Genomic DNA, 115,343 nt, shown 5'->3' on the forward strand with positions numbered 1-115,343 from the left:
CACACCCGTTCCCATACCGAACACGGAAGTTAAGCTCTCTAGCGCCGATGGTAGTTGGGACCTTGTCCCTGTGAGAGTAGGACGTCGCCAAGCAAAAACCTAAGTCGATTCGACTTAGGTTTTTTTGTGTTTATTTTTATATACCAAATCTTAATGAGGAAAAAGAATGAAAATGAGGGTATTGAGAGTAATAGTAATGATTTTTTGCTTTTTAAGTTTTCTAAGTGCTCCCAAACAATCCTTATAACAGGAACTGTTATTTCTACTACAAGTATATATTTTAAATAATGAGAGTGAAAAAGCGGGATAATATAAACAAGTATTTAATTATTATAATAATCGTTGCGATACAAAGGAATATAAACGATATGCTTTATATTAATTAGTACACAAACCGGTTTGTGTATGATAGATCTCTAGAAATATATATTCTAATTTCTTATCCTTCTTGCATATAGTTACAATTATTCTTTTGAATATAACTAAAACACGAACGTTATTGATTAGTAATAAAAAAACATTCGATTATTTGTTGACATTGTTTATGAAATATTGTTAATATAGCCATAGAAAGAATAATATATAAGACCTCATATAATCGCGGGGATATGGCCTGCAAGTCTCTACCTAACGACCGTTATTCGTTAGACTATGAGGGAAAGTCACTCGGTATTTTTCTATTCACAAGGGATACGTATGCCTGAGTAGAGCGCTTTCTCTCATAGTAAAAGAGAAACTGTTCTATTTCAGGCTTTTTTTATTTGAATCGGGGGGATTCTAATATGAAATCACTAGTTGGAGTCATAATGGGAAGCACGTCAGACTGGGAAACAATGAAATATGCTTGTGACATTTTAGATGAATTAAATATACCGTATGAGAAAAAGGTTGTATCCGCTCATCGGACTCCGGATTATATGTTTGAATATGCAGAGACGGCTCGTGAACGTGGATTGAAAGTTATTATTGCTGGAGCTGGTGGAGCAGCGCATTTACCAGGAATGGTTGCAGCGAAGACGAATCTTCCTGTAATCGGAGTTCCAGTTCAATCAAAAGCGTTAAACGGCTTAGATTCATTATTATCCATCGTCCAAATGCCAGGAGGGGTTCCAGTTGCAACTGTTGCAATTGGTAAGGCTGGTTCAACAAATGCTGGTTTACTTGCTGCACAAATACTTGGATCATTCCATGATGACATACATGATGCATTAGAATTGAGAAGAGAAGCAATTGAAAAAGATGTGCGCGAAGGTAGTGAGCTAGTATGACGAGAATCATTTTACCTGGAAAAACAATCGGTATTATTGGAGGCGGCCAGCTAGGAAGAATGATGGCATTGGTAGCTAAGGAAATGGGATATAAAATTGCTGTTTTAGATCCTACAAAACATTCACCATGTGCACAAGTTGCTGATATTGAAATTGTTGCATCATATGACGATTTAAAAGCAATTCAGCATTTAGCAGAGATCAGTGATGTTGTCACATATGAATTTGAGAATATTGATTATAGATGTTTACAATGGCTTGAAAAACATGCTTACTTACCGCAAGGCAGTCAGTTGTTAAGTAAAACGCAAAATCGTTTTACAGAAAAAAATGCAATAGAAAAAGCGGGATTACCAGTAGCAACGTATAGATTGGTTCAAAATCAAGAGCAGCTTACTGAAGCAATCGCCGAGTTATCATATCCTTCCGTCTTAAAAACAACGACAGGTGGATATGATGGGAAAGGGCAAGTTGTTTTAAGAAGTGAAGCTGACGTTGATGAAGCGCGAAAGCTTGCGAATGCAGCAGAGTGTATTTTAGAGAAATGGGTGCCTTTTGAAAAAGAAGTATCAGTTATCGTAATTCGTAGTGTAAGTGGTGAAACGAAAGTATTTCCGGTAGCGGAAAATATTCATGTAAATAACATTTTGCATGAATCCATCGTTCCAGCTCGCATTACAGAAGAACTTTCTCAAAAAGCAATTGCTTATGCAAAAGTGCTAGCGGATGAACTAGAACTTGTGGGAACACTAGCGGTAGAGATGTTTGCTACAGCTGATGGTGAGATTTATATTAATGAACTAGCACCAAGACCTCACAATTCAGGACACTATACACAGGATGCATGTGAAACGAGTCAATTCGGTCAACATATTCGAGCAATCTGTAATTTACCTCTTGGAGAAACAAATTTGTTAAAACCAGTTGTCATGGTAAACATTTTAGGCGAACATATAGAAGGGGTCCTAAGACAAGTGAATAGATTAACCGGGTGCTATTTACACTTGTATGGAAAAGAAGAAGCAAAAGCGCAGCGAAAAATGGGGCATGTTAATATTTTAAATGATAATATTGAAGTCGCTCTAGAAAAAGCAAAGAGTTTGCATATTTGGGACCATCAAGAACAACTGTTGGAGGGAAAAAGATGATTAGTCGTTATACACGCCCAGAAATGGGTGCGATTTGGACGGAAGAGAACAAATTTAAAGCGTGGTTAGAAGTTGAGATTTTAGCTTGTGAAGCATGGGCTGAGCTTGGCGATATTCCTAAAGAAGATGTTAAGAAAATTCGTGAGCATGCATCATTTGATATTGATCGTATTTATGAAATTGAAAAAGAGACACGTCATGACGTAGTTGCATTCACTCGTGCTGTATCAGAAACACCAGCATTAGGTGAGGAACGTAAATGGGTTCATTACGGTTTAACATCTACAGACGTAGTGGATACAGCGTTATCTTACATCTTAAAACAAGCGAATGAAATCATATTAAAAGACTTAGAAAACTTCGTAAGCATTTTAGCTAACAAAGCGAAAGAGCATAAATACACGATTATGATGGGAAGAACACACGGTGTCCATGCAGAACCAACAACATTTGGTCTAAAACTTGGTCTTTGGTATGAAGAAATGAAACGTAACGTAGAGCGTTTCAAACAAGCTGCTAATACAGTTCGTGTTGGTAAACTATCTGGTGCGGTTGGTACATATGCAAATATTGATCCATTCGTAGAAAAATATGTTTGTGAAAATTTAGGATTAGAAGCAGCACCAATTTCAACACAAACATTGCAACGTGATCGCCATGCTCATTACATGTCAACACTTGCATTAATCGCAACATCTATCGAAAAGATGGCAGTTGAGATTCGTGGTTTACAAAAGAGTGAAACACGTGAAGTTGAAGAAGCTTTCGCAAAAGGTCAAAAAGGTTCTTCTGCAATGCCACATAAGCGTAATCCAATTGGATCTGAAAATATGACTGGTTTAGCTCGTGTTATCCGCGGTTATATGATGACAGCTTATGAGAATGTTCCATTATGGCATGAGCGTGATATTTCTCACTCTTCAGCAGAACGCGTAATTTTACCAGATGCTACAATCGCGTTAAATTACATGCTAAATCGCTTTGGTAATATCGTTAAAAACTTAACTGTATACCCAGAGAATATGAAACGCAATATGACAAGAACATACGGCTTAATTTATTCTCAGCGCGTAATGCTTACATTAATCGATAAAGGTATGGTGCGTGAAGAAGCTTACGATATCGTACAACCTAAAGCGATGGAAGCTTGGGAAACACAAGTACAATTTAAAGAGCTTGTAGAAGCTGATGAGCGTATTACGAGCAAGTTAACACAAGAAGAAATTAATGAATGCTTTAACTATGAGCATCATATGCAACACGTTGATACAATCTTTGAACGCCTAGGATTAAACGAAGCATAAAATTTCATATGGCACAGAATAGAGTCATTCTGTGCCATTCTTTATAAAAACATTATTCACATTTTTCAAACTACAGGGGGCTTGCGAAATGCAAAAGCTAGAATTGCTGTATGAAGGTAAGGCAAAAAGAATTTATCGTACAGAATCAGCAGATATGGTTTGGGTAGAGTACAAAGATAGTGCGACTGCTTTCAATGGGGAGAAAAAAGAGACGATTACAGGAAAAGGTCGTTTGAACAATGAGATTACAACTTTATTGTTCAGAAAGTTACAAGAAATAGGAATTAAAACACATTTTGTTGAGAAGTTATCTGAGACAGAGCAACTTGTTAAAAAAGTGAGTATTATTCCTTTAGAAGTTGTCACAAGAAATGTAATTGCAGGAAGTCTTTCAAAACGATTAGGAATGGAAGAGGGAACTGTACTTGCAGAACCAATCGTAGAATTTTACTTCAAAGATGATGATTTAGGAGATCCGCTTGTAACAGAAGATCATATTCGTGTATTAAACGTTGCGTCGCCAGAGCAAGTAAGCGTATTACGAGATATGGCTCTACAAATCAATCAAGTGTTGATTGATCATTTCGCAAGCTGTCGTGTAAGATTAGTAGATTTCAAATTAGAGTTTGGTGTAACGGATGAAGGAGAAATCATATTAGCAGATGAAATTTCACCAGATACTTGCCGTTTATGGGATGAAACGAGCAATGAAAAGTTTGATAAAGACGTATTCCGTCGTGATCTTGGAAATTTAACAGATGCTTATGAAGAGATTTTAAAACGTTTAGGGGGAATTTCACATGTATAAAGTTAAGGTATATGTAACATTAAGAGAAAGCGTATTAGATCCACAAGGAACAGCAGTAAAAGGAGCACTTCATAGTCTTTCATTCACAGAAGTACAAGATGTTCGAATTGGAAAGTACATGGAATTAACAATTGATAAATCAGTATCTGACTTAGATAGCAAGGTAAAGGAAATGTGTGAAAAACTATTAGCGAACGTTGTAATGGAAGACTTCCGTTATGAAGTTGAGGAGGTTGTCGCACAGTGAAATTTGCCGTAATAGTATTTCCAGGTTCGAACTGTGATGTCGATATGTTCCATGCAATTAAAGATGAGCTTGGCGAAGAAGTAGATTACGTTTGGCACGATACAGAGAATTTAGATGAATATGATGCAATTTTACTACCAGGTGGATTCTCTTACGGTGACTATTTACGCTGCGGTGCTATTTCTCGCTTTGCGAATGCAATGAAGGCAGTACAGAAAGCTGCTGAGCAAGGAAAGCCAATTTTAGGTGTATGTAATGGATTCCAGATTCTTGTTGAATCAGGATTATTACCAGGAGCATTAATGAGAAACGAAAACTTAAAATTTATGTGCCGCACTGTTCAGTTGCGTGTTGAAAATAATGAAACGATGTTTACATCACAATATGAAAAAGATGAAGTAATCAATATTCCAATTGCACATGGTGAGGGGAATTACTATTGTGATGAAGAGACTCTTAAACAATTAGAAGAGAACAATCAGATCGCATTCCGTTATGTAGAAAATCCAAACGGAAGCGTTTCAGATATTGCTGGTATTGTAAACGAAAAAGGAAATGTACTTGGTATGATGCCACACCCAGAGCGTGCTGTAGATGAATTACTTGGCGGTGCTGAAGGGTTAAAAGTCTTTCAATCTATCTTAAAACAGTGGAGGGAAACATATGTCGTTAATGCTTGAACCAAATCCAACACAAATTAAAGAAGAGCGCATATATGCGGAAATGGGGCTAACAGACGAAGAGTTTGCCATGGTTGAAAAGATTTTAGGCCGTCTGCCAAATTATACAGAAACAGGATTATTCTCTGTTATGTGGTCTGAACATTGTAGTTATAAAAATTCAAAACCAGTGCTTCGAAAATTCCCAACAACAGGTGAGCGTGTTCTGCAAGGACCTGGGGAAGGTGCTGGAATTGTAGACATCGGTGATAATCAAGCGGTTGTATTTAAAATGGAAAGTCATAACCACCCTTCTGCTATTGAACCATATCAAGGAGCAGCAACAGGCGTTGGTGGTATTATTCGTGACGTATTCTCTATGGGGGCACGTCCAGTAGCTCTATTAAACTCACTTCGCTTTGGGGAATTACAATCACCACGTGTGAAATACTTATTCGAAGAAGTAGTAGCAGGAATTGCGGGATACGGTAACTGTATCGGTATTCCGACTGTTGGCGGCGAAGTACAGTTTGATCCATGTTATGAAGGAAATCCACTTGTAAATGCAATGTGCGTAGGCTTAATTAACCACGAAGATATTAAAAAAGGGCAAGCGCACGGTGCTGGAAATACAGTAATGTACGTAGGCGCATCAACTGGTCGTGATGGTATCCACGGTGCAACATTCGCATCTGAAGAGTTATCTGAAAGCTCAGAAGCGAAGCGTCCAGCAGTTCAAGTAGGAGATCCATTTATGGAGAAACTTCTTATTGAAGCTTGCCTAGAACTTATTCAATCGGATGCACTTGTTGGAATTCAAGATATGGGTGCAGCTGGTTTAACATCATCTTCTGCAGAAATGGCAAGTAAAGCAGGAATGGGTATTGAAATGTACTTAGATGATGTACCGCAGCGAGAAACAGGAATGACACCATATGAAATGATGCTATCTGAATCACAAGAGCGTATGTTAATTGTTGTGAAAAAAGGTAGAGAGCAAGAAATAGTAGATTTATTTGAGAAGTATGGTCTTGCAGCCGTTACGATGGGGAAAGTAACGGAAGACAAAATGCTTCGTTTATTCCATAAAGGTGAAATGGTAGCTGAAGTGCCAGCAGATGCTCTTGCAGAAGAAGCACCAATTTATCATAAACCATCAAAAGAAGCAGCATATTTTGCTGAATTCCAGCAGATGAAAATGGAAACACCAAAAGTAGAAAATTATAAAGAAACGTTATTCGCTCTATTACAACAACCGACGATTGCAAGTAAAGAGTGGGTTTATGATCAATATGATTATCAAGTTCGCACAAGCACAGTTGTTACACCAGGTTCAGATGCAGCAGTTGTACGTGTACGCGGTACAGAAAAAGGATTAGCAATGACGACAGATTGTAACTCTCGCTACATTTATTTAGATCCAGAAGTGGGCGGTAAAATTGCAGTAGCAGAGGCAGCACGTAATATCGTATGTTCTGGCGGAGAGCCACTTGCAATTACAGATTGCTTAAACTTCGGTAATCCAGAAAAACCAGAAATCTTCTGGCAAATTGAGAAATCAGTAGATGGTATGAGTGAAGCTTGTCGTACGTTACAAACACCAGTTATCGGCGGAAACGTATCAATGTATAACGAGCGTAGTGGTGAAGCGGTATACCCAACACCGACAGTTGGGATGGTTGGACTTGTACATGATTTAAAACATGTAACAACACAAGAGTTTAAGCAAGCCGGCGATTTAGTTTATGTCATTGGAGAGACGAAAGCTGAGTTTGGTGGAAGTGAATTACAGAAAATGCTTCACGGAAAAATTTTCGGCCAATCACCAAGTATCGATTTAGACGTAGAATTAAAACGCCAAAAACAAGTATTAGCAGCAATTCAAGCTGGCCTTGTTCAATCTGCACATGACGTTGCTGAAGGTGGTTTAGCGGTTGCGATTTCAGAAAGTGCAATTGGTGCTAACGGCTTAGGTGCTACTGTGAAATTAAACGGGGAAGCAACAGCTGCATTATTTGCGGAATCACAATCTCGCTTCGTAATAACGGTAAAACGTGAAAATAAAGAAGCGTTCGAGAAAGCGGTAGAAGCAATTCAAGTTGGTGAAGTAACAAATACAAATGAAGTAACAATTCATAATGAAGAAAATGAAGTATTACTTACAGCAAATGTAGATGAAATGAGAAAGGCTTGGAAAGGGGCAATCCCATGCTTGCTGAAATAAAGGGGTTAAACGAAGAATGTGGCGTTTTCGGAATTTGGGGGCATGAAAATGCGGCACAAGTTTCATACTACGGATTGCACAGTTTACAGCACCGTGGGCAAGAAGGCGCAGGCATTGTCGTAAATAATGGGGAAAAAATCGTCGGTCACAAGGGGTTAGGTTTAATATCGGAAGTGTTTTCAAGAGGTGAGCTAGAAGGATTGAATGGAAAATCAGCAATCGGGCATGTACGATACGCGACGGCTGGTGGAAGTGAAGTGGCTAACGTTCAACCATTACTATTCCGTTTTTCTGATCATAGTATGGCATTAGCTCATAACGGGAATTTAATTAATGCAAAAATGCTTCGCCGCGAATTAGAGGCAGAGGGAAGTATTTTTCAAACAAGTTCAGATACAGAAGTACTTTTACATCTTATTAAACGTAGTACGAAAGATTCGTTAATTGAAAGTGTAAAAGAGGCTTTAAATAAAGTGAAAGGTGCGTTTGCGTATCTTTTACTAACTGGAAATGAAATGATCGTTGCGTTAGATCCGAATGGTTTCCGTCCTCTTTCAATTGGAAAGATGGGTGATGCTTACGTTGTAGCATCAGAAACATGTGCTTTCGATGTAGTAGGTGCAACATACATTCGTGATGTAGAACCGGGTGAATTACTTATCATCAATGATGAAGGAATTCACGTAGATCGTTTTACAAATGAAGTAGATCATGCAATTTGTAGTATGGAATACATTTACTTTGCACGACCAGATTCTAATATTGCTGGTATTAACGTCCATGCAGCACGTAAAAACATGGGAAAACGTTTGGCGGCAGAAGCTCCTATTGAAGCTGATGTTGTTACTGGTGTGCCAGACTCTAGTATTTCGGCAGCAATTGGTTATGCGGAGGCGACAGGTATTCCATATGAGTTAGGATTAATTAAAAATCGTTACGTTGGACGTACATTTATTCAACCTTCTCAAGAACTGCGCGAGCAAGGGGTTAAGATGAAGCTTTCAGCAGTAAGAGGGGTAGTTGAAGGAAAACGAGTTGTTATGATTGACGATTCTATCGTAAGAGGAACAACAAGTAAACGAATTGTTCGCATGCTTCGCGAGGCTGGAGCGACAGAAGTTCACGTAAGAATTGCTTCACCACCTCTGAAATATCCATGCTTCTATGGTATTGATATTCAAACGAGAAAAGAATTAATTGCAGCAAATCATACGGTAGAAGAAATTCGTGAAATGATCGGTGCAGACTCATTAACATTTTTAAGTGAAGATGGATTAGTAGATGCAATTGGACGTCCATATGAAGGGAAATATGGCGGCCTATGTATGGCTTACTTTAATGGGGACTATCCAACAGCTCTTTATGATTATGAGCAAGAGCTTTTAGAAAGTATGAAATAAGAAAAATGAAAAAAGCTTCTACTTCTTTTGATGTAGAAGCTAGCTTCTTTTTTATAAATAGCCCGCCCTGGATGGGGAGAAATTAAAAGACGAGGTGTAAATAACGATGGCGAATGCATATAAGCAAGCAGGAGTAGATATTGAAGCTGGATATGAAGCGGTATCTCGCATGAAAAAACACGTACAAACAACTATGAGAAAAGAAGTACTAGGCGGTTTAGGCGGTTTTGGAGGTATGTTTGATCTATCAAAATTTGCATTAGAAGAACCTGTATTAGTATCTGGAACAGATGGCGTGGGAACGAAATTGATGCTCGCTTTTATGGCAGATAAACATGACACAATTGGTATTGATGCAGTAGCAATGTGTGTAAATGATATTGTTGTCCAAGGAGCAGAGCCGCTTTTCTTCCTTGATTATATTGCTTGTGGTAAAGCTGAACCTAGTAAAATTGAAAACATCGTCAAAGGTATATCAGAGGGCTGTCGCCAAGCAGGTTGTGCTTTAATTGGTGGAGAAACAGCTGAAATGCCAGGAATGTATTCGACGGAAGAATACGATTTAGCTGGTTTTACAGTTGGAATTGTTGATAAAAAGAAAATTGTAACAGGTGAAAAAATTGAAGCTGGTCACGTATTAATTGGCTTAGCATCTAGCGGTATTCATAGTAATGGGTACTCTTTAGTACGAAAAGTATTACTAGAAGATGGAGAACTATCTTTAGACCGCATTTATGGACGCTTAGAGCTACCTCTTGGTGAAGAATTATTAAAACCAACGAAAATTTATGTCAAACCTATTTTAGAACTATTGAAGAATCATGAAGTATACGGTATGGCGCATATTACAGGTGGCGGATTCATTGAAAATATTCCACGTATGTTACCAGAAGGAATCGGTGCAGAAATTGAATTAGGATCTTGGAAAATTCAGCCGATCTTCAGTTTACTTCAAGAAGTTGGAAAGCTAGAAGAGAAAGAAATGTTCAATATTTTTAACATGGGTATTGGTATGGTAGTAGCAGTGAAGGAAGAAGATGCAAAAGATATCGTCCGTCTTCTTGAAGAGCAAGGGGAAACAGCTCGTATTATTGGACGTACTGTACAAGGAGCTGGCGTTACCTTCAATGGGGGCAAAGCACTATGAGTAGATTAGCAGTTTTTGCTTCTGGAAGCGGATCTAACTTTCAATCTCTCGTTAATGCGGTAGAAGAAAAAAGATTGGATGCAGAAATTAGTTTATTAGTATGTGATAAACCAGAAGCACGCGCTGTTGGGCGAGCGAATTATCATCATATTCCGTGTTTTGCTTTTTCAGCGAAAGCATATGAGTCAAAAGAAGCATTTGAAAAAGAAATATTAAACAAGCTAGAAGAGTATGAAATTGATTATGTTATTTTAGCTGGATATATGCGTTTAATCGGGCCGACTTTACTAGAAGCTTACGGCGGAAGGATTATTAATATTCATCCATCATTATTACCAAGTTTTCCAGGTAAGGATGCTGTTGGCCAAGCGTTAGAAGCGGGTGTGAAAGTAACTGGAGTAACGATTCATTATGTAGATGCAGGTATGGATACAGGGCCAATTATTGCGCAAGAAGCAGTAGTTGTTTCTGAAGGTGATACGAGAGAAAGCTTACAAAAGAAAATTCAGCAAGTTGAACATAAATTATACGTAAATACAGTGAATCAAATTGTTCAATCTACGAAAGAACCAACTGTTAATTAACATACAACCAGGGGTGAAGGATAAATGAAAAAGCGTGCATTAGTAAGTGTTTCAGATAAAACAGGAGTAGTAGAATTTGTTAAAGGTTTACTAGAACAAGGGATCGAAGTTATATCAACAGGTGGTACGAAAAAATTACTAGAAAAAAACGGTTTACAAGTAATTGGTATTTCTGAAGTAACTGGGTTCCCAGAAATTATGGATGGTCGTGTGAAAACATTACATCCAAATATTCATGGTGGTCTATTAGCAGTTCGCGATAATGAAACGCATGTAGCGCAAATGAATGAGTTAGGTATGGAGCCAATTGATTTTGTTATTGTTAACTTATACCCATTCAAAGAAACGATCGCTAAGCCTGATGTAACATTTGCTGATGCAATTGAAAATATTGATATCGGTGGCCCAACAATGATTCGCTCTGCTGCGAAAAATCATAAATTCGTGTCTGTAATTGTAGATCCAGTAGATTATAATGTCGTATTAGCAGAACTGAAAGAGAACGGAGAAGTAAAAGAAGAAACGAAACGTAAATTAGCAGCGAAAGTATTCCGTCATACAGCGGCATATGATGCGTTAATCTCTAACTACTTAACAGAGCAAATGGGAGAAGAAAGCCCAGAAACATTAACAGTGACATTTGAGAAAAAACAAGATTTACGCTATGGAGAAAATCCACATCAAAAAGCAACATTTTATAAAGCACCATTCGCTGTAACTTCTTCTGTTGCGTACGCAGAACAATTACATGGCAAAGAATTATCGTATAACAATATTAACGATGCAGATGCAGCGCTTAGTATCGTGAAAGAATTTACAGAACCAGCAGTAGTAGCGGTAAAACATATGAATCCATGTGGTGTTGGAGTAGGTACGGATATTCATGAAGCATACACACGTGCTTATGAAGCGGATCCAGTATCAATTTTTGGAGGCATTATTGCAGCGAATCGTGAAATTGATAAAGCTACAGCTGAAAAGTTACACGAAATTTTCTTAGAGATTATTATCGCACCTTCTTTCTCGAAAGAAGCTTTAGAAGTACTGCAAAGTAAGAAAAACTTACGTTTATTAACTGTAAATATTGAAAAAGCGACAAGCGCAAGCAAAAAATTAACTTCTGTACAAGGTGGCCTTCTCGTTCAAGAGGAAGATACGTTATCATTAGATGAAAGTACAATTTCAATTCCAACGAAACGTGAACCTTCAGAGCAAGAATGGAAAGATTTAAAACTAGCTTGGAAAGTTGTAAAGCATGTGAAATCAAATGCAATTGTTTTAGCAAAAGATGATATGACAATTGGTGTCGGTGCTGGACAGATGAATCGTGTAGGTTCTGCAAAAATCGCAATTACACAAGCTGGTGAAAAAGCACAAGGTAGCGCACTTGCATCTGATGCTTTCTTCCCAATGCCAGATACAGTGGAAGAAGCAGCAAAAGCAGGAATTACAGCAATCATTCAACCAGGCGGATCAATCCGTGATGAAGATTCTATTAAAGTGGCGGATACGTATGGGATTGCTATGGTGTTCACTGGCGTACGTCATTTCAAACACTAATAGAGGAAGTTTAAAAAGTCCGGTTAAGATAACCTTCCTTTTTAAACTTTGATTGATATGAAAAAACAAACTAGGAGCATAGCTTCTAGTTTGTACTTATTTAAATATTGGGGGATGAAATATGAATGTTTTAGTAATTGGCCGCGGTGGGCGTGAGCATGCTTTAGCTTGGAAGTTTGCACAATCTGAAAAAGTAGAAAAGGTATATGTAGCACCAGGTAATGAAGGTATGCGTGATGTTGCAACACCAATTGATATTGATGAAAATGATTTTGATGCATTAATCTTATTTGCGAAAGAGAATCATGTTGAGTTAACTTTCGTTGGACCAGAAATTCCACTTATGAATGGAATTGTTGATCGTTTTAAAGAAGAGGGACTTCGCGTATTTGGTCCGAATAAAGCAGCTGCTGTTATTGAAGGTAGTAAAGCTTTTACAAAAGAATTGATGAAAAAGTATAATATTCCAACTGCGGCGTACGAGACTTTTACAGATTATGAAGAAGCAGTACAGTACATTGAAAAAGTTGGTGCACCAATTGTTATTAAAGCGGATGGTCTAGCTGCTGGTAAAGGTGTAACAGTAGCGATGACGCTTGAAGAGGCATTACAAGCTGCGAAAGAAATGCTGCAAGATGTAAAGTTCGGGGAAGCGAGTAAGAAAGTTGTTATTGAAGAGTTTTTAGATGGACAAGAATTTTCATTAATGGCATTTGTGAATGGAACAACTGTACATCCGATGGTAATTGCGCAAGATCATAAACGAGCTTTTGATGGTGATAAAGGTCCAAATACTGGCGGAATGGGTGCATATTCCCCAGTACCACAAATTTCGGAGTCAGCAGTTCAAGAGGCGATTGAAACGGTGTTACATCCAACTGCTAAAGCGATGATCCAAGAAAATCGATCGTTTACAGGAATTTTATATGCGGGACTTATTTTAACAAATGATGGTCCAAAGGTAATTGAATTTAATGCACGTTTTGGCGATCCTGAAACGGAAGTTGTATTACCCCGTTTAGAAAATGATTTAGTGGATGTATGTAACGCTGTATTAGATGAAAGTGAGTTAACGTTACAATGGTCAGAGGAATCGGTAATTGGTGTTGTGCTTGCCTCCAAAGGATATCCGGAAGCATATAAAAAAGGTGAAATTATTAAAGGGCTAGATGCATTGCAAGATGTAATTGTTTTCCATGCGGGTACAGCAATGAAACATGGTGACTTTGTGACAAACGGTGGCCGTGTACTATTTGTTGCTTGTAAGGCGAATAGTTTACAAGAAGCAAAAGATAAAGTATATAAAGAAATCGGTAAAATTGAGAGTGATGGTCTATTTTACCGAAGTGATATAGGATATCGTGCAATTGGGCATGAGATGACGAGAAATTAATATGTGAAAAATCCCGCCGATTCCTCAGCGGGATTTTTTATGCATCTTTATCCTTTTTTAATTTCCCTTTTTGCTTTGCCATTTCTCGAAGTAAATATTCGATGTGTGCATTGACGCTACGAAACTCATCATTCGCCCATTTTTCGATGACTGCGTGTAATTCAGGATCAATACGTAATGGAAAGCTTTTCTTTTTAGCCATAAGGATTTACAACCTTTTAGTATAGGCTTCCTGTATTAATAACTGGTTGCGCACCTTTGTCTGAAACGATGGCAACTAATAAGTTGTTCACCATATTTGCTTTACGCTCGTCATCGAGTTCTAGTACGCCTTCTTCATCTAACATATGGATTGAATCTTTGGCCATCTTCACAGCACCTTCAACAATCTCTTTTCTAGCAGCTAATACTGCTTTTGCTTGTTGACGTTGTAGCATTGCATGGGCAATTTCTGTTGCGTAAGCTAAATGTGTTAAACGAGTTTCTAATACTTCTACGCCAGCAATTTCAAGGCGTGCTTCTAACTCACGTTTTAATTCTTCAGAGATTTCTTCAGTGTTTCCGCGTAACGTAATGCAAGTTTCATCTTGAAAATTGTCATAAGGATATTTTGTTGCAACGTGGCGGATTGCCGTTTCACTTTGAATTTCTACAAATCGATCATAATGTTCAACGCCGAACATTGCTTTTGCAGAATCAACAACTTTATATACGATAACAGCTGCAATTTCAATTGGGTTGCCGTCGACATCATTTACTTTTAATTTTTTACTATTAAAGTTTTCAACACGTAAAGATACAGTTTGACGGAACGCGAACGGAATCGTTAAAAATAAACCGTTTTGACGAATTGTTCCTAAATAATTACCGAAAAACGTAATGACTTTTGCTTGGTTTGGTTGAACAATCCCGATACCTGTAGCAAGAATTGCGGCTAAAATAATAGTTAATGCTGCCCCTATAAAAATTTCTTGTACAAGGAAAAATACACCGATAGCGGCTAAAATCAAAATCCCAATAATCCCAAGAAAACCATTAACATAAAATACTTGTTTTTCTTTCATATGATCGCCTCCTGATATAAAAATGATATCACTTTTATATCATTTTAAGCAAGGGGTTTACACCTAGTTTTCTGAATTTTATTGATTATGTATATTTTAACACTTAGAATAAGAATGTATGTTCTGTTTTGTGATAAAATAAAGAAGACTTAACCGCCCACTGCAGCAGCTAAGTCTCTTTGAGAGCATCTTGCATCGTGACAAATGATTCAAAGCGGTTTTGCCAGGATTATATCTTCAATCGCTGACTCAATCTCTTTGTCAGAAGCGTCATAACTTCCATTTGACTGTGGTTTGTCGTGATTGGAAGTTTGATTCACTTCTTCTTTAGTATGTCCCTTTTTAGCAGAATCCATGCTAGGCATTTTAAATGCCCCCATGTTCATGTATTTTCCGAATTTCCACATTTCAACAACAGGACAGAAACGAACAATTCCCTCTGCAACTTTCATTGCACCAATCCATAGCAAAATGTTAGACCAAGTGCACCAAGGCTTGCGTACGAGTTTCGTTGCACTACAACCGAAGAGGACAAGTCCGAGTGTAATTCGAATTAGGGCATTTATTGTACCGATATTTTGCTTCATTAGAAAAACACTCCTTTTTATGAAAGTTGAAATAGATAATACTATTTCTCTTATTAGTATCCCGTTTGATTTTTCGGATATGTAATCCAACATTTGACGTGGAAAAAGATGTTGGATTGTGCGTGTGTGTAAGTCGCTTTTTTTGTTATAATGAAAGAATGCATAAAAGGAAGTTCAAAATTAAATCCTCTCGTTTAAAAAATGTGGAAGAGGAAATTCCAAACTTAATTCTCCGTTTTAAACAAATATTTAAGATAAAGTAAAAAATCCTAATAAAAATAAACTGTTATTTTGAACAGAAATATATACAACTTGAGAAAAGAAAGGGTGTTTTCATGTACGATATTTCCGGGTGGAAACATGTATTTAAGCTTGATCCGAATAAGGAGTTAAGTGACGAACATTTAGAAATGATTTGTGAGTCTGGAACAGATGCTGTTATTGTAGGCGGAAGTGATGGCGTGACAATTGATAATGTACTACACATGCTAGTTAGCATTCGTAGATATGCAGTTCCTTGTGTGCTAGAGGTTTCTGATGTAGAAGCAATTACACCAGGATTCGATTTTTATTATATCCCAAGCGTTTTAAATAGCCGAAAGGTGGAATGGGTGACAGGCGTTCATCATGAGGCTTTGAAAGAATTTGGGGATATTATGGATTGGGACGAAATTTTCATGGAAGGGTATTGTGTTTTAAATCCTGAAGCGAAGGTAGCCCAGCTTACAGATGCAAAGTGTGATGTAACAGAAGATGATGTGATTGCATACGCGCGTTTAGCAGACAAGTTATTACGTTTACCGATATTTTATTTAGAATATAGCGGTACGTATGGAGATGTTGAACTTGTTAAAAATGTAAAAGCAGAATTGAAACAAGCTAAGTTATATTATGGCGGTGGTATTTCTAATGCTGAACAAGCGAAGGAAATGGCGCAGCATGCTGATACAGTAGTTGTTGGAAATATTATTTATGATGATATAAAAGCAGCGTTAAAAACGGTTAAAGCAGTAAAAGGAGAGTAGGTGCAGGCGTATATGAGTATGACAGATAGGTTATTAAATGGTTTAAATCCGCAGCAACAAAAAGCAGTACAAACAACGAACGGACCACTTCTATTAATGGCAGGCGCAGGTAGTGGTAAAACACGTGTGTTAACACATCGTATTGCGTATTTACTTGGTGAAAAAGGAGTAGCACCATGGAATGTACTAGCTATTACCTTTACAAATAAAGCCGCTCGTGAAATGCGCGAGCGTATTGATACACTTGTCGGACCAGAAGCCGAAGATATTTGGATTTCTACGTTCCACTCTATGTGTGTACGTATTTTACGACGTGATATCGATCGCATTGGTATTAATCGTAACTTTACAATTTTAGATTCGGGTGATCAGTTAACTGTGGTCAAAAAAATTATGAAAGAGCGCAATATTGATCCGAAGAAATTTGAGCCGCGCTCTATTTTGGCTGGTATTAGTAATGCGAAAAATGAATTGTTATCTGCGGATAAGTATGCAAAGAAAATTACAATTGCTGATCCATATGAAAAATTAACGAGCGATGTATATACAGAATATCAAAAACGTCTTCTGAAAAATAACTCATTAGACTTTGATGATTTAATTATGACGACGATTCAACTATTTGAACGTGTTCCAGAAGTACTAGAGTTTTATCAGCGTAAATTCCAGTATATTCACGTGGATGAGTATCAAGATACGAACAAAGCGCAGTACCTTCTTGTTAAACATTTGGCAGCACGTTTTAAAAATTTATGCGTTGTAGGTGACTCAGATCAGTCAATTTATCGCTGGCGTGGTGCGGACATTTCCAACATTTTGTCATTCGAAAAAGACTATGAGAACGCGCAAGTTATTCTGTTAGAACAAAATTATCGTTCGTCACAAAATATTTTAAATGCAGCGAATGCTGTTATTGAAAGAAATACGAATCGTAAACCGAAGAAGTTATGGACAGATAATGAAGTTGGAAGCAAAATCTCGTACTATCGTGCTGCAACGGAAAAGGACGAGGCGTACTTTGTTGCGAAAAAAATTCGCGACGATATTCAAATGGGAAAACGAAAATATACTGATTTTGCAGTGCTATATCGTACAAATGCGCAGTCTCGTATGGTCGAGGAGATTTTCCTGAAATCTAATATTCCTTACAAAATTGTCGGCGGTACGAAGTTCTACGACCGTAAAGAGATTAAAGACATTTTGGCGTATTTACGTTTAATTGGGAATCCAGATGATGAGATTAGTTTTGCGCGTATTATTAACGTGCCAAAGCGCGGAATTGGTGCGACTTCTATCGACAAAATTATTAATTATGGTGTACAAAATGGAATTTCTTTAACTGCTGTATTCGATGAGATTGAGCATGTTGGAGTAAGTGCAAAGGTTACAAAGGCAGTAAAAGAATTCGCAGGTTTATTACACAATTGGGTAAATATGCAAGAGTATTTATCTGTTACAGAATTGGTAGAAGAAGTGATTGAAAAAACAGGCTATCGCGATATGTTGAAAAATGAGCGTACGTTAGAAGCGGAAGGTCGTCTGGAGAACTTAGATGAGTTTTTATCTGTTACGCAAACATTTGAATCTCAAAGCGAAGATAAGAGCCTTGTTGCATTCTTAACAGACTTAGCACTTGTTGCAGATATTGATCGTGTAGATGAAGACCCAACTGCTGGTGAGGAAGTTATTTTAATGACGATGCACTCAGCGAAAGGGTTAGAATTCCCAGTTGTCTTTATTGTTGGTTTAGAGGAAGGAATATTCCCACATACTCGTTCTCTAATGGAAGAAGATGAAATGCAAGAAGAGCGTCGTCTTGCTTATGTAGGGATTACTCGTGCGGAAGAAGAGTTGTATTTATCAAATGCACAAATGCGTACTTTATTTGGTAGAACAAGTATGAATGCCGCATCGCGATTTATTACAGAAATCCCGACAGAACTAATAGAATCATTAAATGAAACAGCACCGAAGCGTGAAACTTCGTTTGGTGCAAAAGGAAGAGTGGCAAGTAGCAGTAAAACGACAACTACAACTACAACACGTTCTCGCTCAGCTTTCGCACGTCCTCCAGCTAAGACGACAGGCGGCGAACAAATTGGCTGGGCAGTAGGCGATAAAGCTTCCCACCAAAAATGGGGAGTCGGTACAGTTGTAAGTGTAAAAGGTGAAGGTGATGCAAAAGAATTAGATATTGCGTTCCCAAGCCCAATTGGTGTTAAACGTTTGTTAGCAAAATTTGCACCTGTGACGAAACAATAGGAAAGGAATGAGGATATGTCAAAAGAGATAGCAAAAAAACGTATAGAAGAACTACGTGATTTGTTAAATACATTTAACTATCAATATCACGTATTAGACAATCCTTCTGTTTCTGATGCGGAGTATGACCGTAATATGCAGGAGCTTATAAAATTAGAAGCAGAGAATCCCGAGTTTATGAGTGAAGATTCTCCCTCCGTTCGCGTTGGGGGAACGGTTCTTGATATATTTGAAAAAGTAACACATAAGTCACCGATGTTAAGTTTAGGAAATGCATTTAACGAAGGGGATTTACGTGATTTTGACCGACGAGTACGTCAAGGAATTGATGATGCGAATGTAAGATATATATGCGAATTAAAAATTGACGGACTTGCTGTTTCACTTCATTATGAAAAAGGACGCTTCATTCAAGGGGCAACACGTGGTGATGGTGTAACAGGTGAAGATATTACCCAAAATTTAAAAACGATTAAAGCAATCCCGCTTCGTTTAAATGAAGAAGTAACGTTAGAAGCACGAGGCGAAGCTTATATGCCGAAGCGTTCATTCGTTAAGTTAAATGAAGAAAAAGAGCAAAATGGTGAAGATGTATTTGCGAATCCGCGTAATGCGGCAGCAGGTTCAATCCGCCAACTTGATCCGAAAATTGCAGCGAAGCGTAACTTATCTATGTTTGTATATGGTCTTGCGAATGTAGAAGAAAAAACAATTCCATCACATAGTGAATCGCTTGATTTCTTAGGTGAACTTGGATTCAAAACAAATCCAAATCGTCGTACATGTGAAACAATTGAAGAAGTTATAGCTTATGTAGAAGAATGGCAAGAAAAACGTCCGCATCTTGATTATGAGATTGATGGGATCGTTATAAAAGTAGACGATGTTGCTCTTCAAGAAAGTCTAGGAACTACAGCAAAGAGTCCAAGATGGGCGATTGCTTATAAATTCCCAGCGGAAGAAGTTGTAACAAGATTAACGGGCATTGAATTAAGTGTTGGTCGTACAGGGGTTGTAACACCGACTGCAGAGCTAGAGCCAGTGCGAGTGGCTGGTACGATCGTTCGTCGTGCTTCTTTACATAACGAAGATTTAATTCGTGAAAAAGATATTCGAATTGGTGACTACGTTGTTGTGAAGAAAGCTGGAGATATTATTCCTGAAGTTGTAAATGTTATTTTTGATAAGCGTACTGGTGAGGAAGAAGAATATCATATGCCAACGCATTGCCCAGCATGTGAGAGTGAACTAGTTCGTTTAGAAGAAGAGGTAGCACTTCGTTGTATAAATCCAACTTGTCCTGCTCAAATTCGAGAAGGGTTAATCCATTTCGTTTCAAGAAATGCAATGAATATTGATGGTCTTGGAGAACGTGTTATTACACAACTCTTTGATGCTGATTATATTCGTACATTTGCGGATTTATATTCGTTGACGAAAGAGCAATTATTACAGTTAGAACGATTCGGAGAAAAATCAGCAACGAATTTAGTACAAGCAATTGAGAATTCTAAAGAAAACTCATTAGAGCGATTATTATTCGGTCTTGGTATTCGCCATGTCGGAGCGAAAGCAGCACGTACATTTGCAGAGCATTTCGAAACGATGGATGCACTTGTGAAAGCGACGGAAGAAGAATTAAAAGCAATTAACGAGATTGGTGAAAAAATGGCTCAATCCGTCGTGGCGTATTTTGATAATGAAGACGTATTAGAGCTATTACAACAATTTAAAGAGTATGGCGTGAATATGACATACAAAGGTATAAAAATTGCTGATTTACAAAATGTTGAGTCATACTTTGCAGGGAAAACTGTCGTTTTAACTGGGAAATTAGAAGTTATGGGACGTAGTGAAGCGAAGAAGAAGATTGAGGCATTAGGTGGAAAAGTAACAGGAAGTGTTAGTAAAAGTACGGATTTAGTTGTCGCAGGTGAAGCGGCAGGTTCGAAATTAGCACAAGCGGAGAAACATAATGTTGAGGTTTGGAATGAAGAGAGGTTCTTACAAGAGCTAAATAAGTAAGAGGTGCAAACTTACCATGAAAAAAATAGCATTAGCGGTATTAAGCCTTGGCCTACTTGTAAGTGGGTGTAGTGCAGGTGCCGATAAAGATGAAAAAGTGGTTGAGAAATCGGGGAAAGCAAAAGAGCAAGTAATCGTTCCGAATTACTCTATTTCGGATGAATATTATAAGACGACTATTCCATTTGAAGGAGGAAATGCACGTGGCTTAGTTGTGCAAGGAGTAAGTAATCGTCTTGATATAGATGAATTTGAAACAGGATTAATGCGTATTGCGAAAGAATCATTTAGTACGAAAGATAATGTTTTAAAAGGCGGAAAGTCCCTAACTACTCAGTATATACAGATGCTTGTTAAAAGAAAACGTACAGATGCAGAACAAAAGGAACTAGAAGATACATTAAAAAAAGATGCGGTTAAATTCCCGAACATAGGGTTAAATCCCGCATTAGGTGCAGGATCCGAATCATTAGAGGCGAAAAATAAAAAAAATCCAATATATATTTCCAATATTTTAGAACATGATTATTATGTAAACAAAGACAAAAAAGATGAGCGTAGTGGCATTGTAGTTGGATTAGCGATGAATTCGGTTCATTATTATGAGGAAGAGCATGGGTATCCGCGTGAGGTTACAATTTCGAATGAAAAGATGTTAGCTGAAGGGAAAAAAATGGTGCCAGAAATCTTGAAAGTTATGCATCAAGAAGATCCTGAGACAAAAAACCTTCCGATAACATTTGCGATTTATCGTCAGGCTCCAAAGTCTTCGCTCGTACCAGGTAACTTTGTTTCTTATGGGAATGTCGAAAAAGGTAGTGAAACGGTTGAGGATTGGAAACAAATTAATGAGAAATATTATTTGTTCCCATCTGAACAAGCGAAAACAGATAATAAACGTGAAGACTTGGCGAGAGTATCAAACTTCAAGGCAAAATTAAGCGATTATTTCCAAGGTGACTATACAGCTGTTATCGGTACTGGTATGTATAGAGACGATGAATTAAGAGAAATAAAGCTTGATATTCCTGTCCAGTTTAATGGGAAAGCAGAAATAATTGGCTTTACACAATATGTAGCCGGGCTTGTTATGGAATACTTCCCGAATTATATGAAAGTACAAGTAACGATTAAATCTGTAGAACGTCCAGAAGCGATTATTATACGTGAAGCGAAGCAAGATGAACCGTATGTGAAAATTTTAGATTAAGTAGAAGGGCCGTTCCTTTATGGAACGGCTTTTTTTCTTGGTTAATTTTGTTATAATTTAAAATGTTATAAATAATGGGGTAAGGGGTAAAGGGCATGGGTGAATTAAGTTTTCAAGTCATTATTTTATTAATTGCATTCGGTTTTTTAGCAGCTTTTATTGATTCAGTTGTTGGTGGGGGAGGATTAATTTCGCTTCCGGCACTTATGTTTGTTGGTTTACCACCAGCTTCGGCAATTGCAACGAATAAATTAGCTGCAACGATGGGGACGTTTACGAGTGCGATTTACTTTATTCGATCGGGAAAGGTCGATTTTAAAATTGTAGGAAAGTTAATCCCGTTAACTGTTATAGGAGCGGTCGCAGGTGCTTTAGTAGTAAAGTTTATCCCGCCGGATATTTTACGTCCGTTAGTGCTTGTGATGTTGGTGTTTATTGCCATTTATATTATTGCGAAAAAGGATTGGGGAAGTGTATCTACCTATAAGAAGATGACGAAAAGAAAAACATTAATATTTTTCTTTGTTATTTTAATGATAGGGTTTTACGATGGATTTTTTGGACCAGGAACAGGATCCTTTTTAATTTTTGCATTTTTATTAATTGGTTTGGATTTTATTCAAGCGGCAGCATCTGGAAAACTTTTGAATTTTGTTAGTAATATCGTATCGTTAATCACTTTTTTATTTTTAGACGTAATTCATTTTGAATACGGTATTATTATGGGGTTATCGATGATTTTTGGTGCTTATTTTGGATCGAAGTTTGCAGTTCAAAAAGGTGTTGGATATGTAAGAACTTTATTTTTGTTAGTGACTATTTTATTGATTAGCAAAAACGTTTTGGAATATACTCATATTTTGTAGAGTTATACATTTGTATAACTCTGTTTTTTTATTATATTTTAAAAATTAATTAATTTTTAAAATATAAGTCTAGGAATATTTGAATAAATCTAAATTATCGTGTAGAATAATGTTGTAAAATGTAAACGTTTTTCTAAGGGGAGGCTAAAAATAATGGTAGTAGCATACAAACATGAGCCATTTACAGATTTTTCAGTAGAGGCTAACAAATTAGCGTTTGAAGAAGGTTTAAAGAAAGTAGAATCTTATCTTGGACAAGACTATCCATTAATTATTGGGGGAGAAAAAATCACTACAGAAGACAAAATTGTTTCTGTAAACCCTGCAAATAAAGAGGAACTTGTTGGTCGCGTTTCAAAAGCAAGCCGTGAGTTAGCTGAAAAAGCAATGCAAGTAGCGGATGAAACATTCCAAACTTGGAGAAAGTCAAAACCAGAAATGCGTGCAGATATTTTATTCCGTGCTGCAGCGATCGTTCGTCGTAGAAAACATGAATTCTCTGCTATTCTTGTAAAAGAAGCAGGTAAACCGTGGAATGAGGCAGATGCTGATACAGCAGAAGCAATCGACTTTATGGAATATTATGGTCGTCAAATGTTGAAATTAAAAGACGGAATTCCAGTAGAAAGCCGTCCAATTGAATATAATCGTTTCTCTTACATTCCATTAGGAGTAGGTGTTATCATTTCTCCTTGGAACTTCCCATTCGCAATTATGGCAGGTATGACAACAGCTGCTTTAGTTTCTGGTAACACAGTATTACTAAAACCAGCTAGTACAACTCCTGTAGTAGCAGCGAAATTCATGGAAGTATTAGAAGAAGCTGGCTTACCAGCTGGCGTAGTAAACTTCGTACCAGGTAATGGTTCTGAAGTTGGTGACTACTTAGTAGATCACCCTCGTACACGTTTCATTAGCTTCACTGGATCTCGTGATGTAGGTATCCGTATTTATGAGCGCGCAGCGAAAGTAAACCCAGGCCAAATTTGGTTAAAACGCGTTATCGCTGAAATGGGTGGTAAAGATACAATCGTTGTTGATAAAGAAGCAGATCTTGAATTAGCAGCTAAATCTATCGTTGCATCGGCATTCGGATTCTCAGGACAAAAATGTTCTGCATGTTCTCGTGCAGTAATCCACGAAGATGTATACGATCACGTATTAAATCGTGCTGTTGAATTAACGAAAGAATTAAAAGTTGCTAACCCAGCTGTATTAGGTACAAACATGGGTCCTGTTAATGACCAAGCTGCATTCGATAAAGTAATGAGCTATGTTGCAATTGGTAAAGAAGAAGGTAGAATTTTAGCAGGTGGCGAAGGAGACGACTCTAAAGGCTGGTTCATCCAACCAACAATCGTTGCTGACGTTGCAGAAGATGCTCGCCTAATGAAAGAAGAAATCTTCGGACCAGTAGTAGCATTCTGTAAAGCAAAAGACTTTGACCATGCACTTGCAATTGCAAACAATACAGAATACGGTTTAACAGGAGCAGTTATCTCTAACAACCGTGATCATATTGAAAAAGCACGTGAAGACTTCCACGTAGGTAACTTATACTTCAACCGTGGATGTACTGGTGCAATCGTAGGATACCAACCATTCGGTGGCTTTAACATGTCTGGTACAGACTCTAAAGCTGGTGGTCCTGACTACTTAGCGCTTCACATGCAAGCAAAAACTACTTCTGAAACTTTATAAGAAATAGTAGAAGAGATCTTCGCAGTCTGCGAAGATCTCTTTTTTTTGAAAAATTTTTTATATGTGGATTAACATAGTAATCAGTAGAAAAACTAATAAAGTAATAAGGTTTACTTCAGCAAAATGAGGTATATTTATATTTGCTGAATAGATTCTCTTTAAAGACAAGAAAAGTAGGTGAACAAAGTGGGAAAATATCAATTGGATTATAAAGGCCAGGTAGCTGTCGCGAAGTTTCATGAAAAACAGACGCCTGTCAAATTTGATAAAAAGCAGCAAATTGAAAAATTGCGTGCGGAGTATTTGAAAAAGAAACAAAAACAAACAAATAAATAATAGGAGAACCTATTTAATTTGAATTTAAAAACACTTACCATATATTACTATTTGGTAAGTGTAACTAACTAAACCCTATTCATATCGGGGTAAACATGTAAATAGAAATAAAACAATGAGAAAAGTTGACTTATTAGTCACATTTTTTTGTATTCATTTTAAGGATTTCCTGTATAATACAATTTGAAAGAAAATCTATGGTTTGACAAGAAACACTCTTTTCGGTTTTGCTCACTGAAGAGAGTGTTTTTTTGTAGCTAAAAACTCCTCTGTACTCATTACATTTGCATATACGCCGTTTAAACTAGCTAAAATTGTGTTATGAATATAAACGGCTGGTATAGTAGCATTCTTAAAAGAAAGGTCTTTTGTAGCACAAGCATCATGTATAACAGTACATTGCAAGCCGAAATCAAAGGCAGCCCTTACGGTAGCATCAATACACATATGGGTCATCATCCCGCATATGACGACGTGCTCAATAGCTAAATGTTGTAATTGTTTTAGAAGATCAGTTTCGCGAAAACTATTTGGATAATGTTTGAGTATAACTGATTCTTCTCTAAGTGGGCGTACGCTTTCATGAATATGTACACCTTCTGTATTGGGTAGGAAAAAAGTTGCGTCCTCTTTTATTGCTACATGTTGGATATGAAAAATAGGTTCGTTTTTCTTTCTAAAGAGCTGTAGTAGCTGACTAGCATATGCGCTTGCTTCTGCTGGATTACGTAATTCCATCTTTCCGTGTGGAAAATAATCATTTTGAATATCAACGAGTAAAAGAGCTGTTTTCATATATTTATCTTCCTCCGATTTCATATTCAAATAATGGTATTCAATTAGTAGAGAAGATTATCCTTTTAAAAAATATGCAAGAGGAGAATTTTACATAACTTTAAAGGTTACTATTTTCTATTAAATTTCTCATCTGAAAATTTTAATAAAGAAATAATTAATATTTTTCTAAAAAATGTATTGACTCTTATTATTCTGAGTTCTATAATGAGAATTAATTAAACGACAATTAAATCGATACATTCTTATCCAGAGAGGTGGAGGGACTGGCCCTACGATACCTCAGCAACGGGTTTTTTAATACCGTGCTAACTCCAGCAAGCCTATGAAAGGCTTGGAAGATGAGAAGATGTGACCGAGTACATATAAGTGCTCTCCTTCTTATCTTTATGGTTGATAAGAAGGAGAGCACTTTTTATTTTACCTCGAGAGCTCTACTTCAAGTTTTTACAGCATATAGGAGGGGGAAAAATGATTTCTTTTAACAATGTAAGTAAAGTATATGAATCAGGTGGGCAATCTGTTCATGCGGTGGAGGATGTAACGTTATCAGTTGAGAAAGGCGAAATTTTTGGCATTATCGGTTTTAGTGGCGCTGGAAAGAGTACGTTATTACGCCTAGTAAACATGTTAGAGAGACCAACGGCAGGAACGATTTCAATAGATGATAAAGATATTACATCATTATCGACGAAAGAATTACGGAAGCTAAGACAAAGAATCGGGATGATTTTTCAAAGCTTTAATTTATTTAATTCAAGAACAGTGTTTGGGAATATTGCTTATCCATTAAAGTTAGCAAAAGTACCAAAGAATGAGATAAAAGAAAGAGTAAATGAATTGCTGAAGTTTGTAGGGTTAGAAGATAAGGCAAACAATTACCCAGAGCAGCTATCAGGCGGACAAAAGCAGCGTGTGGGCATTGCTAGAGCACTTGCGACATCGCCAGATATTCTTATATGTGATGAGGCAACATCAGCCTTAGATCCAGAAACAACGACAGAAATTCTAAACTTATTAAAGAAAGTAAATAGAGAATACAATTTAACAATTCTTCTTATTACACATGAAATGCATGTTGTGAAAGAAATTTGTCACCGTGTAGCTGTAATGGAGAATGGAAAAGTTATTGAAGAAGGAAAACTGTTTGATGTTTTCACACAACCGAAAACAACGACGACTCAAAACTTTGTACGTTCTGTTATTAATGATCATTTACCGGAAAGTGTTTTAGCGAAAATTCAAAGTGGTGGTCAGATTTATCGTCTAACATTTACTGGTGAGGAGACAGGGCAGCCAGTACTATCATATATCGCCAAAAACTATAATGTCGATGTAAATGTACTGTACGGAAATATTATTGAACTTCAAAATGTGCTATTTGGAAATCTTCTTGTAGAATTGCAAGGTGAACAGAGGGAAATTCAAAAAGCATTACAACATCTAAGACTGCAAGTGCAGCTGAAGGAGGTAGAAGCTCATGCGAGTTGATTGGAGTATATTTTGGCCGCGCATACTAGATGCGACGGGGGATACCCTCTTAATGGTAATTGTAACCCTTATATTCGCTACAATTCTTGGTATACCTCTAGGTTTACTTTTGTATGTAACGAGAAAAGGAAACTTTTTAGAAAATAAATGGGTCTTTTCTATTCTTAATATCATTATTAATACAATTCGTCCGATTCCATTCATTATCTTTTTAGTAGCTTTAAGCCCGTTAACAAGAAGTGTTATTGGAACGACAATTGGAACAGCGGCAGCAATTTTCCCAATGACGTTAGTTGCATCAATCGGTATTGCTAGAATGGTTGAAACGAATCTTGTTTCTGTTCCGAAAGGGGTAATTGAAGCAGCGCAAGCGATGGGCGCTTCACCAATTAGAATTGTTTTTGAAATCCTTGTGCCAGAAGCGTTAGCGCCATTGATCTTAGGAGTTACGTTTATGACAGTTGGTTTAATTGAATTTTCAGCAGTTGCTGGGCTTGTCGGTGGTGGCGGTCTTGGTGATTTAGCAATGACATATGGTTATCAACGTTTTGATACATCAGTTATGTTCGTAACGGTCGTTTTACTTATCATTCTCGTACAATTAGCTCAAAACTTAGGAAACTATTTTGCGAAAGTCTTTTTACGCAGATCATAAAAAGGAAGAGGGGGAAAAGAAAATGAAGAAAATTTTAGCATTTGCATTATCAGCAATTGTAGGGGTTTCAGCATTAAGCGGCTGCTCAAGTGGAGACACAGGGGCAGGGGCGAAAGAAAAAGTAGTTCGCGTCGGTGTAACTGGAACGGATGGAGACGCTTGGGAAATTTTGAAGAGGAAAGCTGAAAAAGAAGGAATTAAAATTAAACTGGTTGAGTTCTCTGATTACACAACGCCAAATAAAGCGTTAGCTGATGGAGATATTGAATTAAACTCATTCCAGCACATTGCATTCTTAGAACAATTTAAAAAAGAGCATAAGCTAGATATTACAGCTGTTGGGACAACGCAAATTGCACCAATGGGTTTATACTCTGAAAAACATAAGAAAGCAAATGAAATTCCAGATGGTTCAGAAATTGCGATTCCAAATGATCCAACAAACCAAGCACGTGCATTAAAACTTCTTGATGCAGCTGGGTTATTAAAGCTTAAAAAAGACTTTGGCTTATTTGGAGATCCAAGCGGCATTGCTGAAAATCCGAAGAAGTTAAAAATTACACCGGTTATCGCACAGCAAACACCTCGCGTATTAAAAGATGTAGCAGCTTCAGTTATTAATAACGGTGTTGCTGGTCAAGCTGGATTAGACCCAGCGAAGGATCCAATTTTCTTAGAAGATCCAAAGAACGAAAATGCGAAGCCATATATTAATATTTTCGCAGCTCGTACGAAAGATAAAGATGATCCAACACTGAAAAAAGTAATTGAACTATATCATTCAAAAGAAGTGATAGATGCAATTAAGAAAGAAACAAATGATGGTTCCATTTCAGTAGATCTTTCACTTGATGAGCTTGAAAAAATCGTAAAATAATGATTGGGTTTAATGGACTAACAGAAGGAACCCCTCCGCTGTTAGTTCGTTCAACATATAATCTACTTAACAAACAAACCCTAATTCTGTACCTTCCAATTCTGTATAATATAGAATCCAATGTTTGTTAAGTAGAGTAATAGACCAGGAGTTTTCCTGGTCTTTTTTTATTACTGAAAGCGGCTAGCGAGTAGTAAGGTAATCCAAATGATAATGAGATAAGAAAATAAGCTGAACACGAGTGTAATTACGAATTGCTTTTTATGAATTAAGTGTTTTTGGGATGAAAAAAAGAAAATAGAAAAGATAACAATGGAAACTGCGGATATTACGCCAGGATTATAGGAGCGATAAATAAAAAACAAAATAATATGTTGAACAGAGTTGAAGAAGATAGCCCCCTGTATAAAAATAATCCAGTATATAGAAGACAAGAAATTCAGTTGATATAGAAAGACGATAACTAAGACAAAGAGAGTTAATACAGAAATCGCAATGAAAAAGTGTTGGCTAGTTATAAAAGTAATCGAAAATTGATTAGCAAGATATTGTGGCATTTGGAAAGATTCTTCAAGGTTATGAATGAAAAATAACAAGGGAATAATCCAAAATATAATAGTAGAAATTCTTTTCAACAACTTACCTCACTCCAATATGGAGATAGAAAGCCTAAAAAGGCCCTCTATCCAGAGATATTCATTCGATTATAATATTTTTTAAATTATTTTTATGATGCCCTTGTTCGTTCGGATAAGAAGATAGCTCCTCTTGTAAAATATTTAGCATTTGCTTAGCTGATTGCTGGATTGGGGCAGGTAACTCTTCTAATATATGCATACCGACTTTTATTTTTGTACGGATTATCTTCCTTAGTAGTTCTTCATGCATGCACGACACCTCCAAAACGAATGTTTAGTACGTCCTCTTCAAACTTAGCCCCTTGAATAGAAAGGTGCGTTAATGTTTTTGGTAATGTGATGTTCCGTTTAACAGAACCCGCGCGAATGATAAGCTCATCACCTTTTTGATTTAATGTGAGCTCACTTTTATTTGAGAAGGGAATGGACAGAACGAAAATATATTCATTGCCATCTTTTTTTACATATTGTGTGCGGCCGTTAAATTTCACTTCAGTAGGACAATGTTCAGTTTTAAATAAAGCATCTCCTACACGCTCTAACATAGGCAAACCAACAACTTCTTGTTCAAACATTGGTGCTTCGTAAATAGGAAGTGGATCAAAACTATCTTGAATTAATGTTTTATATTTCTTTTGGGTATCTTTCCATGCTTGAAAATAAGGATCGGTGACAGTGTTAGGAATGACGCGGTTGATCATAATAGCATCTACGTTATAATCGTACAAATTTAAATACGTAAAGCTGCGCTGTGCTTCTTTAATGACCATTTTTTCAGGATTTACAACGATGCGGATACTTGTTACTTCTCGGTTTGATAAAATATCTCTCATTTCTCCGAGCTGTTCAAGTGTATTTGTTAATTCGTCCATAATATCATCGGTTGGAAGGGGCACACCAAGAAGTGGTTGAGCTACAGGGCGAACAACTTTTAAAACTTTTCTTTTAATAGGAAAGAGTTTTTCCATCCACCAGCCGAGCATGTCTGGAAAGCTGAGCATTGCTAACGTTTCCCCAGTTGGAGCGCAATCAATGATAATAACATCATATGTGTTTTGTTTATAATAATCGAGTACGCGAAGTAAGCTAATTAAATCTTCCATACCAGGAAACATCGTTAATTCTTCTGTTGTAATATCATCAGCTGCTTTGGAAGTGAAGAGTAGTGTAATATATTTCTGTAACTTTCCCCAGCCTTTTTCCATTTCATAAATTGTATTAATTTCTTGTGCCCACAAATTTTCACGAATTTCTAATGGCTCAGAAGATAGTTTTACACCAAATGAATCTCCTAAACTATGAGCTGGATCTGTACTCATTACTAAAGTTTTTAATCCTTGTTTTGCGCTTTGAATTGCTGTTGCTGCTGAAATGCTAGTTTTTCCTACGCCACCTTTACCTGTATACAAAATAATTCTCATCATTCATATCCCCTTTGTTTCGAATATCGAATATTACGAGTGTCGAAATAAATGATTGAATAAAAACCCAACTAGGGTTTTATTCAATCGGAATGTTTTTCATTTTAGGTGTAGAAACCTTTTCTTCTGTTTTTTGCTGTGACGTAGCAATGTGATTCATAATCTTTTGGAAGATTTGTAGTAAAAATGCTTTTTCTTCTTCTGATAATGCTTCCGTCACTAAGTTAAAGTAATGGGCTGCATTTTGTTTCACTTCTTGAACAAGCGTTACACCGTTTTCTGTTAAACGAATTAATACAATACGTCGGTCGTTTTCAGCACGGTAGCGTTCAATATAACCCTTTTTTACAAGGCGATTTACAACGCCTGTCGTCGTACTCATCGGTATATCAAGAAGATCAGCAATTTTTGTCATTGTAATATCCGTATTTCGCTCCATCCAAAGTAAACAAAATACTTCAGTTTTAGAAAGTGTTAAATCGAGGCTTACCCATTCTTCAGGATAAAAAAGTTTCTTGGCGTTATCTAGCAGTAAGTCTAAAAAATGTTCGTATTGCAACAATTAATTCCACTCCCGTATATTTCGAGATTCGTAATATTTGTTTTTATTTTATGTAGAATTGAAATAAATGTCAATGGTTTTAATTGTTTTTTCTGATTAGGCAGAAAATTCACCTTGAAATATTATTCTTTTATGAAAGATTTATAAATATAAAAATAGAATTTACATAAAAATTCATCATAGTAAATATACTTATCTATAATAGATGTACAGCTAACGAGGGGGAGAACGATGAGAAGACGTAATACGCAAGCGTTCACGTTTTTAGCATGGACTTCATTTGTTTGCGCGCTTTCAGGTATGCTAATTGGAATTTATACGCTAGATGAAACGCTTAGTGTAAAAGGATACTATTTAATTGGAACACTATTTTTAACGATGTCTTGTTTTGTATTACAAAAAACAATTCGTGATAATGAAGAAGATAACGAGAGATTTCCGAAAAATAAACCGTCAGATAAAGAGTAAATCGTAAAGAAAGGCGTTTGCCTTTCTTTTTTTATGTAAAAATGCTGTAAGTGCCGTGTGTTGACTTGCTTGAAGTACTGAAAATTTGGTATCATCAATAGTATTGTAGATTGAACGATATATTATGGAGGTGGCCTAGCCGTGTCAAGAATTTCCGTTGAGAATGTAAAGCACGTAGCACATTTAGCACGTCTTGCAATTACTGATCAAGAAGCAGAAAAATTTCAAAAACAACTAGATGCAATTGTTACATTTGCAGAACAGTTAAATGAATTAGATACAACAGATGTAAAGCCAACAACTCATGTATTAACTATGAAAAATGTTATGCGTGAAGATGTACCAGAAAAAGGTTTACCAGTTGAAGAAGTATTAAAAAATGCACCGGATCACAAAGATAATCAAATCCGTGTTCCAGCAGTATTAGAATAGAGGAGGGGAATTTCGATGTCATTATTTGATCATTCAGTATCAGAGTTACATAAGAAATTAAACAACAAAGAAATTTCCGTTACGGATTTAGTAGAAGAATCTTACAAACGTATTGCGGATGTTGAAGATAACGTAAAAGCTTTTCTTACATTAGATGAAGAAAACGCACGCGCGAAAGCGAAAGAATTAGACGCGAAAATTGGCGCTGAAGATAATGGTTTATTATTCGGTATGCCAATTGGTGTTAAAGATAACATTGTAACTAACGGTCTTCGTACAACTTGTGCGAGCAAAATATTAGCAAACTTCGATCCAATTTATGATGCGACAGTTGTGCAAAAGCTAAAAGCTGCTGACACAATTACAATCGGTAAATTAAATATGGATGAGTTCGCAATGGGTTCTTCAAATGAAAACTCAGGTTTCTACGCTACGAAAAACCCATGGAACTTAGATTACGTTCCAGGCGGATCTAGTGGTGGTTCTGCAGCAGCTGTAGCAGCAGGAGAAGTATTATTCTCTCTAGGTTCTGATACGGGTGGTTCTATCCGTCAGCCAGCTGCATATTGCGGCGTTGTAGGTTTAAAACCAACTTACGGACGCGTATCTCGTTACGGATTAGTAGCATTTGCATCTTCACTTGACCAAATCGGACCGATTACACGTACAGTAGAAGATAATGCATACTTATTACAAGCTATTTCAGGCCTTGACCGTATGGATGCAACTTCTGCAAACGTTGAAGTAGGAAACTACTTAGCTGGCTTAACAGGTGACGTTAAAGGTTTACGCATTGCTGTACCGAAAGAATATTTAGGAGAAGGTGTTGGCGAAGAAGCTCGTGAGTCAGTACTAGCTGCTTTAAAAGTATTAGAAGGTATGGGCGCAACTTGGGAGGAAGTATCACTTCCACACTCTAAATACGCTCTAGCAACGTATTACTTACTATCTTCATCTGAAGCATCTGCTAACCTTTCACGCTTCGACGGCGTACGTTACGGTGTCCGTTCTGATAATGTAAATAATTTATTAGATCTATACAAAAACACACGTAGCGAAGGTTTCGGAGATGAAGTTAAACGTCGTATTATGCTTGGTACATTTGCACTTAGCTCTGGTTACTATGATGCATATTACAAAAAAGCACAACAAGTACGTACATTAATTAAAAACGACTTTGAAAATGTATTTGCTAACTATGATGTTATTATTGGACCAACAACGCCAACTCCGGCATTTAAAGTGGGCGAAAAAGTTGATGATCCAATGACAATGTATGCAAATGACATTTTAACAATCCCAGTAAACTTAGCTGGTGTTCCAGCGATTTCTGTTCCATGTGGATTCGGTGCTAACAACATGCCACTTGGTCTACAAATCATTGGTAAACACTTCGATGAAGCGACAATTTACCGCGTTGCACATGCGTTTGAGCAAGCAACAGACTATCATACAAAAAAAGCAAGTCTGTAAGGAGGCGAGCATAGATGAATTTAGAAACAATTATTGGTTTAGAGGTTCACGTTGAGTTAAAAACAAATTCGAAAATTTTCTCTGCGAGTCCAACAGAATTCGGAGCGGAGCCAAATACACAAACAAGTGTAATTGACTTAGGATACCCAGGGGTACTTCCTACTTTAAATAAAGAAGCAGTTAACTTTGCAATGAAAGCTGCAATGGCATTAAACTGTGAAATCGCAACGGAAACGAAGTTCGACCGTAAAAACTATTTCTACCCAGATAATCCGAAAGCTTACCAAATTTCTCAATTTGATAAGCCAATTGGTGAAAATGGCTGGATTGAAATCGAAGTAGACGGTAAAAAGAAACGTATCGGTATTACACGTCTTCATTTAGAAGAAGATGCTGGTAAATCAACGCATACAGCTGATGGTTCATTAGTAGACTACAACCGTCAAGGTATGCCTTTAATCGAGATCGTGTCTGAGCCAGATATGCGTACGCCAGAAGAAGCATATGCATACTTAGAGAAGTTAAAATCAATCATTCAATACACTGGCGTATCTGATTGTAAGATGGAAGAAGGTTCCTTGCGTTGTGATGCGAACATCTCTCTTCGTCCAGTTGGACAAGAGAAGTTCGGTACAAAAGCAGAACTGAAAAACTTAAACTCATTCACTTACGTACAAAAAGGTCTTGAGCATGAGCAAGTGCGTCAAGAAAAAGAATTATTATCTGGTGGTATCATCCAACAAGAAACACGTCGTTATGATGAAGCAACGAAGAAAACAATCTTAATGCGTGTAAAAGAAGGATCTGACGATTACCGTTACTTCCCAGAGCCAGACTTAGTTGAACTTTACATCGATGACGCGTGGAAAGAAGAAGTTCGCGCTTCTATTCCAGAACTTCCAGACGCACGTAAAGCCCGCTACGTTGCAGAAATTGGCTTACCGGCTTATGATGCACATGTATTAACATTAACGAAAGAGATGTCTGATTTCTTTGAAGCAGCAATTGCAGATGGAGCAGATGCGAAATTAACATCAAACTGGTTAATGGGTGAAGTGCTTGCGTACTTAAACAAACAACAAAAAGAATTAAAAGATGTTGCATTAACGCCTGCTGGTTTATCTAAAATGGTTCAATTAATTGAAAAAGGTACAATTTCTTCTAAAATTGCGAAGAAAGTATTTAACGAATTAATTGAAAAAGGTGGAGACCCAGAAGAAATCGTTAAAGCGAAAGGTCTTGTTCAAATTTCTGACGAGGGTACACTTCGTAAAGTTGTAACAGAAATTCTTGATAATAATGAACAATCTATCGAAGACTTTAAAAACGGTAAAGACCGTGCGATTGGCTTCTTAGTTGGTCAAATTATGAAAGCTACAAAAGGACAAGCAAATCCACCGCTAGTTAACAAAATCTTACTTGAAGAGATTAATAAGCGATAATAGTAGTAACTTTTAAAGATTAAGCAGAAAAACACCCGTACATGGGTGTTTTTCTAGGTTAATCAAACGTTTGTTTAAATGAGAGAAAATCATTTAAACAAACGTTTGATTAACTGTCAAAAGTGGAAAAATGTTTGTATAGCAACTATGGTATGATAGTTGCAAAAAGGTGGGAATAATGATAAATCTAGACATAGAGGTTTTTTTCATCTCATGAAATAATAGATAATTATTATTCGTTATATGTAAATTGTTGTGAGGAAATAGATGGACATAAATTTTTTTGTCAAATAAAACAAAACCATTGAAATGAATATTTACTTTTGATGGGCTACACGAATCGGGTTCTTACTGCCTGTTTGAGCGAGATAAAAGAAGGATAGGAAGATGAGAGGAGGTAGGCATGGGAATACTGAATAGAGGTTCGGTATGTTCTTTTTCTGTGCATAAAGAAATTTCCTGTGCTAATAAATGATGAAGCGAGCAAGAATTATTTATAATCCTACTTCTGGGCGTGAGCTATTTAAGAAGAGTTTACCAGAAGTATTACAAAAATTAGAACAAGCTGGATATGAGGCATCTTGTCATGCGACAACGGGTCCTGGCGACGCAACTGTGGCGGCGAGGCAAGCTGTAGAGCGTAAATTTGATGTTGTTATTGCGGCTGGTGGTGACGGCACGTTAAATGAAGTGGTGAACGGTTTAGTAGGGCATGAACATCGTCCAAAGTTTGGAATTATTCCAGTTGGAACGACAAATGACTTTGCACGTGCAATCGGTGTACCTCGTTCTATTGAAGAGGCAGCGGATATTATTTGTGAAGGAAAAACCGTGCCATTAGACCTTGGTAGAGCGAACGATACATATTTTATCAACATCGCTGGTGGCGGTCGTATTACAGAATTAACATACGAAGTACCGAGTAAGTTAAAGACAGTATTAGGACAGCTTGCTTATTACCTAAAAGGTATCGAGATGTTACCATCATTGCACCCAACATATGTTGAAATTGAGTATGATGGAAAATTACTACAAGAAGAAATTACGATGTTTTTAATTACGAATACTCGTTCAGTAGGCGGCTTTGAAAAGGTAGCACCATATGCATCAATTAACGATGGATTATTTGATTTATTAGTGCTGAAAAAAGGTTCTATTGCTGACTTAATTAAAGCAGCAACACAAGCGCAGCGTGGTGAACATATTAACAATCCAAAAGTACTATACACACAAGCTAACCGAATTAAAGTGCATTCACCAGACAAACTAATGATTAATTTAGATGGTGAATACGGTGGAGATGCACCGATGGAATTCGAAAATATATATCATTGTCTGGAACTATTTGTTCCTGAACATCAAGAGGATGCCCTGTAAAGGCATCCTTTTTATTATATAGAGGAATTGTAAATTGGAAGTTAGTTTGATTTTCATGGTATTTTTACAATTCGTTTATTTTATATCCATACTTTATTGATACACTGGAGGAGATAAGAGACGAGAGGTAGGGTGTGCTATGGAGAAGGTAAAAGCAATACTATTTGATAAAGATGGGACATTAATGGATTTTCATTCAATTTGGATAAAAGTAGCTGAAGAACTTGTGGCGGAATGTATCGACTTATATGAACTGCCAAAGTCAATGCAGCCTACTTTATTAAAAGAGATCGGCGTGGAGGGTGTGTTTGTGAACCCTCGTAGCGCAATAGCGGCAGGAACAAGCCTTGATGTTGCAAAGGGGCTTTGTAAGTATATTACGTCATCTAAGGAAGAGGAGATGCATGAGTGGGTAAGTGGAAAATTATTTTCCCTTATGTATGAGCACCGTTCCTATATGAAAATGACGGCAGATTTACCGAGAATTTTACAAAGTTTAAAGGATAGAGGATTTATTTTAGGTGTTGTGACAGCTGATGATTTCGCACCGACAGAATTATTTTTAAAACAGTATCAATTAGAGTCTTTCTTTGATTATGTTGTAGCTTCAGATACATTTCCGGCACAAAAACCAGATAAAAGAATTGTAGAATCCTTCTGTGATAGGTTTCATTTAGATGCATGTGAAGTAGCGGTCGTTGGGGATACGCCAACTGATTTACATTTAGCTAAAAACGGTGATTGCTTTGCAATTGGAGTACTATCTGGTACAGGAGATCGTCAAACGTTAGAACCACTTGCGGATTTAGTAGTACAATCTGTTGGGGATTTTATTTCTCATTCAGGTGAGTTTATTTGGGAACGAGGAAAGTCTAGTGTGTAAGAAAAATAAGTCTATAAAGACTCTTAATGAGTCTTTATAGACTTATTTTTTATGGCGAAATAGAAGGTATGTAGGATGAATACTGAAGAAGAATGTTGGCATACATTTTGCAATGAAAAGAGAAAACAATGTAAAGAAAAGGATGGGGTACGTAATGAACACAAAAAAATTTGCTAAAGTAAATGAACAAATTCCTGGACCGAAAGCAGCGTCTTTACTAGAACGCCGCCAAAATATAGTACCAAAAGGAGTAAGTAACGGCATCCCAACGTTTGTACAATCTGCAAATGGTGCTCTTGTAACAGATGTTGATGGCAATCAGTACATTGATTTCGCTGGAGCGATAGGAACAATTAACGTAGGGCATTGTCACCCAGCTGTTAAAGAAGCGCTCCATAAACAAGTAGATCAATACATCCATACTGGCTTTAATGTCATGATGTATGAGCCATATATTGAATTAGCAGAAAAACTTGCGGCATTAGCGCCAGGAAGTTTTGATAAGCAAGTACTATTTTTAAATAGTGGTGCAGAAGCAGTTGAGAATGCGGTAAAAATCGCTCGTAAATATACAAAAAGACCTGGCATTATCGCGTTTTCTAAAGGTTTCCACGGACGTACATTAATGACAATGACGATGACAAGTAAAGTAAAACCATATAAATTTGGATTTGGCCCATTTGCTTCAGAAGTATATAAAGCGCCATTCCCGTATGAATATCGTCGCCCAGAAGGGTTAACTGAAGAGCAGTATGATGACTTTATGATTGAAGAGTTTAAAAATTTCTTCATATCAGAAGTAGCACCAGAAACGATTGCAGCCGTTGTAATGGAACCTGTTCAAGGGGAAGGTGGATTTATCGTCCCAAGTAAGAAGTTTGTGCAAGAAGTACGCAATATTTGTTCAGAACACGGCATCTTATTTGTAGCGGATGAAATTCAAACTGGATTTAGCCGTACAGGAAAATATTTTGCCATTGATCATTATGATGTCGTTCCGGATTTAATTACGGTATCTAAATCATTAGGTGCTGGTGTACCGATTAGTGGTGTTATTGGGCGCAAGGAAATTATGAATGAGTCTGCACCAGGAGAACTTGGTGGAACGTATGCAGGAAGCCCGCTAGGATGTGCGGCAGCATTAGCAGTACTTGATGTAATAGAAAAAGAGAATTTAAATGATAGAGCGATAGAATTAGGAAAAGTTGTAATGAACCGATTCGAAGAGATGAAAAATAAATATAATTGCATCGGTGATGTGCGCGGTTTAGGAGCAATGTGTGCATTCGAGCTCGTTCAAGACCGTAAGACGAAAGCACCTGATAAAACGTTAACAGCTAATTTGTGCACAGAAGCAAACAAACGCGGCTTACTTCTACTATCAGCAGGAACATACGGTAATGTTATTCGTGTGCTAATGCCATTAGTGATTACAGATGAGCAACTGGAAGAAGGATTAACAATCATTGAAGAATCGTTGCAAGCCTGTTATGAGAAAGCAAATATTGCTCGTGTTTAAAAGTTAAATAAGAAAACAGCAAACATTCTAGCTGACTCTATATAAAATGCAGAAAATTCACTTTATAATAAAGGTAGTGAAGTGAATCGATGGATTGGAAGTTAGGGGTGGCTAGGATGGTTGCAGAAAAGGAACGAGTGTTAATGGATTTACAAGATGTATTTGAATATGCGTTTGACGAAATTTTTGTGACTGACGAAAAGGGAATCGTTGTGCGTGTAAATAGTACATGTGAAAGGCACTATCAATTAGCTGCTAAAGAGTTAGTGGGTAAGCATGTAAAAGAATTGCAGAAGGATGGGATCTTTTATCCATCAGCAACGTTAGAAGTAATTGAAAAAAAGAGACCGATTGAACTCGTTCAAACGACAAAATCAGGAGAGTATTTACACGTTCGTACAAGGCCTGTTTTTGATGATGAGGGGAATTTAAGAAGGGTAATTAGTTACTCTCGTGATCTTACAGAACTCTATCAATTACGTCAAAAGGTAGAAGAAATGGATAATCAGTTAAAAACATATAAAAAAGAATTAAGAGAAACATATGAACATGAAGGACTTATTTTTAAAAGTATCGCTATGCAAAAAATAGTCGAGACAATCAAGAAAGTATCCGTGGTAGATAGTACTGTTCTCATTTTAGGTGAGACAGGAGTAGGGAAGAGTCGATTGGTGCGTCATTTACATGAAATGAGTAACCGGAAGAATGAAAGTTTCTATGAAATTAACTGTGCGGCATTGCCAACGAATTTAATTGAATCAGAGCTTTTTGGGTACTCAGGCGGATCTTTTACAGGTGCGAATCGTGAAGGGAAAAAGGGATTATTAGAATCAGCTCATAAAGGAACTCTTTTTTTAGATGAAATTGGTGAAATGCCACTTGAAATTCAAGCAAAGCTTTTGCAAGTGTTGCAAGAGAAAACGTTTCGCCCTATAGGCGGGAGAGAATTAAAAAAGGTGGACGTTAGGATTGTAGCGGCAACAAATAGAGATTTAAGTATGATGGTGAAACAAGGAACATTCCGGAAAGATCTATATTATCGTCTGAATGTCATTCCAATTTTAATTCCACCACTAAGGGAAAGAACCGAAGACATTTTGCCACTCATTTATCATTATTTACAACACTTTAACGAGAAATATGGCAGGAATGTAAAATTAGCGCCTAGTACATTGCAAATGTTTGTTGGTTACCCGTGGGAAGGAAATAATAGAGAAATTGAAAATGTGATTGAGCGAATTGTTATAACTGCTGATGATATCGTTACGATAGAGGATTTGCCAATAGCGATGCAAGAATCAACGGTTGAACAATCGGGCCAAAGTCTTTATAAAATGTTAGAAGAAGTAGAACGGAATATTATTTTGAAAGCATATAAAACATATGGATCGAGTTATAAAGTAGCGGAGTTTTTAAAAATAAGTCAATCTGCTGCCACGAGAAAAATAAAGAAACTTATAGAGGAGGAAGAGAATATTGGATAAAAAAGCGACATTTGTAAATGTAGAGAAAAAGGCGATGTATATAAATGGTGAGTGGATTACATTGCAAGAACAAATCGAAGTAAATAATCCAGCAACGAAGGAAATATTTGCGACTGTACCAAAGGGCGGGGTAACAGAGGCAAAGCAAGCTGTTGACGCTGCGCATGAAGCTTTTAAATCATGGTCTAAGTTAACAGCAGCAGACCGTGCAGCGAAATTAAAAAAATGGTTCACACTGATTGATGAAAATAAAGAAGAGATTGCAGCAATTATGACGAAAGAACAAGGAAAGCCGTTTGCAGAAGCGCTTGGTGAAGTGAATTATGCAAATAGTTTTGTTGAATGGTATGCAGAAGAAGGAAAACGCGTATATGGTGAAATGATTCCTGCTTCTCATCCGAATAAACGTATTTTAGTTATGAAGCAACCAGTTGGCGTTATGGCAGCTATTACACCGTGGAACTTCCCGGCAGCGATGATTACGAGAAAGGTAGCCCCAGCGCTTGCAGCAGGATGTACAGCCGTTGTAAAACCTGCTAGTCAAACGCCATTAACTGCGTTAAAATTGGCTGAATTAGCTCATGAAGCGGACATTCCTAAAGGTGTAATAAACATTGTAACAGGTAGTGCGAAAGCAATTGCTGATACATGGATGGAAGATGGACGCGTTCGAAAAGTTTCCTTTACAGGATCAACGGAAATTGGGAAAGAGTTAATGGCTAGTGCTGCACAAACGATGAAAAAAGTTTCACTTGAGTTAGGTGGTCACGCACCGTTTATTGTTATGAATGATGCGGACTTAGATAAAGCAGTAGAAGCGGTGATTGGTTCGAAATTCCGTAACGCAGGACAAACATGTATATGTACAAACCGAGTATTTGTTCAGGAAGAAGTGTATGAAGCGTTTGTAGAGAAGTTCGAAAAGGCAGTGGGACAGTTGAAAGTAGGAGACGGTTTCGGTGACGGAACGACTGTAGGACCACTTATTGACGAGAATGCAGTTTCGAAAGTACAGGAGCATATCGAAGACGCTATTCAAAAGGGTGGAACAGTTTTATATGGTGGTCAAAAGGTTGCAGAGCTAGACGGACACTTTATGCAACCGACTGTAATTGGATTGGCGAATGATACGATGCTTTGTATGAATGAAGAAACATTTGGACCGGTTGCACCAGTTGCGAAATTTAAAACGGTTGAAGAAGTAATTGAGCGTGCAAATCATACGCCATATGGTTTAGCCGCGTACATTTTCACGAAAGATATTAGTCAAGCATTCCAAATTAGTGAAGCGTTAGAGTACGGTATTATCGGATTAAATGATGGCCTCCCATCAGTTGCACAAGCACCGTTCGGTGGGTTTAAAGAAAGCGGTATTGGCCGTGAAGGTGGTCATTTCGGTATCGAGGAATATTTAGAAATTAAATATATTTCATTAGGACTATAAGTAGTATACTAGAATCTCTATAAGGTAACAGAGAAGGAGATTCTAGTATGGTATATTGGCTATTATTACTCGTAACAATTATTTTTGAAGTAGCTGGAACAATTGCGATGAAATTATCAAATGGTTTAACAAAGCTCGTTCCAAGTGTACTTATTTTCGTATTTTATGGAATTTGTTTCAGCGTGTTCGCCATCGTTGTAAAAAAGATTCATTTAAGTATTGCTTATGCAATTTGGTCTAGTGTTGGGACGTTACTTATTACAATTATTAGTGTGTACTTTTTTAAAGAGCACATTAGCTTGTTCCAAGCATGTTGTATTCTTTTTATCGTGTTAGGAGTAATTGGACTTAAGGTGTCATCTGCATCATAAGTAGTAGTTTCGTTTTGTGACATTGCTTAGGGACGGTGCATTGGTAAATGAATTATATCGGCGATTTTTTGGATATATCGAACGTAACTCCAAATATATCAGCGGTTTTTAAAATATATCGACCGTAACTCAATTTATATCAGCGATTTTTGAAATATATCGATTTACCGACAAAAAATGACATAATAAAAGGAGGCTATCCCTGAGGATAGCCTCCTTTTATATTAAAATGCCCAATTACCTTTACGGAAGATTGGTTCATGTCTGCCATCAGCTGTAATACCGTCGATATCAAGCTCAGCTGATCCAATCATGAAGTCGTTGTGTGTAATACTAGTGTTTGCACCATTTTCAGCAAGTTCTTCTTTAGACATTGTTTTTCCGCCAACTAAGTTGAATGCATAAGCACTTCCGATTGCAAGGTGGCAAGATGCGTTTTCATCAAATAGCGTATTGTAGAATAAAATATTTGTATTTGAAATTGGTGAATCATGAGGTACTAAAGCCACTTCGCCTAAGAAGTGAGAACCTTCATCTGTTTCTACTAAATGTTTTAAAGCTTCTTCTCCAACTTCAGCTTTATAATCTACGATACGTCCGTTTTCAAATGTTAACGTGAAGTTATCGATAATGTTACCTGCAAATGCTAACGGTTTTGTGCTAGATACTTGGCCGTTTACACCTGTTTTAAGTGGCATTGTAAATACTTCTTCAGTTGGAATGTTCGCCATAAATGGTACATTCTTTTCATTTAAGCTACCAGCACCAGCCCATACATGCTTTTCTGGAAGTTCGATCGTTAAATCTGTTCCAGGACCTGTATAGTGAAGAGCTTTATAATGTTTTTCGTTTAAGTAATCAACTTTTGTATGTAACGTTTTATCGTGTTCTTTCCATGCTTCCACAGGATTTTCTAAATCAGCACGAGTCGCTTTGAAAATAGCATCCCATAGTTTTGCTTCTTGTTCTTCTGGTGCAGCGTCAGGGAATACTTTCGCAGCCCATTCTTTCGTAGGAACAGAAATGACACACCAGCTTACTTTATCAGCTTGTACGTAATCACGATATACTTTCATTGCTTCACCGGCTACTTTATGAGCTGTTGCAATACGCGTTGAATCCACACCTTTTAATAAATCAGGGTTTTCTGCATAAATAGACATAAATGCAGCGCCTTCTTTTGCTAATTCTTCACGAGCGTGTGCTTTCCAAGATGGGAACTCAGCGAATGCTTCTTCAGGAGCTAGATCGAACTTTAAGCGTGTTAACGTCTCATCATTCCAATCCACATATACGTGTTTTGCACCAGATTTATATGCTTTTTCTGTAACGAGACGTACAAATTGTACAGCTTCAAGAGGTGCACTGATTGATAATGTTTGCCCTGGTTGAATATTAACACCAACATTGACTGCAAGGGCAGCATATTTCTCTAACGTTTGTTCAAATGACATATGTATAATCTCCTTTAATTTGAAAGATTTCTTACTATATATAATACAAGAAAATTCGAAAAATATATATAAATATAGCATAAAAAGAGAGCTCAAAATATATTGAGCTCTCATCGTTATTTAATCGAAGAAGCAAATTGTTCTACGGTCGTCGTATGGTGTATGCGAACACGCTTCATTTTTAACAACTCATCGGGTTCACCTTTTGTAATGAATTTTCCAGGTTTTGTTGTTGTTGCGAACTGATAATATTTTTTCGTTTCTGCAACGACTTTATCATCTACGTGACCGAATGGATAGGCAACTGCGATAACGGGTTTACCTGTTATTTTTTCTAGCTTTTCTTTCGATTCCTTTAATTCTTCTTCATAGTTTGTAATCTTCGGCAAGTCCGCATGTGTTGCAGTATGAGATTGCATAGAGAAAATGCCGGAATCCACCATTTCTTTTATGTCAGATGTAGAAAGAGATCCTTCAGTATCAACATTATTAACAATCATATATTCTGTTGCCGCCGGTTTAAACGTATCGTCTTTTAGCTTTTGTAAAACATGAAATGCATTCATATTATTTTTCATACCATCATCAAATGTAACAAAGATAGGTTTATTTACTTTATTTATATCGCCCCAGCGTTCAAACATTAACAGTGTATAACCATTGTCCTTTAAATATTTCATTTGGGCTTCAAAGTTAGCGGGTGATACGAATAAGTCTTTAATACCTTGACCGTGATAATCATCGATTGCATGGTACATAAGAACGGGAACCTTTTGCTCGAAAGTAATAGCAGATTTTGTGAGTGGAATGGTTTTCCCATCTTCTTTTATGCCTATTGCTTCAATTTGGAACTCACCGCGTTTTCCTTCAAATTCTTTTATGTCAAAAGGAAGTGAAAATTGCTTTTCCTTTTCTTTAGAAGACAAAGATTTAGCAGTTTCCTTTCCATCAGCGGTACGCCAAATTTTATATTGTACCTCAGTTAAAGTATCTTTTATATCTGTCATGTGAATAGTAGTGTTAGTAGATTCATATGTAATTGGGTTATAAGAAATTTTCCCTTGTTCTTGTACGGTCACTTCTTGTTTCTTAGTCTCTTGAACCTTTTTCTCTTTTTTAGGCTCTTGACTTACATTGCTAGTAGTACAACCTGCTAGAATAGCAGATGTGCATAAAGCGATTGCTGCGTATTTTTTCATAAAATCACCTTCTATTGTGTATTATGTTGCATTCTTACATTTAAAATCCCCACCGCTGTAAGAGAGGTGGGGATATACCCTTGTTCATCATGTCATTTTAGTAATGAGATAGTTTTTTAATAGAGCCATTTCTACTGTTTTTTAGTAAAGTTTACTTTATAAGAGATATGAATTTTTCCATCGATGTATTAGGCCCTACAAAATGGCGTTTAATTAAGTACTGTTCGTTCGGCATCCCTTTTGTAATATGATTACCGTGATCAGTAGTTACTGCGAACTCATAGTATTTTTTTGTTTCTTCAACAGCTGGATCATTATAAGAACCTACTGGATAGGCGAGAGCGATGACCTTTTTACCAGTAAGAGCTTCAATTTTTTCTTTTGAACCACGTAATTCCTCATCATAATTATTGGAGTGAGCCATCATCGTATGATTAGCAGTATGGGATTGAATAGAGAAAATGCCGGAATCCATCATTTGCTTTATATCATCCGTTGATAGACGATTTGGTTTGTCTATCTCATTTGCAGTAAGGAATTCAGTGGCTGCAGGCTGGAATGTATCATCCTTTAATTTTTGTAAAATATGAAGAGCGTTCATATTATTTTTTCGACCATCATCCATTGTTATGAAAATAGGTTTATTTACACGGTTTATATCATTCCAACGTTCAAACGTAAGCATCGTATAACCGTTATCTTTCAAGTATTGCATATGCTTTTCAAATTGTTCAGGCGGTACGTATAAGCCATAATCTCCATCACTTGGCCCAGGATATTTTTCAATTGCATGGTACATTAAAACGGGTACATGTTGCTGGAATGTAATTTTAGATGTTACTAGATTTGTTTCAGTATTATCTTCTTTAATTCCTACTGTTTCAATTTGAAATTCGCCACGTTTTAAATGGAATGATTTTAAATGAAGTGGGAGGGCAAAATCACGCTCTTTTTCTTGTGAAGTGAAAGTTTGTTTGCTTTCAGGGCCATCAGCAGTACGCCAAATCGTATAACGTACTTCTTTAAACGAATCTCTTAAATCTTTTGTATAAATCGTGGTGTTTTGTGCGTTATATTCATACGGATCCCATGTAATAACTCCTTGCGTTAAAGGGAGTTCAACTGCTTTCGCTTTTTTTTGTTCAACTGCTTGTTTCGCCGTTGTTTCTTGTATTTGTTTATCACTAGTACTACTAGTGTTACAACCTACGAGAATAGCAGAAGAAAGTAAAGCGATATATGTATACTTTTTCATTCTATCATCCTTCTATTGTGATTTAATTATCATCACTTATGTTATGAAACAATCGTTCTTATAAGTGACACGAATCCAAATTTTTGATTTTAAAAATTTGAATTATACCCTTGTCCATCATATCACTATAGAATATATAGGGGAATATGTTTTTGGGATATTTAGGTAAAAATACCTTATTTTTTTCTGGTGTTATTTACATAAAAATACATATAGAAGATAAAAAACTCCACCCAAACTTCTTTTAGAAAAAGAGAAGTAAGGTGGAGTTTTTTTAAATAAACAATCCAGCGATTGTCGCAGATAAAATAGAAGCAAGTGTTGATGCAAATAGCATTTTCCAACCAAATTTCGATACGATGCTTCCTTGTTTCTCAGAAAGAGCACGAATTGTACCAACGATCGCACCAATTTGGCTAATACTTGCGAAGCTAATTAAGAATACTGTAACGATTCCAACTGTACGTGGAGATAATGTTGCTGCAACACCTTTTAAATCAAGGATTGCTACAAACTCGTTTAATACAATCTTCGTACCCATAATTCCGCCAGCTGGGATAATATCTTGAGCTGGAATACCCATTAAGAATGCGAATGGAGCAAGTACGTAACCAAAGATTTGTTGTAACGTAACGGCATGTCCCATTGCACCTGAAGCTGCGCTAATTACGTAGTTTACAACTTCCATCACACCGATGAAAGCGATCATTAATGCGGCAACGATACCTGCTACTTTTAAACCGTCAAGCGCACCGTTAATCATTGCACCGATAAAGCTATCCCCGAATACAGTTCGGTCAAATTTCTGAACTACTTCGTCTTCTTTTTTCGTATCAACAGGTGTTAATAACGAACAAACGATTAAGCTTGAGAATAAGTTTAATGGAAGAGCTGCTAATACATATTTTGCATCTAACATCATTACGTATGATGCTGTAACAGAAGCAGAAACTGAGCTCATCGCAGAACAACAAATGATAAACATACGGTTTTTGTTAAAATGCTGTAAATCATTTTTAATAACGATTAAAGCTTCACTTGAACCGAAGAATACAGAGTTTACTGCGTGGAATGATTCAACGCGTGGTAAACCAGTAACTTTTGAAATGGCACCGCCGACAACGCGAACGATGAATGGTAAAACACCTAAATAACTAAAGATAGAAAGTAGTGCTGAGAAAAATACGATAATTAATAATACGTTTAAGAAAAAGACAAAATCTCTTTGAATTCCATTAAAGAGAAAATCGACGCCTGTCGTACCAAGTTTAATTAGTTTGTTGAAAACTTTACTAATGAAGATGATAATTTGTTGACCAATTTTTGTGCCAAACATAAACCAACCGATTAAAATTTGGAAACCAATCATAATTGCAATTGCACGGAAGTTGATTTTACTTTTGTTGTTTGACAAAGCAAAACATAAACCTAAAACGACAAGAATACCGATAATGCTCATTACATATTGCATGTAGTTGCCCCTTTCAGAAGTTCGTATAAAGTTTGTACATAAAACGCTCGTTATATTACTAAAAATAAAACAAATAGGTTTTATGTCATACGTAAGATGTCTGACCTTTTAGAAAAATAAAAATAAAAAAAGACCCATATGGATTCACTTTCATCTATGAGAGAAAGCTAATCAATATGAGTCCTTTTTTGCACATAGGCTAATATTCATTAGTTTTCCCCATAGTCCAGCAATTTAAGGTTGCCGGGTAGAAACTCTCGATCCATATTATCGAGTATATATGAGGTAACATCGTCCGTATTAAATTAGTAGTAGCGTAACATTAACAGAGAACTATCGTCAATAGCTTTTTTTCTTCCAATAGAAATAGACCATATAAGTATGATAAAATGTAACGCAGTGTTATGAAAAAGAGAGGTCGGAAAATGAGTACAAAAATGACGCCACCAGTTGAAAAAAACGAGTTTATAGATGTAGTATTTGAAGATTTAACACATGATGGTGCCGGTGTTGCGAAAGTAAAAGGCTATCCTATTTTCGTTAAAAACGGATTACCAGGTGAAGAAGCGCAAATTAAAATTGTTAAAGTGAAGAAAAACTTCGCATTCGGTCGTTTAATGAAGCTTCATACAGAGAGCCCATATCGTAAAGATGCAGAATGTCCAGTGTACAATCAGTGCGGCGGTTGTCAGCTTCAGCATTTAACATATGAAGGACAATTACAAGCGAAAGAAAAACAAGTACGTGACGTTATGCAGCGTATTGGCGGATTAGGTGATGTTCCTGTTCATCCTGTACTTGGCATGAAGAATCCGTGGGTATACCGTAATAAAGCACAAGTACCAATTGGAGAACGTGAGGGCGGACTTGTAGCTGGTTTCTATCGTCAAGGAACGCATGACATTATTAATATGGAATCATGTTTAATTCAAGCAGAAGAAAACGATACGTTGATTCAAGAAGTAAAACGTATTTGTGAAAAACACGGTATTTCGGCGTACAACGAAGAGCGTAACAAAGGGACACTTCGTCACGTAATGGCTCGTTACGGACAAGTAACAGGGGAAATTATGCTTGTCTTCATTACTCGTACAGCAGAACTGCCAAACAAAAAAGCAATCATTGAAGAAATTGCTGCGAAATTCCCAGAAGTAAAATCAATTGTTCAAAACGTAAACCCGAAACGTACAAACGTAATTTTCGGAGACAAAACGACAGTACTGTACGGATCAGAATATATTTATGACTTTATCGGCGACATTAAGTTTGCGATTTCAGCACGTTCATTCTATCAAGTAAACCCAGAGCAAACGAAAGTGTTATATGATAAAACGTTAGAATACGCCAAATTAGATGGCAACGAAACAGTAATTGATGCCTATTGCGGAATTGGATCAATCTCCTTATTCCTAGCACAAAAAGCGAAAAAAGTATACGGCGTTGAAATTGTGCCAGAAGCAATCGAAGACGCGAAGCGTAACGCAGCGCTAAACGATATGACAAACGCTGAATTTGGCGTAGGAGAAGCGGAAGTAGTCATTCCAAAATGGTACAAAGAAGGCGTAATCGCTGACACAATGGTCGTAGATCCACCGCGTAAAGGTTGTGATGAGGCACTACTTAACACAATCATCGACATGAAACCAAAACGCGTCGTATACGTATCATGTAACCCAGCAACATTAGCACGTGACTTAAAAGTACTAGAAGAAGGCGGATATAAAACGCAGGAAGTACAACCTGTTGATATGTTCCCGCATACGACTCATGTAGAGTGTGTAGCTTGGCTTAAGTTGGTATAATAAAAAAGCAGTTGATATAGGAAAATCTATACCATCTGCTTTTTGGTTTATTGAGAGTTTGAAATTGTATTCATAGTGAGAGGATTTGAATTTGAAATGATAGATAATTTTTGGCGTGATTTACCACGACCATTTTTTGTACTTGCACCAATGGAAGATGTGACAGACGTTGTTTTTCGTCACGTAGTAAGTGAGGCTGGTCGTCCGGACGTATTCTTCACAGAGTTCACAAATTCGGATAGCTATTGTCATCCAGAAGGTATGAAAAGCGTACGTGGCCGTTTAATTTTTACAGAAGACGAACAGCCAATGGTGGCACATATTTGGGGAGATAATCCTGAATATTTCCGTCAAATGAGCATTGGTATGGCAGAGTTAGGATTTAAAGGTATTGATATTAATATGGGCTGTCCTGTACCGAACGTAGCATCAAGAGGAAAAGGGAGTGGCCTTATTCTACGTCCAAATGTTGCGGCAGAACTTATTCAAGCTGCAAAAGCAGGCGGACTACCTGTCAGCGTAAAAACACGACTTGGCTTTAAAGAGTTAAGCGAATGGGAAGATTGGTTAACGCACATTTTCAAACAAGATATTGCGAACCTTTCTATTCATTTACGCACAAGAGAAGAAATGAGCCAAGTAGATGCACACTGGGAGCTAATTCCGGAGATTAAAAAATTACGTGATCGTATTGCACCAAATACGCTCCTAACGATAAATGGAGACATCCCTGACCGTAAAACTGGGCTGGAACTTGCTGGAAAATACGGCATTGATGGCGTAATGATCGGACGAGGAATCTTTAAAAATCCATTTGCTTTCGAAAAAGAGCCAAGAGAGCATAGCAGTAAAGAACATCTTGATCTTTTAAGACTACAGCTGGATCTTCAAGATCAATATGCAGAAGTATTACCACGATCCATCACAGGACTACATCGCTTCTTCAAAATTTATGTAAAAGGATTCCCTGGGGCTGCTGAACTACGAAATCAATTGATGAGTACGAAGTCGACTGATGAAGTACGTGTATTGCTTGATAAGTTTGAGGCGAGTGTCGGTGAAACACAGGATAGTGAAACGTTGTAACTTTTGAAAGTTAGAGGGGCTGGAGTGTAGTAATTTTATTAGTGTAAGGTGAACCGTATCATAAGTAAGTGAGGTATTCTATATAAAACAAGGGTAAGAAAAGAATACAGGAGAAAATGGTAGGTTGATCTTGAATTTCACTGATATTAGCATGTTTATTTTATCCCGCTATTTGCGGGCAGTAAAACTCCCACCTCAAAATTTTGCTAGTGCAAAGAGGTTAGGTTGGATTCAGGCTGATAATAAGTGGGGGGATGAATCACCCCTCACTTATTAAAGTTGCACTTTATTACGCCTATAATTGGAGGCTATGCAAATGTTAAGTGATCAAACGAGATATTCTAGGCTCGCGAATATAACCAAAATAATAAATACAAAATTAGAATTACGTGAAGTATTGCAGCGTGTAACCATGGCGATATCAGAGGAGATTGTTAGGTGTGACGCTGTTGGAATTTATTTACCTGAAGAAGATGGAACATTTAGAGGGTTTGCAGGAAAACCAGAGACCATAAATGGCGTAACGCTCGATACTCAAGTAATTGACCCTGAAGTAGACTTACTGGCAAAAGAAGTTATTGAGACTAAAAAAACCATCTATATTCCTGATACCTCAAAGGATCATCGACCGGATCCGAGACCAGTCGATGCGTTCAAAATTAAGTCTTTATTAGCTCTGCCTATCTCATTTGGGCAAGAGTTATTTGGTCTTGTTTTTTTATTTGATTATGGAGTTCCAATGAACTTAACAGATTCAGAAATTCAAAGTGTTGAAGCTTATGTAAACATGGCAGCGGTCGCCATTCAAAACGCAAAAAATTTAACCCAAAAAGAAAATCTTATTGCCGAGAAGCAGCTATTACTAAATGTTACCCGTGATTTATCAATGTGTTCCTCAATACAGGAGAGTTTTGATAAATGCTTTTTTTACTTAGGACAGATTTTAGAGAGTAAAAACATGGCTGCCCACCTTTTAGATCCGCTAGACAAAACAACGATTAAGACAACGGAGTTAAGCTCGGGCTGTGATTGGATAGAAGCAGATTGGATGGAGAAAAGCTATGAAGCCAAGATTCAAGAGGTTATTCGAATAAAACATATAGATAGTAAGGGTTTACTGATGATTCCATTGGTTTCAATGGGAGAAGTATTAGGGGTAATCGTCGTTGGCAATGAGGAAAAAACTCCTAATTACGATGATTCCCGAGTTCAACTGGCAAAATCTATCGTTGATGCTACAGCCCCTACATTTTCAAACTTGTTATATATGGATCAACTTGAAAGCATGGTGGAAGAACGAACGAGAGAACTAGCTGCTGCTAATGAAAAAGTCACAAGTGTGATTGAAAGTATTACGGATGGATTCTTGACTTTGAATAATAAATGGGAATTTACGTATGTAAATAAACATCAACATTTCCCACAAAGAAAAACAGCAAAAGACGTATTAGGTAAGAATATATGGGAGGTCTTCCCAAGTAGCGTAGATACAGTTATATATAAGGAGCTTCATCGTGTAATGTCAGAGCGAACTACAGTTCATTTTGAATTTCTTTCTATATTTGATGAATATTGGCATGAAGTTATTGCATATCCGTATGATGATGGCATTTGTTGTATTTGTAAAAACATAACAGAAAAAAAGCAATATGAGCAGGAATTGAAAAGGTTATCCAACATAGAGTTAATAGGGCAAATGGCAGCAGGTATCAGCCACGAGATTAGAAATCCAATGACAACAATACGGGGATTTTTGCAGTTATTAAAAGAAGAGAATAACTATGAGAAACATAATAACTACTTTAATTTAATGGTTGAAGAACTTGACCGTGCCAATTCTATTATTACTGAATTTCTCTCAATAGGTAATACAAAGAAATCAGATTTGCAGATGTTAGATTTAAACTCAATTATCCACGATATTATTCCTTTAATAAAGATAGATACGCATAATCAAAATAAATATATTCAAGTCGATACAAATGACGTTCCAGCATTACTTTTAAATCGTAATGAGATAAGGCAATTATTAATGAACCTATACCGTAATGGCTTAGAAGCGATGAGTACAGGGAAAACTCTAACCATTAGCACCTATAAGGAAGGGCAAAATTGTGTGGTGCTTGCAGTGCGGGATGAAGGGAAAGGTATTAGCCCTGAAGTATTAGAGAAACTGGGGACTCCATTTTACACAACCAAAGAGAATGGAACAGGATTGGGATTAGGCGTATGTTATGCCATTGCTACCCGTCATAATGCAAAAATAGAAATTCAAACAGGATCGGAAGGCACTACCTTTTTTGTTAAATTTAATTATGAAAATAATAAAAAATAATCTTATTTAGATTAGTTACGGTAAACTGTATTACAAATAAAAAGTTAAAAATAATCAACATTTCAGGAGGAAAAACAATGGCAATGAGCAACAACGATATATTAAAAAGAGTAAGATACGCTTTAGATATAAGAGATATAGATATGGTAGAAATCTTTAAACTTGGTGGTATGGAAGTAACGAAAGAAGACGTAGTTGATATGCTTACAAAAATAAAGAGAGCACCTCAGTACGAACCTGAAAACCCTGATGTGGAAGAAGATGAGTACGTAAAAACATGCGATATGATGATGTTAGAGGCGTTTTTCAATGGATTTATTACTTTAAAAAGAGGGAAGCAAGATCCGAAACCTGGACAACCGGCACCTGTACAAAGCAAAGAGAGTGCGAATAACCTTCTTCTAAAGAAAATGAAAATCGCACTTTCATTAACGAGTGAAGATGTACTTGATATATTAGATAGCGTAGGCGTTAAGGTGACAAAAGGAGAACTAGGCGCTTTATTAAGAAAAAAAGGCCATAAAAATTACAAAGAGTGCGGCGATAGATACGCAAGGAATTTCATTAAAGGATTAGCTGTAAAGTATAGAGGATAATGATTCCGTTAAAGCGGTAAATGATATAATAGGTAGAGTAGGGTGTTCGTATCCTACTCTTTTTCATTTGTAAAATAATACGTTAGGTGATGAAATGGTACATACTTATTTAGGTGAGACAATTAATTTTCATATAACTTATAAAAAGAAAAAATCGGTGCGTCTTTTTGTGGATTCTTACGGAAATGTGGAAGTACAGGCGCCGAAAGGGACACCTGTTGAATACTTAATCCAGTTGCTAGAAGAGAAGTGGGATTGGATTCAGACAACACGTAAGGAAATGGCGGAGCGAGCGCGTGGACCACAGGAAAAGGATTATGATCAAGGAGAAGGCTTTTTGTATTTAGGAAATACGTATCCGATACAAATTTCTCAAGACGCAAACATTACGCAAGACAATGCAGTGTTTGAAAAGGATAAGCTACATATTTATGTGAAAGAGCTTAAAGATGAGAAAATACAGCAAGCTTTAAAACGATTTTACTATAAGCAGTGTAAGTCATTAGTAGAGAAGAGTATTAAAGCGCATCAAAGTAACTTTAAAACAAAACCACGTTCTATTCGTATTACAGATAGTAGTCGCACGTGGGGTACTTGTGATTCGAATTTACAACTAACATTCAATTGGAAGCTAGCGATGGCACCACAGCGAGTAATTGATTATGTAGTTGTTCATGAAATGTGTCATATGGTTCATTTAAATCATGATCGCTCCTTCTGGCGTCTTGTCGGGAAGATCATGCCTGATTATAAGGAAATGGAGAACTGGTTAGCATTATCTAGTTGGAAGATGACGGTTTAATGTTACGCTTTGTATAGGGTGCGATTATTGTCAATTTTTGTCGGTAAGTCGATATATTTCAAAAATCGCTGATATATTTGGAGTTGCGCCGATATATTTTGGAAATCGCTGATATATTTGGAGTTGCGCCGATATATTTTGGAAATCGCTGATATATTTGGAGTTGCGCCGATATATTTCAAAAATCGCTGATATATTTGAAGTTGCAATCGATATGTTCAATGAAGAGAAAGCAAAAGGAGATGTCACAGCAGACATCTCCTTTTTTTCTGGCGTAGCAATTATCGCCCAAACTTCACAACAAAATCTTCATCCACTTTCTCCATCTTATACCCACGATACCCTTCCGAAAGTAACGCCTGTTGTCCACCAGCATTGTTCATCGGAACGCTTTTAATATCCGTCCAATCCCTTTCATTGTCCTCACGCAATTCCTTCACAAAAACATACCGCATACTACCACCATACTTCTCCTTCAGCGCAGCAATTTTCATCCCTTGTGCGAACTTATCCTTTAAACTCGGAATGTTAAAAGGAGCAACGGTGCAGCAAACGTAGTCGTATTTGCTATCTTCTTTTTGTAATTCATCCATGATGACTGTCGCTAATATTTTTTGCATTCCATTGCCTCGGCAGTTCGGATGAACATTTGAAATTTCTTGATAGATGACGCGGTGCAGTTCACTTTCTGGTAAGCCGATATCAAGTCCTAAATGTTCATCGTCGATAGGAGGGACGAGTAGGGCACGAAATGCGATGAGTTCGTTTTCGATAAAAGCACCGATCATCATGCCATTTCCTTCTAGAATGTATTGAAATTCTTCTTGTGAAAGTGGTTGTAAACGGCTTTTATCTTCTAGTGCTTCAACTACGACGTTTTGTAGTGATAAGATTTGTTCGATGTAATCTAGTGATAGTAAAGTAACGTGAAACTGCTTGTTATTTTGTTTTAATGTTCCCTCGTATAGTACCGTCATGAATGAGTCCTCCTTTAGCGTACAACGTCTTGAAAGACGGTTAATTCCTGTAGTGTATCTTCATTTATTTCGATACCTAGTCCTGGCTGTTCGTTTAAGCGAATAAATGGTACGTCGTAATGTAAGTTTCCGATGTCCTTCGTGAATTTTAATGGACCTGTAAGTTCAACGCTCGTAATAATTTTTTTCGAAAAAGCGACATGGAATCCCGCGGAAGAGGCAACGGATGATTCGACCATGGATCCAACTTGGCATTCAATGCCTGCCATTTCTGCTTGATGAGCGAGTTTTACAGCGGGATATATGCCGCCGCATTTCATTAGTTTTATGTTTACTTTATCAGCCGCGTCTACTTTAATAATTTGGCGCATTTCACGAGAGCCTTTTAATCCTTCATCAATCATAAGTGGAAGGTCTGTTTTCGAACGAATGTGAGCCATTGCGTCAATATCGTCTGCGATGACAGGCTGTTCAATCCAGTCGATGTTTACATGTCCTAATGAACGAAGTGCTGTTAATGTGTTTGCACTATTTTTCCATCCTTGGTTTACATCAACACGAATTGCGATGTCATTTCCTACACGCTCACGTACTGCTTCAATTCGTTTTACATCTTCTTTTACATTTGTACCGACTTTCATTTTGAAAGATTGGTAACCTTTCTGAATCATAGAGGCAGCTTCTTCGGCCATTTCTTCTGGATCTGCGATACTTAATACGTGAGTGATAGGAAATTCTTCATGGTATCGTCCGCCAATTAATTGATATACAGGTTGATTTAATTTTTTACCCATTATATCAAAACAAGCAATATCAATCGCAGCTTTCGCTGTTGGAACACCGTAAATTGTATTGTCCATCATATCGTGTATTTTTTCTATATTCATTGGATTTTGTCCGATTAGTGCAGGTGCTAGCGTATGCTTTAAAATATGGAAAGTACTTTCCCATGATTCACCTGTGACGTGATCATCAGCAACGCCTTCACCGTAACCGATAATACCTTCGTCTGTTTCCATTTTGACGATAATAGAAGGCATATCAGAATAAGAACCATAACTAATAACAAACGGATCGCGAAGCGGTAAACGAATTGCGTAAAGGTGAATAGCTGTAATTTTCATTAGGTAGAGACCCCTTCCTGTTTACAATAGTTTTATACATTTGATATAGTTGACGTTAAATAGTCGTTAATTAATGATAAGGAGTTAGAGAAATGATGATAAAAATTGCAGTTGTCGGTTCAAAAGAGTTTATGGAGACACTTTTACCTATCGCTCATAAACTAGAAGAAATAGAAATTGATCCATATGTTTACCTTCATCCGGCAGAATCTTCTGAACTATTAAAGCGTTTAAAGCCTTGTGATTTCATCTTTTTCTCAGGTGCTTTACCTTATTATATGGCAAAAGAAATAAGAGAACAATTACGAATTCCAAGTACGTACTTACAGCAAGACGAGACGACCGTGGCATCTTCCATTCTTTCTGTCATGTATCACCAAAGGGTTCAACCACATAAAATTTCAATTGATTTAGTAGACCGCTCATTCATTATAAATGTATTCCATGATATTGGCATAAAAGAAAGTCCACAAGTGTTTGATTATGAAAATATGCTGTGGAGTAAAGATGAAATAAATAGAGTTATTGATTTTCATGTAGCTAAATATCAATCTGGAGAAGCTCATTTAGCTTTAACTAGTATTCACGCTGTCTATGATGAACTTCAAAAAATAGGTATTCCTTCAGAACGTATGATAGATCCGAAGCAATCCATTATACATGGGTTAAAAGATGCAAAAATAAAAGCTGAGTTAGCAAGAAGCCATTCAGCTACTGTTGGTGCTTGTATTATTTCTTCTTTAGAATTACGAGATGGTTTGCTCAAGCAATTAGATGTCATTTCAAAAGAACTACGTGGTTCATTTAAAACAATTGATGAAATGACGTTCATTTTGTATACGACTCGTGGTGATATTGAATCCATTATAAAAACAAATATAATAAATAATTTATTTGCGAGTATAGAAGGAATGATAGCTATTGGATTTGGTTACGGAAAAACTGTGAAAGAAGCGGAGCAAAATGCTAAAATCGCCCAAGGTTTCGCGAAGAATAATCCAATAGACCACTGTTTTTATATACTAACAAGTGATAAAGAACTATTTGGTCCGTTCCCGAAAGAACAGAGAGTACAAAGTTTGAAGAATGACAATCCAGAACTAATGAAAATAGCGAAGGAAACGAAACTTAGCCCAGCAAATTTATCAAAAATTATTCGATTTAGTCAATCACATCCGTCATTAAAGTTTACAGCAGCAGATCTTTCTGAATACTTACAAGTGACTCGGCGATCAACAGAAAGGTTATTAAAGAAACTAGTTGATTATGGGTATGTTCATATTTGCGGCGAGGAAATGCCTTATCAACAAGGGCGTCCTCGCGCAATATATGAACTGAATTTACCGTTATCTTTAAGCTTCTAATTGAGCGTTTTGTTTTTTTAGTAGTTCCGCTTTTTCAATGTCAGATAGTTTCGTAATTGTGAGACCAGTTATACCGTAAATGATCGAGATAATAGGTACGATGAAATTCAATATAGCATAAGGAGCATATTCGAATGCACCTACGCCGAGTGTTGCGAGTATAAATACGCCGCATGTATTCCAAGGTACGAAAACAGAAGTTAATGTTCCGCCATCTTCTAATGCTCTGGATAAATTTTTAGAATGTAGTCCTTTTTCTGTGTATGCATTCGCGTACATTCTTGAAGGAACAACAATCGAAATATATTGTTCAGAGCAAGTAAGGTTTGTTGCAAAACATGAAGCGATAGTAGAAGCGATAAGTCCCTTTGCTGATTTCGCTAACTTTAAAATTTGATTTACAATGGAACGAAGAATACCTGTATGTTCTAGTACTCCTCCGAAAGTCATAGCGACAATTGTCATAGAGACTGTATTCATCATCGAATCTAAGCCACCACGGTTAAATAGCTCGTCTACTAGCTTGTTTCCAGTGTCTATAACAAATCCAGCTTGGAGTGCACCGACAGATGCTGAGACAGAACCACCTTGAATAAAGACTTGTGATAAAAACCCTAAAATAATACCTACAAGAATAGCTGGTATAGCAGGAACTTTTTTAGCAACCAATACCATAACGACTACAGGTATGATTAATAGGAAAGGTGAGATAACAAAATTTTGTTGCAATACTTGTAATGTTTGCTCGATACTTTTTGCATCGATATTGTTAGCGCCGAAGCTTCTTCCTAAGAAGGCATAAACGATAAGAGTAATAATTAAACCTGGTATTGTAGTAAATAACATATGACGAATATGTGTGAATAAATCTGTATTTGTTAATCCCGCGGCTAAGTTTGTTGTGTCTGAAAGCGGTGACATTTTATCGCCGAAATAAGAACCGGAAATGATAGCACCGGCAACCATCGGAGCTGGGATTCCCATACTTAGGCCAATACCCATTCCTGCAACACCAATTGTTCCCATTGTAGACCAAGAGCTACCAATAGCTAATGCAACAATAGAACAAATAATTGTAATTGAAACTAAAAATAGTGATGGTGTTAAAAGATTTAAACCGTAATAAATCATTGTTGCGACAATTCCACCACCAATCCAGGCACCGATCGTTAAACCTACTAGAATAATGATAACGATAGCCGGTAATGCGAGGCGAATGCCTTTATACATTGCTTCTTCAATGTCGTTCCATTTGTAACCGTAACGCCAAGCGACGATAGAAGCAACAGTTGTACCGATAATAAGTGGGACGTGAGGGCTCTGTTTTAATACAACAATTGTAACCATCATAACTGCAACTGTAATGATAATAGGGATCATTGCTACACCAAAAGGTATTTCTTTTTCCATAAATTTCCTCCTGTTATGTATGTTCGTTTGTATTTTTAGAATTGTCGTAAAATAGACGCTATTAAGTTATAATAACTAAAAAACGATACAAGCGTCAATAAAAAACAGAAAATAAGGAATGTTCTATCGATATAAAGTGAATGGAAATAAGTTGTAGATTATATTTGAAAATAAATAATTGACTTTTTTCTTAAAATTCAATATGTTCATAAAAACATCTGTTTTTCATAAGTATAATTAACCTGAATGGTTTTGGAATGTGGGAAGGAGAATGTAGCTTTGAAAACATTAGAACTACAAGAACGTTTAACTGAAATTTTTCAGCATTTACATGAAAACCCTGAAGTGAGTTGGAAAGAGTATGAAACGACAGCGTATATTACTAACTTTTTAAAAGAAGAAGGAATTTCATATAAAATATTTGATGATTGTCCAGGCGTGATCGCAGAAATCGGAAGCGGAACCCCAGTTATTGCGATTCGTGCCGATATGGATGCATTATGGCAAGAAGTAGACGGAGAATATAAAGCGAACCATTCATGTGGTCATGATGCACATATGACAATTGTGATGGGGCTTATTTTACAATTGAAAAATATGAGATGGGATAGTGGAACGGTTAGATTTATTTTCCAGCCGGCAGAAGAAAAGGGAAATGGCTCTTTAAAGATGGTAGAGAAGGGTGCTGTGGATGATGCTGACTTCTTGTTTGGTGTTCATTTAAGACCAATTGAAGAACTGCCTTTGAAACAAGCTGCCCCGTCTATTCGTCACGGAGCGGCAGGATTTTTAGAAGGAACAATTCATGGAGACGATGCACACGGGGCACGCCCGCATCAAGGGATAAATGCAATTGATGTCATTTCTATGATTAATATCGGTTTGAAAAATATATGGCTACCACCGCAAAGTTCCTATTCAGTGAAGATGACGAGGTGCCAAGCGGGTGGAGATAATTTAAATATTATTCCGGGGAACGGTCATTTTAGCTTAGATGTAAGAGCGGAGAATAATACACTATTAGAAGAGTTAAAGAAAAGGATAGAGCATGTCATAGAATCAGCTGCATCAATGGGGTCGAAAACTTCATATGAGTGGATTGATCTCGCGCCAGGAGCTGAAGTTTCAGAAGAAGCTGAACGATTTATGCGTAAAGGTATTCTTGAAGTGTATGGGGAAGATAAATGTACAGGACCACTTTATACGACAGGAAGCGATGATTTCCATTACTACACAGTGAAGAGACCATATTTAAAAGCTGTCATGCTTGGATTAGGAGCAGACCTACAACCTGGATTACACCATCCGTATATGAAGTTCGATCATAGTTGTATTATGGATGGGGTGGAAATATTGAAACAAACTGTATTGAAAGTATTAGAGGACAGGGGCTAGATAGCTCCTGTTTTTTTGTAGTAATTTGTTGTTAAGTCGATATATTGAAAAAATCGTTCATATAATTTCACGTACCTATTAATTTGATGAAAAATCCTTCTCCAGTACATGGTGTATAATAAGAAGTACCATTTCTTAATAGGAGAAAAAAATGAACGAACAATATTATGATGCAGTTTTAAATATAAAAACAGTAGGTGAACAAAAAGGGTTTAACAAGTCTATGCACTATCACCGTTATGAACCGACGCCATATAGTGGATTAGATGAGTTACTGAATCAATATGAAATAAAAAGTAGTGACCGAGTTGTAGATTTTGGGTGCGGAAAAGGACGATTAAACTTTTATATGCATCATAAGTGTGGTGCTTCAGCGGTTGGAATTGAAATGAATGAAGAGTTTTATAAAGAAGCGTTGGATAATCTTGATCGTTATGCTCGAAAGATAAGAAACAGTAAAGATAAAATTGGGTTTGAATGTTGTTTAGCGCAGGAATATGAGATTGATCCATGTGATAACCGATTTTATTTCTTTAATCCATTTTCTGTCCAAGTGTTTATGAATGTAGTAAATAACATTTTGCTTTCGGTAGAAGAAACTGGGAGAGAAGTGGATATTATTTTATACTATCCTTCTGAAGATTATATTTTCTTCTTGGAGAATCAGACTACGTTTGAGCTGAAGAGGGAAGTGAGATTGTCTGGGGCTTATGAGAAGAATGGGAATGAGAGGTTTTTAGTGTATACATTAGGATTATAAAAAAGCAGGTGCCAAGGCACCTGCTTTTTTTACTCACGTCTATATATTAGTTACGGATTAAGTAATCAAATGCACCTAAAGCTGCGTTTGCACCTGAACCCATAGAGATGATGATTTGTTTGTACGGATTATTTGTACAGTCACCTGCAGCAAACACTCCTGGTACGTTTGTAGCGCCGTGCTTGTCTGTTACGATTTCACCGCGAACGCGTTCAACTGTTTCGCCTAACCAGTCTGTGTTTGGAACAAGACCGATTTGTACGAATACACCTTGTAATTCAACGTGATGAACTTCTTCAGTTTCACGATCGATGTAAGAAATACCGTTTACTTTATCAGTACCAGTAATTTCTTTCGTTTGAACGTTTTTCAGAACAGTTACGTTTGGTAAGCTGTTAAGACGTTCTTGTAATACAGCATCAGCTTTTAATTCTGGCATGAATTCAAGAACAGTTACGTGCTTAACAATACCTGCTAAGTCGATAGCTGCTTCAATACCAGAGTTACCGCCGCCGATAACTGCTACGTCTTTTCCAGTGAATAATGGACCGTCACAGTGTGGGCAGTATGCTACACCTTTATTTTTGAACTCAGCTTCACCTGGTACGCCAACGTTACGCCAGCGAGCACCTGTTGAAACGATTACGCTCTTACTTTTCAGAATAGCGCCGTTTTCAAGTTCCACTTCAATAAGTTCTTTTTTCTCTAAACGTTTTGCACGTTGTAGATTCATTACATCGATGTCATATTCTTTTACGTGCTCTTCAAGGCTTGCTACTAGCTTAGGACCTTCAGTGCGTTTTACGCTGATGAAGTTCTCAATGCCCATAGTATCCATTACTTGACCACCGAAGCGCTCAGCAACGATACCAGTGCGGATGCCTTTACGTGCTGCATAAATTGCTGCACTTGCACCAGCAGGGCCGCCACCAACAACAAGAACATCGTATGGATCTTTATCAGAAAGCTCTGATGCATCTGGACCGTTACCCATTTTAGCTAAAATTTCTTCCAGTGTCATACGACCGCTGCCGAAAGATTCGCCGTTTAGGAAAACTGTTGGTACTGCCATGATGTCTTTGCTTTCTACTTCCTCTTTGAATGCAGCGCCATCAATCATAGTATGTGTAATACCAGAGTTAAGAACGCTCATTACGTTAAGAGCTTGTACAACATCAGGACAGTTATGACAACTTAGGCTGATATAAGATTCAAAATGATATTCGCCTTGAATGTTTTTAATTTGATCGATTAATTTTTGTTCAACTTTTGGAGCGCGTCCACTTACTTGTAATAAAGCTAACACTAGTGATGTAAATTCGTGTCCTAATGGAATACCAGCGAATACGACACCAGTGTCTTCACCAGGGCGATTTACGCTAAAGCTTGGTGTTCTCTCTAGTTCAACTTTTTCTACTGTGATCTTAGAAGACATAGTAGATAACTCATCAACTAAAGCTAACATGTCTTTAGATACTGCATCGTCTCCTGCGCTTACTTTAAGTAAAATATCGTTCTCCATTAACTGAAGGTATTGGGATAGTTGTGTTTTTATATCTGCATCTAGTATCATTTTGATCGAACTCCTTAGATTTTGCCTACAAGGTCAAGGCTTGGTTTAAGTGTAGCAGAACCCTCTTGCCATTTAGCTGGGCAAACTTCACCTGGGTTGTTACGTACGTATTGAGCCGCTTTAATTTTGTTAACAAGAATGCTTGCGTCACGGCCAATACCGTCAGCATTGATTTCCATAGATTGGATAACGCCGTCTGGATCGATGATGAATGTACCACGAGCAGCAAGACCTTCTTCTTCCATTAAAACGTTGAAGTTTGTAGTGATTGTGCGAGTTGGGTCACCAATCATGATGTACTCGATTTTACCGATAGTTTCTGAGCTATCATGCCATGCTTTGTGAGTGAAGTGAGTGTCTGTAGATACAGAGTATACTTCAACGCCTAACTCTTTAAGAGTTGCATATTGGTTTTGTAAGTCTTCAAGTTCAGTTGGGCAAACGAATGTGAAGTCAGCTGGGTAGAAACAAACTACACTCCATTTTCCTTTTAAACTTTCGTCAGTAACTTGGATAAATTCTCCATTATGGTAAGCATTAGCTTTAAACGGTTTTACTTCTGTGCCGATTAATAACATATTAAAATTCCTCCTAAATGTTGGTTTTGAGCATCAAAAAATAGTTTGCTCATAAAATATATTTTTTAATTAACTATAATAATTCTAATTCGATATTAATTATCATATAGAAGTGGTTATTTTGTCAAGCGAATAAACGAACTTTATATCAATTTAATTAATATTTATTCTCAATTAAGGATAATAGGGAATGGAAAGGTAATTTTAAGTTTATAAATTTTCAATGAGTGCTTGAAAGAGTAGTGTGTATGTTAGACATATGATGTAAGTATAAATTCTTAGGAAGGAAATATTTCTTAGAAGTTTTCTTTTTGAAAAGGAACTGCTTATTTCTATTTTACAAAGAATTGTGTGATAAATAAAATAAAATGAATTAGAATCTTTTTGAACAATTTTTGTCCTCTCAAACATATAATTAGGAAGTATATTGTAATAATAATTAGAAACATTGACTCAAAGTGCTAACAAGATATAATAAAATCTAGATATACATTTCGAAAAGAAGAACATATATTATAGGATGAAAGATTTAATTCTATTATTTTTTATAGCTTTTAGAAAACGCTTACAATTAGTGTGGAGGGGAAACCATGTCTAAGTTCACGAAGTATTTTTTAATGGAAGCTAACGATGTGATTGTATATGTGAAAGAGAAATTATGTAAGTTTGAGGATGCAAAGGGGTTACAGTGTAAAGAAATAGGCGATGGTAATTTAAATTATGTATTCCGCGTTTGGGATGAAAAGAAGAACATTTCTGTCATTGTAAAGCAAGCAGGGGATACAGCTCGTATTTCAGATGAGTTTAAGTTATCGACGAATCGTATTCGTATTGAATCAGATGTTTTGCAGTTAGAGGAAGAGTTAGCACCTGGACTTGTTCCGAAGGTGTATTTGTTTGATAGTGTGATGAATTGTTGCGTAATGGAGGACTTATCGGATCACACAATATTACGTACAGCACTTATAAATCATGAAATATTTCCGAGGCTTGCGGATGATTTAACGACCTTTTTGGTAAATACGCTCTTATTAACATCGGATGTTGTAATGAATCATAAAGAGAAGAAGGAACTTGTGAAGAATTATATAAATCCTGAGTTATGTGAGATTACAGAAGACCTCGTATACGCTGAGCCATTTACAAATCATAATAAGCGTAATGAGTTATTTCCGTTAAATGAAGGGTGGATTAGAGAACATATTTATAGTGATAAAGAGCTTCGTATAGAAGTAGCAAAACTTAAGTTTTCTTTTATGACGAATGCACAGGCGCTTATTCACGGTGATTTGCATACTGGTTCTGTTTTTGTAAAAAATGCTTCCACAAAGGTAATTGATCCTGAGTTTGCCTTTTATGGACCAATGGGCTATGACATTGGGAATGTAATGGCGAATTTAATGTTTGCTTGGGTGAATGCAGATGCGACAATGTCAGCTGGAGCCGAGAAAGATACGTATATGGATTGGTTACAATCGACAATGGTAGAGGTAATTGATCTATTTAAGAAGAAGTTTTTAGATGCTTGGAATATTCATGTGACAGAGATTATGGCGAAAGAAGAAGGCTTTAACGAAATCTATTTACAATCTGTATTAGAGGATACAGCTGCAGTGACAGGCCTTGAGTTAATTCGTCGTATTGTTGGACTAGCGAAAGTAAAAGATATTACTTGTATTGAGAATAAGGAAGCACGTGCTAGAGCGGAACGCATTTGTCTTCAAGTAGCAAAGAAATTTATTTTACGAGCGAATCAATATAAAACAGGTACAAGCTTTGTAGAAACGTTAAAAGAACAGTCAATGCACTATGCGAAGTAAGGGGAGAAGATGATGGAAGAGCAATTAATACCAATTCAGTGGAAAGAGGATGCTTTAGTTTTATTAGATCAAACATTATTACCGAATGAAGTTGTCTATGAATCTTTCAATACAGCTGAAGGTGTGTGGGATGCCATTCAAGTAATGAAAGTACGAGGAGCGCCAGCGATTGGTGTTTCAGCAGCTTATGGTGTGTATTTAGGGATAAAGGAATTTGTTGAAAGTACGGAAGCTGAATTTATTGATGGAGTAAAAAGGGTATGTGCATATTTGGCCACATCAAGACCGACAGCAGTAAACTTATTTTGGGCACTTGAAAGAATGGAAAGTGTAGCGACAGATCATACTCATCTATCAATCACACAGTTGAAAGATAGATTACTAGAAGAGGCAAAAGAGATTCATAGGGAAGATGAAGAAATTAACCGTCAAATTGGAGAACATGCATTAACGTTATTCCATGATGGAATGGGAGTATTAACACATTGTAATGCGGGTGCGTTAGCGACGACTAAGTATGGTACTGCGACAGCTCCAATGTACTTAGCGAAAGAAAAAGGATGGGACTTAAAAATCTATTCCGATGAAACGCGCCCTAGATTACAAGGTTCAACGTTAACAGCATTAGAATTGCAGCGAGCGGGAATTGATGTGACTGTCATTACGGATAATATGGCAGCTATGGTTATGTCACAAGGGAAGATTGATGCGGTAATCGTTGGATGCGACCGTGTGGCAGCAAATGGTGATGTAGCAAATAAAATTGGGACATTAGGCGTATCTATTTTAGCGAAATACTACAACATTCCGTTTTATGTAGCAGCACCAACACCGACAATTGACTTAAAAACACCGACAGGAAAAGAAATTCCGATTGAGGAAAGAGATGCTTCTGAAGTAATTAATCGTTTCGGACAGTATTCTGCTCCGAAAGAAAGTAAAGTATATAATCCAGCATTTGATGTCACGCCACATGAAAATGTAACAGCGATTATTACGGAAAAAGGGATTGTAAAAGCACCGTTTACGGAGAATTTAAAAAAGCTATTTCAATAAGTAGATAGAGTTAAAAAGTCAGTCATCATAAGCTTCATACTTAGGGGGATGTATATGTTATTACAAAAAGAGAGAGAAGAAATTGTAGCGTATGGAAAGAAAATGATTTCTAGCGGTTTAACAAAGGGGACAGGCGGTAATATTAGTATTTTCAATCGCGAGCAAGGTTTTGTTGCCATTAGCCCAAGTGGTTTAGATTATTATGAAACAAAGCCTGAAGATGTAGTTATATTAAACTTAGATGGTGAAGTAGTAGAGGGAGAGAGAAAACCATCAAGCGAACTCGATATGCACCTTATTTATTATAGAAATCGTGAAGATATAAATGCGCTTGTGCATACACATTCTCCTTATGCGAAGACGATTGCATCATTAGGATGGGAACTGCCCGCAGTATCATATTTAATTGCTTTCGCAGGCCCGAATGTTCGCTGTGCACCGTATGAAACATTTGGTACGAAGCAATTAGCAGAGGCTGCTTTCGAAGGAATGATCGATCGTCGTGCTGTTTTACTTGCGAACCACGGTTTAATTGCGGGTGCAAATCATATAAAAATGGCATTTACCGTTGCAGAAGAAATTGAGTTTTGTGCGCAAATTTATTATCAAACGAAAAGCATTGGGGAACCGAAGCTATTGCCAGAAGACGAGATGGAGAATTTGGCGAAGAAGTTTGAAGGGTATGGACAGCAGTAGAATAAAAACACCCTCAAGAAAAGATCTTGAGGGTGTTTCTTTACGCTTTTTTAAGCAACAAATACATAAAGTAAGGAGCACCAATTAAAGCAACAACAATACCTGCTGGGATACCGTTAGGTTCAACGATATTTCGTCCAATTGTGTCTGCTAGTAGCAATAGCCATCCACCGATTAAAAGGGCGATAGGCATGAAGATTTGATGCCTTGGACCTACTAAAGATTTCGCGATATGAGGAGCCATCAGTCCGATAAAGCTAATTCCTCCTGTTACAGAAACAGCGGCAGCAGCAAGTGCAACGGCTGCAACTAATAAATATCTACGCTCTTTTTCAATTTCAATTCCAACGCCAATTGCGACTGGTTCGTTTAATGCTAAAATGTTTAATCGATTTGCTTTATAGAAAACAAATGGAATTAATACGATTAACCATGGGAGCATTGCGAAAATGAAGATCCAATCGTCTCCCCAAATGTTCCCTGCAATCCATTTTGAAATAAAGTCTACTTTCATGCGATCTGCGGATGAAATAAGGACAATCATCATTCCAGATAGTGCAAAGGCAAAACCGATACCGGTTAATGTTAATCGTACCGGCTGAAGTCCACTTGATTTACTATATGAAAATACGTAAATGAGAACAGCTGTCAGAAATGCCCCGATAAATCCAACGACAGGTAGTAAGTAAAGAAATGAACCTACATCTATTGGAAAGTATAAAAAGAAAATAGCAACAGCAACACCGGCCCCAGAGTTGATACCGAGAATACCAGGTTCAGCTAAATCATTTCGGGTAATTCCTTGCAGAATAGCTCCTGATAAAGCGAGAGCCATACCAGCTAATAATGTAATGATAATTCTAGGTAGCCTTAAAGAGTATAAAACAAACTCCTCTTTAAAAGTTCCTTGGCCCATTAATGTTGGGAGTAGCCGATCATAAGATAAAGATGCTGAACCGAGCCCCATTCCAATTACAATGGTTGTAATGGTTAGTATAAGTAAAGCGAGTATGATAAGACGTTGTTTTCTTAGAATAGATGGTATCATGAGAACGTTTTTCCTCCTTTACGTACAATGAATAGGAAGAATGGTAATCCTACAATTGCGACAATAGCGGCAACTGGTGTTTCGTACGGAGCGTTAATCGTACGTCCGATTGTATCTGCAAGTAGCATAAAGGAAGCCCCGGCAATTGCTGACATCGGTATAACAAATCGGTAATCTGGCCCGACAATTGGGCGTACCATGTGAGGTACCATTAAACCGATAAATGCCATATTTCCGACAAGTGCTACAGAAGCACCTGCAAGTAAGATAATAATGATAAATAGAATGGTTTTAATAACAATAATTTTTTGACCGAGTCCAATAGCTACTTCTTCACTGAAACTAAGAACTGTCAACTTTTTGGCTAGTAAGATAGCGATAAAGATACTAATTGAAATGACTGGAATAATAACTTTCAATTGGCTCCAAGTAGTTCCAATTACGCCTCCAGCAGTCCAAAGTGATACATCTTGTGAAATTTTGAAATAAATGCCGACTCCTTCTGAAATTGCGAGTAGAAATGCTGAAACTGCAGCACCAGCTAATACAATTCGAAGAGGGGAGAGACCGCCTTTTTTCACCATACCAATTCCAAATACCATAATTGCACCAACTGCAGCACCGATAAAGCAAGCTAATGTTAAGTAAAGATAGCTTATGGAAGGGTTGAAAGCAAGTGTTAGTGCAAGCGCAGCATTTGCTCCACCAGATAGCCCGAGTAATCCAGGATCAGCAAGTGGATTTCGTGTTAATCCTTGCATAATTGCTCCAGAAACAGCAAGTCCAGCTCCTACAAAAATAGCAGCAACTTCACGTGGCAAACGTATTTCGCGAATAATAGATATTTTGTCCCCTTTAGCGGAGGAAGTGAGTGCTAACCATACGTCTTTTATTGAAGTATCTGCAGCACCTAATACCATTGCCACCATAAAAATAAGAAAGAATGCAATTATGCTTAAAATTAATTTGTATGTAAAAGCTATAGAACGCGTATTGTCATGTTCTTTTGTCATTCGTTTCACATCTTTTCTTTTCATAGAATAAAGGAAGAGGAATTCTTAAATTAAGAATTCCTCATGTTTGTATTATTTACCAAGAAAGTTCTTCTTGAAGAAGTCTAGTTGGAAATCTAATGTAAGTGGATCATTGAAATAGAATTCCATCATGTTTGCTTCGTATACACGATTATTTTTTACTGCTGGGATGTTTTTATATGATTCTGTCTCTTGGAATGAGTTATCAGTATCTTTGTTTTTACTTACGATTAAGTAATCACCAGCAAACTCAGGTAATACCTCAGTAGATAATGCGTAATAACCTTCTTTTAATGCTTTTTCTTTTACTTTTTCAGGCATTTTTAATTTCATTTCTTGGTACAGAATTTCTGTTCCACGGCCCCAGTTCTCGCCGTATACATAAAGCTGTTTGTTGAAGTTTTCTACAACAGAAACTGTTGCATCTTCACCGATTTTTGCTTTAATTTCTTTACCAGCGTCTTGTGCACGTTTCTTGAAGTCATCAACCCAAGTTTTTGCTTCTTTTTCTTTGTTTAATAACTTACCGATTTCTAAATGCTGTGTTAAGTAATCAACTTTTCCGTAAGTGTATGTTACAGTAGGAGCGATTTTCTTTAACTTATCAACATTTTTAATATTAGATAAACCAATGATTAAATCTGGATTTAGTTCAGCAATTTTTTCAACATTTTCATCTGATACTTCAGCAACATCTTTAAGTTTGCTATCAAAACGTGGGTTTTGTTTAGACCATGAATCTACCCCAACAAGATTTACACCTAATGACATTACGTTACCAGCGAATGATGATAGAACAACAACGCGTTTTGGATTTGCAGGAACTTCTACTTTACCATTTTCAGATTGGTATGTAATTGTTTCTGATTTACTACCTTTTGCATCGTTCTTTTTGTCTGTAGAGCCATTGCTACAAGCACTCATAACAAGAACGAAAAGAACTGTTAGTGAAATAAATAACTTTTTCATCGTCTTTCTCCTTTAACATAGATGATATGTGTATACGATAATTTGTTTAACTGCAATCTGTTTGAATGAGTAGTGGTAATGCAAAATATTTATTAAAAATCTTGAATGTGAGATTTTATAATATAGTATTAACCATATTAATGAAAGAAGATGTAATCTCAAATTTGCTAATTATTAACAAAATGATAATGATTATCACTATTGATTCTTTAAATAATATAATTTTATATAGGTGTATTGTCAATAGTAATTTTGATTGTAAATTTTGCGGAAACAGGTTATATTTTATTGAGAATGATAATCAATGATTAGTAGCTGAGGAGTGAGCACGAATGAATCGAGAAGAATTGTTTGATGTAACTGTGATAGGCGGAGGACCTGCAGGGCTTTATTCAGCTTTTTATAGTGGACTCAGAGAAATGAAAACAAAAATAATAGAATTTCAACCACAGCTAGGTGGAAAAATACATGTTTATCCAGAGAAGATGATTTGGGATGTAGGTGGGCTATTGCCAGTTACAGGTGATAAATTAATTGAGCAACTTGTACAGCAAGGGCTAACATTTAAGCCAGAAGTGGTGTTAGATACAAAAGTAGAATCGATTATTCGCAATGAAGATGGTACTTTTACGCTAAAAACAAGCAATGGCGCGGAACATTTTTCAAAAACAGTTATTGTTGCAACTGGAAGTGGTATATTGAAACCACAAAAGTTATCAATTGAAGGCGCTGAGCGATTTGAAGTATCGAATTTGAATTATACAGTGAAATCTTTAAAACGTTTCAAAGGTAAGACGGTTATTATTTCCGGCGGAGGAAATTCTGCTGTTGATTGGGCAAATGAATTAGAACCAATCGCGAAAAAAGTGTATGTAACGTATAGGAAAGAAGAGTTATCTGGTCATGAAGCACAAGTGAAGCAATTATTGAATAGCTCAGCGGAGTGTTTCTTTAATACCTCTATTACAAAATTAATTGCTGGTGATAATCATGAAGCGATTGAATATGTAGAATTAACGAATCACGAGACGGGTGAAGTTTCTCATTTACCTATTGATGAAGTTATTATTAATCATGGATATGAACGTGACATTACATTATTAGAAAATAGTGAGTTAGACGTTGCGATTATAGATAATTATTATATTGCAGGTAATGCAAATAGTGAATCTTCAGTAGACGGATTATATGCTGCTGGAGATATTTTAAAGCATGAAGGAAAATTACACTTAATTGCGGGAGCATTCCAAGATGCTGGAAATGCTGTAAATAAAGCGAAACAATTTATTCAACCAGATGCAAGTGAGTATGGAATGGTTTCTTCGCATAATGAAGTATTTAAGAAGAGAAATCGTGAATTGATTAAGCAGATGATGAAATAATAAAGGAACAAGTATACCCCCATTTACTTCTCTATTCGAATGACGAGAGAGGTAAATGGGGGTTTTCCTGTTTACTATATTTTCAATCATTATAATGACACCGGTTTCATCAGTTCATGTGACATGAACGTTTTTATTTGTAAATCTTCCTGGAAAACAATGAATCTATGTTTTGCTGACGCAGAACAGTATTAAATTACGCTGTTCCTTTAGCTCGTTCTTTAGGGAATGGCATATTTAATATAGAAGCAATGTACTGTTTTCCATGCATTCGAGCTAATGATTCTAATATTTGGCGAACACGTTTTGTAAGATGACCTTGTTTTTTTATTTCCTCACAATATGCGTCATAGAAAACGTATTTAGCCCAAAGGAAATCATCTTGTTGGAATAAGAAATGATTTTTGTACCATTCCCCAATTGTATGGTAACAATTGTTTTCTTGTATTGCTGCGCTTTGAGAAAGAATACGATCAGATAAAGATGTAGTTAAATGAGAAATTGTGTTTTCTGTTTCAACTTGTAATGTTTTTTCTAACATTGTAATGATGTGACGAGTAGCCATATGTTAACTCTCCTTTGTGTAAATGGGTAATACCATTCTATATTTAAAAAATTCTTACTATATACTATTATACAATATATGGAATGCATCTACCTGCTTTTTAGGTTGCATTTACAAAATCTTTTTTATTTGTTTACAAAAATAAAGTAAGATACAGTATATAGGAAAAAATAATAAAGGAATGAATGCGTTGTATATAACAGTAGAAGAAGCTGCGGAGTATTTGAATTTACCAAAGTCATATATTGAAGAGCTAATTCAGCAAAAGAAAATTCGTGCACTATTTGATGGAGAGCAATATTTATTAAATAAAGAACAATTCAATACACATTTAGAACAAATGGAGAAATATAAGCAATTAGTGGAAGAAATATTGAACGAACCAATTCCGGAAGATATGGATGTTAAAGATGAAGATTAACTATGGGAAATCCCTTATGAAGATATGCAGAAATGTACCTTCATAAGGGATTTTTTTGTTTAAAGATATCAAAAGCATAGGGGGTTCTTAGTCTTTCTTCAAATTTTGATAGGTAGTAGTCTACCATGTTAAAAGCATATTTTTTTCTAGCTAGGACAAACATAGAGAACGTAACCTGTACAGATACATATACTATCAGTGCAAAAGCTTATAAATTAATGGAAGGGGTTTTCTCGTGAGTTTATTTCATTGTGATTTTTTGAAAGACTTAATTGGATCTTTTGTGAGAGTAAACAGGGGTGGTCCAGAATCTCAAAGAGGAACAATAATATCAGTATGTCCGGACTACTTCGTATTGCAGAATGAAAAAGGTGAGCTTTATTACTATCAACTTAGTCATCTGAAAAGTATTACAAAAAGTGCAAAAGAATGTGGATCAAGTGATTGCGAATGGGAAGATTGCGCATGTGCAGAAGACTTTGAAGCACTTCTTGAAAGTTTCAAATATTGCTGGGTGAAAATTAATCGCGGTGGTCCAGAAAAAGTGGAAGGTATTTTACAAGATGTTTCTTGTGATTTCGTAACATTAATTGTAAAAGAAGAAATTATATTAATTGCAATAAAGCATATTAAAAGTGTTAACTATAATGCTTTAGCATGCGGAGATAGCGATGAGAGCGACGATAGTAGCAGCAAGGAAAGTAGCAATAATTCAGGTCGCGCTCGTGCACAAAGACAATCAAGTAGAGGTAGATAATAAGAAAGGGGGATACGAAATTGGAGAATGTATTATGCTGTGACCAAATTAAATGTTTAGTTGGTGAGACTGTAAAAGTAAACCTTCGCGGGCCAGAAAGTCGAGTGGGTGAGCTCGTATCGTTAGGCAAAGATTATTTAACGTTACAATTACCTCACGGTGAATTAGTATATTATCAGTTGAAACATGTGAAGAGCCTAGTTAAGAAAGTGAAAGAAAGTAAATGTGGCGATTGCTATAGTTCATGTTTCTGCTCTGATGAGGATACTTTTTTAGATATATTAAAAGACTTGAAGTATAAGTGGGTAAAAATTAATCGTGGTGGTCCAGAATGTGTGGAAGGTTTATTAAGTGAGGTACACCATGGTTGTATTACACTAGTAAACTGCGATGAAGTTATTTATGTAATTAAGTCTCATATTAAGAGTGTGAGTCAAGTAGTTAAATGTAAAAAGAATGAAGATGAATAATGTTTAATAAATAAGAGGGGCATTATGAGGGAAAGAGAAGAACAATTTCTTATTTCGATAGTATGAAAAGGAATTACTTACTATTAAAACAGAACTTTGCCCTGATTATTTTTTTGAAAATGGAAGACTGGAAAGAAGAAATTCATAGGAAGGAGGATATAGATGAATGAGTTAAACAAAAGTATTGGAGAAAATATATATGTTAAATTAATCGGTGAAAAAAGATTTAAAGGTGTATTAATAGATGTAGGAAATGATATCGTTGTTCTTTACAATGGACAAGACTACGTATATATATCTTTATACCATGTACAATATTATAAAATTTTAAGGCCATATGACGAAGAAATATCAAAACCAGATGTTGATTCTGTAATTAAGAGGGAGTCCCCTTCAATTTCTTTGAGGAAAGTATTAAGTACTTCTAAAGGAATTTTTACTGAAATTTATGTAGCAGGAAATGCTCCAATACATGGTTATGTTACAAGTATAATGAACGATTATATCGTTTTTTATAGTCCAGTTTATAAAACAGTATATATATCTTTAAAGCATTTGAAATGGTTAATTCCATATAAAGAAAATCAAGTGCCTTATGCCCTCAATAAAAATGAACTCCCCGTAAATCCATTAAATATTACGTTAGCTCGAACGTTTGAAGAACAACTTATTAAAATGTCGGGCAAAATCATGGTGTTCGATTTAGGTGAGGAATCTAATAAAATCGGAAAGATGGCGAAGATTGATGAAGGGCATATTGAATTATTAAAAGCTCGTGATGCGAAAATGTATGTAAATATTCAACATGTAAAATCTGTCCACTGTCCGTAAGCTAGTTGAAAGGGCTGGCTTTTTCTTTTATATGCAGAAGAAAAGGTCGAGCCTATTTGTTTAACTTGATTGGAATATGAGGGGAAAAATGAATTGAGTATAAATATGTTAGTGTGATCATTGAAGAGGAAATCTTGTGCTAAATTATAAAAAATCTGTACGAGCTATCTTTTGATGTATTCAATTTATTTTTTTGAGGGAGAACTGCTAACTAATATATTAAAGGGGTTTTGTTGGTGGAGCAGTTTCCAAATTCTTTATCGATTACATTACTTGGTAGTGCTGGTGGAGCAGCAAAAGCAGTTTTAGCGATTTTGAATCAAGCGATAGTAAATGAAAAAGACCCGATTTATGAAGTGATAAAGAATGTTACATTTCATTTGGTTGATATAAAACAAAAAGATAGGATGTATTATGACGAGTTGTTTCCAAATTTGAAAGATCAATTGTTTTTATCCGAAATAGACCTCCAAGATGTAGTGACATTTAAAAAGCATTTAAAAGAAAGTAGTACGAGTGTTGTTATTGATGTTTCGGGGGCAGATACGATCAGAGTATTAAGCTGTTGTAATGAACTTGGAATTTGTTATATTAATTCAGCTTTGGAAAATGAGGCAGTAGATCAGGACGATAGTTTAATCGGCTTTCAACTTACGGAAAGATATACGAGATTTGAGAAGGAAAAAGAGAAATTTACAAATACAAAAGCAATTATAGGCTCAGGTATGAATCCAGGGGTTGTTCAATGGATGGTTGTTGAACTTATGAAGGAACGCCCGAATGAAAAACCAAGAGCATGTTATATAGTAGAACATGATACGTCATTTTTGAATGATACAGCACTTATAAAGCCTCATACACTGTATGCTTCATGGGCAGTAGAGCGATTTCTAGATGAAGCGATATGGAGTTATCCGATGTATATGAGTCATCATCGTCCCCTTTACTTTTATGAAGATGTATATGCTTCAGAGTATAAAGTAAAGTTGGGAGAGAAAGAGTTTTATGGTTGTTTAATGCCACATGAGGAAGTTTTAATTTTAGGGAAAAACTTTAACATGGAAGTTGGATTTCTTTACCGAATTAATGAGTATACAACAAATATAATTAGACAGAACTTAAATAAGGTAGAAGATCTATGGAACTGGAATCGTAAAGTATTTAACCCAGCCGAAGAAGAGATTGCGGGTGAGGATCTAGTCGGTGTATTACTCGTTTATGAAAATAGCGAGACATATATGTATAACGTGATGAATAGCAGCCAAGTTTTTCATAAATATAAAACGAATGCGACTTACTTCCAAGTAGGATGCGGAATTTATGCTGGCTTGTGTAGTTTACTGTTCGATGAATTTAAACAAGGTGCCTATTATGTAGAGGAATTATTATTAAATACAGAAAGTAAGTACGGAGAATATTTGAATTTATATATGAAGGATTTTGTAGTGGGGGAAAATGATTTTACGGATGGCTTGCTACATGATCGGGTAAGATGGATATAAGTTGTGACGAAAAGGAAGGGGAAATCCCCTTCCTTTTCGCGTTATAAGGTTACATATTGCTCTGAAAGTAGAGATAATATGTAGAGTTTTTGTATTGATCATGAGGAGTATTTATATGAACAAATTTTAAAAAATTAACGGATTTGTTATGGAAACCAAAGTCAACAAATTATGAATGATGTAATATACGAGAAATCTTTTTATATGTTGTGCAGTTAATGGAAAGTTATGCAGTGCAATATAGAGTGAAGTTTCACTAGCAAATAGATGGGAATGTATCACCTATAAACGGTGATGATAAACAATTAAAACAATTGTTATTAAAAATGGGATAGAATCGATGCGAGAAGGTGGAGACATTCATATCCGTGTATACGAAAAAACGGAAGGACATTTATGTATTTCTATATTGGGATGGAGAACGAGAAGTTAGACAAAAGTGGTAAAGCTTTTTACACAACAAAGCAGAATGGTATGGGACTTAGATTAGCGATTACATATAAAATTATTGAGGAGTATCAAGGAGTGTTGCGATTCAAAGTAGCGTGGAAATAGGAACGAAAGTGGAGATTTTTTTAATGATAGTATAATGTGCTATAAGAAAATATTTTTCAGAAAAGTGTTCTTGTTGTGTAAATATAAACATTTTATAAAATGTTTCAAGAAGGGTTTTTTTTATAAAATACTTCGTTTATAATGGAGGAAAATATCGACATGAGATTTGTTATTCATGTAACGGTTCGGTAGTGTTAGAAAAAGTAGGGGTGCACACGCATCCTTTTTCTATGCAGATATGATGAAAGAGGTGGTATCATGGAATTAACATTAAATTCGACTGTATGCTTACACACGATTCAATTTCGAAAAGAGCAAAAGAATTACATTGTAAAAGATACAATTACAGGAGAAAAATATGAAATGCCGCCACTTTGGATTGATGCATTGGCAATGATGCGTGACGGTTTTTTATTGGGGGAAATTGAGGAGAAATTAAAAGAAGAGTATCCAGCTGAAGAAATAAATATGTTAGCATTTACGAGGCAACTGTTAGAACTAGAGCTTGTTGAAATGGTAGATGGGGAAGAAATAGCTTGTACAAAGAAGAAAGAAAAAGACTATTTAGCTTGGGTACGTCCGCGTGTCGAGCAATTCTTTCTTAGTTTAAATAAAAAATATAGAAGCAAAGGTCAATGATGATCTTTGCTTTTTTGTATCATTTGTTTAAAAAATAACAGCGAATGCTCTTGCGAAAGCACCATCACTATCTTTAATTTTTAAAGGTGCTGCTGAGAAAAAGAAACGTTTCGTTTTAATGGCATCTAAGTTTGTTAAGTTTTCAATTAAATAAATATTATTCCCAAGTAGTATATGATGAATCGGTGATGTTTCTGTCGTTACCTCGTCAGGAGAAATGAAATCTAAACCAACAGATTTTACTTTTAATTGAACTAATTCTTCAGCTAATTCTTCGGAAAGATAAAAGGCTTCTTGTTCATACGCTTCTGTATTCCATTTATTAGATAGGTTGGAATGGAAAATGACAATATCTCCTTCTTTTATGTCGGCATTGTGTAATACTTCTTTACGTAATTTTCGTTCTTGTACATGAGTTACATCAATAAGAACAGCTTCGCCTACAAATTGATCTAGGGGTAATTGATCAATGGTAGTTGCGCCTGAAATGAAATGGGCAGGGGCATCGCAATGTGTACCAACATGAACGACAGAATGGAAATCTGTAACTTGATAACCTGTTTCTTCAACGCTTGTAATGGCTTCTAAATTGATTTTTGGTGTTCCAGGAAATTGAGACATATTATTTTCGAATGTTTGTGATAGATCAATTACTTTCATTTTAAATACCTCCAATATATGTTTTGAAATATAAAAAAACTCACCTTTCATGATCAAGAAAGATGAGTTTTGCACACAATAGTTACGTTTTATCTTTCAAAATGCAATGCATTTTGCAGGAATTAGCACCTATTCAGTTTGTATAAACTGAGGTTGCTGGGCTTCAAAGGGCCGGTCCCTCTGCCTCTCTTGATAAAGAATTATTTAGTTTTAAAATTTAAAATTTTTAGATAGTTAAATTGTAATTCATTTCCTTTTTTCGTGCAATACAAAATAGGTATTCACCCAAATAAAGTTGCTCGCATATTGTAGCTTATGTAAATAAAATGCTGCGAAGGAGTGAGTGCAGTGAAAGGAAATGTATTGAATTATTTTGCTGGCGGCAATACAGCTAGGGGATTTCATAATTTATACGAAGAGAATCTAAAAGGGCTAAACAGATTATTTATTTTAAAGGGTGGTCCTGGAACCGGGAAATCTTCTTTAATTAAGGCAATAGGTCGTGACTGGGTTGAAAAAGGATATGATATTGAATTTTTACACTGTTCTTCTGATAATAAATCGGTTGATGGTGTAATTATCCCGAAGTTAAAAGTAGGAATTGTTGATGGAACATCACCGCATGTTATTGAGCCGAAAATGCCAGGAGTTGTCGAGGAGTATATCAATTTAGGGGTTGCTTGGGACTCAGATAAATTGAGAGAGCAGAAAGTAGAAATTGAACGATTTGTTTCAGAAGCAAGCAAAGCTTTTCAAGCTGCTTACGCTCGTTTTAACGAGGCGCTAATTATACATGATGAGTGGGAGAAAATATATATTGATAATATTGATTTTAATAAAGCGAATGAACTAACCGATCAGCTCATTCAGAAATTATTTGCAGATAAAGGCGGGAAACAATCGCTTGTGAAACATCGCTTTTTAGGAGCAGCTACACCGAAAGGAGCAGTTGATTTTGTTCCTAACTTAACAGAAGGATTACCACATCGTTATTTTATAAAAGGACGCCCAGGCTCTGGGAAATCAACAATGCTCAAAAAATTAGCTAAGGCAGCGGAAGAAAAAGGGTTTGAAGTTGAAGTATATCATTGCGGATTTGATCCGAATAGTCTTGATATGGTTATCGTAAGAGAATTAGGGTTTGCAATTTTCGATAGTACCGCACCGCATGAATATTTTCCGAGCCGCGAAGGTGATGAAATTATAGATATGTATGCCCTTATTGTGACACCAGGGACGGATGAGAAGTATGCGGAGGAAATACGTGACGTCTCCATTCAATATAAAACAAAAATGAATGAGGCGATGTCTTTCTTAGCGAAAGCGAAATCAGTTCGTGATAAATTGGAACGTATTTATATTGCTGCTATGGATTTTTCGAAAGTAGATGCATATAAAGAGGAGATTCAAAAAGAGTTTGAACGAATTGCGATTAGTGTAACGGAAAAGAACAAGTAAAAAATAAAGAATTTTAGCAGGCTGTCGGGAATTTTCTGACAGCTATTTTAGTATGTAGTAAACTTAGTAATATATTTGTCGAATTTCCAAGGAAATAATCAAGAAATGGAGAGGGTATGAAATGAGAGAGAAAATTAAGTTGGAGTTAGAGCGAATTGAGAAAGAAAAGGATGTAAAAATTTTATTTGCCGTGGAGTCAGGGAGTCGTGCATGGGGATTTCCTTCGAAAGATAGTGATTATGATGTTAGATTCGTTTATATGCATCCGGTAGAATGGTATTTATCAATTCATGATAAACGAGATGTAATTGAGTATCCGATTAGTGATGATTTAGATATAAGCGGATGGGATATAAAAAAGGCGTTACAATTATTTGCAAAGTCAAACCCAGCTTTACTTGAATGGATTCGATCACCGATTTTTTATTCGAAAAACTCTAATTTTCCAGAACAGCTTCAGAAAATGAGTGAAAAGAACTTCGATCCGAAAGCAACGATATATCATTATTTACATATGGCTTCAAAAAATTATCGTGAATTTTTGCAAGGTGAGAATGTAAAATTAAAAAAGTACTTTTATGTATTGCGTCCTATTTTGACTTGTAAGTGGCTAGAGGAGAAAACAACTTTGCCTCCTGTAGAATTCGATCGATTAATTACAGAATTATCATTGGAGCGTAGCGTATTAGATGAAATTGAACAGTTGTTAATAAAGAAAAAGGCAGGTACTGAATTAGATGTTGGATTAAAAATTGATGTGTTGAATCAATTTTTAGAAGAACAAATTCATTACTATCAGCAATATGTAAAAGGAATTGAAAAGGGATCAGGGATAGATATTGAGAGTTTAAATACATTGTTTCGAGATATGTTATTCGAAGTATACAAAAAAGAGCACGAGTAAATTTGTGCCCTTTTTTACTTTGTAGGAATAAAGAAAACAGATATAGCCGCAAGAAGGCCGGCGAATGAGAATAAATAAAAATTCCATGCTAAATCATATTGCATTGTCATAATAATACCGACAAGAATAGGACCAGCAATCGCACCAACCCGGCCAAGTCCAAGTCCCCAACCTAAGGAAGTAGCTCGGATATGGGATGGGAAGTATTGTGTCACATATGCATTTAATATTTGAGTAATACCGACCGATCCAATTCCAGCAAGACCAATTAAAAGATAAATGATTGTAACAGATGGTTTAATTGTTAATAGTCCAATACATACAGCTGCCATAAGATAGGAGATGCTAATAACAATTTTGGCTCCTATACGATCTGCGATTGCTCCAGCAAATAATGCGCCGATAGCGGCGGTAATATTTAGCATAAGTAGAAATGATAAACTAGATCCAAGAGGATATCCTGCCTGTCGCATCATCTGAGGTAACCAAGTATTTAAACCGTATATTAAAAACATCCCCATTATATAAGTAATCCAAAAAAGCAGCGTTGCTTTTATGTATTCTTTTGAGAATAAAGTAAGAAATCCATTTTTCTTTCGTATATTAGATGGGGCTTGATGAGTTTTCTCTTTTGCATGGAATTCAATTTGAAAACGATTAAGAATTTTATCCACTTCTTCTTGGCGATTACGTGATAATAAAAAATGAATGGATTCAGGTAAATAACGAATAATGAAAGGAATGAGGAGTAGTGGAATCATTCCGATGCCAAACATAATTCTCCATCCGAAGTCTTCTAACATAAACATGGACAAAATAGCGCCTAACACGATACCTAAAGGATAGCCAGTAAACATAAGAGCATAAATAAAAGATTGTCGCTTTTTTGGTGAATATTCAACAGTAAGTGCGGAAGCTGTTGGAATGACACCGCCTAGTCCAATTCCTCCGATAAATCGCCATAGCCCAAATAATTCAGGAGAAGGAGCGATAGCAGCTAGGCCCATTGTAATAGAAAAAAGTGCTAAACAGCATATAAGTGTCCATTTTCGTCCAATTAGATCTGTAATAGTTCCAACTAGAATAGCGCCAATAAACATTCCAAACAAAGCATAGCTTGCAATTGTACCAGCATGAGCTGGTGATAGTGCCCAGCTGTTGTCTTCCAGTAGCTTAGGCAGAACGGCCCCGTAAATACCTAAATCATAGCCGTCAGCTAGAATGGCTAGCCAACAAATAAAAACAACAAGTTTTGTAATAGAGTTTGAAAAGATGGTTTTTGTAGATTCTAGATGAGGTGGAGCTGAAGGTTGCATAGTATTCACCTCTTTTATTTGTAGATGAATATATTATTTTATTTCATGTTAATATTTCCCTCCTTCCTGTCGAAATTTATCTGAAAAGGTTTTATAACAAATAAAGAAGTTCAACAGGATTTCTGTTGAACTTCTTTATTTGTTTACTCATTATCAACTCGCTTTAACGGTTGATCTGCTGGACCTTCAATAACGTCTCCCTCAATTGAAAAGCGGGAACCGTGACAAGGACAATCCCAAGTGCAATCACCATTATTCCACTCAACTTCGCAGCCGAGATGTGTACAAGTTGTATCGACAATATGTAATTTTCCTTCTTTGTCTTTATAAGCACCTGCTCGTTTCCCGTTAACATGTACGACAGATCCTTCACCAACTTCGAGATCTTCTGGTTTACGTAGTGCGGTTTCAATCTTTCCTTCAATTAAATGTTTCGCAACATCAATGTTTTGGGAGAGGAACGTTTTTATATCTGGATTTGCATGAAAGCGTGAAGGTGTATACAGTTCTTTATATGGACTGTGTACTTTTAGAATAGAATCCTTCAGTAAGTGAGCGGCAGCAGTTCCAGTTGTCATCCCCCATTTACGATATCCAGTTGCAACAAATATATTTGGATTGCTCTCGTTAATATGCCCGATATAAGGGACCTTATCTAGCGTGATTAAATCTTGTGCTGACCATCTATAGGGAACCTCATCTACTCCAAACGTTGCTTCTGCAAAAGAATACAGTGCTTCATAATGAAGCATCGTGTTTATTCCTTGGCCTGTTTTATGACTTTCTCCGCCAATTAAAATTAATTTTTCACCATTGTTTGTTGTATAGCGTAAAGAGCGTTTTGGATCATCAATGCTTAAATACATACCACCTGGATAATCAGTTTTTGCTTTAATCGCAAGGGCATAAGAGCGTTCAGCATACATACGCGTAAAGAAAAAGCTAGTCGCATCATAAAAAGGGAAATGTGAACAAGAGACAACATATTCACAAGTGATGCGATGTCCGCCCTTTGTAATGACTTGTGGAGAATCACCCTTTTCTACATCAATAGCTGTAGTTTGTTCATAAACTTTTCCGCCCATCTCCACAAACTTTTCTAAAAGTGTTTTCAAATAAAGAAGGGGATGGAATTGTGCTTGATTTTTCATGACAAGTGCAGATTGTACTGGAATTGGAATCGATAGAGATTGAACAAAGTCACAAGGTATATTTAATTTTTGATAGGCTTCATATTCTTTCGATAAAGTTCTTAATCCCTTATCGGTAGTTGTATATAAATATGAATCTTCATTTGAGAAATTACAGTCGATTTTATATGTTTGCACAGTTTTATTAATAAATTGTAGAGCATGATTATTTGCTTCATAGTAAAGCCCGGCCTTTTCCATACCGAAATGGTTTATTAATTCATCATAAATAAGATCATGTTGCGCTGTTATCTTTGCTGTTGTATGCCCAGTCGTCCCGTTTAAAATAAGACCAGAATCAATTAACACAACATCGATGCCTTCTTTTGCAAGTAAATAGGCAGTAGTAATACCTGTAATACCAGCACCGATAATAGCAACTTTTGTCTTTATATTTTCAGATAAGGGGGGAAAAGTAGGGATTTGAGTAGATTCAATCCAATAAGATGATGGGAATTGTGGAAATGTATCGCTTGTCATTTGTGGAAACCTCCTGATTTAGAACAATTTCCCTTTTAATATTTCCATATTATATGAAATTCATGTGTGCTGTTTTTAGGTGAAGGTTATTTTTATTTAAAAGAAAGATAAAATTATTTTAATATAATTATTAGGTCTTGTTGGTATGAAGAGTTAGGAGTTGTGTAAAGCTAAATTTAGATGAGTGTGTTTGTTGTTTACACAGAGAGTTCTTGAATAAGATAGAGTCTATAGTATGTCGAGGTACGTATATGTATAATAGATGAAACCTTATAAAATATGTGTTTTTTCTTTATTGAAATAAAGTATAATTATAAAAATATAACCAACTTTTATTACTAGGTCATAAAACTTATTGACAATGTAGAATTTCTATTGATATGATTCATCATGTGGAAAGGTTGATAGAGAGTAAAAAGAGAAATGTTTTTCATTGATAATAAAAGCGAAAAATAAGTGACGATAGAGTGAGTATATTTTCCTTATACTAGATGCTTTTTAATCACCTAGTAAAATCAATCTGGAAGCAAGAATTGATATATGTAAGTTGCGCAAGGCGCGGCATAAGAAAGGGGCAAAAGGATGAAGGAGCTTCATACGTTTGGGTGGTATGCAGCACGTGTATCACCACATTTGCCGAAAAAAGCATTTAAACCAGTTCCTACTCGTTTATTTGGCGGACTGGCTTATTTACTTGTGGCATTGGCGGGATTAATATCGATTGGTGTATTTGAATTGAATGTGTGGGCGAATCTAGGAATTGCGATTGTTCTTGGATTATGTTTTGCTTCACTTGGGTTTTTAGGGCATGAAATTCTACATGGAACTGTTGTAAGAAAGGCATGGCTTCGTGATTTCTTAGGCGCGATTGCATTTATGCCACTATCAACAGGTCCTAAGCTTTGGAGAAAGTGGCATAATGCAACGCATCACGTTCATACACAACATGAAGAGAATGATCCAGATGCATGGCCGACACTTGAGAAGCTTAAAAAGAGTAAGTTTTTGAGTTGGGTATATCGCATGCCTCTTCATGTACGTTCATTCTTTAGTTTTCTGTCACTAACCATTCAATTTACATTGCATTCGACTCGAATGTTCTTTCATTTTATAAAAGAGTTTAAGTCATCCAATCAAAAATCTGTATGGCTTCAACTTCTTTTGCCTTGGACTGTTTGGATTAGTTTATTGTTTATTATGGGGCCTGGAAAATGGTTATTTGCATATGTGATTCCATTGTTAATTGCTAACTTTATTGTAATGGCATATATCGCAACAAATCACCGCTTAAATCCAATTGTTCCAGTAAATGATCCGTTAGCAAACTGTTTATCAGTAACAGTGCCGCGTTGGGTAGACGTTTTACATTTCAATTTCTCATATCATACAGAACACCATTTGTTCCCTGCTATGAGCTCTAAATACTATCCATTAGTAAAAGAGAAAATTAAAGAAATGTGGCCGGAACGCTATCATGAGATGCCGATGACAAAAGCTTTGGCAGCGCTATGGAATACACCACGTGTGTATTATCAAGGAAGTGAATTAGTGGATCCGCATAGAGAGCATTTCTATGGTTCTTTAGGAAATGGACTAGATCCTCATAATATTTCATATCGTGAGGAACATATAGAGGAAGAAGAGAGTATTAAAAAAGTAAATCAGTAAAAATTGATATATGTTGCAGTGAAAAAGCAAGCCATCTCTGGCTTGCTTTTTCTTATAAAGAGACTTCTTTTTTCTTCTTTGCACTAACTTGAACTGAGTTTGTTTCTTTTCGCTGTAGTCGTTTTTCCAAAAGGTTAACAAGGTAAGTGAATAGGAGAACAAGTACGAGGTAATATAAACCAACGATTATATATGTATCTAATTGTTGGAAATTCCCTGCAGCGATTGATAAACCTGATCCCCATAATTCGGACAATCCTACGTAAGCAACAAGTGAAGAATCTTTTAATCCAATAATAAATTGATTTCCTAAAGGAGGGATAGATTGACGAAATGCTTGCGGTAATACAATACGTCGCATTGCTAAAGAATACGGCATCCCTAGAGAGCGAGCAGCTTCCATTTGTCCACGATCGACAGATTGGATAGAGCCGCGGAAAATTTCAGTAATATATGCACCGTTATGGATTGCTAAAGCAATGGCTCCTGCCCAAAAAGGAGTAAACACAACAACGGATGTAATCCCAAAATAGAGAATGGCAATTTGAACAATTAAAGGTGTACCGCGAATAATGGCGATATATACATGAGCAATACTATTTAAAACTTTATTGTTAGAGATTCGAAAGAAAGCAAATAGCAATCCAATTAGTGAACCGAGTACTAGGGAAGTTAATGTTAATTGTAATGTGACAATAGTAGCCTTTAAGAGTGTGGGATAAGTAGACATGAAAATTTCAAACATATGTGTCACCTCATATTGTATGGATTTTGGTAGGGAATGAAATACCCCACTGATTATTAGCTCACACCGTTGGGAGTTTTACTGCCCATAAATAGTGAGATAAAAAGTGGGGCATAATTTATGAAACAGCTGACTAGCTAATAATTTACTTTGTGTTTTCCTCCTCACCAAGAATATTACGCCCAAACCATTTTTTACTGATCTTTTCATACGTACCATCTTTAATGATTTCATCTAAAGCTTTATTTACTTTCTCGACCATTTCTTTATTATCTTTACGAATAGCAATTCCCATTTCATCAAGGTTTAATGGTTTTCCAGCTTCTTTTATATTGGATTTACCTTCTTTGATCATGCGTAAACCAACCATTTGATCTGTGATTACTGCATCAATACGTCCAGGCTCTAAGTCCATAAGTGCAGTAATATCGCTATCGTATTCTGTAATTTGATCTGTATGTTTTGCAACAAGATTTTTAAAGGTACTAGCTTTTACAACACCAATCTTCTTACCTTTCAAATCTTCTGGAGAAGAGATAGATGTATTCTTTTTAGCTACAAAAATTTGGGCACCAGAACGATAATAAGGATTTGAGAAATTAACAGCTTTTAAACGTTCTTCTGTAATTGCCATACTGCCCAGTATTACATCATACTTTTTCGCTTTGAGACCTTGGATTAGCGTCTCCCATGGGTTTGTAATAGGAGTCGGTTTCATATTCATTTTTTTCGCAAGTGCCTCACCTATTTCCACATCAAAACCGACAAGCTTTCCGTCATTTTCTTTATAGTTAAAAGGTTTATATAAGCCACTCATCGCATAACGAAATTCTTTTTTACCATTTGAAGAAGTAGTAGTAGCACTTTCCTTACTACAGGCCCCTAGTATAAAGGATGTACATAATGTAATACTCGCAACAATGGTTAATAGTTTTCTTTTCATAAAACCCCTCCTATATATTAGCCATACGGATGGTTTTAAGTATGTTATTGAGATATGTTATTTAGATGATTAGTTGTGCACCGTATGAATGTATTTCTCTTCGCTTGAAACAGAAGTTACATTATAAAACATTACGTAAAAATTGTTTCGCTCGTTCATGTGATGGAGCTGAAAAGAATTGCGCTGGCGGAGCGTCTTCTACAATCTTTCCATCATCCATAAAAATGACGCGATCGGCTACGTCTCTTGCGAAATTCATTTCATGAGTAACGATAACCATGGTCATTCCTTCTTCAGCAAGTTCTTTCATAACTTGCAACACTTCTCCAACAAGTTCAGGGTCTAAGGCTGAGGTAGGTTCATCAAATAGCATAATTTTAGGATTCATAGCAAGAGCTCTTGCTATGGCAATGCGCTGTTTTTGACCACCTGAAAGGAGGTGGGGAGTTACATCTGCTTTATCTTGTAGGCCGACTTTTTGCAAAAGTTGATTTCCAATTTCCTTTGCATTTGCTGTTTCTAATTTTTTTACATGAATAGGTGCTTCTATGATGTTTTCTAGTGAGGTCATATGGGGAAAGAGGTTAAAGTGCTGAAACACCATACCGACATTTTCGCGGACTTTATTTAAATTTGAATGCTTTGGATCAATTCGTTCACCTTGTAAGTGAATTTCACCTTCATCGTACATTTCTAAAAAGTTAAGACAGCGAAGTAATGTACTTTTACCGGAACCACTGGCACCAATTAAAACAACAACTTCTTTTTCTTTTACTTCTAAATCAATTCCCTTTAAAACATCAAGTGAGCCGAATGATTTTACTAGATTTCGAACCTGAATCATACAAAACCCCCAGTCAAAAATATATTTTACAAATGTTGCCCCTTATTTCTGTTATTAGTCACGAATTGTCAGAATCCTTTATTTTTTTTGTTAATTTGATATTCAAGGAAATAATAATTTTTTAAAATCCCTATATCCTTCTATAATGAAAATATGGATAATAATATATAGGTAGTACTTATATTACTTATAAAAAGGGGGAAAGAAGAGATGGAAAAAGAAATGGAAAAAGAAAGGAAGGCATTTTCCTTTGGCTTACGTACACAACTTATGCTATTCACTACAGTTTTAGCTTTAATTACATATTCAACAAGTATATTTTTTATTTATGTGATATATGATTATTTTCAAAGTTATGTAAGTCAAACTGCATATAATATTATCGTTATGCTATTAGGAGTAGTATGGTCTGGAATTTTAGCATATGGAGCAGCCGTATTTTTAATTAAACCGCTTCGAAAGTTAGAAGAGGCGGCGAGAAAAGCGGCTGAAGGAGACATTCGTGAAGATGTTCCGTTACCGAAGACTGATGATGAAATTAAATCTTTAAGTGTTGCATTTAATATGATGCTTGGGAACTTAAGGGGCATGGTAAAAAATATTGATACAACATTTTCGTATACAAACAATCAAGTACAGCAAATTAGAAAACAAACTGGCGAAGCAACGAAACAAGCACAAGGTGTTTCTGAGACACTTGCAGAAATTTCTTCAGGCGCTGAGCAATCAGCGGCATCAATTCAAGCGATTGTTTCCGCTGTTGATACAACAACTTCTATTGCAAGTGAAGTAGAAGAGAAAGCGAAACAGTCTGATGAGTTGTCTTCAGAAATGGTTCAAGCTTTAGGGCATAGTACTCGTGTCTTTACGTCTTTAATTCAAGGTATTCAAACATTGGCGAAAGAAAATGAAGATTCAATGCAAAATGTACAGAAGTTAGAGGAAAGAATGAAACAAGTAGAACACATTGTATCTGTAGTGAGTGAGATTGCTAGCCAAACGAATTTATTAGCACTAAATGCTTCTATTGAGGCTGCTCGTGCAGGAGAGCATGGAAGAGGCTTTGCGGTTGTTGCGGAAGAAGTGCGGAAACTTGCTGATGAAAGTGATCATTCTGCAAGAAACATATCGCAGTTATTACGAAATATGCAAGAGGAAGTACAACAAGTTGCAATGAAAATGACAGAACAAGTGAAAATAGCTAAAGAAGAGGCGAAACGTGGGGAAGCTACGGAATTAATTTTAAAAGAAATGTCATCAAGTGTTATGGAAGTAGCCGATGCAACGAAGCAAATTAGTAGCTATATGAACGAACAAGTGAGTCACATTCATCAAACAGGGGCACAGACGAAGGCCGTAGCAGCAATTGCTGAGGAAACATCAGCAGGTTCGCAAGAAGTAGCATGTGTGACGGTGCAACAGTCTAAAAATATGGTAGTAATTGATCAATTGTTAAAGGATTTAGAGAAGCAAGCAGCGGACTTGAAACAAACAATTGAACGATTTTCAATGTGAAAAGGAAGAACAGTATTTTGTTCTTCCTTTTTTATATGAACAAGGTTTGTAATAAGCGTGGACAAGGAGATGAGGAGAATGAGATTTGCCTTTGTGAGAAATAAATAAAGCATAAGAATAAAGAAACTACATAGAGTTCAATGAAAACAGTTGCAAACTATTCATATTTTGTTATGATAGTGTTACGAAAACGTTTGCATAAAATTTCCGATGGGATGCAAAAGGAGAGAATGACTATGAATAAGACATGGTGGAAAGAAGCGGTTGCTTATCAAATTTATCCACGTAGCTTTATGGATTCAAATGGTGATGGTATTGGAGATTTACAAGGTATTATTGCGAAACTGGATTATTTAAAAGATTTAGGAATAGATGTAATTTGGATTTGTCCAATGTATAAGTCACCTAATGATGATAATGGTTATGACATTAGTGATTATCAAGATATTATGGATGAGTTTGGGACGATGGAAGACTTTGATGCTTTACTAGATGAAGTTCATAAACGTGATATGAAGCTTATTATTGATTTAGTTATTAATCATACAAGTGATGAACATCCATGGTTTATTGAGTCTCGTTCATCTAAAGACAATCCGAAGCGTGATTGGTATATTTGGCATGATGGTAAAGATGGTGCAGAACCAAACAACTGGGAAAGTATTTTTAATGGTTCGGCATGGGAGTATGATGAAGTAACAGGACAATATTATTTACACTTATTCTCGCGTAAACAACCAGATTTAAACTGGGAGAATAAAGAAGTTCGAGAAGTGCTATACGATACAGTTAATTGGTGGCTTGATAAAGGAATTGATGGTTTCCGAGTAGATGCAATCAGCCATATTAAAAAAGAAGATGGCTTTAAAGATATGCCAAATCCAAAAGGACTAAAGTATGTTCCATCTTTTGATAAACATATGAATGTGGATGGTATTCAACCTTTATTAGAAGAATTAAAAGAAAATACGTTTTCTAAGTACGATATTATGACTGTTGGTGAAGCGAATGGCGTTAAGATTGAAGATGCTGAGCTTTGGGTTGGAGAAGAGCAAGGTAAGTTCAATATGGTATTCCAATTCGAACATTTAAGTTTATGGGATGCAGAAAAGAAGAAAGATCTTGATGTTGTAGGGCTGAAAAAGGTATTAACGAAATGGCAAAAAGGGTTAGAAAATAAAGGATGGAATGCTTTATATATTGAGAATCACGATAAGCCGCGTATCGTTTCAACTTGGGGAGATGATAAACAATATTGGCGTGAAAGTGCGACAGCTTTAGGAGCAATGTATTTCTTTATGCACGGTACACCGTTTATTTATCAAGGACAAGAAATTGGGATGACAAATGTTCAATTCCCAAACATTGAAGATTACGATGATGTAGCAATCAAAAATTTATATCGCGAGAAAATTGCAGAGGGCATATCCCATCAAGATATGATGGAAATTATATGGGCTTCTTGCCGCGATAATTCACGTACACCTATGCATTGGAACGATGAGACGAACGCTGGTTTCACAACAGGTACGCCTTGGTTTGGTATGAATCCAAACTACAAAGAAATCAATGTTGAAAAGCAAAAGAATGAAGAGAACTCTATTTTCAATTTCTATAAGAAAATGATTGCCCTGAAAAAAGAGCATGATGTACTGAATTATGGTACGTACGATTTACTTTTAGAAGATGATCCACAAATTTATGCATATACTCGTACATTAAACGATGAAAAAATCGTCGTAATTAGCAATATTTCAAAAGAGGAAGCTGTGTATAATGAGGATTTATTTGCATTAGAACGCAAACGTTTGCTTTTAAATAACTATGAAGTTGCGGAACATGAAAAATTAACTACAATCACGTTAAAGCCTTATGAAACAAGGGTTTATCGCATTTCATAATAAAAAAGGATGCTCTTAGAGCATCTTTTTTTATGAAAAAAAATAAATTTCTATTGCAAAGTGAAAACGCTTTTATTAAAATAGATTTATGAAAACGGTTGCGTAAAGATAAAAATAAAGTAACATAAGGAATCGTTTTCATTATAGAAACAGAAATTATAATTTAAATCATTATGTTGTTATAAATAAAGGGGAGGAAGAACAGATGAAAATTACGTCTTTTGATTTTTGGCAAAAGTTCGGAAAAGCATTATTAGTTGTTGTAGCTGTAATGCCAGCAGCTGGTTTAATGATTTCTATCGGTAAGTTAATTGGAATGTCTGCTGGGGATATTAACGCAGTTCATACAATCGCTCGCGTAATGGAAGACATCGGTTGGGCAATTATTACAAATCTACACATCTTATTCGCAGTAGCAATTGGGGGATCTTGGGCGAAAGATCGCGCAGGTGGTGCATTTGCAGCGCTATTAGCATTCGTCTTAACGAATAGAATTACAGGAGCTATATTTGGCGTAAACGCTGAAATGTTAGCGGATTCAAAAGCGAAAGTTTCTTCAGTATTAGCAGGAGATTTAATTGTAAAAGATTACTTTACTTCTGTACTTGGTGCACCAGCATTAAACATGGGAGTTTTCGTAGGGATCATCACAGGTTTCTTAGGAGCTACTTTATATAACAAATATTATAACTATAACAAACTGCCACAGGCATTAGCATTCTTTAACGGAAAACGATTCGTACCATTCGTTGTAATTGTTTGGTCTACAGTAACTGCAATTGTATTATCACTTTTATGGCCATTCATCCAAAGCGGATTAAATGAATTTGGTCGCTGGATTGCAGCTTCAAAAGATAGTGCACCAGTTGTTGCACCATTTGTATATGGAACGTTAGAGCGTTTACTATTACCATTCGGTTTACACCATATGTTAACGATTCCGATGAACTATACAGAGCTAGGTGGAACATATACGATGTTAACTGGCTCGAAAATTGGACAAGTTGTAGCAGGACAAGATCCTTTATGGCTGGCATGGATTACAGATTTAAATAACTTATTAGCAAATGGAGATACAAAAGCATATAACGATCTATTAAATAATGTTGTACCAGCTCGTTTCAAAGCTGGACAAGTTATCGGTTCAACAGCAGCATTAATGGGTATTGCTTTCGCGATGTTCCGTAATGTTGATAAAGAAAAACGTGCAAAATATAAACCAATGTTCTTATCAGCAGCATTAGCAGTATTCTTAACAGGTGTAACAGAACCAATTGAATTCATGTTCATGTTTATTGCTCCAGTATTATATGTTGTATATGCAATTACAACAGGACTTGCATTCGCATTAGCAGATTTAATTAACTTGCGTGTTCACGCATTTGGATTTATTGAGTTAATTACTCGTACACCGATGATGGTGAATGCAGGACTAACTAGAGATTTAATCAATTTCGTTATCGTTTCATTAGTATTCTTCGGTCTGAACTTTACATTATTCAATTTCTTAATTAAAAAGTTCAACTTACCAACACCAGGACGTGCAGGTAACTATATTGATAACGAAGATGAGTCATCAGAAGGAACAGGAAATGTACAAGATGGTTCTTTAGCAACAAAGGTTATTGATTTATTAGGTGGAAAAGAAAATATTGCTGACGTAGATGCTTGTATGACACGTTTACGTGTAACAGTAAAAGATTTAGATGTTGTTGCACCAGAAGCACAGTGGAAACAAAATGGTGCTTTAGGACTTATCGTAAAAGATAAAGGTGTACAAGCAGTATATGGTCCGAAAGCTGACGTATTAAAGTCAGACATTCAAGATATGTTAGGTGCGTAATAATATGAAATTGCTAACTTTAAACTGTCACTCTTGGCAAGAAGAAAATCAAATAGAAAAGATAAAATATCTTGCTAAAGTCATTCAAGAAGAAGAGTACGATGTCATCGCATTGCAAGAAGTAAGTCAGTCGATAGGGGCTAAAAATGTATGCGGTAACAAGAAAGAAGATAATTTTGGACTTTTACTATTAGAAGAGTTAAAAGCGTTACATGTAAAAGATTACAATATTACTTGGGATTTCTCTCATATTGGTTATGATGTGTATGAAGAAGGATTAGCGATTATAACGAAGCATAATGTTGTAAAAGAAGATGCGTTCTTTATTTCAGAAAATAAGGATACAACGTATTGGAAAACACGCAAAATTGTAAGTGCAACAATTGCTTATAATGGTAAGAACATCACGTTTTACTCTTGCCACCTCGGTTGGTGGAATGATGAAGAAGAATCATTTAAAGATCAAGTGAATCGTTTGATGGAGCGTGTAGATAGCAATGAACTTTCCTTCTTAATGGGTGATTTTAATAATAACGCTCGTTTGCAAGGAGAGGGTTATGAATATATGATGCAAGAAGGTTTGTACGACACATATGAATTAGCAATAGAGAAGGATGAAGGAACAACTGTCCAAGGTGAGATTGCTGGTTGGGATGAAAATAAACATAATTTACGAATCGATCTAATATTGTGTAACCGAAGTGAAAAAATTCGTTCTTCAAAAGTCGTTTTTAATGGTACAAACCGAAAAGTAATTTCAGATCATTTCGGTGTAGAAGTACAAGTAGATATATAATAGAAGAAATCCTCACAGATGATGAAAAGCTGTGAGGATTTTTTTGAGGAATACAAGTATTTCCAAGAGAAAATACTTGTATTTTTTATGACATTTCCTATATATTTGTTATTATTGAATGTAAAACCGATTTGGTCATTTTGTATTCATACTTTAACTTACTTCGTTATATAATGTAATAAGTCAAAGGTAATAGGAAAAAATAGTTCGTTTTCGGTTAATCCACGATGTAGAAAGTGATATAATTGCAAAATGTATGTATCATTTTCTAAAGAAGGAAAAATATATAATTAGGTGATAACTTCTATGAAACAAATTTGGCGTATTTATAAGACAGATTTACGGAATGTAGCCAAACATTGGGCTGCAATTGTTATTGTTGTAGGGTTAATGATTTTACCATCGTTATATGCATGGTTTAACATTAAAGCTTCTTGGGATCCGTATGGAAATACAAAAGAGGTTCCCATTGCAGTTTCTAACCAAGATGCAGGCTCTAATTTAAGAGGGAAAGATATTAATATCGGGGACGAGATTGTAGATTCCCTTAAGAAAAACAAAAATCTTGGCTGGAAATTTGTAGATGAAAAACAAGCAATTTACGGAGTTGAACGTGGGGATTACTATGCAAGCATTACAATCCCAAAAGACTTCTCTGAAAAGATTGCAACTGTTCTGGATGAAAATCCACAGAAACCAGAACTTGATTACTATGTAAATGAAAAGGTAAACGCGATTGCACCGAAAATTACAGCAAAAGGTGCATCAGGTATTACAGAAGAAATTAGTAAAAACTTTGTTAAAACAGCGAACGGTGAGATTTTTAAAATCTTCAATGACCTTGGAATCGATTTAGAAACAAACTTACCAAGTATTGAGAAAGTAAAAGATCTTGTATTTAAGTTAGAAGCGCAGTTCCCAGAAATGAATACACTGATGGATAAGGCGTTAGATGATGCGACTCGAGCAGAGGATATTGTGAAAGTGGCGCAGAAAGATTTACCTGTTGTAGAGAGTGTAATAAATGATGGGCAGGAAGCATTGGCGAATTTAGATAAATTCTTTGCAAGACAAGATCAAACATTAAAAAATGCTCCAGGGAAGATAAGAAATGATTTAGTAGTAGCACAAGGCGTTATGGATAGAGCTGCTGCATTTACTGACTTTTTAATGAATCCAGGAGTGGATTTAAACATCCCTGATTTGTCTGGAATGAATGGATTACCAGAATTCCCGGCGAAACCAGATCTTTCTAAGTTGAATAGTGATGGATATAAAAATATAGCACAAAGTATTAATCAAACAGTAAATAATGTTTTAAGTTCATCACGTGCAGGAACAGCTTATGGAAAAAGTGTTGTAAATGGATTGCAAAATGGGCAATTTGATCCAGAACAAGCAAAGAAAGATTTAAATGCGGTATCAGATCAATTACAAGCTCGTACAGAAGGTATTTCGTATCTTATTAATGTATTTACTGAACTTCAAAAATCGGCGACGACTGATTTTGGTCAAAGCTTTTTCCAAGGGCGAGTGGATCGCTTAACTAAGCTGAAAAGCGGTATGGAAAATGCAAACAACGGCATTAAAGATATTGTAAATGTTATTGGCACAGGACAAGAAGTAAAGAAAGATGTAACAGATGTAGCGAATCAAAAATTAGATGCAGCAAATGGATTAATTGATCAAGCTGAAAAAGATTATAATGAAACGTTTGTAGCAGATTATAAAAAAGCAGTTAGCACAGTCGATCAAGCTAAAGTTGATGCAAATGCAGCATATGATAATGCAAAAGCAGATTACGATAAAGTAAAAAATGGTATTGAAGGTGCAAAAGCAGATTTACAAAAGGCGAAAGAAGATGTAAAAAATAGAGGTATTAACGATTTAGATTCAACGAAAGTAGCTTTAAATAGTTTAAATGGTCAATTTCAATCTGGAATCGGTTTAATTGATGATATGATTCCAGTTCTAGAAAGTACAAATAAGGTTTTAGCAGATGTAAATAGTGATAAAAATCTTAATAATGGAATTGCAAAATTAAATAAAGCGAAAAGTAGTCTGCAAAAAGGTGTAGATGCAACGAATAAGGGGATTACACTTCTTAACAATGGACAGAAACCTACAAAAGATGTAATTGAAAGTATTAACAACGCTGCGAAGGGCGGATCAGCTCAATTAACAGATGTATTATCGACGTATGATTCAGAAATTGTACCTAACTTCAATACAGCAATTGCTCGTACAAAAGAGATGTCGAAAAATACAACTCAAATTTTAAATGATGCAGACAAAAAGCTTCCAGATGTTAAAAAATTACTAGAAGATTCATCAAAAGGCTTAGTAGACGGTAGAAAGAAATTAGCAGATATTAAAGCTGAAATGCCAGCTACTGAGAAAAAGATTAAAGAATTAGCAGATAAAATTCGTGATTTTGAATCTGAAGAGGATTTAAAAGACATCATCCGTTTGTTGAAAAACGATGTTGAGAAGCAAAGTGATTACTTTGCAAATCCAGTAAATTTAAAAGAGAATAAATTATTTGCAATGCCGAACTACGGTTCAGCAATGTCACCATTCTATACAGTGCTTGCATTATGGGTAGGCGCATTATTAATGGTTTCGTTATTAACAGTAGAAGTACATGAAGAGGGCGCGAATTATAAGAGCCATGAAATTTACTTCGGACGTTTATTAACATTCTTAACGATAGGTCTTTCACAGGCGTTTATCGTATCGATGGGAGATATATTCTTACTCGGTACGTACGTAGTCGATAAGTTCTGGTTTGTATTATTCAGTTTATTTATAGGTGGAGTATTTGTTTGTATCGTGTACTCACTCGTTTCTATTTTCGGAAACGTAGGGAAATCGATGGCGATCATTTTACTTGTACTGCAAGTAGCAGGATCGGGCGGAACATTCCCAATTCAAATGACACCGGCGTTCTTCCAAGCGATTTATCCGTTCTTACCGTTCACATACGCAATTAGTGCAATTCGTGAAACAGTAGGCGGAATGCTATGGGATATTGTAACGCGAGATTTACTTGTGTTAAGTGCTTTCGTAGTAGTTATGATTGTTGCTGCGTTATTACTGAAAACACCAATTAACAAATCAAGTGAAAAATTTGTTGAGAATGCAAAAGGAAGTAAAATCATTCACTAACATAAAAGGTTCCTACCGATAGAGGTAGGAACCTTTTATGTTTAATCAAATTTTAATTTCTTTAATGCTTCTGCAAATGGGTTATTTAATGGTTCTTCTTCTTTTTTCTGTTGTTTCATATATTTTTGAACGTCACGTTTATCAGCTTTGTTTCCAGATTCTTTTTTACGTCTTTCTTGGAATGTGGATAATTTTTCGCGATAGCCACATTTACATGCAAAGATTTGTCCTGCACCTTCACCACGTAATTCTAACTTCTTCTTACACTGAGGGCAACGAGCGTTTGTTGTACGAGATACATTTTTACGATGACCACATTCACGGTCTTGGCAAACGAGCATCTTTCCTTTTTTGCCGTTTACCTCTAGCATTGGTTTACCGCAGTCTGGACAAGACTTCGTTGAAATGTTGTCATGCTTATATTTTTTATCACTCGATTTAATTTCAGATACAATTTCTTTCGTATAGTTCTTCATTTCTGAAATGAACACTTCTTTTTTCAGTTTACCTTTTGCGATAGCCTCTAGCTTTTGTTCCCATTCACCAGTTAGTGTAGGTGATTTTAATTCTTCTGGTACTAAATCAAGTAACTGACGGCCTTTTGAAGTAATGTGAATATCTTTACCACGTTTTTCAATTAAGAATGAATTGAATAGCTTGTCGATAATATCAGCACGCGTTGCTACAGTACCTAATCCACCAGTTGATTTTAATGTATCAGCAAGTTGTTTATTTTGCGTATCCATATATTTTGTAGGATTCTCCATTGCTGAAAGTAAAGTGGCCTCGTTAAAACGTGCAGGTGCTTTCGTTTGACCTGATGTTTGCATAATTAACTTTACAGTTAATGTATCGCCTTTTTCGATGCGAGGTAAAAGTTGCTCTTTTACGTCATCCATTACATCATCATCTTCAAAGCGGTTTTCATATACTTCTTTCCAGCCGGCATGTAAAATTGTTTTTCCGCGTGCAATGAACGTTTCATTGCCAACTTTTGTACGTAACGTTAGTTGCTCGTATTCGAATGCTGGGGATAAAACAGCTAAGAAACGTTTTACAACTAAATCATAAATTTTACGTTCTTTATCTGTGAAGGTGGAGAAGTTAACGTATCCTTCTGTCGGAATAATTGCGTGATGATCGCTTACCTTACTATCATCAACAAATGATTTATTAGCCTTAATAGGCTTTTGTAATACTTTATGTGCTAAAGGACGGTACTCTCCAACTCCGCACGCCTTTAGACGTTCTGGAAGTGTTCCAACGATATCAGATGAGATATAGCGTGAATCTGTACGAGGGTACGTTAACACTTTATGTTGCTCATACAATTTCTGCATAATGTTTAATGTTTCTTTTGCAGAGTAACCGAACTTTTTATTTGCATCACGTTGCAATTCAGTTAAATCGTAAAGACCAGGAGAGAATGACTTCTTCTGTTTTTTATCAATTTCTAAAACAGTAGCATTATGTTTATCTAAACCTTTTACAATACCATCAATTTTTTCTTTATTAAAACTGCGGCTATTGCCATTTGCATCTTGCCACGTTAGTTTTAATTGATTTGTTGTTTGAGCTTCAATGCCGTAGTAAGTTTGAGCTTTGAAGTTCTTTATTTCATCTTCACGATTAGCGATCATAGCAACAGTAGGTGTTTGCACACGGCCACAGTTAAGCTGGGCATTAAAGCGAGTCGTTAAAGCTCGAGTCGCGTTAAGACCGATATACCAGTCAGCTTCTGAACGTGCGACAGCTGAAGCGTATAAATTGTCATATGCTTTACCTGGTTTTAAATTTGCGAAACCATCTTTAATTGCTTTATCAGTAACAGATGAAATCCATAGACGTTTGATTGGTTTGTTAATTCGAACCTTATCAATAATCCAACGAGCAACCAATTCTCCTTCACGTCCAGCATCTGTTGCTACAATGATTTCATTTACATCTTTTCTAAGAAGCTGACTTTTTACAGCATTAAATTGTTTCCCTGTTTGTTTAATAACAGTTAATTTCAAACGCTCAGGTAGCATCGGTAAATCTTCTAAATTCCACTTTTTATATTTCACATCATAGCTTTCTGGATCAGCTAATGTAACAAGATGACCTAAAGCCCAAGTTACAATATATTTACTACCTTCAAGGTAGCCGTTTCCTTTTTTGTCGCACTTCAGTACACGCGCAATATCTCGTGCAACGGAAGGTTTTTCAGCGATTACAACGCTTTTTGCCATATTAAAAACATCCTTTCAAAATTCCATACGTTAACTATAGCATACATCTTCTCGAGATTCAGTTTCGCTCCATATTTGAACGGTTTTTAGTGGAATGAACAAAGTCCCCACTGATTAAAGTTTCATTTTATTATGCTTATTGTTATATAGGTTGCTTCCATATTAAATAGAAAAGTAAAGAACTTGTTATTTTAATAGAATAAGAGTAGACTTTGAAGTAGATGAATAATAAGCACATGGGAGTTTGTGGATGCAAACTGAGAGTATGACTATTCCGTCATTGACCATTTGAACCTGTTGGATAATGCCAGCGTAGGGAGAGTGTAAAAGCACATGTTCAGGCACTTTGCGTACGCGCAAAGTGCCTTTTTGTGTATCTCCCATCACTATAGTTAGGAGATGAGAAGGATGAATATGAAAGAAATTAGCAAAGTAGTGGATTTGGTGAGAGAATCTAATCCGCTCGTTCATAATATTACAAATGTTGTTGTAACAAATTTTACAGCTAACGGTTTATTAGCATTAGGGGCATCGCCTGTAATGGCGTATGCAAAAGAAGAAGTAGCAGAAATGGCTAGCATTGCTGGAGCGTTAGTATTAAATATGGGGACACTTCGTCCTGATGAGGTAGAAGCGATGTTACTTGCTGGTAAGTCGGCTAATACGAATGATGTACCGGTACTGTTTGATCCGGTTGGCGCAGGGGCAACTTTGTATCGAACAGAAGTTGCGAGACATATTCCGGCTGAAATCGAATTAGCAATTATTCGCGGAAATGCAGCTGAAATAGCGAACGTTATTAATGAAAAATGGGAAATTAAAGGGGTAGACGCTGGTGCTGGAAATGGTAATGTCGTAAGTATTGCAAAGCAGGCAGCAGATGAACTAAATACAGTTGCGGTGATTACTGGAAAAGAAGATGTTGTTACAGATGGAGAGCGAACTATTGTTATTCGAAATGGTCACTCTATTTTAACGACAGTTACGGGAACTGGTTGTTTACTAACTTCTGTAATAGGAGCATTTGTAGCGGTAGAAAAGGATTATGTAAAGGCTGCAGTAGCGGCATTAACGTTTTATGGTGTAGCCGCGGAACTAGCAGCTGCTAAGACAGTAGAAAAAGGACCTGGTAGTTTCCAAATTGAATTTTTAAATCAGTTAGCCAATACGACTTCGAGTGATATAGAAAAGTATGGGAAGATTGAGGTTATATAGTAAGGAGGGAAAATAAATGTCACGTATTTCAAAGGCAGAAATGTCTAAGTTATTATCAGTATATTTTATTATGGGAAGTAACAATTGTACGAAGGATCCACTGCAAGTATTGAGAGAGGCACTTGAAGGCGGTATAACAATTTTTCAATTTCGTGAAAAGGGAGAAGGGGCTTTAACGGGAGAAGAACGTATTTGTTTCGCAAAAGAATTACAAGCAATTTGTAAGGAATACGGTGTACCATTCATCGTAAATGATGATGTGGAACTAGCCCTCGAGTTAGATGCAGATGGCGTGCATGTTGGGCAAGATGATGAAGGAATTACCTCTGTTCGTGAAAAAATGGGGGATAAAATTGTTGGTGTATCTACCCATACAATTGAAGAAGCACGCTGGGCAATTGAAAACGGAGCTAATTATTTAGGAGTTGGCCCAATTTTTCCGACGAGTACGAAAAAGGATACGAAAGCGGTGCAAGGAACGAAAGGTTTAGCTCATTTTAGAGAGCAAGGAATTACAATACCGATTGTTGGGATTGGTGGCATTTCAATTGAAAATACAGCTTCGGTTATAGAAGCAGGTGCGGATGGTGTTTCAGTTATTTCTGCGATTAGTTTAGCGGAATCTGCCTATGAAAGTACGAAGAAATTAGTAGAGGAAGTAAGTAGGAGTTTGTAGGAAAAGGGAACTTCACAAAAATAGTAAAGAACAGAATGGACGATTAAAAATATTTAAACAAACGTTTGATTAAAAAAACACAACCCCTTTAAGATTAAGGGTTGTGCTTTTCTTTAAAACATAATTGAAATTAAGAGCATTCCAATTCCGATAGAAGTGAATGTTGCGATTAGGCCTGGAATCATAAAGCTATGATTTAAAACATATTTACCAATGCCAGTTGTACCAGTACGATCAAAGTTAATGGCAGCAACGATTGTTCCATAGTTTGGAATGAAGAAGTATCCATTTACTGCAGGGAACATCGCGATCAGGAGTGCTGGTGGAATACCGAGTGATAATCCAAGAGGCATTAAAGCGCGTACTGTCGCTGCTTGGCTATATAGTAAAATAGATAGAATGAATAATGCGATGGCAAATAGCCATGGCGCACTTGTTACTAGATGCTGAATTGATCCTTGAATCATATTTAAGTTTCCGTTAAAGAAAGTATCTCCCATCCAAGCGATACCGAAAATAGCAACAACTGCTGTTGCCCCCGCTTTAAAGACGTTACCAGACACGATGCTTTCTACATTTGGTTTACAGAAAATAATAATAAGAGCTGCGATCGTTAACATAACCATTTCAATTGTGTTTGGCATGGAAAGACGGGCTAACTTCCCATCAACTATCCATCCTGGACGAAGTGCTTCAAATGAACCGAGAAGTACGACAAGGAAAGTTCCTACTAAGAAAAGGATAACTGATAATTTAGCGCCTTTTACACCAACAAATTCTTTTTTCTCTTCAATCTTAGGAATCATTCCTTCTTTTAATCGTTTTAAGTATTCAGGGTCTTCATTTAATTCTTTCCCCATTTTGCTAGCAACAAATGCAGCTATCATACAAGCGATGAAAGTAGAAGGGATACTTACTTTTAAAATATCTAATAAGGTGATTTTATAGTCAGCTAACATTGCTAAAAGTGCAACTGTTGCAGCTGATATAGGACTAGCTGTAATTGCTTGTTGGGAAGCAATTACGGCAATTGACATTGGTCGTTCTGGTCTAATTCCAGATTCGCGAGAGACTTCTGCGATAACAGGAAGTACAGAATAAGCAACGTGACCAGTTCCTGCACAAAGTGTAAATAAATAAGTAACAATTGGAGCAAAGAATGTAATGCGTTTTGGATTTTTTCGTAATGCTTTCTCGGCCAGATGAACAAGGTAGTCCATTCCTCCAGCGGCTTGGAGTGCACCAGCAGCTGTAATTACTGCTAAAATCATAAGCATGACATCAATAGGAGGAGCTGTAGGTTGTAAGTGGAAGACGAAAACAAGTATTGCCATACCAACGCCACCCATTACTCCTAGACCAACTCCGCCTAGACGTGCGCCAATAAAAATGCAGAGTAGTAACGTAAGAAATTGTAGCCAAAACATGATAAACTACCTCCGAAATTCATTAGTTAAGATATATTCGAATAATTTAATTTAAAAGAAAATTAAAATAAATACTCAAAACAATCCTTGTGTTATATACATTTTTTATTATATAACACAAGAAATGTAACATTCACGTACTTTGTTAAATTATTTCGAAAAAATAATACATCCAAATTTTACATTTGTATCTCTAAATAGGTGGACATTTTAATTTTTATGTTGTAATCTTTGATAGAGAATAATGTAATTCTCATAGAACTCCCATATCGTTCAACTCGTTCAGCGAGAAAGGCAAACTGATGGAAACATTAGGACGCAAAACTACAGGAGCTAAGGCCGAAAGGCTACGCTAGCCAGTTACCGGACGGATAGGGTTGGTCTTGACCAATGCTTTTTCATTGGTCTTTTTTTATTTGCAAACAAATGAGAAACCTTATCAGTTGTTGATAAGGTTTTTATTTTAATAGTTTTCCTTTATATTAAGTTAATTAAGAAAGGTGATGTTGATGAAAAAATATTGGCACAAGCTATCATTTCTTCAAAAGAATGTATTGTTAACTGTGTTAGTTATTTTGACGCTTGTTGGTACTATGGGAGCGTTAAGTTTTAACATGTTTCAAAATAGCATGATGTCTATATTTGAAAGGCATTCTTTTGAAACAGGAGATACGGTATTACATAAATTAGACGAAGAAATAGTGAGAGATGTTACAAAAGACCCATTGGCACAAAGAGAAAAGAGAGAGAAGTTAACAGAGAAATTAGATGAAGCAACGGAAGAATTGAATAGTGTTGGACAAACGTATATTGTTGGAGCAAAAAAAAATGAAAAAGGTGAGTTACTAATCGTCGACTTGTCTACAGACTTAGCAAATGTTGTTGAAGTAAGGCCGGGAGAATATTATAAACAACCAGATCTTTGGATGGAAGCATACGATAAGGTAATGAGCACGAAAAAAGCAAACATGACAGTAGTATATGAAGATCTATTAGGAACATGGGTAACGATATTAGAGCCAATTACAGATGGAGAAGGAAATATTGTGGCAATTGTTGCAGCCGATGTAGATGCCTCTATTGTTCCTAGTACAAAGGAAAAGTTCATTATACAAGGTTTAATGTTTATTTGTATTTCTGTTTTAATTGCAACTGTTATTCAATTCTTAATTGTACGTAATGCACTTGCTCCATTGCGAGATTTACGTGAAGGATTGCGCAGAGTTGGTGAAGGTGATTTAAATATTAAATTAGAGGAAAGATCAGATGATATTGGTATTATTAATTCTTATTTTAATAATACCATCGAGAAGTTTAAAGGAATTATAGATAAAGTGAAGCAGACAGCAGAACAGGTTTCCTCATCTTCACAAGAATTGTCAGTGAGTACGAAAGAGAATAGTATGGCAGTTCAAGAAATCGTAAGTTCTATGGTTGAGTTAAGAGCTGGCGCTCAGTTACAAGAAACTTCAGTACCACAGTATTTAGGTATTGTATATGAAGTGGAAGATAAGATGGAAGAGATAACGAATGCGGCAAAACAAATGGAGAAAGTGTCTGAAGGTATAGAGCATCAGTCAGTTAAAGGAAACGGTGTTACTAAACAGGCAATTAATCAAATGAATATAATACAAAATGCAGTACAAGATTTATCTTCTATCATTTATTCTTTGGAAGTAAGATCAAAAGAAATTAGTGATATTGTAACTGTAATTACAAGTATTTCAAATCAAACGAATTCGCTAGCTTTACACGCTACTATTGAAGCTTCACGTGCTGAGGAAACTGGAGAGGGATTTGCCGTTGTTGCTGATGAATTGCGTAAATTAGCAGAGCAGACGGAAGCATCAGCAAAAGATATAGCAAATTTAATAGGGGAAACACAAGCTGGTACGGAAGAAGTTGTTGTTTCAATGCGAAAAGCTTCAAAAGAAGTAGAATCTGGGATGAAACTTGTTGAAAGTAATGGTGCTTTCTTTGAGGAAATTTCAAAATCAGCACAATCTGTTACAAATCAAGTTAGAGTTGTTTCTAGCAATTCAAGTGATATATTGCAAAATAGCCAAAATATTGTTCGTGTTGTAAATGAACTATCACTTATCGCAAATATGTATACAAATAGTAGTAGTAATGTTGAAGAAAGTATGAAAGAACAGGAAATGTCTGTACAAGATATTGCTGAATTAGCCAGTTCTTTAAGCTGGCTTTCACAGGAGTTACAAGAGTTAATTGGGGAGTTCAAAAGTTAAATGAAATGATTATACATGCTTTTGTTTGTTCAATAAAATAAATCATGCTACAATGAAAACGAATTAAGGACCGGGGAGCCAATTGGCTGAGAGGATGTAAGCAAACATCGACCCTCAACCTGATCTGGATAATGCCAGCGTAGGGAGTTACTTAAAGTGATGTAGCATATGTTATTCTATAATAACTTGCATACAAGGCTTTCCTACGTAGTAGGAAAGCCTTTTCTTGTTTTAAAATTTAATTTCATAAGGGGGATTTTACTATGTCACAACAAGTTACAATGTCATTTTCAGTAGTACCACAAGCGAAAACAAAAGATGTATATTCTGTTGTTGATAAGGCAATTGAAGTTGTGCAACAATCGGGAGTTCGTTATGAAGTAGGGGCAATGGAAACAACGCTGGAAGGAGAATTAGATGTACTTCTTGATGTCGTTAAATGTGCGCAACAAGCTTGTGTGGATGCTGGAGCTGAAGAAGTGATTACTTCTATTAAAATCCACTATCGTCCAAGCACTGGTGTAACGATAGATGAAAAAGTTTGGAAGTACCGTGATGAATATGCAAAACCAGAAGCAATCTAAAATAATTACAACAATTTGGCTTATCCTTCTCATTGCGATATGGGAAGGATCTGTTTCATTATTTAAAATCGAACCGTGGATTTTACCGAAGCCTTCTGCCATTGTTCAAGAATTAATTGGAATGAAAGATTTACTATTACCGAATACGATGCAAACGCTGCAAGAGGTTATAATTGGACTGTTCTTTGCGATTTTAATTGGGACAAGCATTGCAATTCTTATGGACGTTATCCCTTTATTTCGTATTTTAATAAATCCGTTGCTTGTTATTTCGCAAACGATTCCAATCGTTGTACTTGCACCGTTATTTATTATTTGGTTTGGATATGGAATGCTACCGAAAGTAATGGTAGTCATACTCGTTTGTTTCTTCCCGATTGCGCTTAGCATTTTAGAAGGTTTTCAAACGGTAGATAAAAATATGTTGAAGTTGTTGCAAACGATGAAGGCAACGAAATGGCAAGTTTACCAGAAAGTAAAGTTTCCAGCAGTGCTTCCATATTTTTTCTCAGGTTTAAAAATTGCAGTTACATATAGCGTAATGGGAGCGATTATTGGAGAATGGCTCGGTGCCAGTGAAGGATTAGGAGTTATGCTTACAAGGGCTACGAAATCCTTTTTAACAGCCCGAGTATTTGGTGTTGCAGCGATTATTGTAATGGTGACATTATGTCTGTATTTTATCGTAGAGTTTATGGCAAGAATAACAGCACCATGGATATATAGAAAGGACGGCAGAAAATGAAAAAAGGTTTAAAAGTTATGCTAGCTGCCTTATTAGCAGTAGGTGTGGCTGGATGTAATCCGGCGAAGAAAGAAGAAAGTGCAAGTAAAGATCAAAAGGTAAAAGTCGTATTAGATTGGTTTCCAAATACGAATCATACCGGCTTATATGTAGCACAAGCGAAAGATTATTATAAAAAGCAAGGCTTAGATGTAGAAATCATTCAGCCTGGTGATAATGTGACGGCGGAGCAAATGATAGCTTCAGGAAAAGCTGACTTCGCCATAAGCGCACAAGAAAATGTAACGTTGGCTCGTGTGGAAGGTATTCCCGTTGTATCTGTAGGGGCGATTATTCAGCATAACACTTCAGCTTTTGCATCGCTTAAGAAAGATAATATGACGTCACCGAAAGATTTTGAAGGGAAACGTTACGGTGGCTGGGGAGGACCAGCGGAAGAAGCGACATTAAAGACAATTATGGATAAGCACCAAGCTGATTTTAATAAAGTTGAAAAAATCATTTTAGGACAAACAGATTTCTTTAAATCAATTGGTCGTGATGCAGATTTTGAATGGATTTATTATGGATGGGATGGAATTGAAGCGAAGCGCCAAGGAAAAGAGTTAAATACGATTATGGTGAAAGACTTAGATCCAGCGCTTGATTTCTATAGTCCTGTTATGATTACGAGTGAAAAACATACGAAGCAAGATAAAGACTTTGTGAAAAAGTTTATGAGTGCAACGACAGAGGGTTATAATTTCGCAATTAAAGAGCCGAAAGAAGCTGCTGATATTTTAATTAAAGCTGTTCCAGATGTAAATAAAGATTTAGTACAAGAAAGTCAAAAATGGTTAAGTACGAAGTATCAAGATGATGCAAAAGCGTGGGGAGTACAGAAGGAAGAAGTTTGGACGAATTACATGAATTTCTTATATGATAACAAAGTTATTAAGAAGAAAATTGATGTGAAAGATGCCTTTACAAATGAGTTCCTTCCAAGTGAAAAATGAGTGGATTACAAATAAAAGATATTGTGAAATCTTTCGATGGAAAGAATGTATTAGCAAATATTAGTGCTTCTATACGAGAGGGGGAGTTCGTTTCCTTTGTAGGACCAAGTGGTTGCGGGAAGAGCACACTATTAAATATGATCGCAAATGTTGAGAATCCAACAAGTGGAAGTGTAACGTATAACGATAAGCAAATGCAAGAGCAAGATGTTGTAAGTTATATGCCGCAACAGGATTTATTACTACCGTGGCGATCAGCTTTGCAAAATATCGTTCTTCCGTTAGAAATTGAAGGAAAGCCGAAAAAACAAAGGCTGACAGAAGGAATGGAAGCATTAAAGCAGTTTGAACTAGATGAATATGCAGAACATTATCCAGATGAATTGTCTGGTGGTATGCGTCAAAGAATTAGTTTTCTGCGCACATATTTATGTGAAAAGCCAATTATGTTACTTGATGAGCCTTTTGGTAAATTAGATGCTTTTACAAAAATGGAAGTACATAGCTGGCTTCTAAACTCTTGGCACCAAGAGAAGCAAACAATCGTTATGGTTACACACGACTTAGATGAGGCAATCTTGCTTTCGGATCGCGTATTTATTTTATCTCAAAGACCAGCATCAATAGTTGGTGAGGTACAAGTGAAATTACCTAGGCCGAGAACGATGGATATGTTAACATCACTTGAGTTAAAGAAGGATAAGGAAGAAATTCTGAGAGTATTAGCTCCTTATATGAAAAAATAGAAAAAGCCTTTTAACAGTTTTTAGTATAATTACTGTTAAAAGGCTTTTTTTATATAGGGGGAGAAGGATGAAAACTATAGAGAAAATAGTGGATGAATTAACGGCAGATAATCTTGAAGAAAGAAAAGCTGTATTAAAAAATCATATTTTATTAATGAAGTATGGTATGGAACATCATGAATTAAAAGAAGAAGAAATGACAGAAATTTTAAAGTGGGTTCAAGGCCGAGATCAATTGAGAAAAGATGTTCCGGAATTACGTGATTTACATTTAATTAAAAAGTTTCAAGCGGTATTAGATGAATTTATTCATTCTATAATTTTAAATGGTTATGTAGAAGACGCGGTAGAAATTCTAGAGAGTGTATTAAAAAGTATGGGGGCAGTCGCTCATATTGTAAAAGTTATGTTTGTCGGCAAAATGAAAGTTGATAGAAATTCTTTGGAAATGGTAGAGGTGCTAAAACGAGAGTGCTACAATTTAATGGAACAGCGTGCTGTTGTTGGTTTACATGCTCAAATTTTTCACGTTTTAGGTTTTGTCCATTCAATTCAGTTTGATTTAGAAGAAAGATCACAGGAACATGGACGAGTTGTGGTAGGTCTTTTAACGGATTTTAAAACGGATGAATTGAAGTCTGTACAACAATTTCAAACCGAAGACCATATTCCAGAAGTGAAAAGTATGGTGAGTAAAGGATACGGAATAGAATTACAAAGAAGAATTTATATGTGGAAATCGTTAACGTTCATCTTTACAAGTCCATATGCATTAGAAAAGATGTATAAAGAAATTTATGCAGAAAACGATAACATGGGGAAGGAACAAAAGGAAAAGTAGAGAATAGAATATAATAGAGGAGTTTATACTCTTAATATAACAAATGTTAAAGGAGTGAAAGGATAAAATGACTTTATCAACTGTTCTTCAAATGGTTTTAGCTTGATACGGGAGAAGTCTGCCCATTTTTATCGATTAAGCTAAATTGAAGACAGCAGGTAAAGAACCTTAATCCTTTTTTACGATAATATGTAATGGGTAAGGTGTATTCACCTTACCCATTTTTTATGCACAATTAAATAAGGCTTTATACTGTTGCTCTCTCTATTTAGCTTATGAACCATAAGTAAAGGAGAGAAAATAATGAGTATATTAACGGTAGAAAATTTAAGTCATTCGTATGGTGAGAAAACCATTTTATATAATGCATGTTTTCGACTATTGAAGGGCGAGCATGTTGGGGTAGTAGGGGAAAATGGAATCGGAAAATCAACATTGCTAAGGATTTTAACAGGAGAACTTATACATGATGATGGGAATATTGAATGGTTTCCTCATGTGAAGATAGGTTTTTTACAGCAGCATATGGATTTACAAGAAGGGATGACAATTGAGGGATACTTGCAAAGTGCATTTGCTGATTTGTATGCGATTGAATGCGAAATGTTAAAAATTGCTGAAGAAATGAATGGAGCAGGAGAAGTAGAAAAACTGTTAGTAAAGTATGGAGAATTACAAACTATATTGGAAAGCTCTAATTTCTATCACATTCATGCAGAAGTTGAAGAAGTAGCAATCGGTTTAGGTTTATTTGAAATAGGTTTGAAAAAGGATGTATCGAAGTTAAGTGGGGGACAGCGAACAAAGTTATTACTTGGGAAGCTTCTTTTAGAAAAAGCTGATGTTTTATTACTAGATGAGCCAACAAATTATTTAGACACAGCCCATATAGAATGGTTGCAATCGTATTTGAGACTATATGAAAAAGCTTATGTAATCATTTCGCATGACGAATTATTTTTGAACAGTATTACAAATGTTATTTTTCATCTAGAAGGAGGGAAAGTGAAGCGATACGTAGGAAACTATGAAAAGTTTGTACAAAGTTATCAAGTGCAAAAGAAACAATTACAATCGGCGTATGTGAAACAACAAAAAGAAATCTCTCAGTTAGAAACATTTATTCAAAAAAATAAAATTCGTAAAGCGAAACAGGCTAAAAGTCGAGAGAAAGTATTGGAGAAAATGCAAAGGATTGAAAAGATTCATCCTGTACCTCGATCCCGTTTTGATTTCAATGTTTATGAGGAGCCGGTCAGTCGTATATTGCAAGCTGAGAAACTAAGGATAGGTTATAGTGATCCGTTATGCCCAGAGTTGAATTTACAAGTGAAAAAAGGAGAGAAGATAGCGATTATTGGTCATAATGGAATTGGAAAAACGACGATGTTAAAAACATTATTAGGTCAAATTAAGCCGCTAAGCGGTTCAATTTCTGTTGGAGAACGAGTAAATCCTGCGTATTTTGCCCAGGAAGAGTTTGCTTCAGAAACAACACCCTTAGAGAAAGTTTGGGCAGAGCGACCTGATATGACAAAGAAAGAAGTACGGCAAGCGTTAGCAAAGTGTGGATTGAAAGAAGAACACGTATTAAAACCTATTCGTTTATTAAGCGGTGGAGAACAAACGAAAGTACGCTTATGCGAACTTATCGTAACGAAAAGTAATGTTTTAATTTTAGATGAACCAACTAATCATTTGGATATAGAAACAAAGAAGTCTTTGCAGGAAGCGCTACAACGATATAAAGGAACAGTTGTACTTGTATCACATGAGCCTTCTTTTTATGAAGCGTGGATAACAAAAGTGTGGAATATAGAAGAATGGAACGCTGAACAATATGAATAAAGAAAAGGCATTAGCTTGTATAAGCTAATGCCTTTTCTTTGTGATTAACATGATTTTCGAGAACTTTTACATGAGAATTGTATGAAGAAGCACTCTTATGGTGCGCTTATAAGCGTGCTTTTTCTTTTGTTATGTTTATATTTATAATAATACTAGATGCCTTTCCCTAATAGGCGACTATCTTTTTTTATATATGTAGATAGTTTGAAATGGAATGAAAATAATTCCTATATGTAAAGGATAATGTGATTGGTATAGGAAGACAATAGAGCTTAAAGGAAATTCATGTAAAATTCAGATGAACTTCACACGAACTTCATATTGAAAACTAAATATAATTATAATAGGTTATTATAATGTTTCTTTGTGATTTTTCATAAAATTAAAAGTTTGAATTTAGGAGAGAGCACTCAAACCTAAATTCAAACTTTAGTGAAACAATTAATGGAAGTTACGTTTAGTTTTCGCTAATGGATGCATTTACAAGTTCAGCAGGAGTGCCTGTTCCTGCCCCTCCGATTGTAATTGATCCACCAGGAGGAATTTCACCATTCCATCCTGCATTCGTAATTACGTAATGATTATTTATTTTACTACTAATTTTAGAATCCCAAACTTGTGTTAAATTGCCGTTATAATCAAATTCTAATTTCCAGTTTTTAATAGGGGTCGTTCCACTATTTTTAATTACAATCGAGAAGTTGTAACCACTTCCCCAATTTGAAGTGACTGAAAAGGTAGCATTGCTATTTCCACCAGGAGGTGTTGTGTTAGCATCATCTGTTTTTACAAGAATAGAAGTAGGCTGTGATTTATTCCCAGCAGCATCTTTTGCTAGTATTGAAAATGTGTATTCTGTATTAGGTTTTAAGTTTTTAATTGCAATGCTATTTGTTGTTGTACTCCATTTCTCTTCTCCAGCAGTAATTTCATATTCCGTAACTCCTACGTTATCAGTAGATGCCGTCCAGTTTAATTGAACTGAGTTTGAATTTTTATTTGTTACAGCAATATTTTTTACGTTTGTTGGTGGCTCAATATCTTTTTGAGTAATAGGTCCACCTAGTAATTCTTTTACTAACGTATCAAGTAATTTTGGTCCACTGCAACTATATTTTGGACTTGTACGACAGTCACCACTAAGCTCCCAAAACATTGCGCCACTTAAACCTTTTGTCTTTATATAGTCTGTTTTATATTTCATAGATTCGTTGTCATCATAGCTAATAAATGTACCTGTAGTTGCATTATATAAATAAGGTACTTTCGCCACATCGTTCCATCCGCGAACAAAGCCATTTTTATTAACATAATTAGCTGCTAAATCACCATAATCGTACACACCTGTATCGCCGGTAGAATAGTCATCCCAAGTACCTTTAGAAGCGAGCTTTCCATCACTACCTGGTTTACAAGGTTGGTATTGTCCGTTATTTTCTTTTCCACAACTTTTCCACCCGCGTCCGTAAAATGGTACACCTAATACGAGTTTATCTGCTGGAACCCCTTCATTTGTATAAATGTCTATCGCACCATCTACGTAAAAATTCGTATCCGCTGCTGGGTCATTTGGATCTTTGTATAGAGCTGCATTATGGTTAGAAGTAGCTTCCCATCCACCGTGGAAATCATATGTCATAATATTAATCCAGTCCAGTATTTGAGAGATTTTCTTTAGCTCTGTATGATCAGCATAACGTTGGCTTGCACCTGATGCAATTGTTAGTAAATATTGTTTACCATCTTCTGCACCAGCTTTCGTTAATGCGTTTCGAACATCCTGAAGGAGTAGGGTGAAGTTTTGTTTATCTTCAGGGCGATAACTACCACCAGGAATCGTTTCTACGCCCGGATATTCCCAATCTAAATCAACGCCATCAAATCCATATTCGCGTAGGAAATCGACTGTAGAATCAGCGAATACTTTTCTTGTTTTTTCATCAGCGGCCATGTCAGAAAAGCGGTTAGACCAAGTCCAGCCACCAACGGAAATAATTGTTTTTAGGTGAGGATACTTAGCTTTTAATCGTTTCAGTTCACCGAAATTTCCGCAGCGTGCGTATTTATCACAATCTTCCCAAGTTGTACCTGAGCCAGGATAAGATTTTGTGACATCAGCCCATGGCTCACCGAGTACGAGAGTACCATTAGGGACCTCTTTATTTTGCAGTGGTACACCAGATTCTTTACAGTTCCACGTTTGTTTATTTGGATTATCGGGGTGAGTAGAAGGATTTCCATGTTTTCCATTCCAGCAAATATCAGCGAAAGCATAGTTTAAATGAGTTAGCTTTGATGCATCAATGTCTGCAACTTGATAATTACGTCCGTAAATGCCCCATGAAGGAAAATACCCAACAATTTTTTGACCTTGCTTTTGTGAATCTGCTAATGCGACATTGGGAGTAATAAAGTTTGTGAGAAAAAGAGGTAAGAAGAGTAGTAGGGATAGTAATAGCAGTGTGAATTTTTTTGATTTCATAGCCATTTCTCCTTTCAAAATAAAAGATATATTTAAAGGCATGCGCCAATAAATCAAAATGAATCTAGATGTATAAATCATCTAGATAAAAATGATCAGACATCACGAAGTCTATACAAGGAGATGAGGATGATTAAATCGTAACAAATGTAAGATTTAGTGTAAACGCTTTATTCGATTCAGAAGGATTTTCTCAATATAAAAGGGCTTGAATACAAACTGTATATGAAAATAAAACATCTGTGAGGTAGAAAATAGCTCCTTATAAATAAAATTGAGAAAAAATTGTATGAAGTCAATTTCTTATGGCATAGCAAGATGAGAAAATATCATGTAAAATAATAGTAAAAATATGTAAAGGAGGGAATAGTGTGGATGTGTTTTTGAATATTGCTGAAGAAAAAATTCGACAAGCAATACGGAATGGTGATCTTGACGATATTCCAGGAAAAGGAAAACTGCTACAATTAGAAGATCTTTCAATGGTACCTCCAGAACTTAGAATGAGTTATAAAATTTTAAAAAATGCGGGAATGATTCCCCCAGAAATGGAACTACAAAAAGATATATTAAAAATAGAGGATTTAATTGCTTGCTGTTATGATGAAGAAGAGAGAAAAAAATTAAAAGAAGAGTTAACGGCAAAAACGCTACGTTTTCAGCAAGTAATGGAAAAAAGAAAGATTAAAGATAGTTCAGCATTTCGTATGTATCAAGATAAAGTATTTCATAAACTACGTTAAGAGGGATAAGATGAAAAAATTTGAAACGATAGAAGAATTAGCAACATATATTGAAGAACAACAATTAGTACTTCTATTTATTAAAACGGAAAATTGTGGTGTTTGTGATGTCATGTTAAGGAAAGTAAATTACGTATTAGAGAATTATGATTACGTAGAGAAAATAGAGATATTACTGCAAGACATGCAAGAGGTTGCAGGGCGATATGCAGTATTTACTGGACCGACAATTTTATTATTTCATAATGGAAAAGAGATTCTTCGTGAATCGCGCTTCATTTCGCTTGAAAATCTAGAGAGAACCATTCAATTATTCGAGGAATAAGGGAGGCTTTTAAATGGAATTTATTATTTTTATACTATTATTTGTTGTAATTGGAATAATCGTAACAGCAGTTCGATCAAACAAAAAGAAAGTAAATCTTATGAAACAAAATAACATTCATAATTCATCTAACAGCTCATCGCCACTATTTTTCTTTGCCGGATCTGATAATGATAGCTCGCATGATGGAGGTTCACATGATTGCGGAGGGTCTTCTGGTGGAGATAGTGGAGGGAGCTGCGGTGGCGGCGGTGATTGATGAAAATGCGCCTTATATAGGCGTATTTCTTTTTAAACAAACGTTTGATTAGTTGGCTTACATATGCATAATAACAGTTAAACAAACGTTTGATTAACTGTTTTTAATATACTAAGGGGAATGGAAATGGAAAGGGAACCGAAAGTGAAAAATAAGGGGAAAGTAATGTTATTTTTATTAGCTGGGGGAGGCGTATTTCTTGTGAAATTAGGATTTAAAATTGGAATTATACATATGATTCGAACGTGGTTTGAAAGTACATTTTCTTAAATAAGAAATATAGCCTCTTGTAATAGAGGTTTTTAATTTGTTATTATTAGACTGAACGGTCGGTTTAAAGAGGTGTGAATATGAGAAGAAGTGCAGAAGAGATAAAGAAAGAAATTGCATATAAAGCAGAAATTTTATTTTCACAGAAGGGCTATGCAGCCACATCTATGGAAGAGATTTGTGAAATTACAGAGCGAAGTAAAGGAAGCATTTATTATCACTTTAAAAGTAAAGAAGAATTATTTTTATTTGTAGTAAAGCAGCATACGTATGATTGGCTTGAAAAATGGAATGAAAAAGAGAAGTTGTATAGTACTAGCACTGAGAAATTGTATGCCTTAGCAGAATATCATGTAGAGGATATACAACAACCTATTTCTAATGCAATAGAAGAATTTTCTATGAGCCAAGTTGTAAGCAAAGAAATTTTGGATGAAATGTTAGCTTTAACTAGAGAATCATATGTTATGTTTGAGACATTAATTGAAGCAGGCATACAGTCTGGAGAGTTTCGTGAAGATAATACGCGCGATCTTATGTATATTGTGAATAGATTATTATCAGGGCTGGGAGTACTTTATTACGAGTTAGATTATAAAGAACTGAAACGTATTTATAAAAAGGCGATAGATGTATTGTTAAAAGGAATGGCAGCTGAATAATAGGTCAGTTGCTTTTCTTACAAAAAAAATTAGACCGAACGGTCGGTTTATGGAAGGGGAATAAAAATGAACGCTTTATTTAAAAATCGAGCATTTATGCTCGTTATGGCATCAGATATTTTACAACAATTTGCAATTTGGATTAGAAATATGGCCCTTTTGTATTTCATAATGGAGCGAACGAATAATGATCCAGTTTCAGTTTCGTTGTTATCGGTTATGGAATATGCACCTATTTTTATTTTCTCGTTTATCGGTGGCGCGCTAGCTGATCGCTGGAATCCGAAAAGAACGATGGTTGCTGGAGATGTGTTAAGTGTACTATCTATTATAGGTATTGTCTTGTTGTTAAAGCTGGATTATTGGCAGGCTATATTTTTTGCAACACTCATTTCCGCGATTGTAGGCCAGTTTTCTCAGCCATCATCTTCGCGTATATTTAAGCGCTACGTAAAGGAAGAACAGGTAGCGAATGCGATTGCATTTAACCAAACATTACAGTCATTATTTATGATTTTTGGACCAGTGGTAGGATCGC

The 115,343-nt window shown here is 36.1% G+C and carries 102 protein-coding genes, 1 rRNA gene, 3 pseudogenes and 7 riboswitches (1 of these 113 running past the window's edge); of the genes and pseudogenes, 76 read left to right on the plus strand and 30 right to left on the minus strand.

From position 1 onward, the window contains the following. From rrf to purD, 13 genes are all read left to right on the plus strand, one after another. Positions 1-93, plus strand: a 5S ribosomal RNA gene (gene rrf, locus ACVWY7_RS16885); the annotation flags it as partial. Positions 94-570: 477 nt separating this feature from the next. Then, positions 571-672, plus strand: a riboswitch (purine riboswitch). Between the two features lie 110 nt (positions 673-782). Continuing rightward, a complete protein-coding gene (purE, locus tag ACVWY7_RS16890; protein ID WP_000839367.1) occupies positions 783-1,268 on the plus strand; it encodes a 5-(carboxyamino)imidazole ribonucleotide mutase in 486 nt (161 codons plus the stop codon). Next, positions 1,265-2,416 carry a 5-(carboxyamino)imidazole ribonucleotide synthase gene (purK, locus tag ACVWY7_RS16895; protein WP_000196810.1) on the plus strand — a complete coding sequence of 384 codons (1,152 nt, stop codon included), beginning with the start codon at positions 1,265-1,267 and terminating at the stop codon, positions 2,414-2,416. The genes purE and purK overlap by 4 nt, the downstream gene beginning before the upstream one ends. After that, positions 2,413-3,720: an adenylosuccinate lyase gene (gene purB / locus ACVWY7_RS16900; protein WP_000625683.1), complete on the plus strand. Its 1,308-nt coding sequence runs from the start codon at positions 2,413-2,415 to the stop codon at positions 3,718-3,720. The genes purK and purB overlap by 4 nt, the downstream gene beginning before the upstream one ends. An 88-nt stretch (positions 3,721-3,808) precedes the next feature. Next, positions 3,809-4,528 (plus strand): phosphoribosylaminoimidazolesuccinocarboxamide synthase, encoded by a 720-nt coding sequence (purC, locus tag ACVWY7_RS16905; RefSeq protein ID WP_105989357.1) that lies wholly within the window; start codon positions 3,809-3,811, stop codon positions 4,526-4,528. After that, entirely contained in the window at positions 4,521-4,775 is a 255-nt protein-coding gene (gene purS / locus ACVWY7_RS16910; protein ID WP_000278823.1) for a phosphoribosylformylglycinamidine synthase subunit PurS, read from the plus strand. The genes purC and purS overlap by 8 nt, the downstream gene beginning before the upstream one ends. Then, a complete protein-coding gene (purQ, locus tag ACVWY7_RS16915) occupies positions 4,772-5,455 on the plus strand; it encodes a phosphoribosylformylglycinamidine synthase subunit PurQ (protein WP_000666779.1) in 684 nt (227 codons plus the stop codon). Before purS ends, purQ begins: the two co-directional genes overlap by 4 nt. Next, positions 5,439-7,658 carry a phosphoribosylformylglycinamidine synthase II gene (purL, locus tag ACVWY7_RS16920; protein WP_456523866.1) on the plus strand — a complete coding sequence of 740 codons (2,220 nt, stop codon included), beginning with the start codon at positions 5,439-5,441 and terminating at the stop codon, positions 7,656-7,658. The genes purQ and purL overlap by 17 nt, the downstream gene beginning before the upstream one ends. Continuing rightward, complete coding sequence (gene purF / locus ACVWY7_RS16925) at positions 7,643-9,058, plus strand: amidophosphoribosyltransferase (protein ID WP_000879029.1); 1,416 nt, start codon at positions 7,643-7,645, stop codon at positions 9,056-9,058. Before purL ends, purF begins: the two co-directional genes overlap by 16 nt. A 106-nt stretch (positions 9,059-9,164) precedes the next feature. Continuing rightward, positions 9,165-10,205: a phosphoribosylformylglycinamidine cyclo-ligase gene (purM, locus tag ACVWY7_RS16930; protein ID WP_001262436.1), complete on the plus strand. Its 1,041-nt coding sequence runs from the start codon at positions 9,165-9,167 to the stop codon at positions 10,203-10,205. Further along, positions 10,202-10,789 (plus strand): phosphoribosylglycinamide formyltransferase, encoded by a 588-nt coding sequence (purN, locus tag ACVWY7_RS16935; protein WP_000088592.1) that lies wholly within the window; start codon positions 10,202-10,204, stop codon positions 10,787-10,789. Before purM ends, purN begins: the two co-directional genes overlap by 4 nt. Positions 10,790-10,813: 24 nt before the next feature. Next, entirely contained in the window at positions 10,814-12,349 is a 1,536-nt protein-coding gene (gene purH / locus ACVWY7_RS16940) for a bifunctional phosphoribosylaminoimidazolecarboxamide formyltransferase/IMP cyclohydrolase (RefSeq protein WP_456523867.1), read from the plus strand. A gap of 121 nt (positions 12,350-12,470) precedes the next feature. Next, the gene (purD, locus tag ACVWY7_RS16945) at positions 12,471-13,742 is read left to right on the plus strand and encodes a phosphoribosylamine--glycine ligase (RefSeq protein WP_001994857.1); all 1,272 of its coding nucleotides are present in this window, start codon (positions 12,471-12,473) and stop codon (positions 13,740-13,742) included. A gap of 37 nt (positions 13,743-13,779) precedes the next feature. Here purD and ACVWY7_RS16950 read toward each other — a convergent pair whose 3' ends face one another. The 3 genes from ACVWY7_RS16950 to ACVWY7_RS16960 form a co-directional block, all read right to left on the minus strand. After that, the gene (locus tag ACVWY7_RS16950) at positions 13,780-13,944 is read right to left on the minus strand and encodes a toxin-antitoxin system HicB family antitoxin (RefSeq protein WP_001085171.1); all 165 of its coding nucleotides are present in this window, start codon (positions 13,942-13,944) and stop codon (positions 13,780-13,782) included. Between the two features lie 16 nt (positions 13,945-13,960). Further along, positions 13,961-14,806 (minus strand): SPFH domain-containing protein, encoded by an 846-nt coding sequence (locus tag ACVWY7_RS16955; RefSeq protein ID WP_000660680.1) that lies wholly within the window; start codon positions 14,804-14,806, stop codon positions 13,961-13,963. Between the two features lie 209 nt (positions 14,807-15,015). After that, the gene (locus tag ACVWY7_RS16960; RefSeq protein WP_001990526.1) at positions 15,016-15,393 is read right to left on the minus strand and encodes a YgaP family membrane protein; all 378 of its coding nucleotides are present in this window, start codon (positions 15,391-15,393) and stop codon (positions 15,016-15,018) included. 335 nt (positions 15,394-15,728) lie between these two features. On the opposite strand from ACVWY7_RS16960, the gene pcrB reads away from it, so the two are divergent. From pcrB to ACVWY7_RS16995, 7 genes are all read left to right on the plus strand, one after another. Continuing rightward, positions 15,729-16,418, plus strand: a complete 690-nt coding sequence (gene pcrB, locus ACVWY7_RS16965) for a heptaprenylglyceryl phosphate synthase (RefSeq protein WP_000272089.1) — start codon at positions 15,729-15,731, stop codon at positions 16,416-16,418. A gap of 12 nt (positions 16,419-16,430) precedes the next feature. Then, a complete protein-coding gene (pcrA, locus tag ACVWY7_RS16970; RefSeq protein ID WP_142395532.1) occupies positions 16,431-18,680 on the plus strand; it encodes a DNA helicase PcrA in 2,250 nt (749 codons plus the stop codon). Between the two features lie 15 nt (positions 18,681-18,695). Further along, entirely contained in the window at positions 18,696-20,705 is a 2,010-nt protein-coding gene (gene ligA / locus ACVWY7_RS16975; protein ID WP_000031442.1) for an NAD-dependent DNA ligase LigA, read from the plus strand. A gap of 16 nt (positions 20,706-20,721) precedes the next feature. After that, positions 20,722-21,915: a CamS family sex pheromone protein gene (locus ACVWY7_RS16980; RefSeq protein ID WP_000717048.1), complete on the plus strand. Its 1,194-nt coding sequence runs from the start codon at positions 20,722-20,724 to the stop codon at positions 21,913-21,915. A 95-nt stretch (positions 21,916-22,010) separates the two neighbouring features. Continuing rightward, the gene (locus ACVWY7_RS16985) at positions 22,011-22,781 is read left to right on the plus strand and encodes a TSUP family transporter (RefSeq protein WP_212804588.1); all 771 of its coding nucleotides are present in this window, start codon (positions 22,011-22,013) and stop codon (positions 22,779-22,781) included. A 153-nt stretch (positions 22,782-22,934) separates the two neighbouring features. Continuing rightward, the gene (pruA, locus tag ACVWY7_RS16990) at positions 22,935-24,482 is read left to right on the plus strand and encodes an L-glutamate gamma-semialdehyde dehydrogenase (protein ID WP_000259549.1); all 1,548 of its coding nucleotides are present in this window, start codon (positions 22,935-22,937) and stop codon (positions 24,480-24,482) included. A gap of 186 nt (positions 24,483-24,668) precedes the next feature. After that, on the plus strand, positions 24,669-24,818 hold the full coding sequence (locus ACVWY7_RS16995) for a hypothetical protein (protein ID WP_000521649.1): 150 nt from the start codon (positions 24,669-24,671) through the stop codon (positions 24,816-24,818). Between the two features lie 231 nt (positions 24,819-25,049). Here ACVWY7_RS16995 and ACVWY7_RS17000 read toward each other — a convergent pair whose 3' ends face one another. Beyond that, on the minus strand, positions 25,050-25,613 hold the full coding sequence (locus ACVWY7_RS17000) for a cysteine hydrolase family protein (RefSeq protein WP_000844896.1): 564 nt from the start codon (positions 25,611-25,613) through the stop codon (positions 25,050-25,052). Positions 25,614-25,855: 242 nt separating this feature from the next. Then, positions 25,856-25,961, plus strand: a riboswitch (SAM riboswitch). 123 nt (positions 25,962-26,084) lie between these two features. Between ACVWY7_RS17000 and ACVWY7_RS17005 the strand changes: the two genes are divergently transcribed. The 3 genes from ACVWY7_RS17005 to ACVWY7_RS17015 are packed head-to-tail and all read left to right on the plus strand — an operon-like array spanning position 26,085 to position 28,636. Further along, on the plus strand, positions 26,085-27,104 hold the full coding sequence (locus ACVWY7_RS17005) for a methionine ABC transporter ATP-binding protein (RefSeq protein ID WP_000622983.1): 1,020 nt from the start codon (positions 26,085-26,087) through the stop codon (positions 27,102-27,104). After that, positions 27,094-27,759 carry a methionine ABC transporter permease gene (locus ACVWY7_RS17010; RefSeq protein WP_001261859.1) on the plus strand — a complete coding sequence of 222 codons (666 nt, stop codon included), beginning with the start codon at positions 27,094-27,096 and terminating at the stop codon, positions 27,757-27,759. Before ACVWY7_RS17005 ends, ACVWY7_RS17010 begins: the two co-directional genes overlap by 11 nt. 22 nt (positions 27,760-27,781) lie before the next feature. After that, the gene (locus tag ACVWY7_RS17015; RefSeq protein WP_000721602.1) at positions 27,782-28,636 is read left to right on the plus strand and encodes a MetQ/NlpA family ABC transporter substrate-binding protein; all 855 of its coding nucleotides are present in this window, start codon (positions 27,782-27,784) and stop codon (positions 28,634-28,636) included. Between the two features lie 170 nt (positions 28,637-28,806). Here the strand turns inward: ACVWY7_RS17015 and ACVWY7_RS17020 are convergent, their stop codons facing one another. The 4 genes from ACVWY7_RS17020 to ACVWY7_RS17035 all read right to left on the minus strand — a co-directional run bounded on the left by ACVWY7_RS17020 (position 28,807) and on the right by ACVWY7_RS17035 (position 31,257). Further along, the gene (locus ACVWY7_RS17020) at positions 28,807-29,274 is read right to left on the minus strand and encodes an HXXEE domain-containing protein (RefSeq protein WP_456523868.1); all 468 of its coding nucleotides are present in this window, start codon (positions 29,272-29,274) and stop codon (positions 28,807-28,809) included. Between the two features lie 58 nt (positions 29,275-29,332). Further along, entirely contained in the window at positions 29,333-29,524 is a 192-nt protein-coding gene (locus ACVWY7_RS17025; RefSeq protein ID WP_000544089.1) for a DUF3926 domain-containing protein, read from the minus strand. Further along, positions 29,517-30,698 carry an ArsA family ATPase gene (locus ACVWY7_RS17030; RefSeq protein ID WP_003296638.1) on the minus strand — a complete coding sequence of 394 codons (1,182 nt, stop codon included), beginning with the start codon at positions 30,696-30,698 and terminating at the stop codon, positions 29,517-29,519. The genes ACVWY7_RS17025 and ACVWY7_RS17030 overlap by 8 nt, the downstream gene beginning before the upstream one ends. Positions 30,699-30,774: 76 nt before the next feature. Further along, the gene (locus ACVWY7_RS17035) at positions 30,775-31,257 is read right to left on the minus strand and encodes a MarR family winged helix-turn-helix transcriptional regulator (RefSeq protein WP_048567195.1); all 483 of its coding nucleotides are present in this window, start codon (positions 31,255-31,257) and stop codon (positions 30,775-30,777) included. Between the two features lie 231 nt (positions 31,258-31,488). On the opposite strand from ACVWY7_RS17035, the gene ACVWY7_RS17040 reads away from it, so the two are divergent. The 10 genes from ACVWY7_RS17040 to ACVWY7_RS17085 all read left to right on the plus strand — a co-directional run bounded on the left by ACVWY7_RS17040 (position 31,489) and on the right by ACVWY7_RS17085 (position 42,150). After that, positions 31,489-31,725 (plus strand): YiaA/YiaB family inner membrane protein, encoded by a 237-nt coding sequence (locus ACVWY7_RS17040; protein WP_001254394.1) that lies wholly within the window; start codon positions 31,489-31,491, stop codon positions 31,723-31,725. A gap of 141 nt (positions 31,726-31,866) precedes the next feature. Then, entirely contained in the window at positions 31,867-32,157 is a 291-nt protein-coding gene (gene gatC, locus ACVWY7_RS17045) for an Asp-tRNA(Asn)/Glu-tRNA(Gln) amidotransferase subunit GatC (protein WP_000086999.1), read from the plus strand. A 15-nt stretch (positions 32,158-32,172) separates the two neighbouring features. After that, positions 32,173-33,630, plus strand: a complete 1,458-nt coding sequence (gene gatA / locus ACVWY7_RS17050) for an Asp-tRNA(Asn)/Glu-tRNA(Gln) amidotransferase subunit GatA (protein WP_000051434.1) — start codon at positions 32,173-32,175, stop codon at positions 33,628-33,630. 14 nt (positions 33,631-33,644) lie between these two features. After that, positions 33,645-35,072, plus strand: a complete 1,428-nt coding sequence (gene gatB, locus ACVWY7_RS17055) for an Asp-tRNA(Asn)/Glu-tRNA(Gln) amidotransferase subunit GatB (RefSeq protein ID WP_001047678.1) — start codon at positions 33,645-33,647, stop codon at positions 35,070-35,072. Positions 35,073-35,543: 471 nt separating this feature from the next. Then, positions 35,544-36,449, plus strand: coding sequence for a diacylglycerol kinase (locus ACVWY7_RS17060; RefSeq protein WP_000977678.1), 906 nt, complete (start codon positions 35,544-35,546; stop codon positions 36,447-36,449). A 139-nt stretch (positions 36,450-36,588) separates the two neighbouring features. After that, positions 36,589-37,332 (plus strand): HAD family hydrolase, encoded by a 744-nt coding sequence (locus tag ACVWY7_RS17065; protein ID WP_000416629.1) that lies wholly within the window; start codon positions 36,589-36,591, stop codon positions 37,330-37,332. Between the two features lie 154 nt (positions 37,333-37,486). Beyond that, on the plus strand, positions 37,487-38,851 hold the full coding sequence (gene gabT, locus ACVWY7_RS17070; RefSeq protein ID WP_073523249.1) for a 4-aminobutyrate--2-oxoglutarate transaminase: 1,365 nt from the start codon (positions 37,487-37,489) through the stop codon (positions 38,849-38,851). A gap of 116 nt (positions 38,852-38,967) precedes the next feature. Then, positions 38,968-40,335, plus strand: a complete 1,368-nt coding sequence (locus ACVWY7_RS17075) for a sigma-54 interaction domain-containing protein (RefSeq protein ID WP_073523247.1) — start codon at positions 38,968-38,970, stop codon at positions 40,333-40,335. Continuing rightward, entirely contained in the window at positions 40,328-41,779 is a 1,452-nt protein-coding gene (gabD, locus tag ACVWY7_RS17080; RefSeq protein ID WP_000358103.1) for an NADP-dependent succinate-semialdehyde dehydrogenase, read from the plus strand. The genes ACVWY7_RS17075 and gabD overlap by 8 nt, the downstream gene beginning before the upstream one ends. Before the next feature lie 47 nt (positions 41,780-41,826). Further along, complete coding sequence (locus tag ACVWY7_RS17085; protein ID WP_073523241.1) at positions 41,827-42,150, plus strand: DMT family transporter; 324 nt, start codon at positions 41,827-41,829, stop codon at positions 42,148-42,150. A gap of 224 nt (positions 42,151-42,374) precedes the next feature. Here ACVWY7_RS17085 and ACVWY7_RS17090 read toward each other — a convergent pair whose 3' ends face one another. From ACVWY7_RS17090 to ACVWY7_RS17105, 4 genes are all read right to left on the minus strand, one after another. After that, complete coding sequence (locus ACVWY7_RS17090) at positions 42,375-43,604, minus strand: aminopeptidase (RefSeq protein ID WP_000007344.1); 1,230 nt, start codon at positions 43,602-43,604, stop codon at positions 42,375-42,377. 116 nt (positions 43,605-43,720) lie between these two features. Next, positions 43,721-44,803, minus strand: a complete 1,083-nt coding sequence (locus tag ACVWY7_RS17095) for a polysaccharide deacetylase family protein (RefSeq protein ID WP_456523869.1) — start codon at positions 44,801-44,803, stop codon at positions 43,721-43,723. Positions 44,804-44,954: 151 nt separating this feature from the next. Continuing rightward, positions 44,955-46,058: a polysaccharide deacetylase family protein gene (locus tag ACVWY7_RS17100; protein WP_000760999.1), complete on the minus strand. Its 1,104-nt coding sequence runs from the start codon at positions 46,056-46,058 to the stop codon at positions 44,955-44,957. 274 nt (positions 46,059-46,332) lie between these two features. Next, positions 46,333-47,529, minus strand: coding sequence for a NupC/NupG family nucleoside CNT transporter (locus ACVWY7_RS17105; RefSeq protein WP_001200504.1), 1,197 nt, complete (start codon positions 47,527-47,529; stop codon positions 46,333-46,335). 202 nt (positions 47,530-47,731) lie between these two features. Then, a riboswitch (purine riboswitch) is annotated at positions 47,732-47,833 on the minus strand. 121 nt (positions 47,834-47,954) lie between these two features. On the opposite strand from ACVWY7_RS17105, the gene rlmD reads away from it, so the two are divergent. The 5 genes from rlmD to ACVWY7_RS17130 all read left to right on the plus strand — a co-directional run bounded on the left by rlmD (position 47,955) and on the right by ACVWY7_RS17130 (position 54,150). Next, positions 47,955-49,331 carry a 23S rRNA (uracil(1939)-C(5))-methyltransferase RlmD gene (gene rlmD / locus ACVWY7_RS17110; protein ID WP_000105054.1) on the plus strand — a complete coding sequence of 459 codons (1,377 nt, stop codon included), beginning with the start codon at positions 47,955-47,957 and terminating at the stop codon, positions 49,329-49,331. Positions 49,332-49,427: 96 nt separating this feature from the next. Beyond that, positions 49,428-50,417 (plus strand): tRNA dihydrouridine synthase, encoded by a 990-nt coding sequence (locus ACVWY7_RS17115; RefSeq protein ID WP_073523238.1) that lies wholly within the window; start codon positions 49,428-49,430, stop codon positions 50,415-50,417. Positions 50,418-50,733: 316 nt separating this feature from the next. Then, positions 50,734-52,752, plus strand: coding sequence for an ATP-binding protein (locus ACVWY7_RS17120; RefSeq protein ID WP_456523870.1), 2,019 nt, complete (start codon positions 50,734-50,736; stop codon positions 52,750-52,752). A 77-nt stretch (positions 52,753-52,829) separates the two neighbouring features. Continuing rightward, on the plus strand, positions 52,830-53,348 hold the full coding sequence (locus ACVWY7_RS17125) for a YehS family protein (protein WP_001251739.1): 519 nt from the start codon (positions 52,830-52,832) through the stop codon (positions 53,346-53,348). A gap of 94 nt (positions 53,349-53,442) precedes the next feature. Beyond that, positions 53,443-54,150: a M48 family metallopeptidase gene (locus ACVWY7_RS17130; RefSeq protein ID WP_062921459.1), complete on the plus strand. Its 708-nt coding sequence runs from the start codon at positions 53,443-53,445 to the stop codon at positions 54,148-54,150. A 281-nt stretch (positions 54,151-54,431) separates the two neighbouring features. On the opposite strand, the gene ACVWY7_RS17135 is transcribed toward ACVWY7_RS17130, so the two are convergent. Both ACVWY7_RS17135 and ACVWY7_RS17140 read right to left on the minus strand, forming a co-directional pair. Continuing rightward, positions 54,432-55,127 (minus strand): N-acetyltransferase, encoded by a 696-nt coding sequence (locus tag ACVWY7_RS17135; protein ID WP_073523231.1) that lies wholly within the window; start codon positions 55,125-55,127, stop codon positions 54,432-54,434. 14 nt (positions 55,128-55,141) lie between these two features. Next, positions 55,142-56,251 (minus strand): mandelate racemase/muconate lactonizing enzyme family protein, encoded by a 1,110-nt coding sequence (locus ACVWY7_RS17140; protein WP_105989366.1) that lies wholly within the window; start codon positions 56,249-56,251, stop codon positions 55,142-55,144. A 92-nt stretch (positions 56,252-56,343) separates the two neighbouring features. On the opposite strand from ACVWY7_RS17140, the gene ACVWY7_RS17145 reads away from it, so the two are divergent. Beyond that, on the plus strand, positions 56,344-57,615 hold the full coding sequence (locus ACVWY7_RS17145; RefSeq protein WP_105989367.1) for a transcriptional regulator: 1,272 nt from the start codon (positions 56,344-56,346) through the stop codon (positions 57,613-57,615). Here the strand turns inward: ACVWY7_RS17145 and nhaC are convergent. Further along, positions 57,604-59,025: a Na+/H+ antiporter NhaC gene (gene nhaC / locus ACVWY7_RS17150; RefSeq protein WP_456523871.1), complete on the minus strand. Its 1,422-nt coding sequence runs from the start codon at positions 59,023-59,025 to the stop codon at positions 57,604-57,606. The genes ACVWY7_RS17145 and nhaC overlap by 12 nt on opposite strands. Before the next feature lie 279 nt (positions 59,026-59,304). Between nhaC and ACVWY7_RS17155 the strand changes: the two genes are divergently transcribed. Both ACVWY7_RS17155 and ACVWY7_RS17160 read left to right on the plus strand, forming a co-directional pair. Continuing rightward, complete coding sequence (locus ACVWY7_RS17155) at positions 59,305-60,420, plus strand: M20 peptidase aminoacylase family protein (RefSeq protein ID WP_456523872.1); 1,116 nt, start codon at positions 59,305-59,307, stop codon at positions 60,418-60,420. A 151-nt stretch (positions 60,421-60,571) separates the two neighbouring features. Beyond that, complete coding sequence (locus ACVWY7_RS17160) at positions 60,572-61,180, plus strand: SAM-dependent methyltransferase (RefSeq protein WP_073523225.1); 609 nt, start codon at positions 60,572-60,574, stop codon at positions 61,178-61,180. 46 nt (positions 61,181-61,226) lie between these two features. Here ACVWY7_RS17160 and ahpF read toward each other — a convergent pair whose 3' ends face one another. Next, on the minus strand, positions 61,227-62,753 hold the full coding sequence (ahpF, locus tag ACVWY7_RS17165) for an alkyl hydroperoxide reductase subunit F (RefSeq protein ID WP_000599486.1): 1,527 nt from the start codon (positions 62,751-62,753) through the stop codon (positions 61,227-61,229). Positions 62,754-62,767: 14 nt separating this feature from the next. Next, on the minus strand, positions 62,768-63,331 hold the full coding sequence (gene ahpC / locus ACVWY7_RS17170) for an alkyl hydroperoxide reductase subunit C (protein WP_000924422.1): 564 nt from the start codon (positions 63,329-63,331) through the stop codon (positions 62,768-62,770). Positions 63,332-63,921: 590 nt separating this feature from the next. On the opposite strand from ahpC, the gene mtnK reads away from it, so the two are divergent. The 3 genes from mtnK to ACVWY7_RS17185 are packed head-to-tail and all read left to right on the plus strand — an operon-like array spanning position 63,922 to position 66,903. Then, entirely contained in the window at positions 63,922-65,151 is a 1,230-nt protein-coding gene (gene mtnK / locus ACVWY7_RS17175) for an S-methyl-5-thioribose kinase (protein ID WP_000033239.1), read from the plus strand. Between the two features lie 9 nt (positions 65,152-65,160). Beyond that, the gene (mtnA, locus tag ACVWY7_RS17180; RefSeq protein ID WP_151301978.1) at positions 65,161-66,207 is read left to right on the plus strand and encodes an S-methyl-5-thioribose-1-phosphate isomerase; all 1,047 of its coding nucleotides are present in this window, start codon (positions 65,161-65,163) and stop codon (positions 66,205-66,207) included. A 54-nt stretch (positions 66,208-66,261) separates the two neighbouring features. Beyond that, complete coding sequence (locus tag ACVWY7_RS17185) at positions 66,262-66,903, plus strand: L-fuculose-phosphate aldolase (RefSeq protein WP_000926543.1); 642 nt, start codon at positions 66,262-66,264, stop codon at positions 66,901-66,903. Between the two features lie 40 nt (positions 66,904-66,943). Here ACVWY7_RS17185 and ACVWY7_RS17190 read toward each other — a convergent pair whose 3' ends face one another. Genes ACVWY7_RS17190 through ACVWY7_RS17200 form a run of 3 tightly spaced genes read right to left on the minus strand, consistent with a single transcriptional unit; the run spans position 66,944 to position 69,954 of the window. Continuing rightward, entirely contained in the window at positions 66,944-67,951 is a 1,008-nt protein-coding gene (locus ACVWY7_RS17190; RefSeq protein ID WP_000613091.1) for a FecCD family ABC transporter permease, read from the minus strand. Next, a complete protein-coding gene (locus ACVWY7_RS17195) occupies positions 67,948-68,988 on the minus strand; it encodes a FecCD family ABC transporter permease (protein WP_000823046.1) in 1,041 nt (346 codons plus the stop codon). The genes ACVWY7_RS17190 and ACVWY7_RS17195 overlap by 4 nt, the downstream gene beginning before the upstream one ends. Before the next feature lie 48 nt (positions 68,989-69,036). Next, positions 69,037-69,954 (minus strand): iron-hydroxamate ABC transporter substrate-binding protein, encoded by a 918-nt coding sequence (locus ACVWY7_RS17200; protein WP_000732576.1) that lies wholly within the window; start codon positions 69,952-69,954, stop codon positions 69,037-69,039. A 332-nt stretch (positions 69,955-70,286) separates the two neighbouring features. Between ACVWY7_RS17200 and ACVWY7_RS17205 the strand changes: the two genes are divergently transcribed. Then, positions 70,287-71,336 (plus strand): NAD(P)/FAD-dependent oxidoreductase, encoded by a 1,050-nt coding sequence (locus ACVWY7_RS17205; protein ID WP_001078283.1) that lies wholly within the window; start codon positions 70,287-70,289, stop codon positions 71,334-71,336. Between the two features lie 196 nt (positions 71,337-71,532). Here ACVWY7_RS17205 and ACVWY7_RS17210 read toward each other — a convergent pair whose 3' ends face one another. Continuing rightward, positions 71,533-71,901, minus strand: coding sequence for a hypothetical protein (locus ACVWY7_RS17210; RefSeq protein WP_000235482.1), 369 nt, complete (start codon positions 71,899-71,901; stop codon positions 71,533-71,535). Positions 71,902-72,082: 181 nt separating this feature from the next. On the opposite strand from ACVWY7_RS17210, the gene ACVWY7_RS17215 reads away from it, so the two are divergent. From ACVWY7_RS17215 to ACVWY7_RS17245, 7 genes and pseudogenes are all read left to right on the plus strand, one after another. Next, on the plus strand, positions 72,083-72,322 hold the full coding sequence (locus ACVWY7_RS17215) for a helix-turn-helix domain-containing protein (RefSeq protein ID WP_000993176.1): 240 nt from the start codon (positions 72,083-72,085) through the stop codon (positions 72,320-72,322). A gap of 235 nt (positions 72,323-72,557) precedes the next feature. Continuing rightward, a complete protein-coding gene (locus ACVWY7_RS17220; protein WP_456523873.1) occupies positions 72,558-73,079 on the plus strand; it encodes a spore coat protein in 522 nt (173 codons plus the stop codon). A 20-nt stretch (positions 73,080-73,099) separates the two neighbouring features. Beyond that, positions 73,100-73,549, plus strand: a complete 450-nt coding sequence (locus ACVWY7_RS17225) for a spore coat protein B (protein ID WP_000432507.1) — start codon at positions 73,100-73,102, stop codon at positions 73,547-73,549. A gap of 162 nt (positions 73,550-73,711) precedes the next feature. Next, complete coding sequence (locus ACVWY7_RS17230; protein ID WP_001004286.1) at positions 73,712-74,380, plus strand: LSm family protein; 669 nt, start codon at positions 73,712-73,714, stop codon at positions 74,378-74,380. Between the two features lie 236 nt (positions 74,381-74,616). Continuing rightward, positions 74,617-75,882, plus strand: coding sequence for a hypothetical protein (locus ACVWY7_RS17235; protein WP_000434735.1), 1,266 nt, complete (start codon positions 74,617-74,619; stop codon positions 75,880-75,882). Between the two features lie 143 nt (positions 75,883-76,025). Continuing rightward, positions 76,026-76,472: pseudogene (locus ACVWY7_RS17240) on the plus strand (ATP-binding protein); the annotation flags it as partial. Positions 76,473-76,695: 223 nt separating this feature from the next. Further along, a complete protein-coding gene (locus ACVWY7_RS17245; protein ID WP_000424105.1) occupies positions 76,696-77,076 on the plus strand; it encodes a hypothetical protein in 381 nt (126 codons plus the stop codon). A gap of 27 nt (positions 77,077-77,103) precedes the next feature. On the opposite strand, the gene ACVWY7_RS17250 is transcribed toward ACVWY7_RS17245, so the two are convergent. Then, positions 77,104-77,736, minus strand: a complete 633-nt coding sequence (locus tag ACVWY7_RS17250) for a cyclase family protein (RefSeq protein WP_000862963.1) — start codon at positions 77,734-77,736, stop codon at positions 77,104-77,106. An 86-nt stretch (positions 77,737-77,822) separates the two neighbouring features. Continuing rightward, positions 77,823-77,935: riboswitch (SAM riboswitch) on the minus strand. Between the two features lie 149 nt (positions 77,936-78,084). On the opposite strand from ACVWY7_RS17250, the gene ACVWY7_RS17255 reads away from it, so the two are divergent. Next, positions 78,085-79,194, plus strand: coding sequence for a PRK06851 family protein (locus ACVWY7_RS17255; protein ID WP_000678151.1), 1,110 nt, complete (start codon positions 78,085-78,087; stop codon positions 79,192-79,194). A gap of 121 nt (positions 79,195-79,315) precedes the next feature. Then, a complete protein-coding gene (locus ACVWY7_RS17260) occupies positions 79,316-80,098 on the plus strand; it encodes a nucleotidyltransferase domain-containing protein (RefSeq protein WP_001208279.1) in 783 nt (260 codons plus the stop codon). Between the two features lie 14 nt (positions 80,099-80,112). Here the strand turns inward: ACVWY7_RS17260 and ACVWY7_RS17265 are convergent, their stop codons facing one another. Together ACVWY7_RS17265 and ACVWY7_RS17270 are read right to left on the minus strand one after the other, a co-directional pair. Further along, on the minus strand, positions 80,113-81,414 hold the full coding sequence (locus tag ACVWY7_RS17265; protein WP_001183112.1) for an MFS transporter: 1,302 nt from the start codon (positions 81,412-81,414) through the stop codon (positions 80,113-80,115). A 143-nt stretch (positions 81,415-81,557) separates the two neighbouring features. Further along, on the minus strand, positions 81,558-83,084 hold the full coding sequence (locus ACVWY7_RS17270; RefSeq protein ID WP_000199949.1) for an FAD-dependent oxidoreductase: 1,527 nt from the start codon (positions 83,082-83,084) through the stop codon (positions 81,558-81,560). Between the two features lie 582 nt (positions 83,085-83,666). Here ACVWY7_RS17270 and desB point away from each other — a divergent pair. Then, positions 83,667-84,752 carry a Delta(10) desaturase DesB gene (gene desB, locus ACVWY7_RS17275; protein WP_000661225.1) on the plus strand — a complete coding sequence of 362 codons (1,086 nt, stop codon included), beginning with the start codon at positions 83,667-83,669 and terminating at the stop codon, positions 84,750-84,752. A gap of 52 nt (positions 84,753-84,804) precedes the next feature. Here the strand turns inward: desB and ACVWY7_RS17280 are convergent, their stop codons facing one another. The 3 genes from ACVWY7_RS17280 to ACVWY7_RS17290 form a co-directional block, all read right to left on the minus strand. Further along, positions 84,805-85,497: an amino acid ABC transporter permease gene (locus tag ACVWY7_RS17280; protein ID WP_000461616.1), complete on the minus strand. Its 693-nt coding sequence runs from the start codon at positions 85,495-85,497 to the stop codon at positions 84,805-84,807. A 145-nt stretch (positions 85,498-85,642) separates the two neighbouring features. Beyond that, positions 85,643-86,440 (minus strand): ABC transporter substrate-binding protein, encoded by a 798-nt coding sequence (locus tag ACVWY7_RS17285; protein WP_144507911.1) that lies wholly within the window; start codon positions 86,438-86,440, stop codon positions 85,643-85,645. 121 nt (positions 86,441-86,561) lie between these two features. Then, a complete protein-coding gene (locus tag ACVWY7_RS17290; protein ID WP_000616931.1) occupies positions 86,562-87,284 on the minus strand; it encodes an amino acid ABC transporter ATP-binding protein in 723 nt (240 codons plus the stop codon). A 387-nt stretch (positions 87,285-87,671) separates the two neighbouring features. Between ACVWY7_RS17290 and ACVWY7_RS17295 the strand changes: the two are divergent. The 6 genes and pseudogenes from ACVWY7_RS17295 to ACVWY7_RS17320 all read left to right on the plus strand — a co-directional run. Then, positions 87,672-87,857 (plus strand): annotated as a pseudogene (locus ACVWY7_RS17295) (HAMP domain-containing protein); the annotation flags it as partial. Between the two features lie 369 nt (positions 87,858-88,226). Next, a pseudogene (locus ACVWY7_RS17300) lies at positions 88,227-88,799 on the plus strand (methyl-accepting chemotaxis protein); the annotation flags it as partial. 236 nt (positions 88,800-89,035) lie between these two features. Next, entirely contained in the window at positions 89,036-90,700 is a 1,665-nt protein-coding gene (locus tag ACVWY7_RS17305; protein ID WP_001044732.1) for a glycoside hydrolase family 13 protein, read from the plus strand. 205 nt (positions 90,701-90,905) lie between these two features. Further along, the gene (locus tag ACVWY7_RS17310) at positions 90,906-92,543 is read left to right on the plus strand and encodes a PTS transporter subunit IIBC (RefSeq protein WP_000705542.1); all 1,638 of its coding nucleotides are present in this window, start codon (positions 90,906-90,908) and stop codon (positions 92,541-92,543) included. Positions 92,544-92,547: 4 nt separating this feature from the next. Then, positions 92,548-93,339, plus strand: coding sequence for an endonuclease/exonuclease/phosphatase family protein (locus ACVWY7_RS17315; protein ID WP_000771957.1), 792 nt, complete (start codon positions 92,548-92,550; stop codon positions 93,337-93,339). A 306-nt stretch (positions 93,340-93,645) separates the two neighbouring features. Continuing rightward, positions 93,646-96,507, plus strand: coding sequence for a YhgE/Pip domain-containing protein (locus ACVWY7_RS17320; protein ID WP_105989371.1), 2,862 nt, complete (start codon positions 93,646-93,648; stop codon positions 96,505-96,507). A gap of 41 nt (positions 96,508-96,548) precedes the next feature. Here the strand turns inward: ACVWY7_RS17320 and topB are convergent, their stop codons facing one another. Next, the gene (gene topB, locus ACVWY7_RS17325) at positions 96,549-98,738 is read right to left on the minus strand and encodes a DNA topoisomerase III (protein ID WP_073523203.1); all 2,190 of its coding nucleotides are present in this window, start codon (positions 98,736-98,738) and stop codon (positions 96,549-96,551) included. Between the two features lie 226 nt (positions 98,739-98,964). Further along, a riboswitch (TPP riboswitch) is annotated at positions 98,965-99,074 on the plus strand. 72 nt (positions 99,075-99,146) lie between these two features. Between topB and thiM the strand changes: the two genes are divergently transcribed. Beyond that, a complete protein-coding gene (gene thiM / locus ACVWY7_RS17330; RefSeq protein ID WP_001056088.1) occupies positions 99,147-99,953 on the plus strand; it encodes a hydroxyethylthiazole kinase in 807 nt (268 codons plus the stop codon). A 16-nt stretch (positions 99,954-99,969) separates the two neighbouring features. Continuing rightward, the gene (gene thiE / locus ACVWY7_RS17335; protein ID WP_456523874.1) at positions 99,970-100,629 is read left to right on the plus strand and encodes a thiamine phosphate synthase; all 660 of its coding nucleotides are present in this window, start codon (positions 99,970-99,972) and stop codon (positions 100,627-100,629) included. A gap of 113 nt (positions 100,630-100,742) precedes the next feature. Here the strand turns inward: thiE and ACVWY7_RS17340 are convergent, their stop codons facing one another. Then, the gene (locus ACVWY7_RS17340) at positions 100,743-102,056 is read right to left on the minus strand and encodes an anaerobic C4-dicarboxylate transporter family protein (RefSeq protein ID WP_000498695.1); all 1,314 of its coding nucleotides are present in this window, start codon (positions 102,054-102,056) and stop codon (positions 100,743-100,745) included. Positions 102,057-102,339: 283 nt separating this feature from the next. Further along, positions 102,340-102,424: riboswitch (cyclic di-GMP riboswitch) on the plus strand. Positions 102,425-102,565: 141 nt separating this feature from the next. On the opposite strand from ACVWY7_RS17340, the gene ACVWY7_RS17345 reads away from it, so the two are divergent. The 7 genes from ACVWY7_RS17345 (at position 102,566) to ACVWY7_RS17375 (ending at position 110,064) form a co-directional block, all read left to right on the plus strand. Further along, positions 102,566-104,305, plus strand: a complete 1,740-nt coding sequence (locus ACVWY7_RS17345) for a methyl-accepting chemotaxis protein (protein WP_073523196.1) — start codon at positions 102,566-102,568, stop codon at positions 104,303-104,305. Between the two features lie 61 nt (positions 104,306-104,366). Next, a riboswitch (TPP riboswitch) is annotated at positions 104,367-104,468 on the plus strand. A gap of 100 nt (positions 104,469-104,568) precedes the next feature. Beyond that, complete coding sequence (locus ACVWY7_RS17350; protein ID WP_000082905.1) at positions 104,569-104,889, plus strand: MTH1187 family thiamine-binding protein; 321 nt, start codon at positions 104,569-104,571, stop codon at positions 104,887-104,889. Continuing rightward, complete coding sequence (locus ACVWY7_RS17355; RefSeq protein WP_001057157.1) at positions 104,861-105,634, plus strand: ABC transporter permease; 774 nt, start codon at positions 104,861-104,863, stop codon at positions 105,632-105,634. The genes ACVWY7_RS17350 and ACVWY7_RS17355 overlap by 29 nt, the downstream gene beginning before the upstream one ends. Beyond that, on the plus strand, positions 105,631-106,629 hold the full coding sequence (locus ACVWY7_RS17360; protein WP_000715551.1) for an ABC transporter substrate-binding protein: 999 nt from the start codon (positions 105,631-105,633) through the stop codon (positions 106,627-106,629). Before ACVWY7_RS17355 ends, ACVWY7_RS17360 begins: the two co-directional genes overlap by 4 nt. Then, a complete protein-coding gene (locus ACVWY7_RS17365; protein WP_000016068.1) occupies positions 106,626-107,375 on the plus strand; it encodes an ABC transporter ATP-binding protein in 750 nt (249 codons plus the stop codon). Before ACVWY7_RS17360 ends, ACVWY7_RS17365 begins: the two co-directional genes overlap by 4 nt. A gap of 67 nt (positions 107,376-107,442) precedes the next feature. Then, positions 107,443-108,216 carry a hypothetical protein gene (locus ACVWY7_RS17370; RefSeq protein WP_000848341.1) on the plus strand — a complete coding sequence of 258 codons (774 nt, stop codon included), beginning with the start codon at positions 107,443-107,445 and terminating at the stop codon, positions 108,214-108,216. Positions 108,217-108,519: 303 nt separating this feature from the next. Further along, a complete protein-coding gene (locus tag ACVWY7_RS17375) occupies positions 108,520-110,064 on the plus strand; it encodes an ABC-F family ATP-binding cassette domain-containing protein (RefSeq protein WP_456523875.1) in 1,545 nt (514 codons plus the stop codon). Between the two features lie 457 nt (positions 110,065-110,521). Here the strand turns inward: ACVWY7_RS17375 and ACVWY7_RS17380 are convergent, their stop codons facing one another. Further along, positions 110,522-112,546: a glycosyl hydrolase family 18 protein gene (locus tag ACVWY7_RS17380; RefSeq protein ID WP_000837167.1), complete on the minus strand. Its 2,025-nt coding sequence runs from the start codon at positions 112,544-112,546 to the stop codon at positions 110,522-110,524. A gap of 371 nt (positions 112,547-112,917) precedes the next feature. On the opposite strand from ACVWY7_RS17380, the gene ACVWY7_RS17385 reads away from it, so the two are divergent. From ACVWY7_RS17385 to ACVWY7_RS17410, 6 genes are all read left to right on the plus strand, one after another. Beyond that, a complete protein-coding gene (locus tag ACVWY7_RS17385; RefSeq protein WP_456523876.1) occupies positions 112,918-113,289 on the plus strand; it encodes a DnaJ family domain-containing protein in 372 nt (123 codons plus the stop codon). Between the two features lie 10 nt (positions 113,290-113,299). Continuing rightward, on the plus strand, positions 113,300-113,614 hold the full coding sequence (locus tag ACVWY7_RS17390; protein WP_000713042.1) for a thioredoxin family protein: 315 nt from the start codon (positions 113,300-113,302) through the stop codon (positions 113,612-113,614). Between the two features lie 13 nt (positions 113,615-113,627). Then, positions 113,628-113,873, plus strand: coding sequence for a hypothetical protein (locus tag ACVWY7_RS17395; protein ID WP_000394351.1), 246 nt, complete (start codon positions 113,628-113,630; stop codon positions 113,871-113,873). Positions 113,874-113,999: 126 nt separating this feature from the next. Next, positions 114,000-114,143, plus strand: a complete 144-nt coding sequence (locus ACVWY7_RS17400) for a hypothetical protein (protein WP_000439127.1) — start codon at positions 114,000-114,002, stop codon at positions 114,141-114,143. Between the two features lie 80 nt (positions 114,144-114,223). Further along, positions 114,224-114,805 carry a TetR/AcrR family transcriptional regulator gene (locus ACVWY7_RS17405; RefSeq protein WP_001254430.1) on the plus strand — a complete coding sequence of 194 codons (582 nt, stop codon included), beginning with the start codon at positions 114,224-114,226 and terminating at the stop codon, positions 114,803-114,805. Positions 114,806-114,871: 66 nt separating this feature from the next. Next, a protein-coding gene (locus ACVWY7_RS17410; protein ID WP_000992560.1) for an MFS transporter crosses the window boundary here: on the plus strand, positions 114,872-115,343 show its 5' portion. It continues 761 nt past the right edge of the window; the window shows 472 of its 1,233 coding nt (coding positions 1-472); it begins with the start codon at positions 114,872-114,874; the stop codon falls past the right edge of the window.

The sequence above is a fragment of the Bacillus sp. TE9106W genome, from assembly GCF_054062215.1.

Excerpts from the sequence above, each read along its gene's own strand:
- purE (WP_000839367.1), top strand. The coding sequence starts at position 783 with ATGAAATCACTAGTTGGAGTCATAATGGGAAGCACGTCAGACTGGGAA.
- purK (WP_000196810.1), top strand. The coding sequence starts at position 1,265 with ATGACGAGAATCATTTTACCTGGAAAAACAATCGGTATTATTGGAGGC.
- purB (WP_000625683.1), top strand. The coding sequence starts at position 2,413 with ATGATTAGTCGTTATACACGCCCAGAAATGGGTGCGATTTGGACGGAA.
- purC (WP_105989357.1), top strand. The coding sequence starts at position 3,809 with ATGCAAAAGCTAGAATTGCTGTATGAAGGTAAGGCAAAAAGAATTTAT.
- purS (WP_000278823.1), top strand. The coding sequence starts at position 4,521 with ATGTATAAAGTTAAGGTATATGTAACATTAAGAGAAAGCGTATTAGAT.
- purL (WP_456523866.1), top strand. The coding sequence starts at position 5,439 with ATGTCGTTAATGCTTGAACCAAATCCAACACAAATTAAAGAAGAGCGC.
- purF (WP_000879029.1), top strand. The coding sequence starts at position 7,643 with ATGCTTGCTGAAATAAAGGGGTTAAACGAAGAATGTGGCGTTTTCGGA.
- purM (WP_001262436.1), top strand. The coding sequence starts at position 9,165 with ATGGCGAATGCATATAAGCAAGCAGGAGTAGATATTGAAGCTGGATAT.
- purN (WP_000088592.1), top strand. The coding sequence starts at position 10,202 with ATGAGTAGATTAGCAGTTTTTGCTTCTGGAAGCGGATCTAACTTTCAA.
- purH (WP_456523867.1), top strand. The coding sequence starts at position 10,814 with ATGAAAAAGCGTGCATTAGTAAGTGTTTCAGATAAAACAGGAGTAGTA.
- purD (WP_001994857.1), top strand. The coding sequence starts at position 12,471 with ATGAATGTTTTAGTAATTGGCCGCGGTGGGCGTGAGCATGCTTTAGCT.
- ACVWY7_RS16950 (WP_001085171.1), bottom strand. The coding sequence starts at position 13,944 with ATGGCTAAAAAGAAAAGCTTTCCATTACGTATTGATCCTGAATTACAC.
- ACVWY7_RS16955 (WP_000660680.1), bottom strand. The coding sequence starts at position 14,806 with ATGAAAGAAAAACAAGTATTTTATGTTAATGGTTTTCTTGGGATTATT.
- ACVWY7_RS16960 (WP_001990526.1), bottom strand. The coding sequence starts at position 15,393 with ATGAAGCAAAATATCGGTACAATAAATGCCCTAATTCGAATTACACTC.
- pcrB (WP_000272089.1), top strand. The coding sequence starts at position 15,729 with ATGTACGATATTTCCGGGTGGAAACATGTATTTAAGCTTGATCCGAAT.
- pcrA (WP_142395532.1), top strand. The coding sequence starts at position 16,431 with ATGAGTATGACAGATAGGTTATTAAATGGTTTAAATCCGCAGCAACAA.
- ligA (WP_000031442.1), top strand. The coding sequence starts at position 18,696 with ATGTCAAAAGAGATAGCAAAAAAACGTATAGAAGAACTACGTGATTTG.
- ACVWY7_RS16980 (WP_000717048.1), top strand. The coding sequence starts at position 20,722 with ATGAAAAAAATAGCATTAGCGGTATTAAGCCTTGGCCTACTTGTAAGT.
- ACVWY7_RS16985 (WP_212804588.1), top strand. The coding sequence starts at position 22,011 with ATGGGTGAATTAAGTTTTCAAGTCATTATTTTATTAATTGCATTCGGT.
- pruA (WP_000259549.1), top strand. The coding sequence starts at position 22,935 with ATGGTAGTAGCATACAAACATGAGCCATTTACAGATTTTTCAGTAGAG.
- ACVWY7_RS17000 (WP_000844896.1), bottom strand. The coding sequence starts at position 25,613 with ATGAAAACAGCTCTTTTACTCGTTGATATTCAAAATGATTATTTTCCA.
- ACVWY7_RS17005 (WP_000622983.1), top strand. The coding sequence starts at position 26,085 with ATGATTTCTTTTAACAATGTAAGTAAAGTATATGAATCAGGTGGGCAA.
- ACVWY7_RS17010 (WP_001261859.1), top strand. The coding sequence starts at position 27,094 with ATGCGAGTTGATTGGAGTATATTTTGGCCGCGCATACTAGATGCGACG.
- ACVWY7_RS17015 (WP_000721602.1), top strand. The coding sequence starts at position 27,782 with ATGAAGAAAATTTTAGCATTTGCATTATCAGCAATTGTAGGGGTTTCA.
- ACVWY7_RS17025 (WP_000544089.1), bottom strand. The coding sequence starts at position 29,524 with ATGCATGAAGAACTACTAAGGAAGATAATCCGTACAAAAATAAAAGTC.
- ACVWY7_RS17030 (WP_003296638.1), bottom strand. The coding sequence starts at position 30,698 with ATGATGAGAATTATTTTGTATACAGGTAAAGGTGGCGTAGGAAAAACT.
- ACVWY7_RS17040 (WP_001254394.1), top strand. The coding sequence starts at position 31,489 with ATGAGAAGACGTAATACGCAAGCGTTCACGTTTTTAGCATGGACTTCA.
- gatA (WP_000051434.1), top strand. The coding sequence starts at position 32,173 with ATGTCATTATTTGATCATTCAGTATCAGAGTTACATAAGAAATTAAAC.
- gatB (WP_001047678.1), top strand. The coding sequence starts at position 33,645 with ATGAATTTAGAAACAATTATTGGTTTAGAGGTTCACGTTGAGTTAAAA.
- ACVWY7_RS17060 (WP_000977678.1), top strand. The coding sequence starts at position 35,544 with ATGATGAAGCGAGCAAGAATTATTTATAATCCTACTTCTGGGCGTGAG.
- ACVWY7_RS17065 (WP_000416629.1), top strand. The coding sequence starts at position 36,589 with ATGGAGAAGGTAAAAGCAATACTATTTGATAAAGATGGGACATTAATG.
- gabT (WP_073523249.1), top strand. The coding sequence starts at position 37,487 with ATGAACACAAAAAAATTTGCTAAAGTAAATGAACAAATTCCTGGACCG.
- ACVWY7_RS17075 (WP_073523247.1), top strand. The coding sequence starts at position 38,968 with ATGGTTGCAGAAAAGGAACGAGTGTTAATGGATTTACAAGATGTATTT.
- ACVWY7_RS17085 (WP_073523241.1), top strand. The coding sequence starts at position 41,827 with ATGGTATATTGGCTATTATTACTCGTAACAATTATTTTTGAAGTAGCT.
- ACVWY7_RS17090 (WP_000007344.1), bottom strand. The coding sequence starts at position 43,604 with ATGTCATTTGAACAAACGTTAGAGAAATATGCTGCCCTTGCAGTCAAT.
- ACVWY7_RS17095 (WP_456523869.1), bottom strand. The coding sequence starts at position 44,803 with ATGAAAAAATACGCAGCAATCGCTTTATGCACATCTGCTATTCTAGCA.
- ACVWY7_RS17100 (WP_000760999.1), bottom strand. The coding sequence starts at position 46,058 with ATGAAAAAGTATACATATATCGCTTTACTTTCTTCTGCTATTCTCGTA.
- ACVWY7_RS17105 (WP_001200504.1), bottom strand. The coding sequence starts at position 47,529 with ATGCAATATGTAATGAGCATTATCGGTATTCTTGTCGTTTTAGGTTTA.
- rlmD (WP_000105054.1), top strand. The coding sequence starts at position 47,955 with ATGAGTACAAAAATGACGCCACCAGTTGAAAAAAACGAGTTTATAGAT.
- ACVWY7_RS17115 (WP_073523238.1), top strand. The coding sequence starts at position 49,428 with ATGATAGATAATTTTTGGCGTGATTTACCACGACCATTTTTTGTACTT.
- ACVWY7_RS17120 (WP_456523870.1), top strand. The coding sequence starts at position 50,734 with ATGTTAAGTGATCAAACGAGATATTCTAGGCTCGCGAATATAACCAAA.
- ACVWY7_RS17125 (WP_001251739.1), top strand. The coding sequence starts at position 52,830 with ATGGCAATGAGCAACAACGATATATTAAAAAGAGTAAGATACGCTTTA.
- ACVWY7_RS17130 (WP_062921459.1), top strand. The coding sequence starts at position 53,443 with ATGGTACATACTTATTTAGGTGAGACAATTAATTTTCATATAACTTAT.
- ACVWY7_RS17135 (WP_073523231.1), bottom strand. The coding sequence starts at position 55,127 with ATGACGGTACTATACGAGGGAACATTAAAACAAAATAACAAGCAGTTT.
- ACVWY7_RS17140 (WP_105989366.1), bottom strand. The coding sequence starts at position 56,251 with ATGAAAATTACAGCTATTCACCTTTACGCAATTCGTTTACCGCTTCGC.
- ACVWY7_RS17145 (WP_105989367.1), top strand. The coding sequence starts at position 56,344 with ATGATGATAAAAATTGCAGTTGTCGGTTCAAAAGAGTTTATGGAGACA.
- nhaC (WP_456523871.1), bottom strand. The coding sequence starts at position 59,025 with ATGGAAAAAGAAATACCTTTTGGTGTAGCAATGATCCCTATTATCATT.
- ACVWY7_RS17160 (WP_073523225.1), top strand. The coding sequence starts at position 60,572 with ATGAACGAACAATATTATGATGCAGTTTTAAATATAAAAACAGTAGGT.
- ahpF (WP_000599486.1), bottom strand. The coding sequence starts at position 62,753 with ATGATACTAGATGCAGATATAAAAACACAACTATCCCAATACCTTCAG.
- ahpC (WP_000924422.1), bottom strand. The coding sequence starts at position 63,331 with ATGTTATTAATCGGCACAGAAGTAAAACCGTTTAAAGCTAATGCTTAC.
- mtnK (WP_000033239.1), top strand. The coding sequence starts at position 63,922 with ATGTCTAAGTTCACGAAGTATTTTTTAATGGAAGCTAACGATGTGATT.
- mtnA (WP_151301978.1), top strand. The coding sequence starts at position 65,161 with ATGATGGAAGAGCAATTAATACCAATTCAGTGGAAAGAGGATGCTTTA.
- ACVWY7_RS17185 (WP_000926543.1), top strand. The coding sequence starts at position 66,262 with ATGTTATTACAAAAAGAGAGAGAAGAAATTGTAGCGTATGGAAAGAAA.
- ACVWY7_RS17190 (WP_000613091.1), bottom strand. The coding sequence starts at position 67,951 with ATGATACCATCTATTCTAAGAAAACAACGTCTTATCATACTCGCTTTA.
- ACVWY7_RS17195 (WP_000823046.1), bottom strand. The coding sequence starts at position 68,988 with ATGAAAAGAAAAGATGTGAAACGAATGACAAAAGAACATGACAATACG.
- ACVWY7_RS17200 (WP_000732576.1), bottom strand. The coding sequence starts at position 69,954 with ATGAAAAAGTTATTTATTTCACTAACAGTTCTTTTCGTTCTTGTTATG.
- ACVWY7_RS17205 (WP_001078283.1), top strand. The coding sequence starts at position 70,287 with ATGAATCGAGAAGAATTGTTTGATGTAACTGTGATAGGCGGAGGACCT.
- ACVWY7_RS17210 (WP_000235482.1), bottom strand. The coding sequence starts at position 71,901 with ATGGCTACTCGTCACATCATTACAATGTTAGAAAAAACATTACAAGTT.
- ACVWY7_RS17215 (WP_000993176.1), top strand. The coding sequence starts at position 72,083 with ATGAATGCGTTGTATATAACAGTAGAAGAAGCTGCGGAGTATTTGAAT.
- ACVWY7_RS17230 (WP_001004286.1), top strand. The coding sequence starts at position 73,712 with ATGAATGAGTTAAACAAAAGTATTGGAGAAAATATATATGTTAAATTA.
- ACVWY7_RS17245 (WP_000424105.1), top strand. The coding sequence starts at position 76,696 with ATGGAATTAACATTAAATTCGACTGTATGCTTACACACGATTCAATTT.
- ACVWY7_RS17250 (WP_000862963.1), bottom strand. The coding sequence starts at position 77,736 with ATGAAAGTAATTGATCTATCACAAACATTCGAAAATAATATGTCTCAA.
- ACVWY7_RS17260 (WP_001208279.1), top strand. The coding sequence starts at position 79,316 with ATGAGAGAGAAAATTAAGTTGGAGTTAGAGCGAATTGAGAAAGAAAAG.
- ACVWY7_RS17265 (WP_001183112.1), bottom strand. The coding sequence starts at position 81,414 with ATGCAACCTTCAGCTCCACCTCATCTAGAATCTACAAAAACCATCTTT.
- ACVWY7_RS17270 (WP_000199949.1), bottom strand. The coding sequence starts at position 83,084 with ATGACAAGCGATACATTTCCACAATTCCCATCATCTTATTGGATTGAA.
- desB (WP_000661225.1), top strand. The coding sequence starts at position 83,667 with ATGAAGGAGCTTCATACGTTTGGGTGGTATGCAGCACGTGTATCACCA.
- ACVWY7_RS17280 (WP_000461616.1), bottom strand. The coding sequence starts at position 85,497 with ATGTTTGAAATTTTCATGTCTACTTATCCCACACTCTTAAAGGCTACT.
- ACVWY7_RS17285 (WP_144507911.1), bottom strand. The coding sequence starts at position 86,440 with ATGAAAAGAAAACTATTAACCATTGTTGCGAGTATTACATTATGTACA.
- ACVWY7_RS17290 (WP_000616931.1), bottom strand. The coding sequence starts at position 87,284 with ATGATTCAGGTTCGAAATCTAGTAAAATCATTCGGCTCACTTGATGTT.
- ACVWY7_RS17305 (WP_001044732.1), top strand. The coding sequence starts at position 89,036 with ATGAATAAGACATGGTGGAAAGAAGCGGTTGCTTATCAAATTTATCCA.
- ACVWY7_RS17310 (WP_000705542.1), top strand. The coding sequence starts at position 90,906 with ATGAAAATTACGTCTTTTGATTTTTGGCAAAAGTTCGGAAAAGCATTA.
- ACVWY7_RS17315 (WP_000771957.1), top strand. The coding sequence starts at position 92,548 with ATGAAATTGCTAACTTTAAACTGTCACTCTTGGCAAGAAGAAAATCAA.
- ACVWY7_RS17320 (WP_105989371.1), top strand. The coding sequence starts at position 93,646 with ATGAAACAAATTTGGCGTATTTATAAGACAGATTTACGGAATGTAGCC.
- topB (WP_073523203.1), bottom strand. The coding sequence starts at position 98,738 with ATGGCAAAAAGCGTTGTAATCGCTGAAAAACCTTCCGTTGCACGAGAT.
- thiM (WP_001056088.1), top strand. The coding sequence starts at position 99,147 with ATGAATATGAAAGAAATTAGCAAAGTAGTGGATTTGGTGAGAGAATCT.
- thiE (WP_456523874.1), top strand. The coding sequence starts at position 99,970 with ATGTCACGTATTTCAAAGGCAGAAATGTCTAAGTTATTATCAGTATAT.
- ACVWY7_RS17340 (WP_000498695.1), bottom strand. The coding sequence starts at position 102,056 with ATGTTTTGGCTACAATTTCTTACGTTACTACTCTGCATTTTTATTGGC.
- ACVWY7_RS17345 (WP_073523196.1), top strand. The coding sequence starts at position 102,566 with ATGAAAAAATATTGGCACAAGCTATCATTTCTTCAAAAGAATGTATTG.
- ACVWY7_RS17350 (WP_000082905.1), top strand. The coding sequence starts at position 104,569 with ATGTCACAACAAGTTACAATGTCATTTTCAGTAGTACCACAAGCGAAA.
- ACVWY7_RS17355 (WP_001057157.1), top strand. The coding sequence starts at position 104,861 with ATGAATATGCAAAACCAGAAGCAATCTAAAATAATTACAACAATTTGG.
- ACVWY7_RS17360 (WP_000715551.1), top strand. The coding sequence starts at position 105,631 with ATGAAAAAAGGTTTAAAAGTTATGCTAGCTGCCTTATTAGCAGTAGGT.
- ACVWY7_RS17365 (WP_000016068.1), top strand. The coding sequence starts at position 106,626 with ATGAGTGGATTACAAATAAAAGATATTGTGAAATCTTTCGATGGAAAG.
- ACVWY7_RS17370 (WP_000848341.1), top strand. The coding sequence starts at position 107,443 with ATGAAAACTATAGAGAAAATAGTGGATGAATTAACGGCAGATAATCTT.
- ACVWY7_RS17375 (WP_456523875.1), top strand. The coding sequence starts at position 108,520 with ATGAGTATATTAACGGTAGAAAATTTAAGTCATTCGTATGGTGAGAAA.
- ACVWY7_RS17380 (WP_000837167.1), bottom strand. The coding sequence starts at position 112,546 with ATGAAATCAAAAAAATTCACACTGCTATTACTATCCCTACTACTCTTC.
- ACVWY7_RS17390 (WP_000713042.1), top strand. The coding sequence starts at position 113,300 with ATGAAAAAATTTGAAACGATAGAAGAATTAGCAACATATATTGAAGAA.
- ACVWY7_RS17395 (WP_000394351.1), top strand. The coding sequence starts at position 113,628 with ATGGAATTTATTATTTTTATACTATTATTTGTTGTAATTGGAATAATC.
- ACVWY7_RS17400 (WP_000439127.1), top strand. The coding sequence starts at position 114,000 with ATGGAAAGGGAACCGAAAGTGAAAAATAAGGGGAAAGTAATGTTATTT.
- ACVWY7_RS17405 (WP_001254430.1), top strand. The coding sequence starts at position 114,224 with ATGAGAAGAAGTGCAGAAGAGATAAAGAAAGAAATTGCATATAAAGCA.